The 115,343-nt window shown below is 53.2% G+C and carries 102 protein-coding genes, 1 tRNA gene, 2 pseudogenes and 1 other annotated feature (2 of these 106 cut by a window edge); of the genes and pseudogenes, 56 read left to right on the top strand and 49 right to left on the bottom strand.

The features are described from left to right. Positions 1-1,200, bottom strand: the 5' portion of a protein-coding gene (locus tag ACMYSL_RS22075) for a maltoporin (RefSeq protein ID WP_182236800.1). Its footprint begins 72 nt before the window's first position; only the first 1,200 of its 1,272 coding nucleotides appear in the window; it begins with the start codon at positions 1,198-1,200; its stop codon lies beyond the left edge, outside the window. Between the two features lie 267 nt (positions 1,201-1,467). Between ACMYSL_RS22075 and ACMYSL_RS22070 the strand changes: the two genes are divergently transcribed. From ACMYSL_RS22070 to ykgO, 3 genes are all read left to right on the top strand, one after another. Beyond that, a complete protein-coding gene (locus ACMYSL_RS22070; RefSeq protein WP_182236802.1) occupies positions 1,468-2,541 on the top strand; it encodes a LacI family DNA-binding transcriptional regulator in 1,074 nt (357 codons plus the stop codon). A 111-nt stretch (positions 2,542-2,652) separates the two neighbouring features. Then, positions 2,653-2,916: a type B 50S ribosomal protein L31 gene (locus ACMYSL_RS22065; protein ID WP_434659954.1), complete on the top strand. Its 264-nt coding sequence runs from the start codon at positions 2,653-2,655 to the stop codon at positions 2,914-2,916. Beyond that, positions 2,916-3,056 carry a type B 50S ribosomal protein L36 gene (ykgO, locus tag ACMYSL_RS22060; protein WP_434659953.1) on the top strand — a complete coding sequence of 47 codons (141 nt, stop codon included), beginning with the start codon at positions 2,916-2,918 and terminating at the stop codon, positions 3,054-3,056. The genes ACMYSL_RS22065 and ykgO overlap by 1 nt, the downstream gene beginning before the upstream one ends. Here ykgO and ACMYSL_RS22055 read toward each other — a convergent pair. Then, positions 3,053-3,760 (bottom strand): GNAT family N-acetyltransferase, encoded by a 708-nt coding sequence (locus tag ACMYSL_RS22055; protein WP_434659952.1) that lies wholly within the window; start codon positions 3,758-3,760, stop codon positions 3,053-3,055. The genes ykgO and ACMYSL_RS22055 overlap by 4 nt on opposite strands. Positions 3,761-3,861: 101 nt before the next feature. On the opposite strand from ACMYSL_RS22055, the gene ACMYSL_RS22050 reads away from it, so the two are divergent. Then, a complete protein-coding gene (locus tag ACMYSL_RS22050) occupies positions 3,862-5,316 on the top strand; it encodes a PLP-dependent aminotransferase family protein (protein ID WP_434659951.1) in 1,455 nt (484 codons plus the stop codon). Here the strand turns inward: ACMYSL_RS22050 and ACMYSL_RS22045 are convergent. After that, positions 5,294-5,761: a YlaC family protein gene (locus ACMYSL_RS22045; protein ID WP_110273705.1), complete on the bottom strand. Its 468-nt coding sequence runs from the start codon at positions 5,759-5,761 to the stop codon at positions 5,294-5,296. The two genes, ACMYSL_RS22050 and ACMYSL_RS22045, sit on opposite strands and share 23 nt — an antisense overlap. Before the next feature lie 61 nt (positions 5,762-5,822). Here ACMYSL_RS22045 and ACMYSL_RS22040 point away from each other — a divergent pair. After that, positions 5,823-5,930: pseudogene (locus ACMYSL_RS22040) on the top strand (hypothetical protein); the annotation flags it as partial. On the opposite strand, the gene maa reads toward ACMYSL_RS22040, so the two are convergent. The 5 genes from maa to acrA form a co-directional block, all read right to left on the bottom strand. Next, entirely contained in the window at positions 5,899-6,465 is a 567-nt protein-coding gene (gene maa, locus ACMYSL_RS22035; RefSeq protein WP_182236812.1) for a maltose O-acetyltransferase, read from the bottom strand. The pseudogene ACMYSL_RS22040 and the gene maa sit on opposite strands and share 32 nt — an antisense overlap. A gap of 145 nt (positions 6,466-6,610) precedes the next feature. Continuing rightward, on the bottom strand, positions 6,611-6,829 hold the full coding sequence (locus tag ACMYSL_RS22030; protein WP_110273703.1) for an HHA domain-containing protein: 219 nt from the start codon (positions 6,827-6,829) through the stop codon (positions 6,611-6,613). Positions 6,830-6,855: 26 nt separating this feature from the next. Next, complete coding sequence (tomB, locus tag ACMYSL_RS22025; RefSeq protein WP_181483283.1) at positions 6,856-7,230, bottom strand: Hha toxicity modulator TomB; 375 nt, start codon at positions 7,228-7,230, stop codon at positions 6,856-6,858. Between the two features lie 481 nt (positions 7,231-7,711). Beyond that, entirely contained in the window at positions 7,712-10,858 is a 3,147-nt protein-coding gene (gene acrB / locus ACMYSL_RS22020; protein WP_182236815.1) for a multidrug efflux RND transporter permease subunit AcrB, read from the bottom strand. A 22-nt stretch (positions 10,859-10,880) separates the two neighbouring features. Next, positions 10,881-12,074, bottom strand: coding sequence for a multidrug efflux RND transporter periplasmic adaptor subunit AcrA (gene acrA / locus ACMYSL_RS22015; protein WP_182236817.1), 1,194 nt, complete (start codon positions 12,072-12,074; stop codon positions 10,881-10,883). 142 nt (positions 12,075-12,216) lie between these two features. Between acrA and acrR the strand changes: the two genes are divergently transcribed. Both acrR and mscK read left to right on the top strand, forming a co-directional pair. Further along, entirely contained in the window at positions 12,217-12,867 is a 651-nt protein-coding gene (gene acrR, locus ACMYSL_RS22010) for a multidrug efflux transporter transcriptional repressor AcrR (protein WP_434659950.1), read from the top strand. Positions 12,868-12,997: 130 nt separating this feature from the next. Further along, positions 12,998-16,342, top strand: coding sequence for a mechanosensitive channel MscK (gene mscK, locus ACMYSL_RS22005; protein ID WP_434659949.1), 3,345 nt, complete (start codon positions 12,998-13,000; stop codon positions 16,340-16,342). Between the two features lie 36 nt (positions 16,343-16,378). Here the strand turns inward: mscK and ACMYSL_RS22000 are convergent, their stop codons facing one another. From ACMYSL_RS22000 to priC, 3 genes are all read right to left on the bottom strand, one after another. Beyond that, positions 16,379-17,290 (bottom strand): Rpn family recombination-promoting nuclease/putative transposase, encoded by a 912-nt coding sequence (locus tag ACMYSL_RS22000; RefSeq protein WP_434659948.1) that lies wholly within the window; start codon positions 17,288-17,290, stop codon positions 16,379-16,381. Between the two features lie 65 nt (positions 17,291-17,355). Next, entirely contained in the window at positions 17,356-17,529 is a 174-nt protein-coding gene (gene rsmS, locus ACMYSL_RS21995; protein WP_181483278.1) for a pleiotropic regulatory protein RsmS, read from the bottom strand. A gap of 14 nt (positions 17,530-17,543) precedes the next feature. Beyond that, positions 17,544-18,071 carry a primosomal replication protein N'' gene (gene priC, locus ACMYSL_RS21990; protein WP_434659947.1) on the bottom strand — a complete coding sequence of 176 codons (528 nt, stop codon included), beginning with the start codon at positions 18,069-18,071 and terminating at the stop codon, positions 17,544-17,546. 69 nt (positions 18,072-18,140) lie between these two features. Between priC and ACMYSL_RS21985 the strand changes: the two genes are divergently transcribed. The 9 genes from ACMYSL_RS21985 to ACMYSL_RS21945 all read left to right on the top strand — a co-directional run bounded on the left by ACMYSL_RS21985 (position 18,141) and on the right by ACMYSL_RS21945 (position 27,553). Then, entirely contained in the window at positions 18,141-18,518 is a 378-nt protein-coding gene (locus ACMYSL_RS21985; protein ID WP_110273695.1) for a DUF454 family protein, read from the top strand. A gap of 150 nt (positions 18,519-18,668) precedes the next feature. Beyond that, entirely contained in the window at positions 18,669-19,220 is a 552-nt protein-coding gene (gene apt / locus ACMYSL_RS21980) for an adenine phosphoribosyltransferase (RefSeq protein WP_110273694.1), read from the top strand. A 92-nt stretch (positions 19,221-19,312) separates the two neighbouring features. Further along, a complete protein-coding gene (gene dnaX, locus ACMYSL_RS21975) occupies positions 19,313-21,217 on the top strand; it encodes a DNA polymerase III subunit gamma/tau (protein ID WP_434659946.1) in 1,905 nt (634 codons plus the stop codon). Next, positions 20,550-20,614, top strand: a sequence feature (DnaX frameshifting element). Its footprint overlaps the gene before it by 65 nt. A 57-nt stretch (positions 21,218-21,274) precedes the next feature. Next, positions 21,275-21,607 (top strand): YbaB/EbfC family nucleoid-associated protein, encoded by a 333-nt coding sequence (locus ACMYSL_RS21970; protein ID WP_110273692.1) that lies wholly within the window; start codon positions 21,275-21,277, stop codon positions 21,605-21,607. After that, positions 21,607-22,212, top strand: a complete 606-nt coding sequence (gene recR, locus ACMYSL_RS21965) for a recombination mediator RecR (RefSeq protein ID WP_110273691.1) — start codon at positions 21,607-21,609, stop codon at positions 22,210-22,212. Before ACMYSL_RS21970 ends, recR begins: the two co-directional genes overlap by 1 nt. Positions 22,213-22,323: 111 nt before the next feature. After that, positions 22,324-24,198: a molecular chaperone HtpG gene (gene htpG / locus ACMYSL_RS21960; protein WP_434659945.1), complete on the top strand. Its 1,875-nt coding sequence runs from the start codon at positions 22,324-22,326 to the stop codon at positions 24,196-24,198. 252 nt (positions 24,199-24,450) lie between these two features. Beyond that, complete coding sequence (gene adk / locus ACMYSL_RS21955) at positions 24,451-25,095, top strand: adenylate kinase (RefSeq protein WP_009653605.1); 645 nt, start codon at positions 24,451-24,453, stop codon at positions 25,093-25,095. Between the two features lie 127 nt (positions 25,096-25,222). After that, entirely contained in the window at positions 25,223-26,185 is a 963-nt protein-coding gene (gene hemH, locus ACMYSL_RS21950) for a ferrochelatase (RefSeq protein ID WP_304256656.1), read from the top strand. A gap of 63 nt (positions 26,186-26,248) precedes the next feature. Continuing rightward, entirely contained in the window at positions 26,249-27,553 is a 1,305-nt protein-coding gene (locus ACMYSL_RS21945; RefSeq protein WP_182236832.1) for an inosine/guanosine kinase, read from the top strand. A 76-nt stretch (positions 27,554-27,629) separates the two neighbouring features. On the opposite strand, the gene ybaL is transcribed toward ACMYSL_RS21945, so the two are convergent. Beyond that, the gene (gene ybaL, locus ACMYSL_RS21940) at positions 27,630-29,306 is read right to left on the bottom strand and encodes a YbaL family putative K(+) efflux transporter (RefSeq protein WP_181483272.1); all 1,677 of its coding nucleotides are present in this window, start codon (positions 29,304-29,306) and stop codon (positions 27,630-27,632) included. Positions 29,307-29,539: 233 nt separating this feature from the next. Continuing rightward, positions 29,540-30,760: an MFS transporter gene (locus tag ACMYSL_RS21935; RefSeq protein WP_181483271.1), complete on the bottom strand. Its 1,221-nt coding sequence runs from the start codon at positions 30,758-30,760 to the stop codon at positions 29,540-29,542. Between the two features lie 163 nt (positions 30,761-30,923). Between ACMYSL_RS21935 and ushA the strand changes: the two genes are divergently transcribed. After that, positions 30,924-32,576 (top strand): bifunctional UDP-sugar hydrolase/5'-nucleotidase UshA, encoded by a 1,653-nt coding sequence (gene ushA / locus ACMYSL_RS21930; protein WP_434659944.1) that lies wholly within the window; start codon positions 30,924-30,926, stop codon positions 32,574-32,576. Between the two features lie 133 nt (positions 32,577-32,709). Here the strand turns inward: ushA and ACMYSL_RS21925 are convergent, their stop codons facing one another. The 3 genes from ACMYSL_RS21925 to ACMYSL_RS21915 form a co-directional block, all read right to left on the bottom strand. Next, positions 32,710-33,492, bottom strand: a complete 783-nt coding sequence (locus ACMYSL_RS21925) for a DUF6896 domain-containing protein (RefSeq protein ID WP_434659943.1) — start codon at positions 33,490-33,492, stop codon at positions 32,710-32,712. Between the two features lie 30 nt (positions 33,493-33,522). Next, positions 33,523-34,002 carry a Cys-tRNA(Pro)/Cys-tRNA(Cys) deacylase YbaK gene (gene ybaK, locus ACMYSL_RS21920; protein WP_181483268.1) on the bottom strand — a complete coding sequence of 160 codons (480 nt, stop codon included), beginning with the start codon at positions 34,000-34,002 and terminating at the stop codon, positions 33,523-33,525. A gap of 201 nt (positions 34,003-34,203) precedes the next feature. Next, positions 34,204-34,998 carry a TraB/GumN family protein gene (locus tag ACMYSL_RS21915; RefSeq protein WP_182236838.1) on the bottom strand — a complete coding sequence of 265 codons (795 nt, stop codon included), beginning with the start codon at positions 34,996-34,998 and terminating at the stop codon, positions 34,204-34,206. 322 nt (positions 34,999-35,320) lie between these two features. Here ACMYSL_RS21915 and ACMYSL_RS21910 point away from each other — a divergent pair, with 322 nt between their 5' ends. The 5 genes from ACMYSL_RS21910 to ACMYSL_RS21890 are packed head-to-tail and all read left to right on the top strand — an operon-like array spanning position 35,321 to position 40,654. After that, on the top strand, positions 35,321-35,728 hold the full coding sequence (locus ACMYSL_RS21910) for an ExbD/TolR family protein (RefSeq protein WP_139541382.1): 408 nt from the start codon (positions 35,321-35,323) through the stop codon (positions 35,726-35,728). 1 nt (position 35,729) lies between these two features. Beyond that, positions 35,730-36,467: an energy transducer TonB gene (locus ACMYSL_RS21905; protein WP_434659942.1), complete on the top strand. Its 738-nt coding sequence runs from the start codon at positions 35,730-35,732 to the stop codon at positions 36,465-36,467. A gap of 36 nt (positions 36,468-36,503) precedes the next feature. Then, positions 36,504-38,744 (top strand): TonB-dependent receptor family protein, encoded by a 2,241-nt coding sequence (locus tag ACMYSL_RS21900; RefSeq protein ID WP_434659941.1) that lies wholly within the window; start codon positions 36,504-36,506, stop codon positions 38,742-38,744. Between the two features lie 19 nt (positions 38,745-38,763). Further along, positions 38,764-39,411 carry a MotA/TolQ/ExbB proton channel family protein gene (locus ACMYSL_RS21895; RefSeq protein WP_182240654.1) on the top strand — a complete coding sequence of 216 codons (648 nt, stop codon included), beginning with the start codon at positions 38,764-38,766 and terminating at the stop codon, positions 39,409-39,411. Further along, positions 39,404-40,654 (top strand): phospholipase D-like domain-containing protein, encoded by a 1,251-nt coding sequence (locus tag ACMYSL_RS21890; protein ID WP_434659940.1) that lies wholly within the window; start codon positions 39,404-39,406, stop codon positions 40,652-40,654. Before ACMYSL_RS21895 ends, ACMYSL_RS21890 begins: the two co-directional genes overlap by 8 nt. 80 nt (positions 40,655-40,734) lie before the next feature. Here the strand turns inward: ACMYSL_RS21890 and copA are convergent, their stop codons facing one another. Beyond that, positions 40,735-43,236 carry a copper-exporting P-type ATPase CopA gene (gene copA / locus ACMYSL_RS21885; RefSeq protein ID WP_434659939.1) on the bottom strand — a complete coding sequence of 834 codons (2,502 nt, stop codon included), beginning with the start codon at positions 43,234-43,236 and terminating at the stop codon, positions 40,735-40,737. A 318-nt stretch (positions 43,237-43,554) separates the two neighbouring features. On the opposite strand from copA, the gene ACMYSL_RS21880 reads away from it, so the two are divergent. Beyond that, positions 43,555-44,601, top strand: coding sequence for a J domain-containing protein (locus tag ACMYSL_RS21880; protein ID WP_434659938.1), 1,047 nt, complete (start codon positions 43,555-43,557; stop codon positions 44,599-44,601). A 64-nt stretch (positions 44,602-44,665) separates the two neighbouring features. After that, positions 44,666-45,076: a Cu(I)-responsive transcriptional regulator gene (gene cueR, locus ACMYSL_RS21875; protein ID WP_434659937.1), complete on the top strand. Its 411-nt coding sequence runs from the start codon at positions 44,666-44,668 to the stop codon at positions 45,074-45,076. Here cueR and ACMYSL_RS21870 read toward each other — a convergent pair. The 4 genes from ACMYSL_RS21870 to ACMYSL_RS21855 are packed head-to-tail and all read right to left on the bottom strand — an operon-like array spanning position 45,073 to position 49,321. Next, entirely contained in the window at positions 45,073-45,789 is a 717-nt protein-coding gene (locus ACMYSL_RS21870) for a DUF3142 domain-containing protein (protein ID WP_182236859.1), read from the bottom strand. The two genes, cueR and ACMYSL_RS21870, sit on opposite strands and share 4 nt — an antisense overlap. Then, the gene (locus ACMYSL_RS21865) at positions 45,759-47,927 is read right to left on the bottom strand and encodes a hypothetical protein (protein WP_434659936.1); all 2,169 of its coding nucleotides are present in this window, start codon (positions 47,925-47,927) and stop codon (positions 45,759-45,761) included. The genes ACMYSL_RS21870 and ACMYSL_RS21865 overlap by 31 nt, the downstream gene beginning before the upstream one ends. A 21-nt stretch (positions 47,928-47,948) precedes the next feature. After that, positions 47,949-48,407: an NfeD family protein gene (locus ACMYSL_RS21860; RefSeq protein WP_434659935.1), complete on the bottom strand. Its 459-nt coding sequence runs from the start codon at positions 48,405-48,407 to the stop codon at positions 47,949-47,951. Further along, positions 48,404-49,321: an SPFH domain-containing protein gene (locus tag ACMYSL_RS21855; protein WP_110273668.1), complete on the bottom strand. Its 918-nt coding sequence runs from the start codon at positions 49,319-49,321 to the stop codon at positions 48,404-48,406. Before ACMYSL_RS21855 ends, ACMYSL_RS21860 begins: the two co-directional genes overlap by 4 nt. Positions 49,322-49,457: 136 nt before the next feature. Here ACMYSL_RS21855 and fetA point away from each other — a divergent pair, with 136 nt between their 5' ends. Together fetA and fetB are read left to right on the top strand one after the other, a co-directional pair. Further along, positions 49,458-50,135 carry an iron efflux ABC transporter ATP-binding subunit FetA gene (gene fetA, locus ACMYSL_RS21850; protein ID WP_434659934.1) on the top strand — a complete coding sequence of 226 codons (678 nt, stop codon included), beginning with the start codon at positions 49,458-49,460 and terminating at the stop codon, positions 50,133-50,135. After that, on the top strand, positions 50,122-50,904 hold the full coding sequence (gene fetB / locus ACMYSL_RS21845) for an iron efflux ABC transporter permease subunit FetB (protein ID WP_110273666.1): 783 nt from the start codon (positions 50,122-50,124) through the stop codon (positions 50,902-50,904). Before fetA ends, fetB begins: the two co-directional genes overlap by 14 nt. 220 nt (positions 50,905-51,124) lie before the next feature. Here the strand turns inward: fetB and ACMYSL_RS21840 are convergent, their stop codons facing one another. The 3 genes from ACMYSL_RS21840 to tesA all read right to left on the bottom strand — a co-directional run bounded on the left by ACMYSL_RS21840 (position 51,125) and on the right by tesA (position 53,463). Next, on the bottom strand, positions 51,125-51,979 hold the full coding sequence (locus ACMYSL_RS21840) for a co-chaperone YbbN (RefSeq protein WP_181483257.1): 855 nt from the start codon (positions 51,977-51,979) through the stop codon (positions 51,125-51,127). Positions 51,980-52,040: 61 nt separating this feature from the next. Next, positions 52,041-52,850 (bottom strand): SDR family oxidoreductase, encoded by an 810-nt coding sequence (locus tag ACMYSL_RS21835; RefSeq protein WP_182236871.1) that lies wholly within the window; start codon positions 52,848-52,850, stop codon positions 52,041-52,043. Then, complete coding sequence (tesA, locus tag ACMYSL_RS21830) at positions 52,840-53,463, bottom strand: multifunctional acyl-CoA thioesterase I/protease I/lysophospholipase L1 (RefSeq protein WP_185930446.1); 624 nt, start codon at positions 53,461-53,463, stop codon at positions 52,840-52,842. The genes ACMYSL_RS21835 and tesA overlap by 11 nt, the downstream gene beginning before the upstream one ends. On the opposite strand from tesA, the gene ybbA reads away from it, so the two are divergent. After that, the gene (gene ybbA / locus ACMYSL_RS21825) at positions 53,434-54,120 is read left to right on the top strand and encodes a putative ABC transporter ATP-binding protein YbbA (RefSeq protein WP_181483255.1); all 687 of its coding nucleotides are present in this window, start codon (positions 53,434-53,436) and stop codon (positions 54,118-54,120) included. The two genes, tesA and ybbA, sit on opposite strands and share 30 nt — an antisense overlap. Further along, positions 54,117-56,534: a putative ABC transporter permease subunit YbbP gene (gene ybbP, locus ACMYSL_RS21820; protein ID WP_434659933.1), complete on the top strand. Its 2,418-nt coding sequence runs from the start codon at positions 54,117-54,119 to the stop codon at positions 56,532-56,534. The genes ybbA and ybbP overlap by 4 nt, the downstream gene beginning before the upstream one ends. 123 nt (positions 56,535-56,657) lie before the next feature. Here ybbP and ACMYSL_RS21815 read toward each other — a convergent pair whose 3' ends face one another. Then, positions 56,658-56,963 carry a monooxygenase gene (locus tag ACMYSL_RS21815; protein ID WP_110273111.1) on the bottom strand — a complete coding sequence of 102 codons (306 nt, stop codon included), beginning with the start codon at positions 56,961-56,963 and terminating at the stop codon, positions 56,658-56,660. Between the two features lie 208 nt (positions 56,964-57,171). Here ACMYSL_RS21815 and ACMYSL_RS21810 point away from each other — a divergent pair, with 208 nt between their 5' ends. Then, a complete protein-coding gene (locus tag ACMYSL_RS21810) occupies positions 57,172-58,317 on the top strand; it encodes a porin (RefSeq protein WP_182236876.1) in 1,146 nt (381 codons plus the stop codon). Between the two features lie 107 nt (positions 58,318-58,424). On the opposite strand, the gene mnmH is transcribed toward ACMYSL_RS21810, so the two are convergent. Then, complete coding sequence (gene mnmH, locus ACMYSL_RS21805) at positions 58,425-59,504, bottom strand: tRNA 2-selenouridine(34) synthase MnmH (RefSeq protein WP_434664203.1); 1,080 nt, start codon at positions 59,502-59,504, stop codon at positions 58,425-58,427. A gap of 87 nt (positions 59,505-59,591) precedes the next feature. Next, positions 59,592-60,515 carry an HTH-type transcriptional activator AllS gene (allS, locus tag ACMYSL_RS21800; protein WP_434659932.1) on the bottom strand — a complete coding sequence of 308 codons (924 nt, stop codon included), beginning with the start codon at positions 60,513-60,515 and terminating at the stop codon, positions 59,592-59,594. 211 nt (positions 60,516-60,726) lie between these two features. Here allS and allA point away from each other — a divergent pair, with 211 nt between their 5' ends. From allA to glxK, 10 genes are all read left to right on the top strand, one after another. Further along, the gene (gene allA / locus ACMYSL_RS21795; protein ID WP_110273115.1) at positions 60,727-61,209 is read left to right on the top strand and encodes an ureidoglycolate lyase; all 483 of its coding nucleotides are present in this window, start codon (positions 60,727-60,729) and stop codon (positions 61,207-61,209) included. 91 nt (positions 61,210-61,300) lie between these two features. Beyond that, on the top strand, positions 61,301-62,119 hold the full coding sequence (allR, locus tag ACMYSL_RS21790) for an HTH-type transcriptional repressor AllR (protein ID WP_181483249.1): 819 nt from the start codon (positions 61,301-61,303) through the stop codon (positions 62,117-62,119). A gap of 87 nt (positions 62,120-62,206) precedes the next feature. Further along, entirely contained in the window at positions 62,207-63,988 is a 1,782-nt protein-coding gene (gcl, locus tag ACMYSL_RS21785) for a glyoxylate carboligase (protein WP_434659931.1), read from the top strand. 13 nt (positions 63,989-64,001) lie between these two features. Continuing rightward, complete coding sequence (hyi, locus tag ACMYSL_RS21780) at positions 64,002-64,778, top strand: hydroxypyruvate isomerase (RefSeq protein WP_434659930.1); 777 nt, start codon at positions 64,002-64,004, stop codon at positions 64,776-64,778. Between the two features lie 97 nt (positions 64,779-64,875). After that, entirely contained in the window at positions 64,876-65,754 is an 879-nt protein-coding gene (glxR, locus tag ACMYSL_RS21775) for a 2-hydroxy-3-oxopropionate reductase (RefSeq protein WP_434659929.1), read from the top strand. A 52-nt stretch (positions 65,755-65,806) separates the two neighbouring features. Further along, a complete protein-coding gene (locus tag ACMYSL_RS21770; protein WP_304256698.1) occupies positions 65,807-67,060 on the top strand; it encodes an MFS transporter in 1,254 nt (417 codons plus the stop codon). Positions 67,061-67,148: 88 nt separating this feature from the next. Then, positions 67,149-68,603, top strand: a complete 1,455-nt coding sequence (locus ACMYSL_RS21765; protein WP_434659928.1) for an allantoin transporter — start codon at positions 67,149-67,151, stop codon at positions 68,601-68,603. A gap of 131 nt (positions 68,604-68,734) precedes the next feature. Beyond that, on the top strand, positions 68,735-70,096 hold the full coding sequence (gene allB / locus ACMYSL_RS21760; protein WP_434659927.1) for an allantoinase AllB: 1,362 nt from the start codon (positions 68,735-68,737) through the stop codon (positions 70,094-70,096). Between the two features lie 184 nt (positions 70,097-70,280). Next, positions 70,281-71,588, top strand: a complete 1,308-nt coding sequence (locus ACMYSL_RS21755) for a uracil/xanthine transporter (protein ID WP_434659926.1) — start codon at positions 70,281-70,283, stop codon at positions 71,586-71,588. A 22-nt stretch (positions 71,589-71,610) separates the two neighbouring features. After that, complete coding sequence (gene glxK / locus ACMYSL_RS21750; RefSeq protein ID WP_434659925.1) at positions 71,611-72,756, top strand: glycerate 3-kinase; 1,146 nt, start codon at positions 71,611-71,613, stop codon at positions 72,754-72,756. A 313-nt stretch (positions 72,757-73,069) separates the two neighbouring features. Here the strand turns inward: glxK and allE are convergent, their stop codons facing one another. From allE to allD, 3 genes are read right to left on the bottom strand one after another with little or no spacing between them, the layout of a single operon-like run. Beyond that, positions 73,070-73,852, bottom strand: coding sequence for a (S)-ureidoglycine aminohydrolase (gene allE / locus ACMYSL_RS21745; protein WP_434659924.1), 783 nt, complete (start codon positions 73,850-73,852; stop codon positions 73,070-73,072). 10 nt (positions 73,853-73,862) lie between these two features. After that, a complete protein-coding gene (gene allC / locus ACMYSL_RS21740) occupies positions 73,863-75,098 on the bottom strand; it encodes an allantoate deiminase (protein ID WP_434659923.1) in 1,236 nt (411 codons plus the stop codon). Between the two features lie 21 nt (positions 75,099-75,119). Beyond that, positions 75,120-76,169: an ureidoglycolate dehydrogenase gene (gene allD / locus ACMYSL_RS21735; RefSeq protein ID WP_182236900.1), complete on the bottom strand. Its 1,050-nt coding sequence runs from the start codon at positions 76,167-76,169 to the stop codon at positions 75,120-75,122. Between the two features lie 315 nt (positions 76,170-76,484). Here allD and ACMYSL_RS21730 point away from each other — a divergent pair, with 315 nt between their 5' ends. From ACMYSL_RS21730 to ACMYSL_RS21715, 4 genes are read left to right on the top strand one after another with little or no spacing between them, the layout of a single operon-like run. Then, entirely contained in the window at positions 76,485-78,152 is a 1,668-nt protein-coding gene (locus ACMYSL_RS21730) for an acyl-CoA synthetase FdrA (protein ID WP_434659922.1), read from the top strand. A 9-nt stretch (positions 78,153-78,161) separates the two neighbouring features. Beyond that, positions 78,162-79,421: a DUF1116 domain-containing protein gene (locus ACMYSL_RS21725; RefSeq protein ID WP_434659921.1), complete on the top strand. Its 1,260-nt coding sequence runs from the start codon at positions 78,162-78,164 to the stop codon at positions 79,419-79,421. Between the two features lie 9 nt (positions 79,422-79,430). Further along, the gene (locus ACMYSL_RS21720) at positions 79,431-80,234 is read left to right on the top strand and encodes a DUF2877 domain-containing protein (protein WP_434659920.1); all 804 of its coding nucleotides are present in this window, start codon (positions 79,431-79,433) and stop codon (positions 80,232-80,234) included. 9 nt (positions 80,235-80,243) lie between these two features. Beyond that, the gene (locus tag ACMYSL_RS21715; protein ID WP_139541415.1) at positions 80,244-81,137 is read left to right on the top strand and encodes a carbamate kinase; all 894 of its coding nucleotides are present in this window, start codon (positions 80,244-80,246) and stop codon (positions 81,135-81,137) included. 192 nt (positions 81,138-81,329) lie between these two features. On the opposite strand, the gene purK is transcribed toward ACMYSL_RS21715, so the two are convergent. From purK to ppiB, 5 genes are all read right to left on the bottom strand, one after another. Further along, positions 81,330-82,397 (bottom strand): 5-(carboxyamino)imidazole ribonucleotide synthase, encoded by a 1,068-nt coding sequence (purK, locus tag ACMYSL_RS21710; protein ID WP_434659919.1) that lies wholly within the window; start codon positions 82,395-82,397, stop codon positions 81,330-81,332. After that, a complete protein-coding gene (gene purE / locus ACMYSL_RS21705) occupies positions 82,394-82,903 on the bottom strand; it encodes a 5-(carboxyamino)imidazole ribonucleotide mutase (RefSeq protein WP_181483232.1) in 510 nt (169 codons plus the stop codon). Before purE ends, purK begins: the two co-directional genes overlap by 4 nt. A gap of 96 nt (positions 82,904-82,999) precedes the next feature. Further along, on the bottom strand, positions 83,000-83,338 hold the full coding sequence (locus ACMYSL_RS21700; protein WP_434659918.1) for a hypothetical protein: 339 nt from the start codon (positions 83,336-83,338) through the stop codon (positions 83,000-83,002). A gap of 100 nt (positions 83,339-83,438) precedes the next feature. Then, positions 83,439-84,161, bottom strand: coding sequence for a UDP-2,3-diacylglucosamine diphosphatase (lpxH, locus tag ACMYSL_RS21695; protein ID WP_304256722.1), 723 nt, complete (start codon positions 84,159-84,161; stop codon positions 83,439-83,441). Between the two features lie 3 nt (positions 84,162-84,164). Beyond that, on the bottom strand, positions 84,165-84,659 hold the full coding sequence (ppiB, locus tag ACMYSL_RS21690; protein WP_110273134.1) for a peptidylprolyl isomerase B: 495 nt from the start codon (positions 84,657-84,659) through the stop codon (positions 84,165-84,167). A gap of 173 nt (positions 84,660-84,832) precedes the next feature. Here ppiB and cysS point away from each other — a divergent pair, with 173 nt between their 5' ends. Next, on the top strand, positions 84,833-86,218 hold the full coding sequence (gene cysS / locus ACMYSL_RS21685; protein WP_434659917.1) for a cysteine--tRNA ligase: 1,386 nt from the start codon (positions 84,833-84,835) through the stop codon (positions 86,216-86,218). 78 nt (positions 86,219-86,296) lie between these two features. Here the strand turns inward: cysS and ACMYSL_RS21680 are convergent, their stop codons facing one another. Beyond that, positions 86,297-86,839, bottom strand: a complete 543-nt coding sequence (locus tag ACMYSL_RS21680; protein WP_434659916.1) for a metal-dependent hydrolase — start codon at positions 86,837-86,839, stop codon at positions 86,297-86,299. 180 nt (positions 86,840-87,019) lie between these two features. On the opposite strand from ACMYSL_RS21680, the gene ACMYSL_RS21675 reads away from it, so the two are divergent. Continuing rightward, complete coding sequence (locus ACMYSL_RS21675; RefSeq protein ID WP_182236917.1) at positions 87,020-87,763, top strand: SDR family oxidoreductase; 744 nt, start codon at positions 87,020-87,022, stop codon at positions 87,761-87,763. A 32-nt stretch (positions 87,764-87,795) separates the two neighbouring features. Here the strand turns inward: ACMYSL_RS21675 and ybcJ are convergent, their stop codons facing one another. Both ybcJ and folD read right to left on the bottom strand, forming a co-directional pair. Next, positions 87,796-88,008 (bottom strand): ribosome-associated protein YbcJ, encoded by a 213-nt coding sequence (gene ybcJ, locus ACMYSL_RS21670; RefSeq protein ID WP_110273138.1) that lies wholly within the window; start codon positions 88,006-88,008, stop codon positions 87,796-87,798. A 1-nt stretch (position 88,009) separates the two neighbouring features. Next, entirely contained in the window at positions 88,010-88,876 is an 867-nt protein-coding gene (gene folD / locus ACMYSL_RS21665; RefSeq protein WP_182236919.1) for a bifunctional methylenetetrahydrofolate dehydrogenase/methenyltetrahydrofolate cyclohydrolase FolD, read from the bottom strand. 1,385 nt (positions 88,877-90,261) lie between these two features. On the opposite strand from folD, the pseudogene ACMYSL_RS21660 reads away from it, so the two are divergent. From ACMYSL_RS21660 to ACMYSL_RS21650, 3 genes and pseudogenes are all read left to right on the top strand, one after another. Further along, positions 90,262-90,420, top strand: a pseudogene (locus tag ACMYSL_RS21660) (IS3 family transposase); the annotation flags it as partial. 280 nt (positions 90,421-90,700) lie between these two features. Continuing rightward, positions 90,701-90,777 (top strand) — tRNA-Arg (locus tag ACMYSL_RS21655). 374 nt (positions 90,778-91,151) lie between these two features. Then, positions 91,152-91,448 carry a hypothetical protein gene (locus ACMYSL_RS21650; protein WP_434659915.1) on the top strand — a complete coding sequence of 99 codons (297 nt, stop codon included), beginning with the start codon at positions 91,152-91,154 and terminating at the stop codon, positions 91,446-91,448. Between the two features lie 34 nt (positions 91,449-91,482). Here the strand turns inward: ACMYSL_RS21650 and ACMYSL_RS21645 are convergent, their stop codons facing one another. Beyond that, positions 91,483-92,391, bottom strand: a complete 909-nt coding sequence (locus ACMYSL_RS21645; protein WP_434659914.1) for a LysR family transcriptional regulator — start codon at positions 92,389-92,391, stop codon at positions 91,483-91,485. 115 nt (positions 92,392-92,506) lie between these two features. Between ACMYSL_RS21645 and ACMYSL_RS21640 the strand changes: the two genes are divergently transcribed. Continuing rightward, complete coding sequence (locus tag ACMYSL_RS21640; protein WP_434659913.1) at positions 92,507-93,697, top strand: serine hydrolase domain-containing protein; 1,191 nt, start codon at positions 92,507-92,509, stop codon at positions 93,695-93,697. After that, the gene (locus ACMYSL_RS21635) at positions 93,697-94,869 is read left to right on the top strand and encodes an MFS transporter (protein WP_434664201.1); all 1,173 of its coding nucleotides are present in this window, start codon (positions 93,697-93,699) and stop codon (positions 94,867-94,869) included. The genes ACMYSL_RS21640 and ACMYSL_RS21635 overlap by 1 nt, the downstream gene beginning before the upstream one ends. 122 nt (positions 94,870-94,991) lie before the next feature. On the opposite strand, the gene ACMYSL_RS21630 is transcribed toward ACMYSL_RS21635, so the two are convergent. Next, complete coding sequence (locus ACMYSL_RS21630) at positions 94,992-97,166, bottom strand: extracellular solute-binding protein (RefSeq protein ID WP_434659912.1); 2,175 nt, start codon at positions 97,164-97,166, stop codon at positions 94,992-94,994. 333 nt (positions 97,167-97,499) lie between these two features. Between ACMYSL_RS21630 and ACMYSL_RS21625 the strand changes: the two genes are divergently transcribed. The 3 genes from ACMYSL_RS21625 to ACMYSL_RS21615 are packed head-to-tail and all read left to right on the top strand — an operon-like array spanning position 97,500 to position 100,317. Beyond that, positions 97,500-98,324, top strand: a complete 825-nt coding sequence (locus ACMYSL_RS21625; protein ID WP_139538899.1) for an MBL fold metallo-hydrolase — start codon at positions 97,500-97,502, stop codon at positions 98,322-98,324. Between the two features lie 12 nt (positions 98,325-98,336). Next, positions 98,337-99,572, top strand: a complete 1,236-nt coding sequence (locus ACMYSL_RS21620; protein WP_139538900.1) for an MFS transporter — start codon at positions 98,337-98,339, stop codon at positions 99,570-99,572. A gap of 31 nt (positions 99,573-99,603) precedes the next feature. Then, positions 99,604-100,317, top strand: a complete 714-nt coding sequence (locus tag ACMYSL_RS21615) for an MgtC/SapB family protein (RefSeq protein ID WP_139538901.1) — start codon at positions 99,604-99,606, stop codon at positions 100,315-100,317. 339 nt (positions 100,318-100,656) lie between these two features. Here ACMYSL_RS21615 and ACMYSL_RS21610 read toward each other — a convergent pair whose 3' ends face one another. Next, a complete protein-coding gene (locus ACMYSL_RS21610) occupies positions 100,657-100,977 on the bottom strand; it encodes a hypothetical protein (protein ID WP_139538902.1) in 321 nt (106 codons plus the stop codon). A 474-nt stretch (positions 100,978-101,451) separates the two neighbouring features. Here ACMYSL_RS21610 and ACMYSL_RS21605 point away from each other — a divergent pair, with 474 nt between their 5' ends. Both ACMYSL_RS21605 and ACMYSL_RS21600 read left to right on the top strand, forming a co-directional pair. Then, positions 101,452-102,267, top strand: coding sequence for a winged helix-turn-helix domain-containing protein (locus ACMYSL_RS21605; protein WP_434659911.1), 816 nt, complete (start codon positions 101,452-101,454; stop codon positions 102,265-102,267). Continuing rightward, positions 102,260-102,751, top strand: coding sequence for a hypothetical protein (locus ACMYSL_RS21600; protein ID WP_434659910.1), 492 nt, complete (start codon positions 102,260-102,262; stop codon positions 102,749-102,751). Before ACMYSL_RS21605 ends, ACMYSL_RS21600 begins: the two co-directional genes overlap by 8 nt. 67 nt (positions 102,752-102,818) lie before the next feature. On the opposite strand, the gene ACMYSL_RS21595 is transcribed toward ACMYSL_RS21600, so the two are convergent. Both ACMYSL_RS21595 and ACMYSL_RS21590 read right to left on the bottom strand, forming a co-directional pair. Continuing rightward, positions 102,819-104,795, bottom strand: coding sequence for a glycosyl hydrolase family 28 protein (locus ACMYSL_RS21595; protein WP_434659909.1), 1,977 nt, complete (start codon positions 104,793-104,795; stop codon positions 102,819-102,821). A gap of 175 nt (positions 104,796-104,970) precedes the next feature. Further along, on the bottom strand, positions 104,971-105,816 hold the full coding sequence (locus ACMYSL_RS21590; protein ID WP_434664197.1) for an MBL fold metallo-hydrolase: 846 nt from the start codon (positions 105,814-105,816) through the stop codon (positions 104,971-104,973). A gap of 138 nt (positions 105,817-105,954) precedes the next feature. On the opposite strand from ACMYSL_RS21590, the gene ACMYSL_RS21585 reads away from it, so the two are divergent. Continuing rightward, positions 105,955-106,830 carry a LysR substrate-binding domain-containing protein gene (locus tag ACMYSL_RS21585; protein ID WP_434659908.1) on the top strand — a complete coding sequence of 292 codons (876 nt, stop codon included), beginning with the start codon at positions 105,955-105,957 and terminating at the stop codon, positions 106,828-106,830. Positions 106,831-106,863: 33 nt separating this feature from the next. Here the strand turns inward: ACMYSL_RS21585 and ACMYSL_RS21580 are convergent, their stop codons facing one another. The 6 genes from ACMYSL_RS21580 to speF form a co-directional block, all read right to left on the bottom strand. Then, the gene (locus ACMYSL_RS21580; protein ID WP_434659907.1) at positions 106,864-108,072 is read right to left on the bottom strand and encodes a YncE family protein; all 1,209 of its coding nucleotides are present in this window, start codon (positions 108,070-108,072) and stop codon (positions 106,864-106,866) included. A 26-nt stretch (positions 108,073-108,098) separates the two neighbouring features. Continuing rightward, complete coding sequence (locus ACMYSL_RS21575) at positions 108,099-110,210, bottom strand: TonB-dependent receptor (RefSeq protein WP_434659906.1); 2,112 nt, start codon at positions 110,208-110,210, stop codon at positions 108,099-108,101. Between the two features lie 265 nt (positions 110,211-110,475). Beyond that, positions 110,476-111,342 (bottom strand): GNAT family N-acetyltransferase, encoded by an 867-nt coding sequence (locus ACMYSL_RS21570; protein WP_434664194.1) that lies wholly within the window; start codon positions 111,340-111,342, stop codon positions 110,476-110,478. Positions 111,343-111,514: 172 nt separating this feature from the next. Then, the gene (locus ACMYSL_RS21565) at positions 111,515-111,847 is read right to left on the bottom strand and encodes a hypothetical protein (protein ID WP_434659905.1); all 333 of its coding nucleotides are present in this window, start codon (positions 111,845-111,847) and stop codon (positions 111,515-111,517) included. A gap of 199 nt (positions 111,848-112,046) precedes the next feature. Further along, the gene (potE, locus tag ACMYSL_RS21560; RefSeq protein WP_182237141.1) at positions 112,047-113,360 is read right to left on the bottom strand and encodes a putrescine-ornithine antiporter; all 1,314 of its coding nucleotides are present in this window, start codon (positions 113,358-113,360) and stop codon (positions 112,047-112,049) included. A gap of 245 nt (positions 113,361-113,605) precedes the next feature. Further along, positions 113,606-115,343 carry the 3' portion of an ornithine decarboxylase SpeF gene (speF, locus tag ACMYSL_RS21555; RefSeq protein WP_434659904.1) on the bottom strand. It continues 431 nt past the right edge of the window, so only the last 1,738 of its 2,169 coding nucleotides appear in the window; its start codon lies beyond the right edge, outside the window; its stop codon occupies positions 113,606-113,608.

The raw sequence follows: 115,343 nt of genomic DNA, 5'->3' as shown, positions 1-115,343 counted from the left end.
ATTTTCAGAATCATTCAAATATGAAGCGAAAATACGCAGTTCCGGACGTGACATAAAGTCAGGGCCATCGGCCAGGCCCAGCGCAATGGTGTATTTTTCACCGGCCTGTTTATACTCGGAGTTGTTCTTGTAGCTGTCTTTTTGATAGAAACCGCCCACTTCGCCAATCAGGCGCACGTACTCGGTAAACTGATACTGCCCGCGAGCGACCAGCGACAACATACGCGTTTTATCCGTGTATTCAGTAATGTTGTCCGCAGAACCCCAGGTCAGAACATGGTTAATCGAGAACTTGTCGGTAATCGGAATTAAACCGGTATTAATAACGCGATATCCGGTGGCGTCATTGACGTAGTTCCACATATCGTACCAACCGCCGCCCTGGGAGACCATGTTCTGCGCCAACCCTTTGTTGGCGTACTGCAGTACCGTTTTGTTGTAGCCACCCAGCATATCCTGGCTAATCTCACCGGTCAGCATGACGCCATTTTCAGCATCATACAGTCCGCCGTAGGTATCCTGCTTTTTAGTGGTGTTCGGCATTGCGTAGTCGATACCAAATTCCGTCCAGGCACCAGACCACGGTTTCCAGCCAGCGTAGCGCAGGTCGAGATAGTTAATGTTTACATCACTGTCGCCATCGACGCGGTAATCAACGTCATTCGCGTCGCCGCGGATCCAGGCAAAGGAGACGGCCCCAGGACCGAGAGTGTAGTTTTCAAGTCCCGCACCGGAGCCGGAAATGTTCCAGTATTTGGTATCGATGATGTGCAGATCGTGGCGCTGATAGTAGCGTTTACCGCCCCAAATGACCGCATTTGGATCGCCAGGGACCAGGCCTTTAATTTGCAGGTTCAACTGACGCAGACCAAACTGTGCATCGTCATCCAGCGTGGTTTCGTTATCGTTGGAGCCGTCAGAGACCATGCTGACCATACTATCGAGGTAGAAGCTAACATCGTTTTTCTTGTAGACCTCTGAGCCTAACTCCAGCTCACCATAGGTATCGGATTCGTTACCCAGACGGCCTATTTTGTTTTTTTGCCATTCAGCCTGACTACCGTCACCGGAGACCCCAACCCCGGCGCGCATATAACCATGAAAATCGATACCTGGGACAGCGGCGGAAGCAGCCAACACGGATGGTGAAATCAGCGCAGCGGCCAACGCAACGGAGAGTGTGCGCAGCGTAGTGTTCATGTCTATCCTCTTATTTTTGTATTACGTTCACATAACCGATGCCATAAAATGCCTAAACCTAAATTCAGGCAATTGAATGATCGCCATAGTGTGATTAACTGCAAATAAATAGGCGTATTTTGTTACAGATGGTGAGTCCATTCACAATTCAATGTATTGTGAGCGTCGTACTTTTTATGGCGATTGTCATCAGGGGGATGTTGCTGTGAGCGTTTTTTCATATTGCCCCTGTTACAATCCAGGGATAACAACATAAGGAACCGGACCATGAAGTCTAAAAGCGCGACTTTAGAAGACGTTGCCCGCCACGCGGGCGTCTCCTATCAGACCGTGTCCAGGGTACTCAATAAGTCTGCTAATGTATCCAAAGCCACGCGTAGCAAGGTGGAGAAATCTATTGAGGAGCTGCGCTATGTGCCTAATCGCCTTGCACAGCAGCTGGTAGGTAAGCAGAGCCATACTGTCGGCCTGGTGACGATTTCTCTGGCTTTACACGCTCCTTCACAAGTTGCGGCAGCGGTAAAACGCTATGCCAATGTTGAAGGCTATCAGGTACTCATCTCAATGATTGATGAGAGCGTCAACCAAAGTATCCAGGATTCTATCAATGAGCTGAAGTCGCAACTGGTGAACAAGGTTATTATCAACGTGCCGCTGGAAACCGAAGAAGCCCAGAAAATCGCCGCTGATAACGACGACATTGTCTGTCTCTTTTTGGATGTTGACCCCTATAGCTCGGTGTTTAACGTTTCGTTCAATCCAGCGGATGGCACCCGAGCCAGCGTCAAATATCTCTATGAGATGGGACACCGTGAGATAGCCCTCTTGGCCGGACCGGAAAGCTCGGTGTCAGCGAAATTACGTTTGAAAAGCTGGATGGAAACGCTTGAGGGTTATGGCCTGCAACCTGTCACAGTGGTTCGTGGCAACTGGGATGCACAGAGTGGTTACGCCGGTGCGCTGCAAATGCTGCGCGAGACACCGAACTTCACCGCAGTGCTGGTGGGAAACGATCAGATGGCATTAGGTGTACTGAGCGCTTTTCATCAGCATCAGGTGCCGATCCCGGGGGAGAAATCGGTGATTGGTTACGATGATACCTATGAAAGTTCATTCTTCTATCCGGCGCTGACGACCGTTTCGCTAGACCTCGATTTACAAGGAAAAGAGGCTGTGCGTCGCATCCTTGATAGCGGTGATAACGAAACGCTGCATACTTCTTCGATTCTCCCCGCGCGACTGGTTATTCGCCACTCTACCGGGCCGAAAACGGAGCCCGGTAAAGATCTGCAGTCCATAGCCGAACAGCTGCGGGCGTTAGCGCATCAGCTGAATCCCTAATCCGCAACGGGCGGCCAGCGTCGCCCATTACCCTTTTCGTTCTCATGGTTGATCTTTGTATTAACTCGGCGTACCGTATTGTTATGTTATAACGTAATGATCGAGGTCGCTATGAAACCCAACATTCATCCGCACTATCGTACCGTGGTCTTTCACGACACCAGTGCCAACGAATTCTTTAAAGTCGGTTCAACCATCAGGACCGAGCGTGAGATTGAGCTCGAAGATGAGACGTATCCGTACGTGACGCTTGATGTGTCATCCAAATCGCATCCGTATTACACCGGTAAACAGAAGGCTTTCAATAATGAAGGCAGCACTGCACGCTTCCGTCAGCGCTTCGGTGGTTTTATTGATGCGAAAAGGAGCAAATAATGCAGGTACTCAACTCGTTACGTAGCGCCAAACAGCGTCACCCGGATTGTCAGATAGTTAAGCGCAAAGGGCGGCGGTACGTGATTTGCAAAAGCAATCCCCGCTTTAAAGCCGTGCAGGGACGCAAGAAAAGACGTTAACTTACCCGTTTGCGAAAGCTCTCCAGCGTGCGCAACTGTTGGCCGTCGTTGAAGTTGTCGACGGCCAGCCACTGCTGCAAAGCGTTATCAATCTGTGGCCATTCGTCATCGATAATGGAAAACCAGTCGGTATCGCGGTTGTGGCCTTTTATCACCAGAGCCTGACGAAAACGCCCCTCATACTGAAACCCCAGACGTAGCGCCGCCCGGCGTGAGGGTTCGTTCAGGCTGTTACATTTCCATTCATAGCGGCGGTAGCCGAGAATATCAAAAACGTAACGCATCAGCAGCCACTGCGCTTCGGTTGCCATCGCCGTCCGGCTTAGTAACGGTGAGAAGTGGACATGACCGACTTCAACAACGCCGTTTTTTGCATCAATTCTCATCAGCGCCAGCGACCCGACGGGTCGACCTGTCCGCTCATCAATCACCGCAAAGTGAATGGGGTCGGCCAGTCCGGCAACGCTATCAATCCACGTACGGTACTCCTCAACGCTGTTATCTGGTTCGCGCAGCAACCATGTCCAACTGCGTGTATCTGGGGCTAGCTGATGGGCGGCAAACAGTGCGCTGGCGTGTTGTGTATTTAAAGGCTCAAGGTGGCAAAAACGCCCTTGCAGATTTTGTTTTTCGGGGTGGGGCCGAGGTTGCCAATCGGGCAGGGCAGTACCAACAGGTTGATTAAACTGGTTAAGCAAGCTCATACGGTTTTCCTTGTTTGGGCGAATGCAATGAGATTAAGTGCTTATTGGTTCTATAAAAAGTGCCATAGGTGTATGTTTTTATGGTGCCACGAGGAGCCGCGATGAATATTCCAGACGATGCGTTTTTTACTTTGTTGGAGCACGGCCTGCGCAGCAGAGGGTGTGAAACCTTGCAGCGTGCGCTGTATCAACTGCTGCGTGAGGCCGTTTTGCAGGGGCGACTGGCTGGCAATAGCCGTTTACCTGGCTCACGTGCTATGGCTCAGCGGTTAGGGCTCTCGCGTAACACGATCAACAGCGCGCTTGAGCAATTGGCCATCGAGGGCTATTTGCTACGCAGCCGTCAGGGGACGCACGTAGCGCCTTTGACGTCTCAGGGAGAGCGTGATGTTGAGGTGCACGCAATCGCGCTTCCTGAGCGCTTACAGGGGTTGCCTGGGGGCACGCGGCGTGATTCACCCACGTTGCTCTTTACGCCGGGAATGCCTGCGGTTAACTATTTTCCTCTTCCCCTCTGGCGTCGGCTTCTCGACAGAATATTGCGTGAAGAGGGAACTGCATTGCTGGGCTATGGTGACCCGCAAGGTGAACCTGCTCTGCGCGAGGCGATTGCCCGTCATCTGGCGCTATCGCGAGGGATTCGCTGCGATGTCCGACAAATTGTGATTACGGAAGGTGCGCTGGAAGGTATCAATTTATGCACGCATCTGCTGGGCGAAGCTGGGGATACCGCCTGGGTGGAAGAACCTGGCTACCTGGGGGTAAAAAGTATGTTTCTCAAAGCCGGGCTTCATATGAAAGGTGTACCAGTGGATTGTGAAGGCATGCGGCCTGATATGAGTGATGAGAGTAAGGCCCCGCGATTGATCTTCACTTCACCTTCACATCAATATCCCTGTGGCGCAGTCATGAGCGCAGGGCGACGACTGGCGCTACTGGAGTATGCGCGCCAGCATAATACGTGGATTATTGAAGATGATTACGACAGCGAGTTTCGCTACAGCGGCGAACCGATTCCGGCAATGTTGGGAATGGTCAAACAGGCACCGGTAGTGTATCTCGGGACCTTCAGCAAAACGTTGTTTCCCGCGCTACGCATTGGCTTTGTGGTGATGCCCTCGGCGTTGGCTGATGCGGCTCAGGGAGCGATTGGTGCACTATTGCGCGGTGGACACAGGGTGGAGCAGCGGGCGTTGGCGTTATTTATCGAAGAAGGACACTACGCGCGCCATCTTGCGGCCATGCGTCGTTTGTATCGTAAACGTCAGCAGCAATTACGGGAGGTTTTGGCAGAGGAGCTTAAGGTACCTTATGAGCTCTTTGGTGGAGAAGGTGGGTTGCATTTGACGGTTGCTATCGAAGGCATTGATGATGAAGCACTTGTTCAGCTGGCTCGCCAGTTTCAGCAGGCACCAGCGGCATTAAGCCGTTTTTATCTTGATGCTAAAAATGCGAGAAGTGGACTGGTTTTGGGCTACGGTAATACGTCCGCTTCGCATTTCATTCCTGCGGTGCGGACGCTCAATCGTCTTATTACGCAGTGCCGGCGCGGGTAAGGGAAAACACATCGTAAAACGAAAGTTCACCCTTGGTATCGACCATTTTTTGCAACTGAGCCTTTTGTTCACCGGCGACGCGCGGTGATTGCAGGATTCTCTCGATCAGTTGGCCCGGGACGTACCGCGTGTTATACCACTCGCCGTTGTAACAAACGCGAAAGTCCAGTACATCAATGTCTTCATAGCGATAGCGCGGATAGACGTCAAAGAAGAAGAAGCCGTTGAGCAGAACGAACAGCACGATTAACAGCCAGACAGAATCTACCAATGTTTCTGAACGTAGCATCACGATGAGCGTAGCCAGGAAGGCGGCATACATTGCGACAAACAGCCATGGATGATTGCGAATAAAGCTAATACTAAAACGCGGACGATTGTCGCGTTTCTCCTTTACATTAAGCTCATCAATGGTGTTCTTCAGCAGCAGCTGTATTTCTGTCATCTTATTCCCCAAATTCTGCTAAGAGCCCGGCTGCATGCTTGAAGAACAAGATGCAATTTGGGCTCAGCCTGAAGGCTATTTTATGTTGCGTAAATCACAGGGGAAAGTAACAGATCAGTTGCGAAAAAGCATAACAGTTACAGTCCTTCGCTTGGCAGCATTTTTATGATTTGTGCGGGGTTTCCACCAACGACGGCATTCGCGGGGACATTTTTCACCACCACGGAGCCGGACGCAATGACGGCATTGTCGCCAATCGTGATTCCGGGATTGATGACTGCCCGACCGCCAATCCAGACATTGTGACCGATGACCACCGGTTTGCCGTACTCTTTACCGCTGTTGCGTTCGATGGCATCCAGTGGATGAGTTGCAGTGTAGATATGCACGCCGGGAGCCAGCATACAGTTATCACCAATATGAATTGGGCAGACATCCAGCATGACGCAATCAAAGTTAGCGTAGAAATTTTTACCCGGGAAAATATTGTAACCATAGTCACAGCGGAAGGTGGGTTCAATATAGGCATCATTAGCTTGACCAAAGAGATCGGCCAGTAATGATTTGCGTAATTCACGCTCTTCCGGTGCTGAATGATTGTAACGATGCAGCAGTTGCCTGGCACGCAGACGGTCTGCTCGCAAGGTAGCATCACCGGGTAGATACAGCTCACCGGCAATCATTTTATGTTTCTCTTCACTCATGGGGCTTTCCTTATCGTAAATGCCGCCATAGTATAAAAGAAACCGGTTTCATATGCGCCACTTGCTAATATATGTGATTGATATCACAATTATTGCTGTTGAAGGGGGAGGCGCTACCTGTTGCTTGTCTTTCATTTGAAATATATTAGCGGATAAATTTCCAAACTGAGGGAGGGATTTTGTCGTACAGTTTATTCATCGTCAATTCAGCAAGACGATGGTCGGCTGCTGAGTAAAATACCGTCAGTTCATTATCAGGAAGTTCATATTTGTTTTTTTCAATTACGCGTTCCAGCGTATCAATTGTCTGACAGCGTCGTAAACGCATCAAATAGTCTATTTTGGTTAATGTTTTATCAGACATAAATTCACCTTTTGATTGTAATAATACTAACAAGAAAGACTTGCCGGGTTTTCCCGACTGGCGTTCACGAAGCAACGAAATAACCGGTTGCCTGATTTGCGCCATTTCTGTAGATCTGCTGTGTTAATGCCGTAGTTGCTGAACAGCACGAAAGTGTCATCCAGGTATTCGTCAAGCTGAGTAATCAGTTTATTATCCTCAGCATACTTAATTTTATAATTAAGTGCGAATGCGGCAATGTGCTCGATCAATTCATTTAGTTGAAGATTGACAGCCGAAGTCGGGTCATTAACCCAGCCATGGTTGCTCTCATCAAGGTTTGCAAGACAGTCATGATACAGGGTTTCGCAGAGAAATTTAAGCTGCGCAATATCATGTCTTTTTGGCGAGTATTCGTCCATAAAACATCCCCTTTTAAGTGGTTTAAACGACGACTAACAGCACCGTTGTGGGATGAACACGACTAACAGACCTGACACATACAATGTAATCTTGCTGTTTTAACTATAATCCACTCTCAAAAAGATTTCACCGTGCTATTACGAAAAATTACAATTATCACGGTTAATTTATCTTAAACACTGTGCGCTTTATTATATAGCAACATTAGTTTCAACGGAAAAAATGAAAGCAAACCTTATATTTCATCGGGTTAGCTGAGTATTTTAGTGGTTGTTGTCGGACAACCATACACAATGTCAGTGATTGAGAATATTCTGAGTTAGGTCGGGGCGACAAATCAGTGGATGAAAAAAACAGAGATATATGGCAGAACTCATCATTAAATATTATATAACAGGCTACAAAATAAACAATGACAATGAGTGCGCTTAATATAGATAGAAAAGGAAAGGGCCGCAAATGCGGCCCTTAGAGGGGAGATTAGTGATGCTCAACCGTATGGCTGTGCTCAATATCTTCATTTCTCTTGCTAAAACGGCGGCGAACCACCACGAAGAATACTGGTACAAAGAAAATAGCCAGAACCGTCGCGGTCACCATCCCGCCCATTACGCCAGTACCTACGGCGTTCTGTGCACCGGAGCCTGCCCCAGAGCTAATAACCAGCGGCATTACCCCCAGGATAAATGCCAGTGAGGTCATCAGGATCGGACGCAGACGCATACGTACCGCTTCGAGCGTCGCTTCAATCAGGCCTTTACCTTCTTTATCCATTAGGTCTTTGGCGAATTCAACGATAAGAATCGCGTTCTTCGCCGACAGACCAATGGTTGTTAGCAGACCAACCTGGAAGTAGACGTCATTAGTCAGCCCGCGGAAAGTTGCCGCCAGCAGTGCACCAACAACCCCGAGCGGAACGACCAGCATGACCGAGAACGGAATTGACCAGCTCTCATACAATGCCGCCAGGCACAGGAATACGACAATCAGCGAGATCGCGTAGAGCGCAGGTGCCTGGTTGCCGGACAACCGTTCCTGATAGGACATACCGGTCCAGTCGTAGCCAATACCAGAAGGCAGTTTGCCCGCCAGCTCCTCCATCAGGTTCATCGCTTCACCGGTACTCTTACCAGGCGTTGCTTGACCGAGGATTTCCATTGATGGCAGACCGTTATAGCGTTCCAGACGTGGAGAGCCATATTCCCAGCGTGAAGTGGAGAAGGCGGAGAACGGCACCATCTGTCCATCGCTACCGCGCACGTACCAGTTGCCGATATCTTCCGGCAGCATACGGTATTTGGCTTCGGACATGATATAGACTTTCTTGACGCGACCACGGTCGATAAAGTCGTTGACATAGCTACCACCCCAGGCGGAACCCAATGTGGTGTTGATGTCGCTAATCGAAACGCCGAGAGCCTGCGCTTTTTCCTGATCGATATCGACTTTAAACTGCGGTGTATCTTCCAGGCCGTTTGGACGAACGCCACTTAATACATCAGGATGCTGCGCAATCATGCCAAAGAGCTGGTTACGCGCCTGAGTGAGTTTTTCGTGACCCAATCCACCCTGATCGATCAGCTGGAAGTCAAAGCCGGTAGCGGTACCCAGTTCGACAATGGCTGGCAGGTTAAAGGCGAAGACCATGGCGTCTTTAATCTGCGAGAAGTAGCCCATTGCACGGCCGGTGATCGCTTCAACTTTGTTCTCTTCGCCAGGACGCTGGCTCCAGTCTTTCAGTGAGACGAACGCGATACCGGTGTTTTGTCCGCGGCCCGCGAAGCCAAAGCCGTTAACGGCGAATACTGATTCAACGTTGTTCTTCTCATGAGTGAGATAGTAGTCGGTCATCTCATCAAGAACTTTCTGCGTACGTTCCTGCGTTGCACCAGCCGGGAGCTGTGCCATGCTGAGGAACACACCCTGATCTTCGTCTGGCAGGAAGGAACTTGGCAGACGCACGAACAGCCAGGCCATTCCCACTACGATGATCAGATACAGCACCAGATAACGACCGGTACTGCGCAGAATGTTGCCTACGCTATCGGTGTAATGATGTGTGCTCTTATCAAACATGCGGTTAAACCAGCCAAAGAAGCCGGTGGTTGCACCATGGCTGCCTTTCGCGACGGGTTTTAGCATCGTGGCGCAAAGCGCCGGGGTCAGGATCAGCGCTACCAGTACCGACAGCGCCATGGCCGAAACGATAGTGATAGAGAACTGACGATAAATCGCACCAGTAGAGCCGCCGAAGAAGGCCATCGGGATAAACACTGCCGAAAGCACCATCGCGATACCCACCAGTGCGCCCTGAATCTGGCCCATTGATTTACGCGTTGCCTCCTTCGGCGGTAGCCCTTCCTCAGCCATAACACGCTCGACGTTTTCCACCACCACGATGGCGTCATCCACGAGTAGACCGATGGCGAGCACCATACCAAACATGGTGAGGGTGTTTATCGAGAAACCGAACAGAGCGAGGATAGCAAACGTCCCCAGCAAGACGACCGGTACGGCGATAGTTGGGATCAGCGTCGCACGGAAGTTCTGCAGGAACAGATACATGACCAGGAACACCAGAATGATTGCTTCAACCAGCGTTTTCACCACTTCGTGAATAGAGATCTGCACGAATGGAGTGGTGTCATACGGATAAACAATCTTCATGCCGGAAGGGAAGAACGGCTCCATCTTCACCAGCTCAGCACGAATGGCGTTAGCGGTATCGAGGGCGTTCGCACCGGTCGCCAGTTTTATCCCCAGGCCGGATGCCGGCTGGCCGTTAAACTTCGCGATGACATCGTAGTTTTCACCACCCAGCTCGATCTTCGCAACATCGCGCAGACGAACCTGAGAGCCATCCGGGTTGACTTTCAGCAGAATGTTGCCGAACTCTTCGGTGTTGGTCAGACGAGTCTGCGCCACGATAGAAGCGTTCAACTGCTGGCCTTTCACCGGTGGCGTACCGCCTAACTGACCCGCTGCAACCTGGGCGTTCTGTGCTTTCAGGGCGCTAATAACGTCAACCGGCGTTAGCTGGAAGTTGTTCAGTTTGTTCGGGTCCATCCAGATACGCATGGCATATTGGGAACCAAACAGCTGCACGTCACCTACGCCGCTGGTACGACTAATCGTATCCTTCATGTTGGCGGCAACATAGTCAGAAATGTCATCCTGATTCATGGTGCCATCAGTATTGATAACGCCGACAACCATCAGGAAGCTGCTGGATGCCTTTTCAACGCTAATACCCTGTTGCTGTACTTCCTGCGGCAACAACGGCGTTGCAAGCGCTAGCTTATTCTGAACCTGTACCTGGGCGATATCCGGATCGGTACCGGATTCGAAGGTGAGGGTAATCGTCGCTGTACCGGTGGAGTCGCCATTTGAAGACATGTACATCAGGTGATCGATACCGTTCATGTTCTGTTCGATAACCTGGGTTACGGTGTTCTGCACGGTTTCCGCATCAGCACCGGGGTACATGGCTGTGATGGAAATTGCCGGTGGCGCAATCGTTGGATATTGCGCTATCGGCAACTTGAGGATCGAAAGTCCCCCAGCCAGCATGATAATAATGGCGATCACCCATGCAAATATGGGGCGATCGATAAAGAAATTAGGCATGTCTTAACGGCTCCTGTTTAAGTTAAGACTTGGGTTGTTCTGACTGAGCATTGCCTGCGGCTTGCTGTTTATCGTCAGAAACGACTTCCTGCGCTTTTACCTGTACGCCTGGTTTGATTTTTTGCAGACCAGTGATGATCACGCGATCGCCCGTTTTCAAACCTTCAGTGACCAGCCATTTGTCGCCAATTGCCTGAGTCGCGGTAATCTGACGGACTTCGACTTTATCGCCTTCGCCAACAACCATGGCGCTCGCATCACCGCGTGGCGTACGAGTTACGCCCTGCTGAGGAACCAGCATAGCATCAGGATTTACACCTTCTTCCAGACGTGCACGGACGAACATTCCAGGTAGCAGAGTGTGATCCGGGTTGGGGAAGATAGCGCGCAGCGTGATAGAGCCGGTAGTCTGGTCAACGGTGACGTCGGAAAACTCCAGCGTACCGCCCTGCGGGTATTTCAGACCGTCGTTAGTGACCAGCTCAACCTTCGCTTTACCGTTTTCCTGCTGCAGTTTGCCGTTGGCTAACTCTTGTTTTAAACGCAGAAAATCATTGCTTGATTGAGTCACGTCGACATAAATAGGATCAAGCTGCTGCACGGTAGCCAGCGCGGTGGTTTGGCCGTTTTGCACCAGGGCGCCTTCGGTTACAGCGGATTTACCAATGCGACCGCTGATAGGAGAGGTGACTTTGGTGTATGCCAGATTGATGCGTGCAGTTTCTACAGCAGCTTTGGCGGCGACCACTGCAGCATTACTCTGCTGAGCGGTTGCAACGGCAGTATCGTAATCCTGTTGGCTAATGTACTTAGTGCCTAACAGTTTTTGATAACGTTTTACCGTCAACTGGTCCATATTTGCCGCGGCTTGCGCTTTTGCTAAATCGCCCTTTGCGCTTTCATAGGTGGCCTGATAGGTCGCCGGATCAATTTGATAAAGAGACACGCCAGCCTGAATATCGCTACCTTCAGTGAAGTTACGTTTCAGAATAATGCCACTGACCTGAGGGCGAACTTCCGCAACGCGATAAGCGCTGGTGCGACCTGGCAGTTCAGTTGTGATTTGTAGCGGAGCGGATTTGAGCGTCACAATACCGACTTCCGGCATTTGTTGGGCCCCTTGCTGAGCCGGTTTGTCGTCACATCCTGTTAGCGCTAAGCTGCCTGAGAGCATCAGAACGACCGCCAGAGGCGTTAACCCTCTGTTTTTGTTCATATGTAAACCTCGAGTGTCCAATTTCAAATTGTTCAGTGGCTCAATCGACCACAAACCCACTGCTGTGTTTCTATTATGGTCATGCTATGGTACATACATTCACAAATGTATGTAAACGTAACCTCTGTAAACTCATCGACCTATGGCACGAAAAACCAAACAACAGGCGCTTGAGACCCGGCAACATATTCTGGATGTTGCTCTGCGTTTGTTTTCGCAGCAAGGCGTATCATCCACCTCGTTGGCAGCAATTGCAAAAGCCGCTGGCGTGACGAGAGGGGCTATCTACTGGCATTTCAAAAATAAATCAGATTTATTTAATGAAATATGGGTACTTTCTGAAGCCAGTATTAGTGACCTCGAAGTTGAGTATCGGGCAAAATTCCCTAACGATCCACTGTCAGTTGTGCGTGAGATCTTAGTCTATGTTCTTGAAGCAACAGTGACAGACAAACGCAGGCGGTTGATGATGGAGATCATCTTCCATAAATGTGAATTCGTAGGTGAAATGGTCACGCTTCAACAAGCACAGCGTAGCATTTGTCTGGAGAGCTACGATCGTATCGAACAAACGTTGCAAGACTGCATTGCAGCGAAAATGCTGCCTGCCAATTTGCTTACTCGTCGGGCGGCCATTTTAATGCGTAGCTATCTTTCGGGCCTGATGGAAAACTGGCTGCTGGCACCGAGTGCCTTCGATCTGCAAAAAGATGCGCGAGAGTACGTCGCGACGCTGCTCGAAATGTATCAATTCTGCCCTTCTCTACGGGCTCCAGAAGGAATCGAGGCTTAAGCGCGTCAGCAGAGAAATAGCCAATATTTCCTGCTTTTCGCCGCTATTCGCGCGATGTCATAAGTGCTATTCTTCGCGCTGCGACGATCCCCGGTATTCTCCGGCTTTTGCAACCACTCATGTTAACACTATGCTGCATACTATCCGTTGGCGAAATGCCATATCCGCTTTTATTTTTACCCTGATTTTTTTCGTCGGCTGTATCAGCGTCAACCAGGCGCTAGCGGCTGATTTACCTGAACGTGCTGAAGTCCAAAGCCAACTCAACACGCTGAGTAAGCAAAAAGATCTGACCCCGCAGGATAAGCTGGTTCAGCAGGACCTGACTCAGACACTGGAAACTCTCGATAAAATTGAACGCATAAAGTCGGAAACGGCCCAACTGCGTCAGCAGGTCGCTCAGGCTCCTGCGAAAATGAATCAGGCAATCGATAGCCTGAACGCATTGAGCGATGTTACTGATGATGAGGCGACGCGAAAAACGTTGAGTTCATTGTCACTGCGTCAGCTGGAATCGCGGGTTTCTCAGACGCTGGACGATCTACAAAATGCACAGAACGATCTGGCAACTTATAACAGCCAGTTAGTCTCCCTGCAGACGCAGCCGGAGCGCGTGCAAAATGCGATGTATTCTGCTTCTCAGCAGCTCCAGCAAATCCGTAATCGCCTAAATGGCACTTCGACCGGTGATGAAGCGTTGCGCCCTACTCAGCAGAATTTGCTGCTGGTACAGCAGGCTTTACTGAACGCGCAGATCGATCAGCAGCGCAAAAGTCTGGAAGGCAACACGGTGCTGCAGGATACCCTGCAAAAGCAGCGTGATTATGTTACCGCCAATAGTAACCGTTTACAGCATCAGCTTCAGTTATTGCAAGAAGCCGTTAACAGTAAGCGTTTAACGCTCACTGAGAAGACTGCTCAGGAGGCGGTTTCTCCAGATGAAGCAGCAAAGATTCAGACTAACCCGCTGGTGAAACAAGAGCTGGATATTAACCATCAGCTTAGTGAAAAACTTATTTCAGCAACGGAAAACGGCAATCAGCTGGTCCAGCGTAATATCAAGGTAAAGACCTGGCTCGATCGCGCTTTACAGTCTGAACGCGATATTAAAGAGCAGATCTCGGTGCTGAAAGGCAGCCTGCTACTGTCGCGCATTCTTTACCAGCAACAACAGACGCTGCCCTCGGCGGATGAACTGAGCGATATGACTAACCGCATCGCTGACCTGCGCCTTGAGCAGTTTGAGGTTAACCAGCAGCGAGACGCATTGTTCCAGAGTGATGCTTACGTTGCGAAGCTGGAAGAAGGGCACAGCAGCGATGTTAACCCCGAAGTGCATGATGCTCTGCTGGAGCTGATTGATATGCGCCGGGAGCTGCTCGATCAGTTTAATAAACAGCTTGGCAATCAGTTGATGATGGCGATTAACCTGCAAATCAACCAGCAGCAGTTAATGAGCGTCTCGACCAACCTCAAAGCCATCCTGACGCAGCAGATTTTCTGGGTAAATAGTAACCGTCCGATGGATTGGGAATGGATTAAAGCCTTCCCGGAAGCGCTGCAAGGTCAGTTTAAGGCGATGAAAATCACCGTAAACTGGGAAAAGGCCTGGCCTGCGGTATTTATTGCATTTCTCGCCGGTTTGCCGCTATTGCTGATTGCCGGGCTGATTCGCTGGCGTCTGAAATGGCTTAAAGCGTATCAGGCGAAGCTGGCATCGCAGGTGGGACAATTACGCAATGACACTCAGCTTCATACGCCGAAAGCGATTCTCATCGATCTGATTCGAGCGCTACCGGTGGTGTTGCTGATTCTGGCCATTGGTCTGATTCTGCTAACGATGCAGCTGAATATCAGCGATTTGCTGTGGGCCTATAGCAAAAAGCTGGCGATATTCTGGCTGGTATTTGGCTTGTGCTGGAAGGTGCTGGAAAAAGACGGCGTGGCGGTGAGCCACTTTAATATGCCGTCACAGTTGACCAGCCACTGGCGGCGGCAAATTGTGCGCGTCAGCCTTGCGCTACTGCCGCTGAATTTCTGGTCGGTGATGTCGGAACTGTCGCCACTGCATTTGATGGACGATGTGCTGGGGCAGTTTGTTATTTTCCTCAACCTGCTGCTGATAGCTGTGCTCGTCTGGCCAATATTTCGTGAAAGCTGGCGAGATAAAGAGTCCCACGGCCTGCGTCTAATCACCGTGACCGTACTGTCGATTGTGCCGATTGCGTTGATGATTCTGACGGCAACGGGCTACTTCTACACCACGCTGCGTCTTGCGGGTCGCTGGATTGAAACCGTTTATCTGGTGATGTTGTGGAATCTACTGTATCAGACCGTGCTGCGCGGTTTGAGCGTAGCTGCCCGACGCATCGCCTGGCGTCGGGCGCTGGCGCGCCGTCAGCACCTGGTTAAAGAAGGGGCCGAAGGCGCTGAGCCACAGGAGGAACCGACGATCGCACTGGAGCAGGTGAACCAGCAGACGCTGCGTATTACGATGTTGGTAATGATCGCGTTGTTTGGCGTGCTGTTCTGGGCTATTTGGTCGGATCTGATCACCGTTTTTGCTTATCTCGACAGTATTACGCTTTGGCACTACAACGGTACAGAGGCCGGGGTCAGTGTCATAAAAAGCGTCACCATGGGCAGCTTGCTGTTTGCGATTGTGGCATCCATGGTGGCCTGGGCGTTAATTCGCAACCTACCAGGGCTACTGGAAGTCCTGGTGCTCTCCCGGTTGAATATGCGTCAGGGGGCGTCATATGCGATTACCACGATCCTGAACTACGCCATTATTGTTATTGGCGCGATGACGGTCTTTGGTTCGTTGGGCGTTTCGTGGGATAAGCTGCAGTGGTTGGCAGCAGCGCTGTCGGTTGGTTTGGGCTTCGGCCTGCAGGAAATATTCGGTAACTTTGTCTCCGGTCTGATTATCTTGTTCGAACGCCCGGTACGTATTGGCGATACGGTGACCATCGGTACGTTCTCCGGCACCGTCAGTAAGATCCGCATCCGCGCCACGACGATCACTGACTTTGACCGCAAAGAAGTGATCATCCCGAATAAGGCATTCGTTACGGAGCGTTTGATTAACTGGTCGCTTTCCGACACCGTGACCCGCGTCGTGATCCGTCTTGGCGTGGCCTATGGTTCCGATCTGGATAAGGTGAAAGAAGTTCTGCTACAGGCTGCGCACGAGCATCCTAAAGTGATGCAAGAGCCCGCGCCGTCGGTCTTCTTTACTACCTTTGGTGCCAGTACGCTCGATCACGAACTGCGCCTGTACGTGCGCGAACTGCGTGATCGTAGCTACGCGGTAGATGAATTAAACCGTGCTATCGATCGCTTGTGTCGGGAGAATGATATCAATATCGCCTTTAATCAGCTGGAAGTTCATCTGCGTAATGAAAAAGGCGATGAAATCACTGAGGTGAAGCGTGATGCAAGTGGGGGCGATGCGGCTCCGGCGATAGGTTAAGGTTACTGGGGCGGCAAGCCTGCCGCCCTCTTAATTTTAAGGGGCGAGAGAGGAGAGTTCTTCCTGACTCAGTCCGGTCATTTCCATTATCATCGCGGCATCCAGCCCGCTGGCGAGCATTTTCAGGGCAATGCTGCGCGAGAGTTCCTGGCGGCCTTCCAGTAAACCTTCTTTTCTGCCTTTTTTACGACCTTTCTCTTCCAGCCATTCGGCAATCGTCATCAGTAGCTCCTTGTGCCTGGGCGACTGCTTCGCCAGCTCGCGAATAAGCAGCCTGGGTTTTTCCGTAATACCCGCCTGCAGCATATAGCTGATTAGGGTATTAATCTGCGTTTCCGTCAGATATCCCTGCGCCAGCAGCGTAATTAACATCGGCTGAAGCTCGGCCAGATCGCGCTGGCGGATATGTTTTTGCAGCAGCTCCAGCATCGCCATGCGCTGGTGACGGACGATTTGATTATCTGGCATAACGGTCAGGTCCACCAGCGGAAAATCGCCGCTGTAAAGCGCACTGGCAAGTTCGGGGTCGTCAAAAAGATGATGCCAGTTGAGCGTGTGCGGCCAGGGACTAACGGAGCCGTGATAAAACAGAATCGGCACCACCAGCGGTAGCGTACCGTGGCCTGCATCGAGGTGGCGCTGCATGGCGGCAAGCGCATAGCGCATCAAGCGAAAGGCCATAAGTTTGTCGGGTGAACTTTGATGCTCAATGAGCGCATAAATATATCCAGCGCCATGCTGAGTTTGCAGGGAGTAGAGGATATCGGAGTAGCTGGCTCGCAGGTCTTCTTCAATAAAGCTTCCGCAAGCCAGCTGTAGCGTATCCAGATCGCAAATACGTAAAAACTGTGCCGGAAGATAGAGTTGTAAGAAATCGCGCGCGACCTCTTTCTGGGTCAACATCTGGCGAAAAATAGCATCGTGCGGCGTGTGTGAGAATCGTTCCATGAGTATCATCCATCGTTGTAAGGGGCAGGCGATGACTCTGCCACCTGCAACGATGCGACTACAGACTACTCTTGCGCGTTTTGCGAGGCTTCTTCCGCACTTTTTACTTTGTTTTCATAGTCACGACGAATAATCTCCAGCGCAGCTAGCACGGTTTGTGCGGGGACCTTATTCTCTTCTAGCAACATAATTAAATCGACGGCTAGCTTGACCTCGTCTGATGCGTTTTCCAGCGACATATTTCTTCCTCCACTTAGCGGGTTAAGCGTGCCAGTACGTTTTCGATTTTCTCCAGCGCGTCACGACAGCGGGCCAGACGACCGGCATAGGCGTCCACTTCTTTTGCCAACCGTTGCTGTTCATCCAGGGTTGTGGCTTGCGCGAGCTGACGCTGGCGATCGTTTCTCATCGCCAGCAGCCTGCGTTCGTATTCCTGATGCTGCAGACGTCGGCGCTGCCAGCGGTTTAGAGTGGGCGAAGCGCTATCCCAGTTGCGTAGCGACCAGGTTGCCGTTTCCCGGCTGATAGCGGCGATCTGGGCAACGAGACGTTCCGCCAACCAGGTGACCTGCGGCAGTTGCTGGCGTTCGACTGCCTGCTGTAGCTCGGCGAAGCATTCATTGGCTTCATCCAGATAAGCCTGCATTTGCGTGCTGCGGGTGCGGAACAGTTGGCGATCGAAGCGTGGGCTGAGCGTCGCGTGATCCGCCAGTGGCGCAACTTGCGTTGCCAGCGCTGCCAGTTGATTTTCCAGCGAGTGTAAAAGCCGGGCCGTTTTCAAATAACTCCTCCCTACCCAGATAAACAACTGTGCTACATTAGCGTTATCTTTTTGATAACGATTCGCATTATGCCACGTATTATTTTAATCATCATTGGCTGGCTGGCGGTAGCATTAGGAACGCTGGGCGTGTTTTTACCCTTATTGCCAACGACGCCGTTTATCCTGCTTGCGGCCTGGTGTTTTGCCCGCTCGTCGCCGCGCTTTCACCACTGGCTGCTGTATCGTTCGTGGTTTGGTGGTTACCTGCGCCATTGGCAGAAATACCGCGCTATGCCTCCTGGCGCTAAACCTCGGGCGGTGGTGATGATTTTGCTAACCTTTGCCATTTCCTTGTGGCTGGTTAATCTTACGTGGGTGCGCATCTTGCTGCTGGTGATTCTCACTTGTCTGCTGATATTTATGTGGCGCATTCCGGTGGTTGATGCAAAGCAACAAAAGCACTGATGCGCAATAATGATGGTTGCAATTGTCGCTGACAGACAGTAAATTCTGGCGTTTTCGAGCGCGGGTACGACTGGTCAAAGGTTAAACAAATGTTTCTTTGGCCCGTTTGTCATGCCCGTGAGTAACACCGTTTTAATCAGGCATAAACTTATGACCGCAACTGCACAGCAGCTTGAATATCTGAAGAACAGCATCCAAAGCATCCAGGACTACCCGAAGCCTGGTATCCTTTTCCGTGATGTCACCAGTTTGCTGGAAGACCCAAAAGCCTACGCGCTTAGCATTGAACTGCTGGCAGAGCGCTACAAAGACGCGGGTATTACCAAAGTGGTGGGCACCGAAGCGCGTGGTTTCCTGTTTGGCGCACCGGTTGCGCTGGCGCTGGGCGTAGGCTTTGTTCCAGTGCGCAAGCCGCGTAAGTTGCCGCGTGAAACCATCGCGGAGAGCTACGAGCTCGAATACGGTACCGATCAGCTGGAAATCCATGTTGATGCCATTAAAGAAGGCGACAAGGTACTGGTGGTTGACGACCTGCTGGCGACCGGCGGCACCATCGATGCGACCGTGAAGCTGATCCGTCGTCTGGGCGGTGAAGTACATGATGCAGCCTTTATTATCAATCTGTTTGATCTGGGCGGCGAACAGCGCCTGGAGAAGTTGGGAATCAACAGCTACAGCCTGGTTCCCTTCCCGGGCCACTAAGCATTTCCCGACACATAGCCTCGCTGATTGGGCGGGGCTGTGATAGCATGGCCCCCTCGTGATTTCACCTTCCAGCGTTTCAGAGCCAGCCCATGAGTTATCAGGTCTTAGCCCGTAAATGGCGCCCACAAACCTTTGCTGACGTCGTCGGCCAGGAACATGTGCTGACCGCACTGGCGAACGGCTTATCGTTAGGGCGCATTCATCACGCATATCTCTTTTCCGGTACCCGCGGGGTGGGTAAAACCTCCATCGCTCGCTTATTGGCGAAAGGGTTAAACTGTGAAACCGGCGTTACCGCCACGCCTTGTGGCGTCTGCGATAACTGCCGAGAAATAGAACAAGGGCGTTTTGTCGATCTGATCGAGATCGATGCCGCCTCGCGCACGAAAGTCGAAGATACCCGCGATTTGCTGGATAACGTCCAGTACGCACCGGCCCGTGGTCGCTTCAAGGTCTATCTGATCGATGAAGTCCACATGCTGTCGCGCCACAGCTTCAACGCGTTGCTAAAAACGCTAGAGGAGCCACCTGCGCACGTTAAATTCCTGCTAGCAACGACCGATCCGCAAAAGCTGCCGGTCACTATTCTTTCCCGCTGCCTGCAGTTTCATCTCAAGGCGCTGGATGTTGAACAGATCCGTCATCAGTTAGAGCATATTCTCGGTGAAGAACAGATTGCTTTTGAGCCTCGGGCGCTGCAACTGCTCGCGCGCGCGGCTGATGGAAGCCTGCGCGATGCGTTGAGCCTGACGGATCAGGCTATTGCCAGCGGCGATGGCCACCTGACCGCAGAATCTGTCAGCACCATGCTTGGCACTCTTGACGACGATCAGGCGCTCTCGCTAATTGAAGCGCTAGTGGCTGCTGACGGCGAACGCGTGATGGCAGGCGTCAATGAGGCGGCTGCTCGCGGCGTGGAGTGGGAAGCCCTGTTGGTCGAGATGCAAAGTTTGCTGCACCGTATTGCAATGGTTCAGCTCTCGCCGTCGGCGCTCGGCGCGGATATGGCTGCCGTAGAGCTGCGGATGCGCGAGCTGGCACGAACCGTGCCGCCAACCGACGTACAGCTTTACTATCAGACGTTGTTGATTGGCCGCAAAGAGCTACCGTTCGCGCCGGACAGACGCATGGGTGTTGAAATGACGCTTCTGCGGGCGCTGGCATTCCATCCGCGCATGCCGTTGCCGGAACCGGAAGCCCCTCCGACGCAGAGTATCCCGGTCGCACCTGTACAGCAGGCCGCCCCGGTATCTGCTCAGCAGCCACCGCAGAATCTGCCGCAGACCACCAGCCAGGTGCTGGCAGCCCGCAGTCAGCTTCAGCGTAGCCAGGGAGCACCCAGCCCAAAAAAGAGTGAACCGGCAGCCGCTTCCCGCGCGCGGCCGGTGAATAACGCTGCGCTGGAACGACTGAGTTCGATTACCGAGCGCGTACAGGCGCGTCCGGCAGCTGCCGCTCTGGAGCAAGCTCCGGCGAAAAAAGAAGCTTACCGTTGGAAATCGACGATGGTTGTTGAAACGGTAAAAGAAGAAGTTGCAACGCCGAAAGCGCTGAAAAAAGCACTGGAGCACGAAAAAACCCCGGAACTGGCGGCGAAGCTGGCAGTCGAAGCGGTCGAACGCGATAGCTGGGCGGCGGAAGTTAACCAGCTCGCGGTGCCAAAACTGGTGGAGCAGGTGGCACTAAATGCGTGGAAAGAGCAGGACGGCAACCGCGTCTGCCTGCATCTGCGTCCGAGCCAGCGTCATCTGAACTCGGCAGGCGCGCAGCAAAAGCTGGCGGAAGCGCTGGGTATTTTGTACGGTACGCCGGTTGAATTGACCATCGTGGAAGATGATAATCCCGCGATGCGTACGCCGCTTGAGTGGCGGCAGGCAATTTATGAAGAAAAGCTCACGCAGGCGCGTGAAGCGATTATTGCGGATAACAACATCCAGACGCTGCGCCGGTTCTTTGATGCGGACCTGGATGAAGAAAGTATTCGCCCCATTTGATTGCAAGTTAAACTTGCGATCATCATCCTTAACGACGACTTACTGAGAGAGAAGCCTATGTTTGGTGGAAAAGGCGGTCTGGGTAACCTGATGAAGCAGGCCCAGCAGATGCAAGAAAAAATGCAGCAGATGCAGGAAGAAGTGGCCAAGCTGGAAGTGACCGGTGAATCCGGTGCTGGCCTGGTAAAAGTGACCATCAACGGTGCGCACAACTGCCGTCGCGTTGAAATTGACCCAAGCCTGCTGGAAGACGACAAAGACATGCTGGAAGATCTGGTGGCTGCTGCATTCAACGATGCTGCTCGCCGCATTGAAGAGACCCAGAAAGAAAAAATGGCTTCTGTTTCTTCCGGTATGCAACTGCCGCCAGGCTTTAAGATGCCGTTCTGATGCAAACCAGTCCGCTGTTAACTCAGCTGATGGAAGCGCTGCGCTGCCTGCCGGGCGTTGGCCCAAAGTCGGCGCAGCGTATGGCGTTTACCCTGCTGCAGCGTGACCGCAGCGGCGGGATGCGCCTTGCGCAGGCACTGACGCGCGCGATGTCGGAAATCGGCCACTGCGCCGATTGCCGCACCTTCACTGAACAGGAAGTGTGCAACATTTGCAGCAACCCGCGCCGCAAGGAAAATGGTCAGCTCTGCGTGGTGGAGAGTCCAGCGGACATCTACGCTATTGAGCAGACCGGGCAATTTTCTGGTCGTTATTTCGTATTGATGGGCCACCTGTCGCCGCTCGATGGTATCGGGCCGGATGATATCGGGCTCGATCGTCTGGAACAGCGTCTGCGTGACGAATCGATGCAGGAAGTGATCCTCGCGACCAATCCTACGGTCGAGGGGGAAGCCACTGCCAATTATATCGCCGAGCTCTGCGCGCAGTATGACGTAGAAGCGAGCCGTATCGCCCATGGCGTACCGGTTGGCGGCGAACTGGAAATGGTTGATGGCACCACGCTGTCCCACTCCCTCGCCGGACGGCATAAGATTCGTTTTTAACCAAACGGAGGCGCTTTTCGGGGCCTCCGCTTGAAAATTCTCTCCTCTGTCCCCATCTCACACTCAACGGTTTTTTTACCATTAACAATGGCATTGTTGAGGTTGATTTAGATGAAAGGACAAGAAACTCGTGGTTTTCAGTCAGAGGTAAAACAGCTTCTGCACCTGATGATCCATTCTCTTTATTCCAATAAAGAAATTTTCCTGCGTGAACTGATTTCCAACGCCTCCGATGCGGCCGATAAGCTGCGCTTTCGCGCGCTGTCGCAGCCGGATCTGTATGAAGGCGACGGCGAGCTGCGCGTGCGTGTTTCATTTGATAAAGACAACCGCACCCTGACCATCGCCGATAACGGAATCGGTATGAACCGTGATGAAGTTATCGATCACCTGGGGACGATTGCGAAATCCGGAACCAAATCATTCCTTGAATCAATGGGCTCCGATCAGGCGAAAGACAGTCAGCTGATCGGCCAGTTCGGCGTAGGCTTCTATTCGGCGTTTATTGTCGCTGACAAAGTCACCGTGCGTACCCGCGCGGCGGGCGATAGCGCCGAAAACGGCGTATTCTGGGAATCTGCTGGTGAAGGCGATTATACGGTTGCCGACATCACTAAAGCCGATCGCGGAACGGAGATCACGCTGCACCTGCGCGAAGGTGAGGACGATTTCCTCAACGACTGGCGCGTGCGTTCGATCATCAGCAAATACTCCGATCATATTGCGCTGCCGGTTGAGATTGAAAAGCAGGAAGAGGTTGATGGCGAAACCGTTATCTCCTGGGAGAAAATTAACAAAGCTCAGGCGCTGTGGACCCGCAATAAGTCGGAAATTAAAGACGACGAATACAACGAATTCTATAAGCACATTGCTCATGACTACAGCGATCCGTTGACCTGGAGCCACAACCGCGTAGAAGGTAAGCAGGAGTACACCAGCCTGCTGTATATCCCGTCGCAGGCGCCCTGGGATATGTGGAATCGCGATCACAAACATGGTTTGAAACTGTACGTGCAGCGCGTCTTCATTATGGATGACGCCGAGCAGTTTATGCCGAATTACCTGCGCTTTGTGCGCGGCCTTGTGGATTCCAGCGATCTGCCGCTGAACGTATCGCGTGAAATCCTCCAGGATAGCAGCGTAACCCGCAACCTGCGCACTGCGTTGAGTAAGCGCGCGCTGCAGATGCTGGAAAAACTGGCGAAAGACGACGCGGAGAAATATCAGACCTTCTGGCAGCAGTTTGGCCTGGCGCTGAAAGAAGGCCCGGCGGAAGACAACGCCAACCTGCAGACTATCGCCAAACTTCTGCGCTTCGCCAGCACGCATACCGATTCCGCTGCGCAGACCGTGTCGCTGGAAGAGTACGTATCGCGCATGAAAGAAGGGCAGGAGAAGATTTATTACATCACTGCCGACAGCTACGCCGCTGCGAAGAGCAGCCCGCATCTGGAGCTGCTGCGTAAGAAAGGCATCGAAGTTCTGCTGCTTTCCGATCGCATCGATGAGTGGATGATGAGCTATCTGACCGAGTTCGACGGTAAGCCGTTCCAGTCGGTCGCGAAAGCTGATGAGTCGCTGGATAAGCTGACGGATGAAGTGGATGAAACCACCAAAGAAGCCGAGAAGGCGCTGGAGCCGTTCGTTGAGCGAGCGAAAACCCTGTTGGGCGATCGAGTGAAAGAAGTCCGTCTGACCCATCGTCTGACCGATACACCCGCTATCGTTACGACTGATGCAGATGAAATGAGTACCCAGATGGCAAAACTGTTTGCCGCTGCGGGCCAGGCTGCGCCGGAAGTGAAATATATCTTTGAACTGAACCCGGTCCACCCGCTGGTGAAACGCGCGGCCGATACTCAGGACGATGCGCAGTTCAGCGAGTGGGTTGAGCTGCTGCTCGATCAGGCGCTGCTGGCCGAGCGCGGGACGCTGGAAGATCCTAACCAGTTTATCCGCCGTATGAACCAGCTGCTGGCGTCGTAATCTTTACCCTCACCCTAACCCTCTCCCTGAAGGGAGAGGGGACTGGCCCGGCGCTGGCTTGCTGGCACTGAGCTGATTTTCGCCCTCTCCCTGTGGGAGAGGGCCGGGGTGAGGGCATCCAACCGCACTCTACGTAAAATATCTCACCATTAACCGTTTCAGCCGCCCCACCTTCCTTGAGCCATCCGCGTTCTGGTGGTATGGTTTAGCGCTTTTTGAAGAATTGAATCAACTTTTGAGGGGATTTTCGTAATGCGTATTATTCTGCTTGGCGCTCCGGGCGCGGGTAAAGGAACTCAGGCTCAGTTCATCATGGAGAAATACGGTATTCCGCAAATCTCCACCGGCGACATGCTGCGTGCCGCGGTGAAATCTGGCTCCGAGCTGGGCAAACAAGCAAAAGACATCATGGATGCCGGTAAGCTGGTGACCGACGAACTGGTTATCGCCCTGGTCAAAGAGCGTATTACTCAGGAAGATTGCCGTAACGGCTTCCTGCTGGATGGCTTCCCGCGCACTATTCCGCAGGCTGACGCCATGAAAGAAGCAGGCATCGCCGTTGATTACGTTCTGGAATTTGACGTTCCCGACGAGCTAATCGTTGACCGTATTATCGGTCGCCGCGTCCACGCCGCTTCCGGCCGCGTTTACCACATCAAATTTAATCCGCCGAAAGTTGAAGGCAAAGACGACGTGACCGGCGAAGAGCTGACCACCCGTAAAGACGATCAGGAAGAGACCGTGCGTAAGCGTCTGGTTGAGTATCATCAGATGACGGCTCCGCTGATCGGCTACTATCAGAAAGAAGCCGAAGCGGGCAACACCCAATACGCGAAAGTCGACGGCACCAAAGCGGTGGCTGACGTTCGCGTAGAACTGGAAAAAATCCTCGGTTAATCCAGTCCGTTCTCATCCTGCAACTGCGGGATGAGAACTCCTCTCATATTACCTTTTTCTATGATTGGTTCCGTTTAGCGCCATTTCAGCTACAATTGTCAGCGATTCAAATGGTTAAGAGGCGGTAATGCATCAGACGAAAACAGGTATCTTATTAGCCAATTTAGGCACCCCCGATGCGCCCACGCCCGATGCGGTGAAGCGCTATCTGCGACAATTTCTTAGCGACAAGCGGGTGGTGGATACCTCTCGTCTGTTGTGGTGGCCGCTGCTGCGCGGTGTGATACTGCCTCTGCGCGCGCCCCGAGTTGCCAAACTCTATCAGTCTATCTGGATGGAAGAAGGGTCGCCGCTGATGGTCTACAGTCGTCGTCAGCAGCAGGCGCTGGCAGAACGCCTTCCGGATACCCCCGTTGCGCTGGGGATGAGCTATGGCTCGCCGTCGCTGGAAAGCGCAGTGGATGAACTCATGGAGCAGGGCGTTGACCATATTGTGGTGCTCCCGCTCTATCCGCAGTACTCCTGCTCCACCGTGGCGGCCGTGTGGGATGAACTGGCGCGAATTCTTGCTAAAAAGCGGTTGATTCCAGGCGTCTCTTTTATTCGCGATTATGCCGACGATGTGGATTATATCCACGCGCTGGCCGCCAGCGTTCGCGCTTCGTTTGCAGTGCATGGCGAACCGGATTTACTCCTGCTCTCCTATCATGGAATACCGCAGCGTTATGCCCATGAAGGGGATAGCTATCCGCAACGCTGTCGCGACACGACACGTGAGCTGGTTTCGGCTCTGGGGCTCCCTCCGGACCGCGTGATGATGACTTTTCAGTCGCGTTTTGGCCGCGAACCCTGGCTGACACCCTACACCGATGAAACGTTGAAAATGCTTGGTGAGAAGGGCGTGAAGCATGTTCAGGTTATCTGCCCGGGCTTTTCCGCTGATTGTCTGGAAACGCTGGAAGAGATAGCGGTACAGAACCGGGAATTTTTCCTTGAAGCCGGTGGGCAGCAATATGAATATATTCCTGCACTTAACGCGGACTCTGCGCATATCGAAATGATGGTTAACCTGACAGCAACCTATCGCTGATCGCGCCTGTCGCGGGGAGTATGCTACTATTTCCCGCTTGTTCACTGTCCATAAACCATCACTATGAAATTTCCCGGTAAACGCAAGTCTAAACACTACTTTCCCGTCAACGCTCGCGATCCGCTGCTGCAACAAATTCAGCCAGAAAATGAGTCTAACGTCGCCTGGGTGGTTGGTATCGATCAAACGCTGGTGGATATCGAGGCGAAAGTGGATGAGTCGTTTATCGTACGCTACGGTCTGAGCGCCGGTCATTCGCTGGTGATTGAAGATGATGTTGCTGAGGCGCTGTATCAGGAGCTGGTACGCAATGACCTGATCACCCATCAGTTTGCCGGCGGCACCATTGGTAACACCATGCACAACTACTCGGTGCTGGCGGATGATCGCTCGGTTTTGCTTGGCGTCATGTGCAGCAATATAGAAATTGGTGGCTACGCCTATCGCTATTTATGTAATACCTCCAGCCGAACCGATTTGAACTACCTGCAAGGCGTAGAGGGCGCGATTGGCCGCTGCTTTACGCTGATTAGCGATTCCGGCGAGCGAACCTTTGCGATTAGTCCCGGCCATATGAATAAGCTGCGTCCGGAAAGTATCCCGGAAGCCGTTATTGCCGGAGCATCCGCGCTGGTACTGACCTCCTATCTCGTGCGCTGCAAACCGGGCGAGCCGATGCCGGACGCTACGATGAAAGCCATCGAATATGCGAAAAAGCATGACGTGCCGGTGGTCCTGACGCTAGGTACTAAATATGTGATTGTCGATAACCCAGAGTGGTGGCAGCAGTTCCTGAAAGAACACGTTTCGATTCTGGCGATGAACGAAGAGGAAGCGCAAGCGCTGACGGGGATCTCTGATCCGCTATTGGCTTCGGATAAGGCGCTGGAGTGGGTTGACCTGGTGCTGTGTACCGCCGGTCCTGCCGGGCTCTATATGGCGAGCTTTACCGAGGATGAGGCTAAGCGCAAAACTCAGCATCCACTACTGCCTGGGGCCATTGCTGAGTTCAACCAGTATGAATTCAGCCGCGCGATGCGCCACCAGGATTGCGAAAAACCGCTGCGTATTTTCTCGCACATCGCCCCGTATATGGGCGGACCGGAGAAGATCATGAATACCAACGGCGCAGGCGACGGCGCGCTGGCGGCACTGCTGCACGATATTACCGCCAATAACTATCACCGTAATAACGTGCCGAACTCCAGTAAGCACAAGTGCAAGTGGCTGACCTATTCATCGCTGGCCCAGGTATGCAAATACGCTAACCGTGTGAGTTATCAGGTGCTGAATCAGCACTCGCCGCGCCTGACCCGCGGCCTGCCGGAGCGTGAAGATAGCCTGGAAGAGGCCTACTGGGAGCGTTAATTTACGCCAGGCGACACAGAAAAAAGACGATGAAAAATAAGCCCCGATAAAGCTCTGCTCACCGGGGCTAAAACTATTAACCAGTAACCAGTTCACCTGCTGGCGGTGTTTCCAGCAGTTTTATCATCGCGCGGGCAATTTCACGCTCGCCCATCACCACCTGATTCGCGCCGCGTTCAATAATGTATTCCACTTCATCGTCATAGTGGGCGCGGGCGATGATCTCGATATTTGGGCACTTCTCGCGTGCCGAAGCCACGATTTCCCCGGCTTCATAGCCGTTAGGTATGGTCAGCAGCAGCCAGCGGGCGCAGTCCAGATGCGCCAGATTCATAATTTCTTCATTGGCAGCGTTGCCCAAAACCGCGCGAATGCCGCGTGCGCGCAGTTCGTCTACGCGAGTGCGTGAGGTTTCGATAACCACCAACGGCATCCCCTGGGCCATCAGTTTTTCGCCAAGCAGGCTGCCAACGCGACCAAAACCGACCAGCAGCGCATGGTTGCAAATATCGACCGGGATCTGTTTCTCTTCTTCCAGAACTTCTTCCAGCGTCTGCTCGTCCAGCGTTTCGGTTTTATCGAGGTATTTTTCCAGCAGAGTAAACAGAATCGGGTTGAGCATAATCGAGATTATCGCCCCGGCAAGCACCAGATTCTGTCCGGCCTGCGGTAGCAGATTCAGCGCCATGCCCAGCCCGGCGAGAATAAAGGCGAACTCCCCGATTTGCGCGAGGCTGGCGGCGATAGTCAGGGCGGTTCGCGGCGAGTGACCGAACATCCGCACCAGGAAGAAGGCCGCGGCCGATTTACCAAAGATAATAATAGCCAGCGTCGCCAGTACCGCCAGCGGCTGCTCTACCAGGATCATTGGGTCAAAGAGCATGCCGACAGAGACAAAGAACAGCACGGCGAACGCATCACGCAGCGGTAGCGTATCGTGGGCCGCGCGGTGGCTGAGCTCGGATTCGTTGAGTACCATCCCGGCGAAGAAGGCGCCCAGGGCGAAGGAGACGTCAAACAGTTCGACCGCACCGAAGGCAATGCCAAGCGCCAGCGCCAGCACTGACAGCGTAAACAGCTCGCGTGAGCCGGTCGCTGCGCTTCGCGACATAATCCACGGCACCAGGCGGCGGCCTACCAGCATCATAATTGCGATAAAGGCGACGACTTTCCCAATGGTGATACCCATATCGACAGCCAGAGAAGCCAGGCCAACGTCGCCTTTCTCCGTCATACCTGCGACGGCCGGTAGCAGGACCAGCGTCAGCACCATCACCAGATCTTCAACAATCAGCCAGCCGATGGCGATTTGCCCCCGCTGGCTATCAATAAGCTGTCGTTCTTCCAACGCGCGCAGCAGCACCACGGTACTGGCGGTAGAAAGACACAAACCGAAGACGATGCCGGTCATCAGCGACCAGCCAAGCATTGCCGAGAGCGCCATACCCAGCAGCGTCGCCACAGCTATCTGGGCGATGGCGCCGGGAATGGCGATGGCCTTTACCGCCATCAAATCTTTTAAGGAGAAGTGCAGACCCACGCCGAACATCAGCAGGATCACGCCAAGCTCGGCCAGTTCAGGCGCCAACTTGGTATCAGCAACGAAGCCAGGGGTAAAAGGTCCGGCCAGCACGCCCGCTAATAAATATCCCACCAGAGGAGAAATACGTAGCTTATTGGCAATCATGCCGAGAATAAAGGCGAGCACAAGGCCGCCGACAATGGTGGTGATTAGCGGTGTTGCGTGGTGCATTCCGTCTCCTTGCAGTGGTGAGCTGATCCATTTTCGGCATAAAAACCAAAAAACCGAGTAATAGTTTATGACAGTTTCAGCGGTTTTGTTTATGAATAATTGTTGAATTTTGCAGAAAAATGGAATTAATCCGCAAAAAAGCACAGACAGCAAAATGGCAGAAGATAATGCGGGGTGATGCTGATGGGGTAAGGGGTTGCGGCAGCCAAAGATTCACTTTGGCTGCCGGATATTCACGATTTTTGGTGGTTATTAGGAAGAAATATCGTCAGGATGCCGAGAAGAGGCAGGAAAGCACAGATTTTATAGACCAGGTCGATACTGGTATGGTCAGCTAACAGCCCCAGTACCGCGGCTCCGAGTCCGCCCATGCCAAAGGCAAAACCGAAGAACAGACCAGAAACCATGCCAATACGGCCCGGTAGTAGCTCCTGTGCGTAGACCAAAATGGCGGAAAAGGCCGATGCGAGGATAAAACCAATGATCACCGTCAAAATACCGGTCCATTCCAATGTGGCGTAGGGTAAAACAAGGGTAAACGGTGCGACGCCAAGGATAGAGCCCCAAATAACATATTTTCGCCCAATTTTATCGCCCAAAGGCCCGCCAATTACCGTCCCGGCGGCTACAGCAAAAAGGAAGGCGAACAGGTGAAACTGGGCGTTTTGCACCGATAATCCGAATTTTTGCATCAGATAAAAGGTGTAATAGCTGCTAATGCTCGCCATATAGAAGTATTTCGAGAAAATCAGCATTAACAGGATGCTAACTGCAAGAATCACTTTGTTTTTCGGCAACGGATTAACAATTACCGGTTTTGGTTTACCTTTGTTCATACGATGCTGGGCGGAATACCAGCGGCTAATTTGCGCCAGCACCACGATGGCCAGCAGCGCAGCCAGTACAAACCAGCCAACATTACCTTTGCCATACGGGGCAATAATGAGAGCGGCGAGTAACGGCCCTAACGAGCTACCAAAATTACCGCCAACCTGGAATATTGACTGCGCCAGGCCATGGCGTCCGCCCGAGGCCATTCGCGCAACGCGAGAAGATTCCGGGTGAAACACCGACGAGCCGGTACCCACTAGCGCAGCGGCCAACAGAACCATTCCGAAGCTTCCGGAGATCGCCAGCAGCACCAGACCGCAAAGCGTAAAGCACATGCCAATGGGCAGCGACCACGGCATCGGGTGTTTGTCGGTCAGATAGCCAACCACCGGCTGCAAAAGTGACGATGCCAGCTGGAAGGTGAGGGTGATCATCCCAATCTGTACGAAGGACAGGGAAAACTCGGCCTGTAGCAGCGGGTAGATAGCCAGGATGAGCGACTGGATCATATCGTTTAGCAAATGAGAGAGGCTGATGGCCCCCAGAATGCGAAACGAGGTGCGTGCTTTTTGCGGCGCAGCAGCGGGGCCGGATAAGGGTTGTGCGGTCTGATTCATTGCCATAGGTTCACTTAAGTGTTTTTTATAGAGGATGCAGGTGGAATTATTATCTGCCTAACATACCTGCCCCTAAGGTTTGAATAAAGTCTCATTTCTGAAAACAAAGTTGTCTAATTCACCAACTCGCTATACTTTCGGCACTTGTTACTTTGTCAGGGAGAGAAATATGCAATTGATCAAACGGGGCGTTGCGCTGGCATTATTCACCGCGCTATCGCTGGGAAGCCTGTCAGCACAGGCTTATGAGCAGGATAAAACCTACAAAATTACCATCCTGCATACTAACGATCATCATGGTCACTTCTGGCGTAGCGATTACGGCGAATATGGGCTGTCGGCACAAAAAACGCTGGTGGACGGTATTCGTAAAGAGGTGGCAGCAGAGGGCGGCAGCGTGTTGTTGCTCTCCGGCGGCGATATTAATACCGGCGTGCCTGAGTCTGATTTACAGGATGCGGAGCCCGATTTTCGCGGTATGAACCTGGTTGGCTACGATGCGATGGCGGTGGGTAACCATGAGTTTGATAATCCGCTTAGCGTTCTGCGTCAGCAGGAAAAATGGGCGAAGTTTCCGTTCCTCTCCGCCAATATTTACCAGAAAAGCACTGGTGAGCGTCTGTTTAAACCGTGGGCGCTGTTTAAACGCGGCGGGCTGAACATTGCGGTCATCGGCCTGACGACCGACGATACGGCGAAAATTGGTAATCCTGAGTATTTTACGGATATCGAATTCCGCAAACCGGCGGAAGAAGCCAAGCTGGTGATTCAAGAACTTCAGCAGAATGAAAAGCCGGATGTCATTCTGGCAACCACTCATATGGGCCATTATGACAACGGCGACCATGGTTCCAATGCACCAGGCGATGTAGAGATGGCGCGCAGCCTGCCCGCAGGCTCGCTGGCAATGATCGTCGGCGGCCACTCTCAGGATCCGGTATGTATGGCGTCTGAGAATAAAAAACAGGTGGATTATGTGCCGGGCAGCCCGTGCGCGCCGGACAAACAGAACGGTATCTGGATAGTCCAGGCCCACGAGTGGGGTAAATATGTTGGTCGTGCTGACTTTGAATTCCGCAATGGTGAAATGAAACTGGTGCACTATCAGCTGATCCCGGTCAACCTGAAGAAAAAGGTCACCTACGATAACGGTGAGAGCGAGCGCGTGCTCTATACGCCGCAAATCGCCGAAAACCCACAGATGCTTTCCCTGTTGACGCCGTTCCAGAATAAAGGCAAAGCGCAGCTGCAGGTGAAAATTGGCAGCGTGAACGGGCATCTGGAGGGCGATCGCAGCAAAGTTCGTTTCGTGCAAACCAATATGGGTCGTCTGCTGCTGGCAGCGCAAATGGCGCGTAGTAATGCCGACTTTGCGGTGATGAGCGGCGGCGGGGTGCGTGATTCGATTGAAGCGGGCGATATCACCTATAAAGACGTGATGAAGGTGCAACCCTTTGGCAACGTGCTGGTGTATGTCGATATGAGCGGCAAGGAAGTGGCGGAATATCTGACCGCCGTAGCGCAGATGAAACCCGATTCCGGTGCCTATCCGCAGTTTGCTAACGTTGGTTTTGTGGCTAAAGACGGCAAGCTTAACGATTTGACTATCAAGGGCGAGCCGGTAGACCCAGCGAAAACCTACCGTATGGCAACCCTGAGCTTTAACGCTACCGGCGGCGATGGTTATCCGCACATCGATACTAAACCGGGCTATGTCAATACCGGTTTTATCGACGCCGAAGTGCTGAAGGAGTACATCCAGAAAAACTCTCCGCTGGACATTGAAGCATTTGAGCCGAAAGGCGAGGTGAGCTGGCAGTAACGTCTGAAACTCCCCGGTGGCGCTTACGCTTACCGGGGCTACTAGCTCGCAGACAACTGTGAACCGTAGGCCGGGCAAGGCGTTAGCCGCCGCCCGGCAACGCCATAGATCGCGCTTTTCCTGCAATCCACATCTAAATATCTTTTTTGCCAAGAAGCCTCATCAGGCTAAACCGGCGTATTACTTTACGCTGCGCCGATTTAAAATGTGCAATATCAACGTTGCTTCTGTCTGAAGCGGCGATACCAACATAGCCTGGAATTGAGGCTGCTATTTTTTCAAACTTACCGAACTCCAGCATTGTTTGATTTATTATTACGCCGTCATGGAAGTCCTCGTAGATTGCCACGGGCAAAGGCTGATACTGGTTTGTTGATTTTATGAAGTGTGAGAAAAAGTATGGATCCAGATCGCCAAAATCTAAACCGTAAATAAGCGGAACTTCTATACTTTGTCCGGTAACCTGGTTTTCGAACCCACAATGATATCCATGTAGAAAGTATCGCCAGTCATCCATTTTGCCGGTTTGCTTGCGCCCGGCTTTAAAGGCATTAAAGGTTAATAGCGGATAGTTTTCTGCAATATTAACGTTCAGCTTGTGGGCTAGGGCGTAAATGAGTTCGGTCGCCAGCTTACGGTAGTCTTTGGCGCAGCTTTCAAAAAAATCCTGATATGGGGCGATTTCTTCCGCTGAGATGAGTCTGGCAATGTTGATTTCCGGATCCTGGGTATGGATGCCGACTAAAAAATCTTCCAACTGCTCTTTTAGCTGCTTGCCCACAGCTTCTCTTTGCTCTGTTACCGAGCCTTCAAACAGCAGGCGTAACTTCTTTGTCCTAGGTATTTTTCTCAGCAGATCAATGGGAGGGATATCTCCAGCGTCCCGAATCAATAATGTTTCTCTTGTTCTTTTCATGTATATACATCCATGTACAGTAAGTTGTGATTAATCGCGCCGCGCGATATCGGCGAATTTCGCGTCAAGGATCTTCGCCAGATCGCTGGCCGCCAGCTCAATATCCAGCCCGCGCTTGCCGCCAGAAATAAAAATGGTGGCAAACGCCTGGGCCGGAGCGTCAATTACCGTCGGCAGGCGCTTTTTCTGCCCAAGCGGGCTGATACCGCCCACCAGATAGCCGGTGACGCGTTGCGCAACCATCGGGTCCGCCATATCCACTTTCTTTGCACCTAAGGCTTTCGCCACCTTTTTCAAATCCAACTGACCGGCAACCGGGGTCACCGCGACGGCAAGATGCTTCATATCGCCATTGACCGCGACCAGCAGCGTCTTATAAACCTGGTCGGCGTTTAGCCCCAGCTTACGTACGACCTCGTCACCAAAATTGGTTTCGGTAGGATCATGGTCGTAACTATGGATGTTAAAAGCGATTTTGTTTTTTTCGAGTAACTTAACGGCGGGAGTCATCGTTATCCTTCTTACCAACCGATTTGATGTGGCATAAGCATACGCCCGACGGTTGTCTAAAAAATAGTATCATCTTGCGCAATAGTGTTGGCAGTGATGGTCACTTTGAGCGACAATCAAGCGATCCGAGGTGCAAATCTCGGGATAATAATAATGATGAAATTCCTCTTTGACGGGCCAATAGAAATATTGGCCATTTTTTTACGTTAACATATCCGGCAGATTCCCTTCCCCGTATAAATGCAGCGCCCCTACGGCAACTACGTAGCGGCCCGGCGGCAGCGCCAGCAGCGTTTCGCGCCAGGCCAGGTTGCGCTGATGCATCAGCACATCATATAGCGACTGGCTAAAGGTCGTTGGCAGCACGGTTGCACCTTTTGACGGTGGCTGCTCCAGCCACCAGCCGATCATCACCTGTAACAGACGGGCGTTAGTGCGCCAGTGGGTCAGCGTATCCTCCAGCAGAGCCATTCCGCCATCTGGAAGGTTGCGCAACAGGGCGATTTGGCTGTCGGCCCCCTCCAGTTCCATCACCCGAATATTGCTCTCGCGGGCCGCCATTAGCAGCTGGTAATCAATACCATAATCCGCTCTTAGCCCCAGCTTTTGCGCCTGGGTGGCCTGCAACACCATTGCTACTTGCCACAGCGGCTGGCTATCAAATAGCGCGATAGACAGGCCCATCTCTCCCGCTCGCTCTTCCAGTTCAGCGAGCTGAGATGCGCTCAGGCGTTCCGCCAGCGGTGGATAAGAGGGAAGGTTGCTGAACGGCGTTTCGCTACCGGTAATATCCGCTTCAACAATCAGCGCATCGGCCTGGCGAATCAGTTTCAGCAGTCGTGCTGGAGGTGGCGACATATCGCGGGTGCCCATATGAATACTGCCGACCAGGTGCAAATAGCGTTCGCCGGGAAGAGTGACATCCAGCGCGGGCCAGGAATAAGACGAGCCGACAGCGGCTTGCCACAGCATTTTTATTCGGTTTAACAGGCCCATACGTGCTCCGTAGTGTGAAGAACTCATGCTAGCGCGTGGGGGGCAGAGGCGCAATAGGGCTAAGGGAACGCGATGGAAGAGGCGTTTTTCAATGTCATAAAAATAACAAAAAAATTTGATGCTCTGGTTTTTTATAATTCTTGCAATGGCGTTTCGATGGTAGTTATTAATTAAAATCAAATATATATGTTTAGTTGCGCAAGTCGCGAATGGTGCTTTTTTCTCAAAAAAGTCTCAATTGTGATAATAAAATAAAAAATCTGTAACGAAAGATAAACAAAGCGCTTCTATATTGGCCCCTTCAATTTTTGGGGGGAGTGTCATGCGTAACTGGAGTGAGCCTAAAAAGAATAAAGCCCATATCGAACTGATCCCGATGATCGATGTGATGATGTTTTTACTGGTCTTCTTTGTCCTGATTAGCCTGAATGTGATCCCGGCTCTGGGCTTGAAAACCCAGCTGCCGTCGGCCAGCAGCGCCCAACAGCTTAAGCCGCAGAAAAAAGCCATTATCACCCTCGGCGCCGGTGATCAGCTGCAGCTGGATGGCCAGCCGCTGGTTCTTGATGCGCTGGTCAATACCCTGAAGCAACAGCAGCAGGAAAACCAAACCACCACCATTATCGTCAACAGCGATAAAGAGGTCGCGGTGGAACGCCTGGTCGCAGTGATGGATACCTTGCGTCAGGGCGGTTTCTTCTCCATTTCCATCGCCACACGGAAGCAGTGATATGTATCTGCTTTATCGCTCACGTCACGTTGTTAGCTGGTTACCCGCGATAGTCATCGCCGGATGTTTACTGTTCGTCAGCCAGAAGGCAGTCCTGCAGGTGAAACCGCATTATGACGATACGGTGATGGAACTGTCGCTGGCCGAACCCGAGCCACCGCAGCCAGAACCTGTCCCGGAACCGCAGCCAGAGCCGCCGCCGGAACCCCAACCTGAGCCGGAACCGATTGCCGAGCCCGTTGTTCCTGCCCCGGAACCGATAATCCAGGCCAAACCGGTTGTTAAACCCAAACCTAAGCCGAAGCCAAAACCGGTTCAGGAGAAAGCAGTGAAGCCGCAGGAGCGCGTGGCTCCGCAGCCCGCCGTCGTGCGCAGTCCGGTGGTGAGTAAACCAGCTGCGCCGCCTTCTCCTCCGGCGCCGAAAGCGAACGCACAAGCGGTGGAAAGCGGCTATCTGCAGGTGCTGCGCCGCGAGCTGGAGCAGCGCAAACGCTACCCGAGCGGCCGTCAGGCTTCGCTGGAGCGCCCGCAGGGCAACGTCGAGGTGTGGCTGGAGGTCGACCGCAGCGGCAGAGTGCTGGCTTCAGGTATTACCAACAAAGCGCCGAGCATGCTGCTCAATCGTGCGGCGCTGAGCTCCTTACAAAGTATCAGTCAGTTGAAGCCCTTTCCTGAAGAGGCTTTTGCTGGACAAAGAAGCAAAAGATTTACCGCGACGTTTAATTATCAGGCGCCATAAAGCCTAATTAATCATTTGTTTTTTATAGGAAAAGAAATGAAGAACTTTCGTTATTCTGGGATTGCGTTAGCTGTGGTGTCGGCATTGTTATCGGGTTCCTCGCTGGCGGCGGAAAGTAGCGATGTGGGGGAGATTAACGTCAAAGGGCAGTCGCTCGGCGGCGGTCTGATGGTGCAGGAGGACAGCAGCAAAGCGCGCTCCACTTTGACCAAAGAAGCGATGGATAAAGCGCCGGGTGCCAGCAATGCCATCGACATGCTGAAATATACGCCGGGTATGAACGTTAACAGTAATGACGCCAGCGGCCTGAGCGGCATCGACTACACCATGCGTGGGATGAACTCGGATCAAATCGGTCTGTCGATGGACGGCATCCCGATTAACGACTCGGGTAACTACGCGGTCTATCCGAACCTGTTGGGCGATGCGGAAAACCTTGAGCAGATCTTTGTTACTCAGGGGTCTTCTGAAGCAGACGGCCCGCATATCGGATCCAGCGGCGGTAACATTGGCCTCGTCACAAAGCGCCCGTCCAAAGAGTTCGGCGGCTTCGTCAAGCAAACGCTGGGCAGCAATAATCTCAGCAAAACTTTCGCCCGCCTGGAGACCGGTGAGTACAACGGTTTTAGCAACTGGCTCTCTTACTCGCACACTGAAGCCAAAAAATGGCGCGGAGAAGGACGTAACTATTCCGATAAGTTCGAGATGAACTCGCTTTATGAGGACGGGAACGGCAACAGCAGTAACCTGATCATGAAGTACAACCGTCAGGATAACAGCAACTACAACACCCTAAGCAAAGCGCAGTTTGACGAAGACCCGCGTCAGGACTACTCGACGTCGCCGGTCTATAACAACAAAGGTCAGCTGAGCAAATATTACAAGCTCAACCGTAACCCGTTTGAAACCTTTACTCTCTCTTTCTCACAAAGATTGCAGCTGCGCGACAATCTTGCGTTGACCGTTCAGCCCTATTACTACTGGGGTAACGGCGGCAGTTTTACCGGGCAAACGGCCTCGGTACTGTCGAATACTTCTGATAAAGCCGGGCAGTACGACCTGAGCAATTTAAGTTCCAATACTTACTACCGACCTTCGTGGACCCAGACCTGGCGACCGGGTGTCACCACTAAGCTTAAGTGGGACATTAACGACGAGCACAGCCTGGATATTGGCTACTGGTATGAGCGAGCGCGCCAGTCGCAGACCCAGCCGTTTATCAGCATCCAGGATGACGGCAACCCGGCGAACGTCTCCGGTAAACCGGGAGGTTCCGATCAGGTGAAAGACACCAACGGCAACACGGTGCAAGGCCGTAACCAGTACACCGTCACTCCGGCGCAAAAAGTATGGCTTCAGGATACCTGGTTTGTGACGCCGGACTGGACGCTGGTGGGCGGGCTGGCGTACCAGTACGTCGAACGTAAAGGCGATAATAAAGGCAGCCTGTATAACGCCCCGGAAAAACGTAATGCGACCTACCATGAATTCCTGCCGAACTTTAGCATCAGCTATAAGCCGGATATGGAAAACCAGCTGTTCTATAACCTGACGCGCAACATGCGTACGCCGCCAAACTACGTGCTCTACAACGTCGGCGATTCAATCAACACCAAGCCGGAGCTGAGCTGGAACCACGAGCTGGGCTGGCGTTTCCAGCGTGAAGATATGCTGCTGAGCGCTACGCTTTTCTACATGCGCTATACCGACCGTCAGATTTCGACCACCAATGCGGACGGCGACTACGAAATGATGAATATCGGCAGCGTCGAAAGCAAAGGCGTAGAGCTGGAGTGGAGCGGTAAACTACCGTACAACTTCAACTACTACACCTCTTACACTTATACCCATTCCGAACAAAAGGATGACATTGTCAGCAACGGCGGTCATCCGCTGCCAACGGCGGGTAAAACGGTGCCGAACGTACCGAAAAACATGCTCAACGCGTCGCTGGGTTATGACGATGGCCTCTATTACGGCAGCTTTGGCGGCAAATACGTTAGCTCGTTCTATGGTGATTTGACCAACGATGAAAAAATCGGCGGGCGCACGGTGTTTGATGTCTCCGCAGGCGTTCATCTGCCGGTGGATAAAAAGATTGTCAAAAATGCCACCCTGCGTTTTGGCATCGATAACCTGTTCGATAAACAGTACCTGACCTCCGTACGCTCGACGACCTTTAACGCGGCACCTTACGACGGCGTGAGGGCCAGCACCCCGTATTACAACGTCGGCGAAGAGCGCACCTTTAGCGTTTCGCTGGAAGCTACCTTTTAATTAACCGGAGGGCACTTTGATGGATGCCAACCTGATTCACGACATTATTTTCTACGTTATGTATGCCGCGCTGGCGATCGCCGTGGTGATTCTGGTGGAACGCGGGCTCTATTTTTCATGGGCCCAGCGTCAGGCGCAGCGCTTTGAGAAGGCGCTGACGCCGGAGGTCCGCCGCGTGTCGGACCTGCCGGAATCGCTGACCAGTCGTAGCAGTCTTCCGCTGACCCTTATTCTGCCGGTGCTGGAGAAAAAGCAGACGGCGGAAGACCGGGAAGCGATGAGCGATCTGATTGATGCTCAGTACTTGCTGAGTAAACCGCAGATGTCGCGCGGGCTATGGATGCTCGAAACCGTCGTCACCGCCGCGCCGCTGCTTGGCCTGCTGGGTACGATTCTGGGGATTATGGATACCTTTAAGGCGCTCTCCGCCTCGGGCGTCTCTGATGCCAGCATGGTTTCCGCCGGGATGGGCACTGCGCTGTACGCCACCGGCCTGGGGATTGCGATAGCGCTGCTGTGCCTGGTGGGTAATAACTACCTGCAAAGCCGCATGGAACGCATTAACGAACTGCTGAAGGTGCTGCTGATCCGCGCCGGAAGTCCGGCTAGTCGTCCGGAGCAGGGCAGCAACCGCTGGGAAGGTCGTGAGGCGCAGCGCTATGCCTGATTATCGTCGATGCGGGTGGCCGGGAGGCCGCCTGATGAGCCTGGTCGCGGGTGCCTGGATACTGCTAAGTCTGCCCGCACAGGCGGCGTTTTCGATACCGGGTTATGAGCTAGTGTATAACGCACCGCAGGAAACCACGCTACAGGATAGTGATTTGCGCAATGCTGCCGAAGTCTGGCAGCAGATGTTTGATGCGGCGCACAACCATATCGATGTTGCACAGTTTTACGTGGCAAATGAAAAGGGCTCTCTGCTGGACGGCGTGCTGAATCATCTGCGGGCAGCCGGTGAACGCGGGGTGAAAATTCGTTTTCTGATGGAGGAGAAGGGCGTTGGCCTGTCGACGCCGGAAACGCTGGCGGTGCTGAAAACGATCCCGAATATGGAGCTGCGAATTATTCCGTTCCATCGGCTGACTGGGGGTATTGTCCACGCCAAGTATCTGTTGGTGGATGGTAAAGAAGCCTTTGTCGGCAGCCAGAATTTTGACTGGCGCGCGCTGGAGCAGATTCAGGAAACCGGTCTGCGCATCAGCGATGCGCAAGCGGTACGGCAGATTCAGGCTATTTTCGATCAGGACTGGCAGGCGCAGGCCCTGCTTGCAGAAAATAAACTGGTGCCGAAGCTGGCATGGCAGGCTGCGGAATCAGCCCCGCAGGGCAATTATCTGGTTGCTAGCCCGCGCGATTACAACCCGTGCGGGGTGATCGATTCGCAGGCTGAACTGCCGCGTCTGCTGGCCAATGCGAGGTCGCGGATCCGGGTGCAGGTGATGGACTACGCGCCGCTCTCATGGGGTGAGAAGGGAAACAGACCTTTCTATGCCCCCATTGATAACGCTCTACGCAGCGCGGCGGCTCGCGGCGTGCAGGTTGAGCTGATGGTTGCCAGCTGGAATCTGAAAAAACCGGAGGTGTTCTGGTTAAAGAGCCTGTCGCTGGTGCCTAACGTTCAGCTAAAGGTGGTGACTATTCCTCCCGCCAGTCGGGGATTTATCCCGTTTGCGAGGGTGGTTCACAGTAAGCTGATGACTATCGACGGTTCGACGGCGTGGGTGGGAACCAGCAACTGGAGCGGGGGCTACTTTGATAACTCACGCAACCTTGAGCTGGTGCTGAACAGCGTGCCGATGGCAGAGCGCGTGGATGCACTTTACAGTCAGCTATGGAACAGCCGCTACGCGGAGCCGATCAAAGTTGACTTTGATTATCCGACCCCGCATCCAGGTCGCGAGCACGAATAGAAAATCGGGGCGGTTTTCTCCCTCTCCCCAAAGGGGAGAGGGGATCATCCTCCGCGGGATGATGGTGAACGGAATCTGCCTTATGACTTCGGCTTAAAGCGCAGCAACCGGTTAGCATTACTCACGACCGTAATTGAGGAGAGCGCCATTGCCGCTCCGGCGACTACCGGATTGAGCAGGGTTCCGGTCAGTGGCCACAGGATCCCGGCGGCAATCGGAATGCCCAGCGAGTTATAAACAAACGCCCCCAGCAGGTTCTGCTTCATATTACGCAGCGTCGCTTTTGATATTTCCAGCGCATCGGCGACGCCGTTCAGGCTATGGCGCATCAGGGTGATAGCCGCCGTTTCAATGGCCACATCGCTGCCGCCGCCCATGGCGATACCGACGTCGGCCTGCGCCAACGCAGGTGCATCGTTGATACCGTCGCCAACCATCGCCACCTGATGCCCCTGGTTTTGCAGACGCTTAATGGCATCGGCTTTACCATCCGGTAGCACCCCGGCAATCACCTCATCAATGCCCGCTTCTTTGGCAATGGCGTTGGCGGTGGTCGGGTTATCCCCGGTCAACATCACCAGCCGATAGCCCTGACGATGCAATCTGGCGAGTGCCGCCACGCTATCCTCACGTAGCGGATCGCGAATGGCGAACAGTGCCGCCGCCTGACCATCGACTGCCAGCAGCACCGGCGTTGCCCCTTGCGAAGCCTGAGCGGTCATTTCGCTTTCTATTTCGGCGGTCAGCACATTGTTCTCATTGAGTAACGCCTGATTGCCGAGCAGCAGGCTATAACCTTCGGCTTCACCGCTGACGCCCAACCCGCGCAGGGTACGGAAATTATTAACCACCGGCAGCGAGTTGCCAGCAGCTTTATCGAGAATCGCCCGTGCCAGCGGATGGCTGGAACCTTGCTCCAGCGCGGCGGCCAGGCGCAGAGCGCTTGTTTCATCAATCGCGGCAAAGGTTTTTATCGCCACCACCTGCGGCTTACCTTCGGTCAAGGTGCCAGTTTTATCAAAGACCAGCGTATCCAGGGTGCTGGCTCGCTGTAGGGCATCGGCATCACGAACCAGCACGCCGTATTCCGCTGCGCGACCTACGCCGGAGATAATCGACATCGGCGTCGCCAGCCCCAGCGCACACGGACAGGCGATGATCAGTACCGTAGTGGCGATCACCAGGGTATAAACGATTTGCGGCGCCGGGCCGAAAAAGTACCAGATCGCGGCGCTGAACAGCGCAATCGCTACCACCGCAGGGACGAACACGGCGGAGATTTTGTCTGCCAGTTGGCCAATTTCCGGTTTGCTGCTTTGTGCCTGGCGCACCATACGGATGATTCGCGCCAGAGTGGTCTGGCTGCCGACGGCGCTGGCGGTAAACAGCACGCTGCCGTCCTGCACCACGGTCCCGGCGTGAATGGCGTCAGCGTTGCCTTTTTGCTGCGGTATTGGTTCACCAGTCAACATGGCTTCATCAAACCAGGCTTCGCCCTGGCTAATCACGCCGTCAACCGGGACGCGATCGCCGGTGGTCAGGCGCAGGGTCATTCCTGCCTGAACTTCCGCCAGCGGTAGATCTTTTTCGCCTTCGTCGGTGACGACCCGCGCTGACGGCGGGGTTAAATCGAGCAATTTTTCCAGCGCTTTAGAAGAACGCTGACGCGCACGCGCTTCCAGCATATGGCCGAGGTTAATCAGGCCGATAATCATTGCGCTGGCTTCATAATAGAGGTGGCGGGCTTCCATCGGGAACCACTGTGGCCACAGGTTGACGCTCATCGAGTAGAGCCAGGCGACCCCGGTACCCAGCGCCACCAGGGTATCCATGGTGGCAGTACCGTTCTTCAGGCTTTTCCATGCGCTGCGGTAGAAATGACCGCCAGCAAAGACCATCACCGCCAGGGTGATAAGGCCGATAACCAGCCACAGCGAACGGTTGTCATCGCTGACCATCATGTTGTCGCCGATCATCCCCCAGCCCATCACCGGGATACCGACCAGCAGGGCGACAATGGCCTGCCAGCGGAAGCGTTTCATGGTGGCGACGGCGGTCTCCTGCTGGCGCTCGCGACGTTCGAGATCATCTTCGATAGCCTCCGCGCCGTAGCCTGCTTTCTCCACCGCCTGGACTAATTCTGCTGCGGACGCGCTGCCCATCACCAGCGCAGTGCGTTCCGCAAGGTTGACCCGCGCCTGCGACACGCCCGGTACCGCGGCAAGCGCGTTTTGTACCCGGGAGACGCAGCTGGCGCAGCTCATGCCGTTGATTAACAGTTGTTGGCTGTCATCCTCGTCACGGGCTGCCGGAAGCTCAGAGGTGGCCGCTGTCAGCGCTTCCGACGGGATTGATGATTCTGCCAGCGGTTTAGCCTTTGGGTGGCTGAGCTCCGCGCCGTATCCGGCCTGTTTGATAGTTTCAATCAGCGATTCAGCGCTGGCGCTGCCCGTGACGTGGGCTTCGGTAACGGTAACGTCCGCCTGTTCTACATAAGGACGCTGTTCCAGACTTTCTTTCACGCGTTTAACGCAGTGGCCGCAGGAGAGGCCATCGAGCGCCAGGTCGATAGTGTGAGACATGGTTTTGACTCCTTGGTTTAACAACTGTGCTTAAGCTTAAACCTTCCAGCAACTGGAAGGTCAAGCGTTAATCCTGGTGATTTTTATCGCCTGCCCCCCACGTTAAATAAGGAATAGCGGATAAAAGAGCGACCAGCGTAAAATGGCAGGCTTGCTCGCTGATAATTATCCCCAGGCCAACCCCATAACACTCAAATATGAATGTACGGCCTCAGTGTTTTTTGTTTGCAGAAAGAGCTTATTTACAGGGCGAGCCGGATGCCGACCCTGATTGAGGAAAAGGGAAGGTGTTTCACGCAGTATCCCGGGAGAAGAGAAGTGCAAACTCATTACGATAATCTTAAAGTTTCTCGCACCGCGTCGGTGGAGGAGATTAAGAAAGCGTATAAACGCCTTATTTTTATTCACCATCCGGATCGCCATCCGCCTGAACTAAAAGATGAAAAAACCAAAATCATCCAGCTATTAAACGAAGCCTGGCGTACCCTTGCCGATCCGGCACTGCGCGCCCAGCACGATGCGTGGATTGCTCAGCAGGAGAATCGGGAAAACAGCGCATTCACACAACATGATCGCCAGCGTGAACGCCAGCAGGAAGAGCGCGCCTATCGTGATTTCTGGCAGAAGATGGAAGCCGAATGGGAAGAAGAGTATCAACTGCAAAAGCGTAAAGAGGAGTGGATGCACCAACGACGCAAGCAGGATCCTGATTACTCTTACCAGGCGAAAGCCAGTGAAGCCTATACCGCAGCGGAAGAGATATTTGGTAAAGGCAAAGATTTTGTTAAACAGAAAGGCGCGCCGGTGATGAACGCCGGAAAAAGACTGATCGTGCGAATTTTTAAATTCACCCTTGGCCTGGTGGTGCTGCTTATTGTCATTGGGGTAGTTAGAGTGATTGGCCGTGAAGTCAGTAAAACGGCAGTTGAAAGCGTGGTAAATACGCCAGCACCGGTTATTAGCCAGGAAACGGCCAGTAATAATTTTATGCGCTCGCTGCTGAGTAATGAAGGTGAGGTCAGGCAAAAAGCCGGCTCTTCCTATAAAAATAAAGGCCTGAGCTTAGGGGATATTTTCATTGATGGTCATTCTCTGGTCTATGAAATTCATTACTACTCTCAGAGTGCAAATATTACGCTAAACCCAGCGGCATTTGTGGCGAAAACGATTGTCGATAATAGCCCCGCGTATAATGGCCAAAATCCCTGGAGCATTATGTGCCCGCATATTGGGAATTATATGGATGCCAGTACGTTTTTTCCGGCCGATGGCGCCATGATTTATCGCTATATTAATGATTACAATAATGATGTTCGCGTATTGCCGGTTTCCTTCTCCCTGATATGCCAGCAGACTGCGCTATAGTTTTTATGATGATTGGCGCTAGAATGACGGAGTAACACCGTTGGCTGTTCCGTCAGGAGGAAACATGAATATTAGCGATGTGGCGAAAAAAACCGGCTTAACCAGTAAAGCGATTCGTTTTTACGAAGAGAAGGGGCTGGTGACGCCGCCGCTGCGTAGCGAAAACGGCTACCGTAGCTACAGCCAGCAGCATCTGAATGAGCTGACGTTGCTACGGCAGGCCCGCCAGGTGGGGTTTAATCTCGAAGAGTGCCGCGAGCTGGTATTTCTGTTCAACGATCTCTCCCGGCACAGCGCCGACGTGAAACGCCGGACGCTGGAGAAGGTGGCGGAGATTGAGCGCCATATCAACGAGCTGCAAAGTATGCGTGCGCAACTGCTGACGCTGGCGGAGTCCTGCCCCGGCGATGACAGCGCGGATTGCCCGATAATCGATAATCTCTCAGGCTGCTGTCATCGCAAGGCGCAGGCTTAGCGCCGCGCTGGGTTGAGCATAAACACCACTGTGCCGCGGTAATAGAGGGAGTCATTCAACTGCATTTCCGCCTGCCGATCGCGACTGCCGTTTTGTACCAGCCCGAGCTTGAATGGAATACGCAGTCGGCTGAGCGCGGGGAGATAGTCCTGATAATTCGCCACCGTGTGGCGTCCTTGATAGCTTTGCACTACCAGTTCATCAACCGCAAGTGCGTTCAGTGTGGCAATATCACCGGTTTTGGCCCAGTCCAGCAGGCCTGTTACCCCCAGTGCGAACTCAGGCGGCAGCTGCTGGCGTAGCTGTTGCAAAAACTGGGCGTAGTCGGCGAGCTGATATGTGGCTGCGTCAAAATCAACCTGCAGACCAACCACCTGATTGCCGGCCGCCCGCCAACGCTGCATCAGGCGTACGATCCGTGGCACAATCGTCTGCGGCACATCAAGTGTGGTAAATCGGACGGTAAGCCAGATTGCGGGAAACGTCAGGCGGCTGACTGGCAAGCCGAGGCGCTGGAATATTACCTCACCAGCGCGCGTCAGCACCTCGCCCTGATGCAGATACACTGTCTGCGCGTTCTGCAGATCGTTGCTGGCTTTCACCCCGGACCACAGCCAGAAGGCAGAATGCTGGCGCGCATCAACGCGCTCCGCCGCCTGCGCTGGCCCAGACAGCAGCGCGATTACCAGTAATATTTGAGTTTTTGTGCCCACGGGCTTCCCGGATACTGCGTTTTCAACTGCGTGAACCAGCCCTTACGCTGCAGTTTTTCGACATCTTCGCCGCCGCATTCGTTGCTACCGGAGGGGGCGTAACAGAGAATCGCCCGATAGAGCGCATAGCTTTTATCTTCCGGCTCCGCTTTCGGCGAGGTGATAATCTGCTGGTAATAGCTTTGGCGATCGTACTGTCCCAGAGGCTGCTCGCGGTCGATGGCGGTCTCGAGCATATCGTTGCCGGATTGGTCTTTCCATAGATCAACATGCGTCTGCGTGGTGCGAAAGAACTCGCCCAGGCAGTTAAGCGCATGGGCATCGTCGGCGTTTTTACTGAGCACTGCGACGGTGTCATCCAGGCTGCGGCAGGCATAGCCGGCTTCGGTCGCCTCGCCATTCCAGTCGAAGTTGCTAAGGTTGACGTCGTTAAAGGCCTCGCCGATTACTGGCTGGGTAATTGCGGTAGCGAGCTTTTTGTCGTTCAGCCAGTCGCTGAAACGACTTTCCGTGAGATCCCGCACTAGCAGCGTATGCAGAGCGATAGTACGTTCTTCATTGTTGGGACCTTTGGCTGCCTGTTGGCGTAGCAGTTCTGGCGAGGCCTGGGTTTTAAGCACTCGGGAGCGAAAGCGTAGATTGGTCACCTGGCTATCGGCGGCAAAAATAGCTGCCGCGTTACCGCTGTAAACCAGTGTTGCCGCCAGTTTTGCCTGGGTATACTGCTGTTGCTCGGGGTTTTGGCTAAGTTGTAGCAGTTGCTGCCAAAAATCGCGCGCCGCGGGCCACTGTTTTTGTCCCATTAGCGCTTCGCCGTAGAGGACCTGTTCGCTGAAGGCGAGAATATCATTCGCCGGCAGCGTTTTCGCCGGCGTGACAGCCTGCAGGATGGCGGCATCGTTGCCCGTCGCGCTCCACAACTGCAGCTGTAGGTCGCGCCATAGCGGCAGATTTCCGCTCTTCTCAAACACTGCTTTGCTGGCGTCAAGCTGTGCCTGGGTTAAGGTCGGCTTATTGTCAGCATTCAGGCGCAGGGCGCGGAGAAGTTCAACATAGCTGACCTGCGGCGCGTCCGGGAATGCTGCCAGAACGGGCTGCGCGTAGAACGGCATGCCAAAGACATTATCATATTCACTCACCAATCTATGCAGTTCCCCGGCATCGGCAGCTTGCTGGAAGGCCTGCTCATAGAGTCCGGCCAGCTGCGGCCACGCCTGCAGATACCAGTTAATGCGACGCAACATGTTGCGCGCGGAGTCGGCATAAAGCCCTGCGGGCCAGCGTTGCAAATAGACTTGTGCTTCTTTTTGCGCTTGCGCGGCATCATCACGATTGATCCGCGCGATATCAAAATCGCCGTACTGCCCGACGCTGTTCTGGCTACTTTTGTTGAGCGCCGTGCGCATCAGCATATATTGCGCGGTCTCGGTCAGCCAGGGTTGCTTACTTTCCAGCAACAGGGTGAAATCTTGGGTCGCGGCGGTGTAATTGCCGTCATAGAAGTGGGCGATGCCGGAAAGGTAATAAGCGAATAAATCGGCGTCCGTATCTGCCGGGAAGCTATTGAGGATATCAACGACTGCGGTGATATTGGCGCCATAAAACAGTTTCAGCCGCGCCAGCGCCAGGTCATGACGCTGTTGCGGGGTCACAGAGGGTGCGGTCAGCAGGGCGGCGTTGAACTGGCTGACGGCGGCAAGGGTGTTGCTGACAAAACGGTTTTCCAGTTCATAGTCGGATGTTCCCAGCCGTTCAGCCGAACCGGCTACCATGACCTGTGCGGGATCGATATTCAGCGCCGCCATTTGTCGGGTAAAAGTTTCGTCTTCGCTTTGCGCAGGCGGCGCGGGAGGCGGCGGCGCGCTATCCCACTCAGGATGCCAGGCGAAGTAAACATCACGGGTACGGCTGACATCAGCGGGAATGGCCTGAACGGGCAGAGCGAAAGATTTCGCTTCGCTAAGCAGGCGCAACAGATTATCGCGAGAATCGTTTTCAGGGGTGAGGATTGGGTCGCCTTTTAACAGGCATAGCTCGTCGCTCCACGAGCAATCTTCGATATCAGAAGAAGCATAGGCCTGGGCGGCTGCCGCGAGCAGGGCGCAGAGCGAGAGGGTAAACGTTGTCTTCCTGACCATGACGGGTGTCCTGTGGCGTGATTATCGTGATACGACTCTTATATGTAGGGTTATGCCTTCGATGGCGATCACTTCAACCTTGCTTCCCGCCGCGAGGTCGTCATCGGCAATCACCGGCCATGAGCTATCGCCAACGCGCACGTGCCCGTGGCCGTTGACCAGCGCGGTTTCCAGCGTGAAGCGACGGCCAATCAGCTGCAGTCCACGCTGATTGAGCTGGGCGTCTGCGGGTTTCTGGCGCTTGACGCTGTTACGCAACCAACGTGACCACAGCCAGGCTGCCAGCAGGGTCAGCACGGCGAACAGTGTTCCTTGCCACTCCCAGCTAAACGGTAGCATCCAGATTAACAAGCCGGTAATGACCCCGGCGATGCCGCTCCACAGCAGATAACCGTTGCCGCCAAGCATTTCCGCCGCCAGCAGCAGCCCGCCGAGGCTGAGCCAGAAAATATGCGGATGGGCAATAATCATCTCAATCATGATTTTTTCCGGTCGCCAGCGCCTTCTTTAATCAGCTCGCTTATCCCGGCGATGGAGCCCATCAGGCTGGTGGCATCCAGCGGCATCAGCACCACTTTACTGTTGTTGGCGGCACCAATCTGCTGTAGCGCGTCGGTATATTTCTGCGCGACAAAGTAGTTGATCGCCTGAATATCGCCTTCGGCAATCGCCGTAGAAACCATCTGCGTGGCGCGGGCTTCCGCTTCGGCAGAACGTTCGCGGGCCTCAGCTTGTAAAAACGCCGACTGGCGCTCACCTTCGGCTTTAAGGATCTGTGATTGCTTTTCACCTTCCGCTTTCAGGATCTCAGCCTGACGCACCCCTTCGGCTTCAAGGATATAGGCGCGTTTGGTTCGTTCGGCCTTCATCTGGGCGTTCATTGAGGAGATCAGTTCAGCCGGTGGGCGCACGTCGCGGATCTCAACGCGGGTAATTTTGATCCCCCACGGGTTCGTCGCTTCGTCGACGATATGCAGCAGGCGGGTGTTGATGCTGTCGCGCTGGGAGAGCATTTCATCGAGCTCCATAGAGCCCAGTACGGTACGAATATTGGTCATTGCCAGGTTGATGATGGCCAGCTCCAGATTACTAACCTCATAAGCGGCTTTCGGCGCGTCGATGACCTGAATAAAGCACACTGCATCGATGGTAACGTTGGCGTTATCGCGCGAAATGACCTCCTGCGAAGGGATGTCGAGGACCTGCTCCATCATGTTAATTTTGCGCCCGACGCGATCCATAAACGGCACAACAAGGTTTAAGCCTGGCTGAAGCGTTTTCGTATAGCGACCAAAGCGTTCGACGGTCCACTGAAATCCCTGAGGGACGATTTTTACACCGGCAATAACGATAACCAGTGCGACGAAAATAAGAATGGGGATAAAAATCAGCATCAAAAACCTCCTGTCTTGTTGCCTGTTGGCGCGCCGAGAGCGTGGCGCATGTTTAATCAGAGTATATCTTTCTGCGCATCCAGGTGAAAGAAATCTGGAGTAAACTAGCGTTGCTGTGGAAAAAATAGGAAAAATAATGAAGGAAAGTAACGCTATTTTGCACCTTGAAGGTGTGGGGTTTCAGGCCGACGATGTGGTGATTCTCAACGAGGTTAATCTTCAGCTCAGGGCCGGGGAATTTAAACTGATTACCGGACCTTCCGGTTGTGGGAAAAGCACGCTATTAAAAATTATCGCCTCGCTGCTCAGTCCAACCTCAGGGCGGATTTTTTTTGAAGGTAAGGATATTAATACCTTATCGCCGGAAACCTACCGCCAGCAGGTTTCATACTGCGCGCAGACTCCCGCGCTATTTGGTGATTCGGTGTATGACAATCTGGTCTTTCCGTGGCAAATCCGCAATAAACAGCCGGATCAGAAAGCACTGGTGGCCGATCTGCTGCGCTTTGGGCTGGCGGAAAACACGCTGGAAAAATCAATCAATGAACTTTCCGGCGGCGAAAAACAGCGCGTGTCGTTGATTCGTAATCTGCAATTTTTACCGCAGGTGTTGTTGCTTGATGAAATTACCAGCGCGCTGGACGAGAGCAATAAAAACAATGTGAATGACATTATTCATCGCTATGTGACGGAAAAAAATATTGCCGTGCTGTGGGTGACTCACGATCAAAATGAAATCGCTCATGCGGATGAAGTGATTACGCTCCAGCCTGCCGCAGGGAAAGCTCAGGAGGTGAAAAATGAACGGGCATAATATTACCAATGAGTCGCTGGCGTTATCCATGGTTCTGGTGCTGGTGGCGATTGTGGTCAGCTATCGGGAAAAGTTGGCGCTGGAAAAAGATATTATCTGGAGTATTTGTCGGGCGATTGTGCAACTGATTATCGTCGGCTACGTGCTGAAATATATCTTTAACGTTAATCATGCCGTACTGACGTTGCTGATGGTGCTGTTTATCTGCTTTAACGCGGCGTGGAATGCGAAAAAACGCAGCAAATATATCGATAAAGCTTTTTTGTCTTCTTTTATTGCGATAACTACCGGGGCCGGGTTAACCCTGGCTGTACTGGTCTTTTCCGGGTCGATTGCTTTTGTGCCGATGCAGGTGATTCCGATTGCCGGGATGGTCGCCGGAAACGCGATGGTGGCGGTGGGGCTGTGTTACAACAATATGGGCCAGCGTTTTAGCAGCGAACAGCAGCAGATTCAGGAGAAATTGAGCCTGGGGGCGACGCCGAAGATGGCTTCCGCAAGGTTGATTCGCGATAGCATTCGCGCCGCGCTGATCCCAACGGTGGACTCGGCGAAAACGGTTGGATTAGTGAGTTTGCCGGGGATGATGTCAGGTTTGATTTTTGCCGGAATTGACCCGGTAAAAGCGATTAAGTATCAGATTATGGTGACGTTTATGCTGCTATCGACCGCCAGCCTGTCAACGATTATCGCCGGGTATCTGACCTACCTCAAGTTCTTCAACGCTCGCCATCAACTGGTGGTGACGCAGTTGAAAAAGCGCCCGTAAGCTTTCCCCGGGTTGCGGCGTAAACGCCTTACCCGGGCTACCGGCCTGCAGACGGCGGTGAACTCGTAGCCCGGCCAGCGCAGCGCCACCGGGAAGATGCCACGCCTGGGTATCAGACCCGGCACATTTCCCGGAGGCGATGCTGCGCATCTTTCCGGGCTACCGGCTCGCAGACGGCGGTGAACCCGTAGCCCGGTCAGCACCACCGGGGTCTTGACTATTAATAAAGCAGTGAATAGAGCTGACGGCGGTACTTCGCTGCCAGCGCGTCTCCGGTACCGAGTGCGGCGAGGATCTCCTGAAGCATCTTACGAACCTCACCGTTTCCTGCGTCCAAATCTTTTTGCAGATGGCTGAACAACAGCGCCAGAGCTTCTTCGTTGCGCCCAACCTGATGTAGCTGCAATGCTAACTGGGAAGCCAGCGCCGCGTCTTCCGGGTTTTGTTCAACCTGCTGTTGTAACTGCTGAATTTCCGGCGTATCGGCGGCTTTTTTCAGCAGCTCAATCTGCGCCACCAGTCCCTGATAACGGGTATCCTGATCCTGCAACGGCACGGTTTTTAACACGGCTTCCGCTTCATCGGAACGGTGCAGCGCGATCAGCGTTTCCGCCAGCAGCAGGCCAATTTGGCTCTCCTGATTCGACAACTGCCAGGCATCTTTCAGTAGCGGCAACGCCTCGGCGTAGTTCTCTTCCTGCATCAGCGCCATGGCCTGCTGCGCCTTCAGCTCCTCTTCGCGCGGCAGGAATTTATCCAGCAGCGCACGAACCGCTTCTTCCGGTTGCGGGCCTTCGAATCCGTCGACCGGCTGACCGTTCTGGAACAGGTATACCGTAGGAATCGCGCGCAGGCCAAACTGTGAAGCCAGCATTTGCTCGGCGTCGCAATCAACTTTTGCCAGAGTAAACAGACCGTTGTACTGCGCGGCCAGGCTTTCCAGCACCGGCGTCAGCTGTTCGCAGTGTTGGCTGCGCGCGGACCAGAAATAGAACAGTACTGGCGTAGTCGCGGATTGCTGCAGCGTCTGGTGTAGGTTGGCTTCGGTAATATTGATAATATTTTGTGCGGACATGAGCGAATCTCTTTAGTCGATACTTATCTGGATATATGGGGGCAGCGCCAGGTGCTTCAACTCAGCCCTGGATAATTTTGTCCATCGCGCGGGTTGGCAGCAGGCGTTTAAGCAGGGCCACCGCGTGCGTCACCAGGGTCACCGGGTAGCGCAGTTTCGGTTTATCGCTGACAAATGCATGGCGTACCTTTTCCACTACCGCTTCCGGCCCAAGGGTAAAGCGGGCGGCGATACCCGGGTTTTCCACCGGTTTATCGGCCTGAGTCTGGTTAACGTTGGTGGTAAATTGGGTGCGGATAGGACCAGGCTCAATCAGGCTGACCTTAACCCCGCTATGGCGCAGTTCCATACGCAGGGCATCGGACCAGGCTTCCAGCGCATATTTACTGGCGGCATAGGCGCCGCGACCCGGGCTGGAGATAATCCCCATTACCGATGACGTCATGACAATACGCCCTTCGCCGTGCGGCTCCATCGCCGGAAGCAGCAGCATCGTTAACTGATGCGCGCCGAAAAAATTGGCGGAAAACTGCTGCTCCATCTGCTGACGACTGATAGTTGGCAGCGGGCCGTAGACGCCATATCCCGCGTTATTAAACAGGCCATACAGGCGATTGTCTGTCAGGGCGATAACCTCTGCGGCGGCGCGCTCCACGCTCTGCGGATCGTCAAGATCCAGCAAAATACCGGTCAGTCCCAGCTCCTGCATCCGCGCGACATCGTCCGTTTTGCGGCAGGCGGCCAGCACGTTAAAGCCCTGGCGCTTTAAATCCAGCGCGCTTTCAAGGCCAATTCCGCTGGAACATCCTGTAACTAAAACCGATTTTTGCATAACTTTACCTGCAAACGACTCCCGGCTGTCAGGAGTCATGATTAACTAAGGGAGCCAAACGCGTAGCCATCCAGTCGGCGATAAACGGCTGGGCATCGCGATTAGGGTGAATTCCATCGTCCTGCATCCACTGCGGTTTCAGATAAACCTCTTCCATAAAAAAGGGCAGCAGAGGAATATCGAACTCTTTGGCCAGTGCCGGATAGATTGCGCTAAAGGCTTCATTATAACGGCGACCATAGTTAGCGGGCAGGCGAATTTGCATCAGTAACGGCTCGGCGTTCGCCGCTTTGATATCCTGAATAATGGTACGCAGGGTCTGCTCTGTCTGCTGCGGCGGGAAACCGCGCAGACCGTCGTTGCCGCCCAGCTCAACCAGCACCCAGCGCGGCTGATGCTGTTTGAGCAACGTCGGAAGCCTTGCCAGCCCCTGCTGCGAGGTATCGCCGCTGATGCTGGCGTTAACCACTGGCGTTTTGGCCTGCCACTTATCGTTAAGCAGCGCAGGCCAGGCGGTATTGCCCGCCATTCGATAACCGGCGCTCAGACTGTCGCCGAGAACCAACAGCGTGTCGGCCGCCATCGCGCGGCAGGTAAACAGGACCAGAAACAGGAAAGGCAAATGCCAGCGGAAAACATACTTGAAGTTCATCATCTTAAGAAATCCGTCGGTCAGGGTGAGCATCAGCTTTCCATCCTTACCGGAGTTGAGCTGGTTGTCAAACAGGGGCAGACCATTGCCCTGATTGGCGAGTCGGGTTCCGGTAAATCGACGCTGCTGGCGATCCTCGCCGGGCTGGACGACGGCAGCAGCGGTGAAGTCTCGCTGCTCGGACAACCGCTACATCAGATGGACGAAGAGGCGCGAGCGAAGCTGCGCGCTAAGCACGTCGGCTTTGTTTTTCAATCTTTTATGCTGATACCCACCCTCAACGCCCTCGAAAACGTCGAGCTTCCGGCGTTGCTGCGCGGTGAAAGCGACAGCCAGAGCCGCGGTAGCGCCCGCGCGTTGCTGGAACAGCTGGGGCTGGGAAAACGTCTGCATCATCTACCGGTACAGCTTTCCGGAGGCGAACAGCAGCGTGTCGCGCTGGCCCGTGCGTTTAATGGTCGTCCGGAACTGCTGTTCGCCGATGAACCCACCGGCAATCTTGACCGACACACCGGAGATAAAATCGCCGACCTGCTGTTTTCACTGAATCGCGAGCACGGTACCACGCTGATTTTAGTCACCCATGACCCGCTGCTGGCGGCGCGCTGCGACCGGCGGCTGCGCCTGGTGGATGGTCTGTTGCAGGAGGAAGCATGATTGCCCGCTGGTTCTGGCGAGAATGGCGCTCGCCGTCGCTGCTGATTGTCTGGCTGGCGCTGAGCCTGGCGGTGGCCTGCGTGCTGGCGCTGGGTTCGATAAGCGACCGCATGGAGAAAGGACTTAGCCAACAGAGCCGCGAATTTATGGCCGGAGACCGCACGCTGCGTAGCTCGCGCGAGGTCCCAGCCGCATGGATTGACGAAGCGCGTCGGCTCGGTTTAACCGTTGGCGAGCAGTTGAACTTCGCCACTATGACCTTTTCCGGCGATACGCCGCAGCTGGCGGAGGTGAAAGCGGTTGACGACACCTATCCGCTATATGGTCAGTTGCAAACCCAGCCGCCGGGTCTGAAGCCGCAGGCCGGAAGCGTGCTGCTGGCACCGCGATTGATGGCGCTGTTGAATCTGAAAACCGGCGAAACCATTGACGTGGGGGACGCCACGCTGCGCATTGCCGGGGAGGTCATTCAGGAGCCTGATGCCGGGTTTAACCCCTTCCAGATGGCGCCCCGGCTGATGATGAATACCGCTGATGTGGCGAAAACCGGCGCGGTGCAGCCCGGTAGTCGCGTCTCGTGGCGCTATAAATATGCCGGAACTCCGCAGCAACTGGCGGACTATGAAAAGTGGCTGCTGCCAAAGCTGGGGCCGGAACATCGCTGGATCGGCCTCGAGCAGGATGATAGCGCATTAGGTAAATCGCTGGAGCGCTCGCAGCAGTTTTTGCTGCTCTCGGCGCTGTTAACGCTGCTGTTGGCGGTTGCCGCGGTGGCGGTGGCGATGAGCCATTACTGCCGCAGCCGTTACGATCTGGTGGCGATCCTCAAAACCCTCGGTGCCGGGCGGACACAGCTGCGCAAGCTGATTGTCGGGCAATGGCTGATGCTGCTGGCGCTGGCGGTGATTGCCGGTGGGGCGATGGGCGTCGGACTGGAAAATATCCTGCTGGTGATGCTTAAGCCGGTGCTCCCGGCGGCGCTTCCGGCAGCAAGCGCCTGGCCGTGGCTGTGGGCGATTGGCGCGATGGTGGTGATTTCCCTGCTGGTCGGGCTGCGTCCTTATCGGCTGCTGCTGGCGACGCTGCCGTTGCGGGTGCTGCGTCAGGATGTGGTGGCTAACGTCTGGCCGCTGAAGTTCTATATCCCGCTGGTCTGCGTAATTGTTGTCGGGCTGCTGGCGTTGCTGATGGGCGGCAGTCCACTGCTGTGGGCGGTACTGGCGGGGGCGGTGGTGCTGGCGCTGCTGTGTGGCCTGGCGGGGTGGGGCGTCCTGTGGTTACTGAAGCGCGTGACGCTGAAAGCGCTGCCGCTGCGTCTGGCGGTCAACCGCCTGCTGCGTCAGCCGTGGTCGACGCTAAGCCAGCTGGCGGCCTTCTCGTTGTCGTTTATGTTGCTGGCCTTGCTGCTGGTGCTGCGCGGCGATCTGCTTGACCGCTGGCAGCAACAGCTGCCGCCGGAAAGCCCTAATTACTTCTTAATCAACATTGCGCCGGAGCAGGTGGTGCCGGTGAAAACGTTCCTCGCCGAGCATCAGACTCGCGCGACCGAGTTCTACCCGATTGTGCGTGCCCGCCTGACGAAAATTAACGGTCAGGAAGCTGCAGGTAATAAAGATGAAGCATTGAATCGCGAGCTGAACCTCACCTGGAGCAGCGAGAGACCGGATCATAATCCGCTGGTAGCTGGAAGCTGGCCGCCGAAAGCGGGCGAGGTCTCGATTGAAGAGGGGCTGGCGCAGCGGCTGAGTATTAAGCTCGGCGATAGCGTGACCTTTACCGGCGATACTCAGGATTTTAGCGCCAAAGTGACCAGTGTGCGCAAAGTCGACTGGGAGAGTCTGCGGCCGAACTTCTTCTTTATCTTCCCGCAGGGGGCGCTCGATGGACAGCCACAAAGCTGGCTGACCAGCTTCCGCTGGGATAACGGCAACGGGATGCTGACGCAGCTCAACCGCGAGTTCCCGACCGTCAGCCTGCTGGATATTGGGGCGATTTTGCAGCAGATTGGTCAGGTGCTGACTCAGGTAAGCCGCGCGCTGGAGGTGATGGTGATTCTGGTGACGGCCTGCGGTGTCTTGTTGCTGCTGGCTCAGGTGCAGGTGGGGATGCGTCAGCGCTATCAGGAGCTGGTGGTCTGGCGCACGCTGGGGGCAGGGAAGTCTCTGCTGCGCACCACGCTGTGGGCTGAATTTGCCCTGCTGGGCGTGGTTTCCGGCGTGGTGGCGGCGATTGGCGCAGAGGTGGCGCTGGCGCTGTTGCAAACCAAAATCTTTGATTTTCCATGGTCTCCGGACTGGCGGCTGTGGGTAATGCTGCCGCTCTGCGGAGCGATACTGCTGTCGTTGTGCGGCGGCTGGCTGGGGCTGCGTCTGTTAAAAGGTAAGGCGCTGTTTCGCCAGTTTAGCCAGGGATAGGGTTAGTGCCCGACCGGGTCTACGAAAAAACGTAACCTGATGATATTGAGGAAACTGTAGGCCGGGTCAGGCGGTTTGCCGCCGCCCGGCAAGAATACGAGCACAATTGCTAAATTATCGAAATTACAGATGACCGTGGTTTATCGCAGTCAGCGGCTCATTAACGTCGAAGATTTTGCAGATAACCTCATCCACCCCCAGAGACTTCAGGCGCGCGGTGTGCTTATTGAGGTAAGCAAGCGCGGTCTCTTCATCCTGGAAAAGATAAATTCCGCCTGCTTCATGATTCTGTTCGCTTTCAGTCCAAACCTTCCAGATAAACCCCGGCTCCTGGTTAATTGACTCGGCCAGCTCCACAAGCTGACGGGACATCTCGCTACCGAAGGGCCCGTTAAAGGCAAAGTGCAGCTGCAGTAGTTTTTTCGACATAGTTCCTCCTTGGATGGTGTACAGCGGTAATGCTTCATTTTAGTGACACAAGGGTGAAATTATCACCACTTATTTTTTAACGGCACGAAATGCTAAGTCACTGATTTTTAACCGCACAAAACATTAAAAAACCAACAACACGGCATGCTAAATCGCAGTTAATATTCAACTGGCAAATATAAGGTTGCTTATTAATCAAGGAAAAAGTATGGCACATAAAATCAAAGCGCTGGCGATATCGATCGGCGCAGCCCTGGCGTTAACCTCCTTTGCATCCCAGGCTGAAATTACGCTATTAAAACAAGACCCTCAAGCGGGCGATCCGTTAAGTCGACTGAACTTCACCGTCGGCGGGAGTATTCGTCCGCAGTTCAATATGATGTCCGGCGATGGCGATAAAGGCTCTTATAAACGTAACGGTTTCGACGGCGGCACCCGTTTCCGCTTCGCGGCTGACTACTATCTGTTTGATGATATTAGCTGGATCAGCTACTACGAGCTGGGTGTCAATATTCCGGCGCTCTTCGACTGGGATAACCACTATGCCGAAGGCGCAAACGACACCAGCCGCCGTATGCTCTACACCGGCCTGAAAAGCGATACCTGGGGGACGTTAACTTACGGTCAGCAGAACAGCGTTTATTACGATGTGGTGGGCGTGAAAACCGATATCTGGGATTACGACATGGTCGGTCAGGCTCCGGGCAACGGGATCAACGGCGATTACGATGGATCTTACCGTTCACGCAATATGCTGAAATATAAGAAAACCGTCGGCGACGTCGATCTCTATGCTTCTTATCTGTTTGAAGACAGCGAATATCTGCCGGGCAACGGTCTGCGCTATAAGCGTAAAGGCGGCGGCTCCATCGGTGCGGATTACCACATCATGAAGGACCTGACCTGGGGCACAGCGTGGAACTATACCCGCGCCGATATGCGTAACCCGTCAAATTCGGACAGCAAATCTTACGACCAGAATATCGTCGGTACCGCGCTGAGCTGGACGCCGGATAACTGGACCTTCTCCTTCGGCGGCGGTTGGTATCAAAACTTCCTGACCACCAAGAAAACCGATGTACACAACTACTTCGCGGGCGATGCCTGGGGGATTGAGTACTTTGCCGGTTATAAATTCCCGATTGGTCAGTATGCGCTGAAATCTATTCAGCCGTACTTTATGGGCGACCGCCTGCAGTACGTGAATGGCCGCAACTACCAGCGCATTGATAACGGCGTCGGCGTAAGCTTCCAGCTGGATTACGGCTTCCGCGTTGATTATGAACACGTCTTCACGTCCAGCACCGACAACCTGGGTGATATGAACCTGGTGCGTCTGCGCTACGACTTCTAAGTTGAGGCAGCTCCCCGGTGGCGCTGCGCTTACCGGGGCTACAAATCACGCCGACCGGTAGCCCGGCTAAGGCGCTTACGCCGTAAGCCGGGGCTCCAGGAATACAATTACCGCGCCAGCCAGGCGGCGACTTCCTGCCAGCTGCCGCGAAAAACAATCTTCTCCGCTTTTTTGCCCAGTTGATAACGGTACATCGGATCGTAATATTCGTTCAGCAGGGGAACCAGCCAGCTGAAATGCGCTTCGGTGCTGCCGGTACGCTGCTGCTCAGCCAGCGCCTCATTAAGCAGAGCGGTGAGCTGGGCAAAACGCTGTAACCCCAGGCGGCGGCGAATGGCGAACAGACCATGATGCAGATATTCGCTGTACTCTTGCCACCCTGGCTCCTCGCCATATGCGTCAATAAACTCACGATGCATCCGCGTGAAATACTCCTCGCGCAGCCGCTCAAGACGGATCTCAAACGGGTCCTCCACCACCGCCAGCGGCGACTGCGCCATACGCAGACGCATACACTCCGGCAGATGATTCGCGCCAATCATATGCCCTTCATCTTCCAGCACCCAGCGCGTCTGCTGCGCGGACTTTTTAAGCATCGCCACCGCCAGGTGATTTTCAAAGGTCGCCTGCTGATGTTGCTCCTGCAAAGTCCGGCCAAACGAAGAGCCGCGATGATGAGCGAGGCCCTCGAGATCGATACCGTCAGGTTGGGCGCAGACCAACTGGGTTTTTCCGTTACCGGTACAGCCGCCGATCAGCACGATAGGGCGCTGCACCAGCTCTTCGGTGAGCTGAATAGCCGCCTGGCGCAGTGCTTTATAACCGCCGACGATCAGCGGGTAATCAACGCCCGCTTCTTTCAGCCACTGCTGCACTATATGCGAACGCTGGCCGCCGCGGGCACAGCACAGGTAGCCATCGGGATGGCGTGCGCAGGCCTCTTTCCAGGTGGCAAGGCGGCTGGCGCGAACCTCGCCGTTCACCAGTTGGTGGCCCAGTGCGAGCGCGGCTTCCGCGCCCTGGCGCTTGTAGCAGGTGCCGACGGCGGCGCGTTCGTCATCGTTCATTAGTGGCAAATTGACTGCCGCAGGCATTGCGCTTTGCCTGAACTCAACCGGAGCGCGCACGTCAATCAGCGGCGTATCGCTGGCAAGAATCTGTCGAATATTCTGTGGTACTAATTCCATCATCCAAACCGTTAATCAATCCTGACGCGTCGCTCGACGCGATAATCCGTCTATTGTACGCGGTGAGCGGAATGCTGGATTGATTTTTCACGGTGTATCGCTGAATAGCGTCAGGAATCCCTGAATTTCCGGGGCCGAATGGCTGAACAGCGAAGCGATATCCTGCACCGCTTTACCGGGATGATCTTTACGCCAGGCGAGACTGAGAGGCGAGGGCGGGCGCATGGCCGGAATTTGTCGGGCAATCAGCTCGCCGCGGGCGATAAGGGGCTGGCACAGCGGCTCGGGTAAAAAACCAATACCGACGCCTGCGATATGCGCCGCGACTTTGGTTTCAATATCCGGAACGATAATCTCTTTTTGCCCCGGCAGACGCCAGGCGACGCGCTTGGTCAACCGGCGGGCGCTGTCCTCTATATTCACCGCCGGATAGCGACGCAGTTGCGCCTCAGATAGAGGATCGGTTTGCTGGCTGAGTGGGTGATGCGGCGACATCACGAACAGCCAGGTCACCTCGCCCAGCGGATTAACCGCAATATTTTCCGATAAGGGTTCGGTGCCGGTCACGCCAATCGCCAGCGAGAAATCATCGTGAAGAAGCGTATCCCAGACGCCCATATAAATTTGGCGTGAAAAATGAAATTGCGTAAAGGGGTAGCGTTGAGTGAGCCAGGAGAGCAGCCGCGCAATTGCGCTGGGGTCGTACATCAGGTTGTTGATGACAATATTGACCTGGCGCTCAACGCCGTCGTTAATCTGCTGCAGTTCTCCGGGCATGCTGTCAATCCAGCCCAGCCACTCTCTGGCCTGCGCCAGCAGGTGCATTCCCGCCGGGGTTAGCAGGACGCTGCGGGTGGTACGACTAAAGAGCGCCACGCCGGTGTTATCTTCCAGCAGCTTAATGCGATAGCTGATGGTGGCGGTGGTTTTGTACAGTTTTTCCGCTGCTCTGGAGAAGCTGCCGGTCTCCGCGACGCTCACAAATGTGCGCAGTGTTTCGGGATCTAGCATCGCCAATTTCCTCGTTATTTAATAATTCACCCCTGATTTTTAAGTATTTTTTCATAATATCCTTTTCAATAATGTGGCTTAAATCAGGTTTTGGAAAATTATTCCAACTTATAGTTGATGTCACTTTTAGATGACTCTGGATTGACCGCTACTGACATTACCCGCGATGTGTAAGACGGTAGAACAGTTTTTAATGACTAAGGAAAATGCAATGAAGCTTGAAGTATTGCCGCTGACGCGCGAAGCATTCCGCCTCTATGGAGATGTTATCGAAACGCAAGGACAAGATTTTTTCCATATTAATGATGGCAAAGTGCAGCGCTTTCACGATCTGGCGAAGGTCGAGACGCTCCAGCAGGATCGGACGCTGATCAGCATTAATCGCGCCCAGCCAGCGGTATTGCCGATTGTGGTTACCGAACTGGAACGCCATCCGTTAGGCACCCAGGCGTTTATGCCGATGAATGGTGAAGCCTTTGTCGTGGTGGTCGCGGCGGGGGGCGATGAGCCGGATATGAACACCCTGCGGGCCTTTATCTCTAACGGCTGTCAGGGCGTCAATTATCACCGCAATGTCTGGCATCACCCACTGTTTGCCTGGCAAACCGAAACTGATTTTTTAACTGTCGATCGCGGTGGAAAAGATAACTGTGATGTCGTGGAGATCCCGACCGTGGAGTTGAGCTTTGCGTGAGGTTGCACGTGACGCTACCGATTATCTTGCATAACATGTGGGCGCTTACACACTATTTATGCTCAGGTTTTGAGCCGGAGATAATCGAGGTATGACAGAAGTTAGAAGGCGCGGAAGGCCGGGCCAGCAGGAGCCGACCGCGCAAAAAGGCGCACAGGCGCTGGAGAGAGGGATCGCGATACTGCAATACCTTGAAAAGAGCGGCGGCAGTTCGTCGGTTAGCGATATTTCCCTGAATCTGGACTTACCGTTATCGACCACCTTTCGCCTGCTGAAGGTGCTGGAAGGCGCAGATTTTGTGTATCAGGACAGTCAGTTAGGCTGGTGGCACATCGGTCTTGGCGCATTTAACATCGGCTCGGCGTATATCCACAACCGGGATGTTTTATCAGTAGGCGGGCCGTTTATGCGCCGATTGATGCTGATGTCGGGTGAGACGGTCAACGTGGCCATTCGCAACGGTAACGAAGCGGTGTTGATTGGTCAGCAGGAGTGCAAATCGATGGTCAGGATGTGCGCTCCGCTGGGAAGCCGATTGCCGCTGCACGCGTCGGGGGCGGGGAAAGCGCTGCTGTATCCGCTGTCAGCAGAAGAGCTGATAGATGTCATCGTGAAGACCGGGTTGCAGCAATTTACGCCGACGACCATTGTCGATTTACCCGCGCTACAGCGCAATCTGGATGAGGCAAAAGTCAGCGGCTACTGCATCGACCAGGAGGAGCACGTGACAGGATTAAACTGTATTGCTTCAGCGGTTTACGATGATGTGGGGAGCGTAGTGGCGGCCATTTCGATTTCCGGGCCCGCTTCCAGACTCACTGCGGACCGCTTTGTCAGCCAGGGAGAGCTGGTGAGGGAGACCGCAAGGAATATCAGTACGGCGTTGGGTCTTAAAACTCAGGCGGATTGATAGCAGATTCGACCCGCTCGCAGGAGCGGGACTTTTTTGGCTGTATTCAAATTTGGAAAATTTTTCCAACATAGTGAGGTAGTGAAAATGGCAATAATGAGAGCCGTCGACGCGGCAATGTATATACTTGAAAAAGAAGGGGTTAACACCGCATTTGGCGTGCCTGGCGCGGCCATTAACCCTTTCTACTCAGCGATGCGCAAGCACGGCGGTATTCGTCATATCCTGGCTCGCCACGTAGAGGGTGCGTCGCATATGGCGGAAGGCTATACGCGCGCCACTGCCGGTAACATCGGCGTATGCCTGGGAACATCCGGCCCGGCGGGTACGGATATGATTACTGCCCTTTACTCTGCCTCCGCCGATTCCATTCCCATTCTGTGCATTACCGGTCAGGCACCGCGCGCTCGTCTGCATAAAGAGGATTTCCAGGCGGTGGATATTGAGTCTATCGCCAAGCCGGTCACCAAGATGGCGGTGACCGTGCGCGAAGCGGCGCTGGTGCCGGGCGTGCTGCAGCAGGCTTTCCACCTGATGCGTTCCGGCAGACCGGGTCCGGTGCTGATCGACCTGCCTTATGATGTCCAGGTGGCGGAAATCGAGTTCGATCCTGAGCTGTATTCGCCGCTCCCGGCTTATAAACCTGTTGCCACGCGTCCACAAATTGAACGTGCGCTGGCGATGTTACTGATGGCGGAGCGCCCGGTGATTGTCGCCGGTGGCGGGGTGATTAACGCCGACGCCGCGGCGCTGTTGCAGCAATTTGCGGAAATCACTCATGTGCCGGTGATCCCGACGCTGATGGGCTGGGGCTGTATCCCGGACGACCACGAGCTGATGGCGGGAATGGTTGGTTTACAGACCGCCCATCGCTACGGTAACGCCACGCTGCTGGCCTCCGACCTGGTGTTCGGTATCGGTAACCGCTTTGCTAACCGCCATACCGGTTCGGTAGAGAAGTACACCGCAGGGCGCAAAATCATCCACATTGATATCGAACCCACGCAGATTGGCCGCGTATTGTGCCCGGATTTAGGCATTGTCTCCGATGCGAAAGCCGCGTTAACCCAACTGGTGGAAATCGCGCAGCAGATGCAAAAAGAGGGCCGCCTGCCGCGCCGTGAGAGCTGGGTAGATGAGTGCCAACAACGCAAACGCACGCTGCTGCGTAAAACGCACTTCGATAACGTGCCGGTTAAACCGCAGCGCGTCTACGAAGAGATGAACAAGTCCTTTGGCCGCGACGTGTGTTACGTCACCACTATCGGTTTGTCGCAAATCGCTGCCGCGCAGATGCTGCACGTATTTAAAGACCGCCACTGGATCAACTGTGGTCAGGCGGGGCCGCTGGGCTGGACGCTTCCTGCCGCATTGGGCGTGTGTGCCGCCGATCCTGAACGCAACGTAGTGGCGATCTCCGGCGACTTCGACTTCCAGTTCATGATTGAAGAGCTGGCGGTAGGTGCGCAGTTCAATATCCCTTACGTTCACGTGCTGGTGAACAACGCCTACCTGGGCTTAATTCGTCAGTCGCAGCGCGCGTTTGACATGGATTACTGCGTCCAGTTGGCGTTTGAAAATATTAACTCCAGCGAAGTCAACGGTTATGGCGTTGACCACGTGAAGGTCGCTGAAGGCCTCGGATGTAAAGCGATCCGCGTTATCAAACCTGAAGATATCGCGCCAGCATTTGAACAGGCGAAAGCGTGGATGAAAGAGTATCGCGTCCCGGTCGTTGTGGAGGTGATCCTTGAGCGCGTCACCAATATCTCGATGGGCAGCGAGCTGGATAACGTCATGGAATTCGAAGACGTTGCCGACAGCGCCATCGATGCGCCGACCGAAACCTGCTTTATGAAATATGAATAAATGAGGTGAACCTATGTTGCGCTTTTCTGCCAACCTATCAATGTTATTTCTGGAATATGATTTTTTGGACCGCTTTGAGAAAGCGGCAGCCTGCGGTTTTCGCGCCGTTGAATTTATGTTCCCGTATGACTATGCGCCCGAGGTATTAAAGCAAAAGCTGAGCGACAACCAGCTGGAGCATACCTTACATAACCTACCCGCTGGCGACTGGGCGGCAGGGGAGCGCGGCATTGCCTGTATTCCCGGCCGCGAAGCGGAATTTCGCGAAGGCGTTGATGCCGCTATCCGCTACGCCAAAGCGCTGGGCAATCGCAAAATCAACTGTCTGGTCGGTAAAACGCCGATGGGCTATCGCGAAGAGCACATTCGCGCGACGCTGGTGGCGAATTTACGCTTTGCCGCCGCTGCGCTGGCCCAGGAAGGCATCCTTCTGCTGATTGAGCCGATTAATTATTTCGATATGCCGGGTTTTTATTTGAATACGACTCATCAGGCGCTGGCGCTGATTGATGAAGTGGGCAGCGATAATCTGAAAATCCAGTACGATATTTACCATATGCAGCGCATGGAAGGGGAATTAACCCATACGATGCAAACTTATGCCAATCGTATTGGCCATTTACAGATTGCCGATAACCCAAACCGCGGCGAGCCGGGAACCGGTGAAATTAATTATGATTATCTTTTTAAATTTATCGATAAATCTAATTATGACGGCTGGGTCGGCTGTGAATATAAACCGTTGAGCACCACTGAAGCGGGACTGACATGGTTTAATCACTACCGTTAATTCTTAATTTATCTTTGGGCAGTATTTATTATTCCATTTCCAGGAAGGGATAACTATTGCCCAAATAAATCGAAACAGAAATTCTAAGAGGACACTTATGAAACTGGGATTTATTGGTCTGGGTATTATGGGCACCCCGATGGCGATTCGCCTCGCTAAAGCAGGCCACGCTCTGCATGTCACCACCATTGGCCCGGTTGCCGACGAGCTGCTTTTGCAGGGCGCACAGCATCTGGCCACCGCAGAGCAGGTCGCGGAGCAATCTGAGATTATTTTTATTATGGTCCCGGATACCCCGCAGGTTGCCGAAGTGCTGTTTGGTGAACACGGCTGCGCCAAAGCGGCGCTGAAGGGAAAAACGCTTGTTGATATGAGCTCTATCTCACCGATTGAAACCAAACGCTTTGCGCAGCAGATTCGGGATTCAGGCGCGGATTATCTGGATGCGCCGGTTTCCGGCGGCGAAATCGGCGCGCGCGAAGGCACGCTCTCGATTATGGTTGGCGGTGAAGAAAGCGTGTTTAATCGCGTGAAGCCGCTGTTCGATATTTTGGGGAAAAATATCACCCTCGTTGGCGGCAATGGTGACGGGCAAACCTGTAAAGTCGCCAATCAGATTATCGTGGCGCTGAATATCGAAGCGGTCTCTGAAGCGCTGGTTTTTGCTTCGAAAGCCGGTGCCGATCCCGCTCGCGTACGTCAGGCTCTGATGGGCGGCTTCGCGTCTTCGCGCATTCTGGAAGTGCATGGCGAAAGAATGCTGAATCGGACATTTAATCCGGGCTTTAAAATTTCGCTGCACCAGAAGGACCTTAACCTTGCACTGCAAAGTGCGAAAGCGCTGGCGATTAATTTACCGAATACCGCAACCTGTCAGGAGCTATTTAACACCTGTGCCGCAAACGGTGGTAGTGAATTAGATCACTCGTCTTTAGTTCAGGCCCTGGAATTAATGGCAAATCATAAAATATCTTAATAAGAAAATGCTGCCGGTTCAGGCAGCATTTCTAAACCTCTGTGGTGAGTTTATGGATACTAACAATAAAACGGGTATCGACTATTGGAAGAAAATAGTCGTGGTAATGAGTCTGGGTTGGGTAGCGATATGGATTTACCGAACCGTATTAACGCCTATTTACCCTGAAATTCAGGCCTCGCTGGGCAACGTCAGCAATGCTGAAATTGGCGCAATTGCCAGCTTCTATTTTCTGGCCTACTGCGGAATGCAAATTCCCTGTGGAATTCTGGTTGATAAGCTGGGCCAGAAAATTATGCTGATGTGTGGTTTCTCACTGTTCATTATCGGCACGCTGAGCATCGCTAATGCAGGAAATCTGACGCTAATTTATATTGGTTCGTTGCTGGCCGGTGCGGGCTGCGCTTCCTTCTTTAGCTCTGCCTATTCGCTGTCGTCAGCTAACGTACCGCAGGAGCGCCGGGCGCTGGCTAACGCCATCATCAACAGCGGCTCCGCCATTGGGATGGGGATTGGCCTGATTGGCTCGAGCATCCTGGTCAAAAGTATGCATATGGCCTGGCAAAACGTGTTGTTTATCGTCGCCGCGATTCTGGTGGTGATGCTCTGCGTCTTTACCCTGGTGATTCGTCGCAAGCTGAAAGAGCCAGCCGCAGAGGTCAATAAAAATAGCGCCGTGGCGTCAGCACCCGTTGAGGATAAATCAGCACCGCTGTTTTCCCCGCTGCTATGCAGCGTCTACTTTCTCTATTTTTGCACCTGCTACGGCTATTATCTGATCGTCACCTGGCTGCCTTCTTATCTGCAAACCGAACGCGGGTTTGACGGCGGCGCCATTGGTCTTGCTTCAGCGCTGGTGGCGGTGGTCGGGGTTCCGGGCGCGCTGTTCTTTAGTCATCTCTCGGATAAATTCCGCGACAGTAAAGTTAAAGTGATCCTCGGGCTGGAGATCGTCGCTGCAGCAATGCTGATGTTTACCGTTCTGTCGCCGAATACCACCATGCTGATGATTAGCCTGGTGCTTTACGGCCTGCTGGGCAAAATGGCCGTTGACCCGATTCTGATCTCGTTTGTCTCCGAACAGGCGTCAGCGAAAACATTAGGTCGCGCCTTCAGCTTATTTAATTTCTTTGGTATGAGCTCAGCAGTGGTTGCACCGACGCTCACCGGTTTTATTTCCGACCTGACTGGATCAAAAGAAATTAGTTTTGTGATGTCTGCCGGGTTAGTTATCACCGGAACATTAGTGTTTGCGCTGATTACTTTGCGTAAGAACAAAATACAGCCTAAGACAATCCCAGTATAATAAAAATAATAATCATAATAATAAGTTTTTTGTTCCACATAGCTAAACCTATTTACAAACGTAATCCGATGCGTATTAAGAGGGAATTATGGAACAAACTCAAGATCTATATAAAGCCAGAGGTTACAGCGACGATCTGTTACCAAAAGTAGAATCGCAGCGTAACTGGAAAACATTTAACTACTTTACATTATGGATGGGCTCCGTACACAACGTACCTAATTATGTGATGGTTGGCGGGTTTTTTATTCTTGGTCTGTCAACGTTTAGTATTATGATGGCGATAATATTAAGTGCATTTATTATTGCGCTGGTGATGGTGTTTAATGGTGCCGCCGGGAGTAAATATGGCGTACCGTTTGCCATGATATTAAGAGCCTCTTATGGCGTGCGCGGGGCATTATTACCCGGACTGCTCAGAGGCGGCATTGCGGCGATTATGTGGTTTGGCTTGCAATGCTACGCAGGATCGCTGGCCTTTCTGATCTTATTAGGAAAACTGTGGCCGTCGTTTCTGACGCTCGGCGGTGATTTCAAGCTGCTGGGGCTGTCGCTACCGGGGCTGATCGCCTTTCTGGTTTTCTGGTTGATTAACGTTGGTATTGGTTTTGGTGGCGGAAAAGTTCTCAATAAATTCACCGCGATACTGAATCCCTGTATCTATATTGTTTTCGGCGGCATGGCAATCTGGGCTATCTCGTTGGTAGGGATCGGTCCGATCCTCGACTACCTGCCGACCGGGGTGGCAAAAGCGGAACATACTGGCTTCTTGTTCCTGGTGGTGATTAACGCGGTCGTCGCCGTATGGGCGGCTCCAGCGGTGAGCGCGTCGGACTTTACCCAGAACGCGCGCTCGTTTCGCGATCAGGCTCTTGGCCAAACGCTTGGCTTAGTGGTGGCTTATATTCTGTTTGCAGTCGCCGGGGTGTGCATTATCGCCGGAGCCAGTATCCATTACGGCATGGATACCTGGAACGTGTTGGATATTGTGCAGAAATGGGACAGCCTGTTTGCCTCATTCTTTGCGGTACTGGTGATATTAATGACCACGATTTCGACCAACGCCACCGGTAATATTATTCCGGCGGGTTATCAAATCGCAGCGATTGCCCCAAGTAAACTGACGTATAAAAACGGCGTGCTCATCGCCAGTATTATTAGTCTGCTGATCTGCCCATGGAAATTAATGGAAAACCAGGACAGCATTTATCTCTTCCTTGATATTATCGGCGGCATGCTTGGCCCGGTTATTGGGGTGATGATGGCGCACTATTTTGTCGTGATGCGCGGGCAAATTAATCTTGATGAGCTGTATACCGCGCCCGGTGATTATAAATATTTTGATAATGGCTTTAACGTTACTGCATTTATTGTCACGATTGTGGCGGTTATTTTGTCGCTGGGTGGGAAGTTTATTCCGCTACTGGAGCCATTCTCACGAGTGTCATGGTTTGTTGGCGTTATTGTCGCCTTTGCGGCGTACTCATTACTGAAAAAACGGACGCTGCCGAATAATGTTTCGCGCCCGGGTGTGGCTAACTGATTTTATTATTACCAGGAAGATTTATTTCATGGATGAAGAATTAATACCCAAAGCCATTCGCATTGCAACCTGCGTGGATGCAAGCAGAAGTATGGCGGGTAACTCGTCTGTACACATACAAGGAGTTTTATATGTCTTTTGATTTAATCATTAAAAACGGCACCGTTATTCTGGAAAACGAATCTCGGGTGGTGGATATCGCGGTTACCGACGGCAAAATCGCCGCTATCGGTGAAAATCTTGGCGAAGCAAAGCAGGTGATGGATGCTTCGGGCCTGATCGTTTCGCCGGGGATGGTCGATGCGCATACGCATATTTCTGAACCGGGCCGTACCCATTGGGAAGGTTACGAGACCGGCACTCGCGCGGCGGCAAAAGGCGGCATCACCACGATGATTGAAATGCCGTTGAACCAGCTGCCAGCTACCGTCGATCGTGAAACTATCGAGCTGAAATTTGACGCCGCGAAGGGCAAGCTGACCATTGACGCCGCGCAGCTTGGCGGCCTGGTTTCCTACAATCTGGATCGTCTGCACGAGCTGGATGAAGTGGGTGTGGTCGGCTTCAAATGCTTCGTCGCCACCTGCGGCGACCGTGGAATAGACAATGACTTCCGCGATGTTAACGACTGGCAGTTCTTCAAAGGCGTGCAAAAGCTGGCCGAGATGAAGCAAACCGTGCTGGTGCACTGCGAAAACGCGCTGATCTGCGATGAATTGGGCGAAGAGGCGAAAAGGGAAGGCCGCGTGACTGCCCATGATTACGTCGCGTCGCGTCCGGTATTTACTGAAGTAGAAGCTATTCGCCGCATTCTGTACCTGGCGAAAGTCGCCGGTTGCCGCCTGCACGTGTGCCACGTTAGCAGCCCGGAAGGGGTTGCCGAAGTGACGCGCGCCCGTCAGGAAGGCCAGGACGTCACCTGTGAATCCTGCCCACACTACTTTGTACTGGATACCGATCAGTTCGAAGAGATTGGCACCCTGGCGAAGTGCTCTCCGCCGATTCGCGATGCGGAAAACCAGAAAGGCTTGTGGGAGAAGCTGTTTAACGGCGAAATCGACTGCCTGGTCTCCGACCACTCTCCGTGCCCGCCGGAAATGAAGGCTGGCAACATCATGCAGGCCTGGGGCGGTATTGCCGGTCTGCAAAGCTGCATGGACGTGATGTTCGACGAAGCGGTGCAGAAACGCGGCATGCCTCTGCCGCAGTTTGCTCGCCTGATGGCGACTAACGCTGCCGATATTTTCGGCCTTAAGCATAAAGGTCGTATTGCTCCGGGCAAAGATGCCGACCTGGTGTTTATTCAGCCGAACAGCAGCTACGTTCTGCAGGCGGAAGACCTTGAGTATCGCCATAAAGTCAGCCCGTACGTGGGGCGTAAGATTGGCGCGCGTATCACCAAAACCATCCTGCGCGGCGATGTAATTTATGACATCGAGCAGGGCTTCCCGCACGCGCCGAAAGGGAAATTTATCCTCAAGCATCAGCAGTAATGGGCGAATAAACAGCTGGGGATGGTTTTCTCCCTCTCCCTTTGGGAGAGGGCCGGGGTGAGGGCATTTGTGGGCATATTTCCCCTCATCCTAACCCTCTCCCCAAAAAGGGAGAGGGGACCGTTCCTCGCCCCATTCTATATTTAGCACCTGTTTACGGCAGGTGCTTTTTCAGGATTTCATCATGGTGGTATTTCCGCTAACTAAACGAAACACCCTGGCGGGATTTCAATGGTTCTTCTTTATTTTCTGCAACACCGTTGTGGTACCGCCGACATTACAATCCGCTTTTCAGCTTCCGGCCAGCGCGCTGATTACGCTCACCCAATATGGTTTTATCACCACCGGTCTGGCCTGCCTGGCGCAGGCGATATCAGGTCACCGGCGCGCCATTATGGAGGGCCCGACGGGACTCTGGTGGAGCACCATCCTCACCGTTACCGTCGGCGAAGCCGCGCGCGGCACCGCGTTCGACAGCATTGCGACCAGCCTCGCGGTCGGCATATTTCTTTCAGCTGTGTTAACTATCATCATTGGCGTCAGCGGCATCGGCCATCGCCTGGCTAAACTCTTCAGCCCGACGGTAATGGTCTTTTTTATGCTGCTGCTTGGCGCACAGCTCACGACTATCTTTTTCAAAGGCATGCTCGGGCTGCCTTTTAGCTCGACGCAGGCCAACGTGGCGATTCAGCTGGCACCATTCGGCCTCGCGCTGGCGGTGATGACCCTGGTGCTGGGGATGATTATTTTCCTCCCGGACGGCATTGCCCGCTACGCCTTGCTGGTGGGGACGCTGGTGGGATGGGCAGGCTGGTATCTGCTGTTCCGTACTCCGCCCGCCACGGCGGCATCCGGCCCGATTCATTGGCAATGGTTTCCTCTGGGCTACGGCGGCGAATTACGTCCCGGTATCATTCTGACGGCATTGTTGGCGGGGCTGGTGAATATCACCAACACCTACGGGGCCATTCGTGGCACCGACGTTTTTTACCCTGAACAGGGAGCCAGTAATACCCGTTATCGACGCAGCTTTATTATTTCTGGAGTGATGACGCTCATTACGGTGCCGCTTAGCGTGGTGCCGTTTTCGCCGTTTGTCTCATCAATTGGTTTATTAACCCAAACCGGAGAAACCTCGCGCCAGCCGTTTATTATCGGCTGCCTGTGCTGTCTGCTGGTTGGGTTATTTACGCCGCTGACCCATTTTTTTACCACCCTGCCGCTGCCAATTAGCAGCGCGGTGATGCTAGTCTCTTATCTGCCGTTGTTATATTCCAGTTTATCTTTCAGCAAGCAAATTACCTTCACTGCACGAAATATCTACCGGCTGGCTCTGCCGCTATTTGTCGGCATTTTTTTAATGGGTCTTCCGCCGGTCTATCTCCAGACGCTGCCTCTGACTATCCGCCCTCTATTGGGTAACGGCTTATTAATTGGCGTGCTGCTGGCGGTGGTTATGGAAAATCTCATTCCCTGGGATCGTATTAAATGATGACATCAATAAAGGATGAACCATGAAAATTATTATTGCACCGGACTCTTTCAAAGAAAGCGTCAGCGCCAGCCGCTGCGCCCAGGCGATTAAAGCGGGTTTTGTCTCTATTTTTCCGCAGGCGGAGTACGTCTGCCTGCCGATTGCCGACGGCGGCGAGGGAACGGTTGAGGCGATGGTTGAGGCCACCGAGGGCAAAATGGTGATGCTGCCGGTGATGGGGCCGATGGGGGATTTTGTTGGAGCCTTCTATGGCCTGAGCGGTGACGGTCAAACCGCATTTATTGAAATGGCGGCAGCCAGCGGGCTAATGCTGGTCCCGGTTGGGGAGCGTAACCCTATGCGGGCCACCAGTTACGGTACCGGGGAGTTGATTCGCCACGCGCTGGACGCTGGGGTTCGCCATATTATCCTCGGTATTGGCGGCAGCGCCACGGTTGACGGCGGAATGGGGATGGCTCAGGCGCTGGGTGCACGCTTCCTTGATAACATCGGTGAGAGCGTCGGACTCGGCGGTGGCGCATTAGAGCGGCTGGTGCAGATAGATTTGCGCGATCTTGACCCGCGCCTTAGCGAATGCCGGATCGATGTCGCTTGCGATGTTGATAACCCGCTACTTGGCACACGCGGCGCGGCGGCGGTGTTTGGGCCGCAGAAGGGAGCCTGCGCACGAATGGTCGAAGCCCTTGAGCGCGGATTAGAAAACTATGCTCAGGTGCTGCTGGCGGCAACCGGTCAGGATGTAACGACGATTGTCGGCGGCGGCGCGGCTGGGGGGATGGGCGTGGCGGCCTGCGTGTTCCTCAACGCGGCGTTGAAGCCGGGCATCGATATCGTTATTGAAGCCGTTCATCTGGAGGAGGCGCTGCGCGATGCGGATCTGGTGATTACCGGTGAGGGGCGGATTGATTCGCAGACCGTTGGCGGTAAAGCACCGATTGGCGTGGCGCGGATTGCCAAAAAGCACGGTATCCCGGTTATCGGCATTGCGGGCGTGTTGGGCGATGGCGTCGAAGCGGTTCACCAGCACGGCATTGATGCGGTATTCAGTATTTTGCCTGCGCTCGCGCCGCTGGATGAAGTGCTGGATCGCGGTGAACAAAACCTTTACGCCAGCGCGCGCAATATTGCCTGTGCGATCAGGCTTGGCCAGAACATTCCCGCCTGAACAAAAAATGCCACGGTTCTCACCGTGGCAAAATCCAACATAGCTAAACAAAAAAGGTGAACTCTACAGATGCATCTTTGCTATTGCGCCTGCCTTTCGCCGGGTGGCGGCTGACGCCTTACCCGGCCTGGGAAAGCGACGAGATTTACCCGTAGGCCCGCGCAAGCGAAGCGCCGCCGGGCAATATACCCGTCATACTTCAAGTTGCATGTGCGTTGGCTGCGTTCGTTCACCCCAGTCACTTACCTGAGTAAGCTCCTGGGGATTCGCTCACTTGCCGCCTTCCTGCAGCTCGAATTATTTAGGGTATACATCAGATCTCAACGTCGCGATGGCAATCTTTCGAGTAGATATAGCTAAACGCCTCGCGCCCGACGCCATATCCCGCCTGCAGTGAATAAGCGCCCATAAAGATATAATCGCCTTTTTTCACCGGTACCCAGTTGTTGTCGAGGTTATAAACGCCCTGGCCGGAAAGAATATAAGCACCGTGCTCCTGCACGTGGGTTTCGATATAACCGTGGCTGGCACCCGGTTCGAAAGAGAGAATGTGCATATTCATATCGAAGCCCAGCTCTTTCGGCAGGAAATCGATCAGAATAACGTCTTCCATCCCTTCATAATGAATCCGCTCAAGCTGGCTGACGTTACCGGTGACCAGATAAGGCGCATGATTTTCAACCGGAATATAGCGGCGCTTGTAAAGGAATAGCTGGCTGTCGCCTGCATATTTATTAACGAACGTCACTTTCTCGCCCGGTGGGCAATACAAATAGCCGCCCTCGGTCAGCGGGAGGGTTTTGCCTTGCGCCTGGGCGGTGATTTCACCTTGAATCACATACAGGAAGGTTTCAATTCCTTCGCCGCCGAAGCCGCTCTGATTGCCGCCGTTATCATGCAGCGTGACCAGATAATCAACAAAGGTTGCGCCTAATTTCGGCGTCGACAGAATCGTCACATCGCAGTTATCAAATCCCGGAATAATATTTTTGACCAGGCCATCCGGCGTTAGCAGCGCGTAATTACCGTGGCGCACGATGGAACGGCTGGCCAGTAAATCGTCGCGATAACCCACTACATTATTTAAATATCCCATTATTTTTTCCTTATTCAGTCCAGGCCAGTTGATGCAACATTAATGCGAGGGTTTTCACGCCTTCCGCCAGATCGTCGATATGCGTGCTTTCCGCTGGGTTATGGCTAATACCCTTTATGCTCGGCATAAAGATCATGCAGGTTGGGAAGCAGGGGGCAAAAATTTGCGCGTCGTGCCCCGCGCCACTGTGCATCACGCGGAAATTAACCTTCTCTTTTTCGCAAAGCGCGGTGAGCTGGGTGACCAGCGCTTTGTCCATCGGTACCGGGGCTTCATCCATCCACAGATCGATCTCGATGCCAATCTCCATTTCCTGACAGATTCGCCGCATATCAGCTTCGATCACTTCGGTAAATGCCGTTAATTCAAACGCATCGGTATGGCGGCAGTCCATGGTAAAGACCGTTTTACCCGGTACCACGTTGACGGTGTTCGGCTGCGGGTCGACCTTACCGAAGGTCAGAACCAGCGGGTCGCCGTGGGCTTTCGCCTTGGCGATAGATTCACAGCAGATGCGGCTGAAGGCGTGGACGGTATCGCGGCGGTAGCCCATTGGGGTGGTGCCCGCATGGTTGGATTCGCCGTTAAGTGTGATGGTATAACGGCGCTGTCCGACGATGGCGTTGACCACGCCGATGGACTGCTTGTTGGTTTCCAGTACGCGGCCCTGTTCGATATGCAGTTCAACGAAGGCCTTAATATCGCGGCGCGGAGCCAGCGGCGCGGCGGGTAGCGTGAAACCGCATTGCTTCATGGCATCAACAAAAGCCACGCCTTTGGTATCTTTGATATCGCGAACGTCCGCTGGGTTGGCGATGCCGACGATATTTTTGCTGCCCCAGAACACATAAGGGAAGCGGCTGCCTTCTTCTTCCGCTAACGCCAGCACTTCGACGGTACGCAGCGGCGCGCCGTAGGTCTCCTTCAGCCAGCGTACCGCCAGCCACGCCGCCAGCGCGCCGAACTGGCCGTCAAGATTACCGCCGTTGACCACGCTATCAATATGCGAGCCGCTAAGGATAACTTCGTCGGGAAAGCGCGTACCGGGCAGGCGGCCATACAAGTTGCCGACCTCATCAAAGCGCGTCTCCAGCCCGCTTTCGCTCATCTTTTGTTTGAACGCCTGCTGTGCCTGTAGCCATTCCGGCGAGTAGAGCAGGCGGGTTATGCCCCCGGTTGGGTCAGCGCCGAAAGAGGAAAGCCACGGCAACGTCTCTTCAATTGCCTGTCGAAAATAATTAGCCATACGCAACTCCTGTATCTTAATTTATTGAGCAAAAGGGGAATTGGTTTCATAAGAGCGGTTATATAAAGCGTCCGAAACCAGATAGTCATAAATCTCATCAACGATATCGATACCGTCGACGGCGCTGTTTTTCTCGTTGATATCCAGGTTCTGCCCCGGGTAATAAACCTGGTTAAATCCGGGGGCTGGCGTAATGGCGTTTAATTCGCGCATGGTGTCGCTGATATGCTGGCGGAATAACGCGCTGGAGGAGAAAAATTCCGGGTTGATAACGATATGCAGCTGGCCGAGTTCGCGTCCCTGGCTCAGGTTGTCATACATTGAGCTGACCTGACGGCCAAAGGGAAGGTTGAGCAAAATGCCGGAGAGCACATCGATCATCATCATCAGGCCGTAGCCTTTCGGTCCCGCAGCCGGCAGCAGGGCATGAACGGCAAACGGGTCGCTGGTCGGCGCGCCGTTTTTATCCACCGCCCAGCTATCGGGGATGGTTTCATGACGCGAGCGGGCGTCGAGAATTTTCCCCCAGGCCTGCACGGTAGTGGCCATATCGAAGGTGATAATATCGTCGCCCTCGCCGGGTGCGGCAAAGGCTAGCGGATTGGTGCCGTAATAGATTTCCGCACCGCCAAAAGGGACCACCATCGGGTCTGACTGACACAGCGAAAGCCCAATAAACCCGGCGCGGGCCGCCTGCTGTGCGAAGTAAGAGATCGCGCCGCTATGCCCCATGCGCCGAATTCCGACCACGGCCACGCCGTTTTCCCGGGCGATTTCTATCGCCTGTTCCATACCCATTTTGGCGGCAACCTGACCGGCGGCGTTATCGGCATGCAAAATCCCGCTGCAGGGGCCGCTCTTTTCAAAGGTGAAGGTGGGGTTACGATTGGTTCCGCCTTTTGAAATACGCTCCGCATAATATTCAACGCGAACCGCGCCGTGCGAATGAATTCCCCTGGCATCGGCATAAACCAGCACGTCGGCAATAATATCCGCGTGATGATGAGTAAGCCCTGCTGTGTTCAGCTTATTGGCAATAAGCTGATGAAGTGTTTCCCGACTGACTTTCATCTGTCTTCCTTTTAACGACGGTGTAGAGCCTGACTGACGACTAAAATACGGGGAAAATAAACTTAAATTGTGATCTGTACGGGTAAAAATAGTTAGTTAGATTTTATTTGATAATCACCGTCGGTTTATCAGAAGGGACCCGGTTAATCTATTCATTGAAAATTACGCACTAATGTCCAGGGGTTTATTTGAAAGCGTCGTGTAATAATTTCCATGTGATATTGGTCACGCCACCAATAATTTTATATCGCTAGCCTGATTGCAGATTAACCATGCTCATTCAATTGCAATGGGTGCAATTATTGGGGAGTTATTATGATCCATGCCTTTATTAAAAAGGGCTGTTTTCAGGATTCGGTCAGTTTAATGATTATTTCAAGAAAACTGAGTGAGTCAGAAAATGTCGACGATGTTTCGGTCATGATGGGAACACCGGCCAATAAATCGCTGCTGGAAACCACCGGTTTCTGGCACGACGATTTTGCCACGGCGACGCCGAACGATATTTGCGTGGCGATCCGCACCGATTGCGCCGATATGGCGGTAACGGAAATGATTGTCGCCCGTCTGGATGAAGCGTTAACCGCGTTGGCGCAGGGGAGTGGGCAAAGCCAAAGCCTCAGCGTGGTTCGTCGCTGGCAAAGTGCCACGCAAAAGCTGCCGCAGGCCAATATGACCTTGATTTCCGTCGCCGGAGAGTATGCTGCGGAGTTAGCCCACCAGGCGCTCAGCAGTGAGAAAAACGTGATGATTTTCTCCGACAACGTCACGCTGGAGGACGAAATCGCCCTCAAAAAACGTGCTCGTGATAAAGGGTTGCTGGTGATGGGGCCGGACTGCGGCACCGCCATGATCGCCGGAACCCCGCTGGCTTTCGCCAACGTCACGCCGGACGGCAATATCGGCGTGATTGGCGCGTCCGGTACCGGCATTCAGGAACTGGTCTCGCAAATTGTTCTCGGCGGGGAAGGGATCAGCCATGCGATTGGTCTCGGCGGACGAGATCTCAGCGCTGAAGTGGGCGGCATCAGCGCACAGACGGCGCTGGAAATGCTGACCCAGGACGGGCAAAGCCAGGTGCTGGCCTTTGTCTCGAAGCCACCCGCCGAGGCGGTGCGCCAGAAGATGATTAGCGCCATGAAGCGCAGCGCCAAGCCGGTGGTGGCGCTGTTTCTCGGCTATGCGCCGAAAGCTACCCGCGATGAGAACGTCTGGTTTGCCCGCACGCTGGATGAGGCCGGACGCCTGGCCTGCCTGCTGGCGCGGGTGGTACGTCATCAGGAAACCCTGACCGCCGTGGCGGGAAAACAGATTCGCGGTTTGTACACCGGCGGCACGTTGGCCGCGGAATCCGCCGGGCTGCTCGCTGAACGGCTGGGTATCACGCCTGACGAACATCATCCGCAGGGCATGATGCTCAATGCGCAGGGCCACCAGATCGTCGACCTCGGCGATGATTTTTACACCGTTGGCCGCCCGCATCCGATGATCGACCCTTCGCTGCGTAATCAGTTGATTGCCGAACTGGGCGAGCAAACGCAGGTGGGCGTACTGCTGCTGGACGTGGTGATTGGCTACGGCGCGACCGCCGATCCCGCCGAATCGCTGGTGGAAGCCTGCCTGCGGGCGTGGGCCGTCAGAGACGAGCGCCATCCGCTGCATATCATCGCCACGGTGACCGGCACCGAAACCGACCCGCAGTGTCGTTCCCGCCAGATAGCCGCTCTTGAAGATGCGGGGATTGTGGTGGTCGATAGCCTTCCCGAAGCCACCCTGCTCGCCAGCGCGCTGATTAGCCCGCAACGGATGGCCGAACTGGCCCCGCGCGCCACCCTGCTGGACGGCGTGGCGGTGATCAACGCTGGCCTGCGCAGCTTCGCGCTCGATTTACAGTCCGCCGGAACGCCGGTTGTCCACTATCAGTGGGCACCGATCGCCGGGGGGAATAAGAAACTGGCTCGTTTATTAGAACGTTTGCAATAAGAGGTCTCTATGTTTACATCTGTGGCGCAGGCCAATGACGCAGTAATAGAACGAATTCGTAATGCACGTCCGCACTGGCTGGATGTGAAGCCAGCGGGTTCTTTAATCGGGGCGCTGAATCAGAACAAAACGTTGCTCCACGCCGGGCCGCCGATGCGCTGGCAGGAGATGACCGGCCCGATGAAAGGGGCGTGTATCGGCGCATGCTTATTCGAAGGTTGGGCGCAGGATGAAAAAACGGCCCATGCGATGCTGGAAAGCGGCGAGATTACCTTTATTCCCTGCCACCACGTTAACGCCGTGGGGCCGATGGGCGGCATTACTTCGCCAAATATGCCGATGCTGGTGGTGGAGAACATCGCCGAGGGCAACCGCGCGTATTGCAACCTGAATGAAGGGATTGGCAAGGTGATGCGTTTCGGCGCTTACGGCGAAGACGTCCAGCAGCGCCTGCGCTGGATGCGCGATGTGCTGATGCCGGTTCTGAGCGCGGCGCTGAAACAGATGGAGCGCGGGATCGACCTGACCGCGATGATGGCGCAGGGCATCACCATGGGCGATGAGTTCCACCAGCGCAACATCGCCACCTCCGCGCTGCTGATGCGCACGCTGGCGCCGCACCTGACGCGCCTCAACCACGATAAACAGCAGATTGCGGAAGTGATGGACTTCCTCGCCATTACCGATCAGTTCTTCCTTAACCTGGCGATGGCCTACTGCAAAGCGGCGATGGATAGCGGGGCGCAAATTCGTGCGGGCAGTATCGTCACCGCGATGACCCGCAACGGCGATATGTTCGGTATCCGCGTCAGCGGGCTGGGTGACCGTTGGTTTACCGCGCCGGTCAATACGCCGCAGGGGCTATTTTTCACCGGTTTTTCTCAGGAGCAGGCCAACCCGGATATGGGCGATAGCGCGATTACCGAAACCTTCGGTATCGGTGGTGCGGCAATGATCGCGGCCCCAGGCGTGACGCGTTTTGTCGGCGCGGGCGGCATGGAAGCGGCGAAATCCGTTTCCGAGGAGATGGCGGAAATCTTCCTGGAGCGCAATATGCAGCTGCAAATTCCAGGCTGGGATTTCCAGGGCGCTTGCCTGGGGCTCGATATTCGTCGGGTGGTAGAAACCGGCATTACTCCGCTGATCAACACCGGCATCGCCCACAAAGAGGCGGGGATCGGCCAGATTGGCGCCGGGACCGTCAGAGCGCCGTTGGCCTGTTTCGAATTGGCGCTGGAAGCGCTGGCGGACGAGCTGGGCGTGAGCTGAGGAGGCGCGATGGAGACTATTCGTCCGTTGATAGGCAGCGTCGATGCGCCGGATCATCGCCAGCCCTGGCGAACCGGCGGCCTCTGGCAACGCACTCTCAATCTCTATGTTGAAGGCGGCGCGCTGCTGACGCTTCATCATCAGGGGCAGGGGGTGAGCCCTGGCGGATGGGTATTACGCCATCGCGATTTTATCCGCTTACACGCGGCGCTGCGGGCGGGGGCGCTGCCGCTCGCGCGGGATAACGGCATTCAGGTCGATAGCCTTTTGCTGTCGCCGCCGCGCCGGCGCTGCTCTCTGCGTCCTCGCTCTCAGCCCGATGGTGCTCACTTGCCGAAAGCGCTGGTAGATCGCCCGGAAGAGACCGGGCTGTTCGGGCCGCTGTCGCAGGCGACCCGTCTACCGCAGCACCCTGAGCTGCGTCAGCTGCGCCACTGTTTTGCCTCCGCCCTGACCGGGAGCGCCGTCGACTGGCGATTGTGGTTGGGAAAGGGGCCGGGCCTGACGCCGAGCCTGGACGACATGCTAATTGGCATGATGCTGGCGTCGTGGTGCGCGGGGCAGATGTCGCGCCATGGCGGACGCACGTTTTTTCGTGCTTCCGGCGATCTGTATGCGACGACGACCCAGGTGAGCGTCAACTATTTACGCTACGCCAGCGAGGGTCGTTTTGCCTCGCCGCTGATGCATTTCGCGCATGCTCTTCAACGCCGACGCCGCATTGAACCCGCCGTCGAGGCTCTGCTGGCGATGGGCCACACCTCCGGCGCGGATACCCTGCTGGGATTCTGGTTGGCGCAACACATTATCTAAGGACTTTTTATGAAAACGCTGGTGGTTGCCCTTGGCGGCAACGCTTTATTACAGCGCGGGGAAGCGCTGACCGTTGAAAATCAGTATCGCAATATTGAGAGCGCGGTTCCGGCGCTGGCGCGCCTGGCGCAGAATTACCGGCTGGCCATTGTCCACGGCAACGGGCCGCAGGTGGGCCTGCTGGCGCTGCAAAATCTGGCCTATCGTGATGTTGAACCTTATCCGCTGGACGTGCTGGTGGCGGAGAGCCAGGGGATGATTGGCTATATGCTGGCGCAGCGTCTGGCGCAGGAATCACTGATGCCGCCGGTGTCGACGGTGATGACGCGCATTGCGGTAGCCTCGAACGATCCGGCTTTTTCGTCCCCGGAAAAATTTATTGGCCCGGTTTATGACCCGGAGTTGCAGAAACAGCTTGAAGCCGAGTACGGCTGGACGATGAAGCGCGACGGTAAGTATCTGCGCCGGGTGGTTCCTTCGCCGACGCCGGTGAGGATTGAGGAGAGCGAGTCGATTGAGCGCCTGCTGGGCGAAGGTCACGCGGTGATTTGCTGCGGCGGTGGGGGAATTCCGGTGCTGGAGAGCGGGCAGGGTGCGGAGGCGGTGATTGATAAAGACCTCGCCGCCGCGCTGCTGGCAGAGCAGATTAATGCTGATGGCCTGGTGATCTTAACCGACGCCGACGCGGTGTATGAGCACTGGGGCACGCCGATGCAGCGACCGATCCGCGAAGCAACGCCGGAAGAGCTGGCCCCGTTTGCCCGCGACGATGGCGCGATGGGGCCGAAAATCGCGGCGGTGAGCGGCTACGTCCGCCGCCGGGGCAAGCGGGCGTGGATAGGTGCGCTGTCGCGCATCGATGACACCCTGGCCGGGCTGGCGGGAACCTGCATCAAGCCCTGATGCGTGGCTATTGTGCGCGCTTTCCCCGGGGGCGGCGCTAACGCGCCTTGCCCGGGCTACGGGTTGCGGGCTGGTAGCCCGGACAGATGCGTAGCATCGCCTCCGGGAAAATACCCGAAGAATCCGTGCGCATAGAGGGTTTTATAGCCCGGCTAAGGCGCAGCGCGCCGCAAGCCGGGATGACGGGCAAGATTATGCGAGCTGCGCCTGTGCCCAAACGATACCGCTGATATACTCCGGCGGCAGCAACGGCTTTAACGCTTCCAGCGTCGCGCTCAGGCGGTCGGTATCGCTGTCGGTCAGGTTCAGGTGCCCGACCTTACGGCCTGGACGCACTTCTTTGTCGTACCAGTGCAGATGCACCAGCGGCAGCTTCAGCCAGGCATAATTCAGATCGGTACCGATCAGGTTGATCATCACCGACGGGCTATTCACCACCGGCGGCGGTAGCGGCAGGCTGGTAATCGCCCGCAAATGCAGTTCAAACTGACTAATCGACGCTCCGTTCTGCGTCCAGTGGCCGCTGTTATGCACGCGCGGCGCCAGCTCGTTAATCAGCAACCCTTCCGGAGTGATAAAGCACTCCATCGCCATCACGCCGACATAGCCTAGCTCATGCATAACCGCCGACAGCATCGACTCTGCTTGCTCCTGCTGCTTCGCGTTCGCCTGCGGGAAGGCGACGCTGGTGCGCAAAATACCGTCCTGATGCAGGTTTCGGGTCAACGGGTAGAAGACCGTGCTGCCGTCGTGGGCGCGAGCGCCAACCAGCGACACTTCGCCGGAGAAGTTAATCCCCTGCTCGACGATACACTCGCCGTAGTTATCATCCGGCAACTGAGCGGTTTCGTTCTCCCGCAAACGCCACTGGCCACGACCATCGTAGCCACCCACCCGGCGCTTAACGATAGCCAGCTCGCCAAGGCGAGCAAATACCGCTGGCCACTCGCTTTTATCCGCCAGAAGCTGCCACGGCGCGGTGGCGAGCCCCAGCTTATCGAACAGCTGCTTTTGCGTCAGACGATCGGCGATAATCGGGAAGGCGTCTCGGTTGACGAAGGCGGAATGACGCGCCAGCTCGCGGGTCAGAGCGGTTTCCGGCCAGCGTTCGATTTCAGCGGTAATCACGCTTTGCTGAAACGGCACCGCTTCCGGGTCGGCATCAAGACCGACCGGCCAGACCGCGATACCCAGCGGCTCACCGGCCTGACGCAGCATTCGGCCTAGTTGACCGTTACCGAGAACGCAAACCTGCTTCATGCCGCACCCCGCGGGTCCGGATTCTCCAGCACTTCATCGGTCTGCGCCTGACGCCAGGCGCTGAGGCGTTGGTGCAGTTCTGCATCATGCTGGGCGAGGATCTGTGCGGCCAGCAGGGCAGCGTTGGCGGCTCCGGCTTTACCGATCGCCAGCGTGCCAACCGGAATGCCGCGCGGCATCTGAACAATGGAGTAGAGGCTGTCAACGCCGCTTAATGCCGCGCTCTGAACCGGCACGCCTAAAACCGGCACCAGGGTTTTCGCCGCAATCATGCCCGGCAAATGCGCCGCGCCGCCCGCACCGGCAATAATCACCTGAAAACCGTTCTCTTCTGCGCTTTCGGCGAAGCTAAACAGTTTATCGGGAGTGCGATGTGCGGAGACCACGTCGACATGGTACGGAACGTTCAGGGCATCAAGGATTTCTGCGGTAAATTGCATGGTAGCCCAGTCGCTTTTGGACCCCATCACGATGGCGATACGCGCCGAATTATTGCGGGAAGACATGCGTCTTAAAACTCCTGTGGGTGTGTTTCACACTGCTTTAGAGGCCACAGAGAATAGCATGAACTCCCGGCGAGGAAAACGGTTGCGTGCGCGTGGTTAGCCGTCTTTTGTCTCGGTTGTCGACGATGAAGTACGTTGTTTATTGGCCTTTATCTCATTCATGATACAAGTGATAAGCAGCACTAACCCCCAGGGGAGCATTATGGTACCCATTATCAGTAAATAGATTCGTACCAGCCGCCCATCGTGGGGCCGGGTACAGAGCAAATAAATAGCATAGAAATAGATCGCCCACACCAGCATTGCACACCAGACAAATGCCAGTGTGTTGCCGATAGCGACGCCGATTAAGGCAATATAGCTTACACCTAACGGATTGAGGATCGCGATGATCATTCCCCAAATCAGGGGCTGACTCCATTTTTGCATTTTCATTCCTTGAAAGTGGTTTGGCTGAAAATTAACCTGGCGGTTAAATGTTAATACAACAATTCTGTTGCCTGGGGAGTGTTTTTCGGAATAGTGCTTGCTGGGGTTAGAAGGGGAAATGAATCAGCTCAACGTCTTCTGGCGTCACTTTGACCATTGAACCTTCGCTATGCCACGCGCCAAGAACCACGCGATAAGCGGCTTTGTCGTTGGCGTCTAACTGATGGACGGCAGGACGGTGTGTATGCCCGTGAATCAGCCACTGGACGTGATGTTTCTCCATCGCGTCAACCACCGCTTGCGGGTTCACATCCATAATTTCCATCGATTTACTGCTGTTGGCGGCTTTGCTGTCGGCGCGCATTTTAGCGGCAATGCGGCGGCGGATAAACAGCGGTAAGGCCAGAAACAGGCGCTGGATCCAGGGATTGTGGACTTTCGCGCGAAACGCCAGATAGCCCGCGTCGTCGGTGCAAAGGGTATCGCCGTGCATAATCAGCACGTTGCGCCCGTAGAGGTTGAGAACCTTCTCTTCCGGCAGCAGAGTCATGGCGCTTTCGCGGGCAAAACGCTGACCGACGAGAAAATCGCGGTTGCCGTGGATAAAGTAGCAGGGGACGCCGGAGTCGACTAATGCTTTGATTGCGGCGGAGATTTGCTGATGCAGCGGGTTTGGATCGTCATCACCAATCCAGGCTTCAAACAGATCGCCAAGAATATACAGAGCGTCCGCCTTGCGGGCTTCACCCTGTAAAAAGCGCAGAAAACCGGCGGTAATCGCCGGTTCTTCCGTTTGCAGATGCAAATCCGCAATAAAAAGTGTCGCCACGAATTACTCGCTGACGGTGACGCTTTTGATCACAACATCTTCTTTCGGCACATCCTGGTGCATGCCGCTGCGGCCAGTGGAGACCGATTTGATTTTGTCGACCACGTCCAGACCCTCAACGACTTCTGCGAATACGCAGTAGCCCCAACCCTGCAGGCTTTCGCCGGAGAAGTTCAGGAAGTCGTTATCGGCGACGTTGATAAAGAACTGTGCGGTAGCGGAGTGAGGCGCCTGAGTACGAGCCATCGCCAGGGTACCGCGGGTGTTTTTCAGACCGTTGTTCGCTTCGTTCTGAATCGGGGATTTGGTGGTTTTCTGATTCATACCCGGCTCAAAACCGCCGCCCTGAATCATAAAGCCGTTGATAACACGGTGGAAAATGGTGTTGTCGTAGAAACCTTCACGGCAGTAGTCCAGGAAGTTTTTAACTGTTTCCGGCGCTTTGTCGTCAAATGTTTTGATTACGATATCGCCATGATTGGTGTGGAAAGTTACCATTTGTGCATCCTGTTCCGATGATTGTGGTGCCTGCACCCGGAGTCGGGCGAGATATAGGGGGCTGTTATAGCATAACCGCGGGGTTGGATCACCTTGCAATGTGTGCTGCTTCGGGGTTGAATTAAGGTTAGAATACGCGACTTATAACCACACACGTCTACACGGAATCTTCGATGTTAAAAATTTTTAATACACTGACGCGCCAAAAAGAAGAATTTAAACCTATCCATGCCGGGGAAGTTGGCATGTACGTGTGTGGTATTACCGTTTACGACCTCTGTCACATCGGCCATGGCCGTACTTTTGTCTCCTTTGACGTGGTTGCCCGCTATCTGCGTTTTCTCGGCTATCAGCTGAAATACGTGCGCAACATTACCGATATCGACGACAAAATCATTAAGCGTGCTAATGAAAACGGCGAAAGCTTTGTCGCGCTGGTGGATCGCATGATTGCCGAGATGCACAAAGACTTCGATGCGCTGAATATTCTGCGCCCGGATCTCGAGCCGCGTGCAACGCACCATATCCCGGAAATCATTGAGATTACCGAGCAGCTGATCGCTAAAGGTCATGCTTATGTCGCAGACAACGGCGACGTGATGTTCGACGTCCCGACCGACCCGAACTACGGTCAGCTGTCGCGCCAGGATCTCGACCAGCTGCAGGCTGGCGCGCGCGTTGATGTGGTTGACGTCAAGCATAACCCGATGGACTTTGTGCTGTGGAAGATGTCGAAAGAGGGCGAGCCGAGCTGGCCGTCGCCGTGGGGCGCGGGCCGTCCGGGCTGGCACATCGAGTGTTCAGCGATGAACTGCAAGCAGCTGGGCAACCATTTTGATATTCACGGTGGCGGTTCGGATCTGATGTTCCCGCACCATGAAAACGAAATCGCCCAGTCCACCTGTGCCCACGACGGCGAGTACGTTAATTACTGGATGCACTCCGGGATGGTGATGGTTGACCGCGAGAAGATGTCAAAATCGCTGGGCAACTTCTTTACCGTGCGCGACGTGCTCAAGTACTACGATGCGGAGACCATTCGCTACTTCCTGATGTCTGGCCACTATCGTAGCCAACTGAACTATAGCGAAGAGAACCTCAAGCAGGCGCGTTCTGCGCTGGAGCGCCTGTACACCGCGCTACGCGGAACTGACAAAACTGCGCAGCCTGATGGTGGCGAGGCGTTCGAAGCGCGCTTTATCGAAGCGATGGACGACGATTTCAACACCCCGGAAGCCTACTCTGCACTGTTCGATATGGCGCGTGAAGTAAACCGTCTGAAGGCCGAAGATGCCGCTGCAGCCAACGCCATGGCAGCGCATATGCGTAAGCTCGCCTCGGTGCTGGGCCTGCTGGAGCAGGAACCGGATGCCTTCCTGCAAAGCGGTGCGCAGTCTGACGATGGAGAAGTGGCGGAAATCGAATCGCTTATCCAGCAGCGCCTGGATGCGCGTAAAGCGAAAGACTGGGCGGCGGCGGATGCCGCGCGTGACCGTCTCAACGAGATGGGCATCGTGCTGGAAGATGGCCCGCAGGGCACCACCTGGCGGCGTAAGTAATCTCTTATTTGAAATTAAGGCCGCTTTACTGCGGCCTTATCATTTATATAAACCCCGGTAAGCACAAATTCTCTGAATTCACTTCTTTACAGTTTTTTTCCGGCTTCTGTATGCCCACAAACACAGCGTCAGAACGGCTCCCGGCAGCCAGACCCACTGTAGTTCTGAAATAATAACCTGATGGCCGGATGGCGTGGCGTATTGCGCTAAGGCAAAAGGAGCGACTTTGATGACCTGCCAGGGTGCAAAGAAACGCTCATCCAGCCACGGCCACAGCCAGCCTACGCCTTTCCCACCTGTGGTAATTGAATCCAGCAGGCTATGCGACAGCAACGAAACCGTCAAAAACAGCCAGCTACGCACCAGACCGACGCGAAACCATCGCCCCGCAAATAATACGCACAGCAGCGGCACGATAAACGCAAACAGCAGTGAATGAGTGAAGCCGCGATGGCCGAAGACGTTGCCGTAGGCGATGCCGAATTTGAATGACAGCACATCGGCATCCGGCAACATGGCAAGTACGACGCCAGCCAGCAACAGACGTGGCGGGATAATCCGTAGCCCCAGCCCGGCGCCGAGGCATAAAGGCACGGCGGCGTGGGTGATGATGGTTGGCATATTCCGTTATCCTGAGCAAATAATTGCCATTATTGCCTTTGTACCCGGTAAAGGCATTCCCTCCGGATTCTGATTTTGGGCAAATGAATGGATCGGCGCGCTGATTTTTTGCATTGCGACCATTCCTGTTCGTTCGCTAACGCGCTAGCGTGAAGCTAAATATCATAAGGGAGAAGACGTATGCAGAAGGTGGCGTTGGTTACCGGGGGCAGTAAAGGCATTGGCTATGCGGCGGCGCAGGCCCTGTATCAGATGGGCTACGCGGTCATCGTGGTGGCACGTAACGAGCAGCAGCTTACTGAATGCGCAGAGGGGCTGGACGCTGAACGATTTATTCCGATTGCCGCAGACGTCACTGACCCGCAGCAGGTTGAGGCGCTTTTTCAGCGCGTCCACGAGCAGTTTGGTCGTCTGGATCTGCTGTTTAACAATGCAGGCAATAACACCCCGGCAAAATCGATTGAAGAGATCTCGTTTGATGAGTGGCAGAGGGTGTTTAATCTCAACGTGCACGCCAGCTTCCTCTGTGCCAAAGAAGCTATCAAGATAATGAAACAGCAGCAGCCGATGGGCGGGCGGATTATTAACAACGCTTCTATTTCTGCAACCACCCCGCGCTTGTATAGCGCACCGTATACCGCCTCGAAGCACGCGATTACTGGGCTGACAAAATCCATCGCGCTCGACTGTCGACAATATAATATCGCCTGCGGGCAGATTAACGTTGGCAATGCCGAGACGCAGCTTTCGGCGCGGATGCGCAAAGGCGTTTATCAGGCTAACGGCACGATTGCGCCAGAGGCGATGATGGATGTGGCCGATGTTGCGGCGGCGATTCAGATGATTGCGGCGCTGCCGCCAACGACTAACGTACTGGAGCTGACGATCATGGCCAACGAGATGCCGTTCGTTGGGCGGGGATAAAATTAAGGCGCCGGTTGTGGCGCCTTTGCTTTTTACTCGGTAACGGTAATGCTTTGACCTTCAAAGCTCACCGTTTGACCAGCGACGATTTTGCAACGCTTGCGGGTTTCGACCGCGCCGTCGACTTTGACCAGACCGTCGGCAATGGCGATTTTCGCCTGTGCGCCGCTTTCGCTCCAGCCTTCCAGCTTCAGCAGATCGCAGAGTTCAACGTGCGGGTGTTTGCCCAGAGAGAAGTTCGCCATCTTAGGCCTCCTTAATATCGTGATACTCTTCGCACGCCTGTAGCGTGTTCTGAATGAGGGTGGCTACGGTCATCGGGCCGACGCCGCCAGGAACCGGCGTGATGTAAGACGCGCGCGCGGCGGCATCTTCATAGACCACGTCGCCAACCACTTTGCCGCTTTCCAGGCGGTTAATGCCAACATCAACCACAATCGCGCCTTCTTTAATCCATTCGCCCGGAATAAAGCCCGGTTTACCGACCGCGACGATCAGCAGGTCGGCATTTTCGACGTGATGGCGCAGGTTTTTGGTAAAGCGATGGGTCACGGTCGTGGTGCAACCTGCTAACAGCAGCTCCATGCTCATCGGGCGCCCGACAATGTTGGATGCGCCGATCACGACTGCGTTCAGGCCGTAGGTATCGATGTTGTAACGTTCAAGCAGGGTCACGATGCCGCGCGGGGTACATGGACGCAGGCGCGGTGCGCGCTGGCACAGGCGACCGACGTTGTACGGATGGAAACCGTCGACGTCTTTATCCGGCGAAATGCGTTCCAGGACTTTGACATTATCAATGCCGGCAGGGAGCGGTAGCTGGACCAGAATACCGTCGATGGCGTTATCGGCATTCAGCGTGTCGATAAGCTCCAGCAGCTCCGCTTCGCTGGTGGTTTCCGGGAGATCGTACGAGCGGGAGACGAAGCCTACCTCTTCACACGCTTTGCGCTTGCTGCCGACATAAATCTGTGAGGCCGGGTTGCTGCCGACCAGCACGACGGCTAACCCTGGCGCGCGTTTTCCTGCCTCAACGCGAGCCTTTACTTTTTCCGCAACCTCAGAGCGTACCTGCTGCGCAATCGTTTTACCGTCAATAATTTTTGCTGCCATCAGAGAGAGGATTCCATCTGTATCTTTACGAAAGGGGGATGGCGATATTTTGTCAGAAGCCGGCCCCGCTGTCAGTCTTCGTTTGAGATTTTATCTTTCTTTTGGCCGCCGTCAGGCAAGAAATACGGATAGATTTGCTTAATTTTCAGGCAACGAGGGTAATGGTTGCCGCCAACTCCATTTCTTTTACCGGAGGTGAGATAAAATCGCCCTGAACTTCAGGAGCATCTCTGGTAAAGCTCATCGGTGAGTGAACCCCGCGCAGTAATAAAGCAGAAGCCGCATGATTCTGGCTGTTCGCTTACGGTTAATACCCGGTCTTCACGAGAAAGAAAGTTCGTAAACCGTAGTTAACGATCACGCTTGAACGCTTTACTGGTGAGTGGGCTTAGGTATCGTAACACGTTGCCAGACGATGTTGTGGTAGGCGGAGGACTGATGGTTGTAGCAGGTTTCACTATTTGTATTTCACCTAATCTGCGCCACATTAACTAAAGGATGGACGCTATAAAAAATATAGCCAGAGGTTGGTCTGGAGAGTATAGGGTTACACTAGAATAATAATCTCGGGTAGAGCGACCTTGAATGCCTGCATTAAGCGCTTTAACTAACGAGCATAGCCTCTCGTTGAGAGATACAAAACAGTACATTACGAACTTGAATTCTTAAGGGGAGATAATTTGTAAAATTTCATAATATCCTCAATGTTCATCTTCCCAATGATATGCTCATCTGAGTTTTTAAAGAAAATCATTACATTGCTACCATGGCTTTTTACAATTGAGATACTCTCCTTATTAATCAAGTAACTGCAACCGTCTACGCTTTCTATATAGAGCACGATGAATATCCTTATGCTTTGCACTCATTTTTTTACAGGATTAAGCATTTTTTCACTATCGCAAAAGGAATCCTAAGAATGAAAACCTATTACTTTGGAATTCGCACGTTTCCTTTAATTTCTTGCCAATCAATGGGTTTCTTATTTTTTATTGACATAAGAATCCAGGACTATGAATGAATTAGTGAGGAAGCTTAATATCCCTTACGTTTAAATATTTAGTGTTTACAGAGACATTTGTCATTTCAATCCGACTTCATATAAGGGCTGAGTAATCGTTCAGAAAACGTGAGTTTCATTTTTTTGCAACGAGACCCATTAGAGATATTAAACCATGAAAAAATTCTATCACTATAGTAATAAAATTTTTGTCTGAATTTATAAGTTAAAATGGGGCGGGTTATCGCATGGTTTCGAGAAATATCTTAAAAAGTGATAAAGCCATCGGGGCGGTTGCTGTGAGATTTCGGATAAGAACATTTGAGTATCTCATATAAATATATTTTGACGCTGCGTCAATCGGTTGTGCTAATGCCAGGGCACCCTTAAACTCGCTAAATACATCGGTGTGGCCACTGATATCAATGAACTCAGTCTGTACAAATCCCCGTTCTACGCCTGGAGAAGCAAGCAGCATCAGCAAATGACGACCACCGAGTGTGAAAGCGAATTTGCTGCTGAAAATGCCGGCCTCAAACGTCAGTCCTGCTATCAGTTTTCGTTTGAGATTTTATCTTTCTTTGGCGTAACAGTTGATAGAACACGTTCTTAGTCGTGCCGTAACGAGAGTAAAAGAAGAGTATTGGATCATAATGGAAGTTACGTGCAGAAACATGCACCTGGATAAACTTTGTACTGCTTTAGCTGTATAACCAGACAGGTTATGCAGACAAGCGCAGTTTTACGGCAAAATACATTGACTCATCAGGCGTGCACCGTATAATTCCCGGCGATTGCACATCATGAAGTTCTCACTTCTCAGTGCGCCCTTAGCTCAGTTGGATAGAGCAACGGCCTTCTAAGCCGTAGGTCACAGGTTCGAGCCCTGTAGGGCGTACCATTTTGCAGTAAACAGACGTCAACAGACGTCTTTTTTTATGCCTGAAATTCAGTTATTTGTCTGATTCTGGCGCATTGAAAGTCTCCCTTACTCTACCAGGGTCAACCAGCATCAAGTTCCTTAATTCCAAAATGACTTTCATCGTAGCCGAGCGTTTGATGACCGCGCTCAATATAAGGCGTTAGTCTAATCAATTAATTTGGTTCTCTGTCTCAATAATAATTCATCAAGTAAATTTGTTTGTACGCTTCATAAGCAGAAAGTATCGTCAACAATCTGTTTCAAATAGATATTTAACTCCATTGAGAAAGATCAACACCGTCTTGCTTTCCGCCGCGTAGTTTAAGTATTCACCTTCCCTCAGAGAAATGACCATGGACGTTAAGCGACTGGGTATCGCCGTGCTGGCGTCGGTATGTATTTTTATGTCGGATACTGCCGTCGCTAAATCAACGCAATTAACCGATGATCAGGTTAAGCAGCAAATTATTGATGACTCAATTGCCTCTTATCCCGGGGTTTGCGCCTGCCCGTTTAATCGAGCCAGAAACGGCAGTTCCTGCGGCAGGCGCAGTGCCTGGAGCAAAGCAGGAGGCTATGCGCCCGTATGCTACAAAAAAGAGGTGACCAAAGAAATGATTAACGACTGGCGTCAATCTCAACAAATATAAGCCGCCTTTACTACTATCAAAGCTTTCCGTCAGTTCAGTGTTGCGATCCGATGTCAGAGGCCGGAAATACTCGGGCGCAGAGGAAATCGACCAGGGCCCGAACTTTAGGCGAAGGATGTCTGCTGGCGGGCCAGAGTACATAGAAGACACCGGTGCGTTCCACATGTTCTGTCAGAACAGCGCGCAAACTTTGATTTGCCAGCTGTTCCCTGATTGAGAATTCCGGCAAATAGGCGATTCCCAGCCCTTGAAGCGCGAAACATACCCGCGTCTCAATATTGTTGCAAATCATTGAGGTGGGAAGCTGCAGCTCGGGGTCTCCCGGCGCTTGCCGCAGAGCCCACGATTCCAGTTTACCGCTGTTGGGAAAACGGTAGTGCAGGCAGGAGTGTTCCAGCAGATCGGAAGGCACTTTGGGTATACCTCGCCGCGCCAGGTAATCGGGGGAGGCGACCAGCATTGAGCGGAAGGTACCCAATCTCCGCGCTGACAGGCGCGAGTCTGTCGGGTTTCCTGTTCTGACCACCACGTCGAATCCCTCTTCAATCACCTCGACCAGCCGGTCTGTGAAGTCCAGATCCAGTTCAATAGCGGGATATTCGCGCATGAACTCACCGAGCACCGGTAATACCAGCGAACTGACCAGGGGCAGGCTGACCCGCAATCGGCCGCGCGGTGCACCCGTTGCCTGCGACAGCTCCAGCTCCGCGGCCTCGATCTCGGCAAGAATACGACGGCTGCGCTCAAGAAATAGCGTACCTTCGGCGGTCAGCGTGATGCTGCGCGTGCTGCGATGAAACAGGCGTACGCCGAGCTTCTCTTCAAGCCTTGCCACGCTCTTACCGATAGCTGATGCCGACACGCCGAGCAATCGGCTAGCCGCAACGAAGCTGCGCGTCTCGGCGACCCGCACAAACACCACGAAGCCGTTAAGATTGTCCACCAGATACCTCCATTGCGGACAAATAGTTCCGCTAAGAAAGGAACTGTACCCTACTTTTTCTTTAATAACAGCGTTTCTATCATGCGGGAATGTTCACCAATGAAAGGAATTCCCAATGTCGATTCCCGCATTTTCGCTGCGCGCAGGTACTCCGCTGGCGCGTCTGACTGACCATATTAAGAGCGTTGTCCAACAGGCACTGGATGAGCATCGTCTGGTCGGTGCGGTGGTACTGGTGTCTCGCGACGGGGCACTGATTCACCGCCAGGCCGCGGGCTGGGCCGATCGCGGACATCACCGCGCGATGACCCTGGATGCAATCTTCCGTTTAGCTTCGGTGAGTAAGCCAATTGTCTCAACGGCAGCGCTGGTGCTGGTGGCGCAAGGCAAGCTCAATCTAAACGACGCTGTTGAACGTTGGCTACCTGAGTTCAGGCCGCAGCTGGCCGATGGCCGACCGGCGCGGATCGCCGTGTGGCAACTGTTAAGCCACACGGCTGGGCTGGGTTATCGATTCTTTGAGGCCGATGCGAACGGCCCTTACGCACGGGCTGGCGTATCGGACGGCATGGACAGATCCGGTATCACGCTGGCTGAGAATTTACGCCGCATTGCCAGCGTACCTCTGTTGTACGAACCGGGCACGGGGTGGGGGTACTCGCTGGCAACCGATGTGCTGGGAGCTTTAATCGAGCGAGTATATGGCGAACCACTCGACGTGGCCGTGCGCCAGCTTGTGACCGAACCATTGGGAATGGCGGATACTGGCTTCGTGGCCCTGGATAAGCAGCGCGTAGCGACCGCTTGGGTAAATGATGAGCCTCAGCCGCACCTGTTGGAGGAGGGTGAAATCGTTTCCCCCTTTGAGGGGGCCGTCGGCATTAGCTACAGCCCTGAACGCATCTTCGATCCGCAGGCATTTCCGTCGGGTGGCGCCGGCATGGCGGGAACCGCCGAAGACTTTCTGCGTCTGCTGGAAGCCTTGCGTCAGGATAGTGGTGCTATTCTGCCCAGCGACTTGATTGCGGAAATGGGACGCGATTGGGCGATTAATCATGAACTGCCCAATGCGCCGGGCTTCGGATTTGGGCTGGGATTTTCGGTTCTGCGCGATCGGATGGTGGCTGCTTCCCCCGAGACAGAAGGGACCTGGCGCTGGGGAGGCGCTTACGGCCACTCCTGGTTCGTGGATCGGGCGCAGGGGCTTAGCGTCGTTGCTTTCACTAACACCTTATACGAAGGCATGTCGGGTCGTTTTGTCACTGACCTACGCGATGCGGTTTACGGTGCCCTGGAGGCTAAATGATGACATCGACAACTCGGGAGCGCATGCCGATCGGATCGCTGTTGGCGCTTGCCACGGCGGCTTTTATTACCATACTGACCGAGACACTTCCGGCAGGTTTGCTGCCCCAAATGGCGCAAGGCCTGGGCATTTCCGAGGCATGGGCTGGCCAGACTGTCACCATTTATGCCATCGGTTCCCTGGTGGCGGCTATTCCGCTGACTGCTGCCACACAAGGGATTCGCCGTCAGCCATTGCTGTTGGCGGCCATTGTCGGTTTCGCCATCGCTAACACGGTGACGACGTTCTCCGCCAACTATGCACTAACGATGCTGGCGCGCTTCCTGGCGGGTGTTTCGGCGGGATTATTGTGGGCGCTGCTGGCTGGCTATGCGGCGCGAATGGTGCCTGAACACCAGAAGGGCCGGGCCATCGCCATTGCGATGGCAGGTACGCCACTGGCGCTTTCTCTGGGGGTACCTGCCGGTACTTTTATCGGTAATCTGGTGGGATGGCGCATCTGTTTTGGCATCATAAGCCTGATCGCGCTGCTATTGATGGTCTGGGTGAGACGGAAAGTACCGGACTTCGCAGGGCAATCCGCGAATAAACGTCTGTCGCTGCGGCATGTGTACACCCTGCCGGGGATTCGCTCTGTATTGCTCGTGGTGCTGGCATTTGTTCTCGCACATAACATCCTCTATACCTATATTGCCCCATTTCTGGCGATGGCTGGAATGGTGGACCGCGCGGATTTGATATTGCTGATTTTTGGAATAACTTCGGTAGTTGGCATCGGGGTCATCGGGGCGCTGATTGATCGGTATCTGCGTACGCTAACTCTGGTAAGCACGGTTTTATTCGGACTTACGGCTTTGATATTGGGTATAGCCGGCACCCATGCTACTGCGGTTTATGTTGCTGTGGGCGTCTGGGGATTGGCTTTCGGTGGCTCAGCAACCTTATTTCAGACCGCGCTGGCCAGGAGCGCTGGCGAGGCTGCGGATGTTGCGCAGTCGATGTTGGTGACGGTCTGGAATGTTGCTATTGCCAGCGGAGGTATTGTTGGCGGCGTGCTGCTGGGCCACATCGGCGTGGGCGCATTCTCTCCCGCACTGCTAGTGTTGCTGATCGTCACATTCCTGGCGGTCTGGTTTGCTAAAGAAAGCGGTTTTCCGGCTTCATCAGAATGAAATCTGATGTAACCGCGCTATCCTCACTATTCCAGGGCCTAATGCTCACGTAGGTAAAAGCGTGAGCATTACAGGCAGATAAAATCTGTTAGTACAAATAAGAGGTGAACATTTTCATATTGCTAGCTGCCGGTTTCATTTTTTATCCGTGCATTAATGTATTCCACGGCCTGGGAGACATCCATAATGCCATTAATCGCGTTCGTTACGCCTTGTCCGATAATAATCTCTGCCTGTCGTAGGTTAAAGGGCACCCCTTTATTCCCCTGAGATTCCCTGATTCCTGACATTCCTTTTTCATTCAATAAATTAAACCACGGATAGACGTTGAGAACGTTTTGATCGTGGCTGATTCCGGACCAGGCGCTGTTCCCTCCTAACAGAACCAGATGGCGCGCAATTTCATCGGAATAGAGCCAGTGGAAGAACTGCTCAACCTGTTTTTTCTTTTTACTGTAGCGGGACATGCCAATAGACCCCCCTCCCAGCTGTGGAATCTGTCCCGGAACCTGAGCATAGCCGATTGTAGGGGCAATGGCCGTATGTGCAACGTCATTGAACAAGTTGAGATACATAATCAGCATGGCAAGATTTCCGCGCTCAAACTGTTTAACAGCGTCACTCCACCACTCTCCGGGTAGATTCACCGCGACGGAAAGCTGTTGCAGGTACTGATCAAGAGCGATTGCGGCAAGTGAAGCATCCAGCTGCACGGGTTCACCTTCACGCACCAGACGTCCGCCGAGAGCGTAATAACGCAGCAGATATTCGGTGGCAATAAGCCCTGAACTACCCAGTGTTATTGCCGTTCCCATCGGGCGCAGCCGGTTATCAGGTTGATGCAGCTTACTGAAGAAAGCCGCTATTTCATCGAATTGCGCAAAGTTCTCAGGCAGCGTTAATTCTTTACCCGTTGTTTCATAAAACATCCGTTTTATCGTCGCATCCTCAAAGAGATCGCGTCGGTAAAACAGGAGCTGCATACTAGCATCAAAAGGAATTGCCCAGGCGGTCCCATTCACCAGGCCGAAGTGCTGCTGAATTTGCTCAGAGAAGTTATCCAGGAGTAGCGAAAGGGTAGGGGAAACAGACTCCAGAGGTAATAAAACTTTCTCTGCAAACCAGGGAAAACAAGCCATATCGATTCGTAGCAGATCGTAATAGGGATGCAGATGAAGGTGGGAGAGAATTTCAAATACTTCATCATAAGGATAAACCGCGAGATTTACCTTAATGCCAGTCTGGCGATAAAAGTGGGGTAATAGTTTCTTCAGCGCATCGGTTGAGGGACTAGGCAAAATCAACATATTCAGCGCTGCCTCGGCTTCAGGCGGCTGTACGAACTGGCCATTCAAAGAAAAACCGCAATTGGTCAGAATGCGATGCTTATCCTGGTTTTTGGGCTGACGAATGTGGGAAGCCATTGATGTCCCCAGGCGACCATAATCCATCTGGTAGCTTGTGACGCCCTCGAAAGCAGCAGGCAGATTATCACTCAATTGCAGTACTGGTGGACAGGACCGGGAACTACCAAACCAGGCTGATTGCGTCAATGCACGCGTTTTATCACTATTCTGAACGATAAAAAGATCAGGTGGTGCCCCGCGGAAAAAATCAAATGCGACGGTGTTCGATTCACTGGCGAGTGCCGGTAAAATCGTGAGTTTAGTTTGCGGACTCAACGCTCGGCATGTTTCCTGTATCGCCTGAATAAAACATGTGCTGTGAGCGTATTCAAGCGGTTCGCAGAAAACGCCGATATGGCTCGGTTGCTGCATCAACGCCCTTTTTGCTATTTCTTCACCCGCAGTCGCGTAATCCAGACTGAAGTAATATTCAGCCCCAGCAGGTTGCCGATATGCAAAAAGAATATTCTCCGCAGGCAGTTTGAGCACTTCGTAATAGGGTTGGCTATTGCTCAGGCAACTGACGGTGACAATAGTCTGGTAAGACTTCGCCGTCAGCGTTTGCAGAATCTCCAGTTCCAGATTGGATAGGTCATTCGTCAGATAAAGATCCAATGGTTCGCTTAACGAAGGCTTACAGAACTGGTGTAAACCCCGATAAAGCTGATAGTACTGCTCCGTATTAATATCCGGCAAAATCAGCGCTATCCCTTGGCTTTTGCTGGCTCTCAGCGATTGCGCCTGTGCATTTAACTGATAGCCAACTTCCTTAGCTGCGCGTTGAACCGCTTCAATCTTTTCAACGCTCACATTTCCTCTGCCATTGAGAACATTAGAGACGGTTCCGTGCGAAACACCGGCAATTCTTGCTATGTCTTTGATAGTTGGCATTTTTACATCCTTTCTTTGATGCTTCGATGCTAGCACGGCGTTCATCCGGAAACTATCGTAGTTGATATTATTTGAACGTTACAAAATAAAATTGAGTAATTTTTACTCTAAAAATTCTCGATCTACTTAAGGCTAAATCACTTAATGATGTGGTTTAAATTACAACATAATGAAATTATTGATAAAAATAATAAATCCTTGAAGAGGATCACTTCTGGGAGAAAAGATCGTTGTTTGCGTGAAAGAGTAGAATGATAATTGACACGTTCCAATTACGTTTTATTACATTATCGATTAAAAGAACAGCATTGCGTTTGTGATAAGAGGGAAATTATGAAGATCCATTTTCTGGGAACGGCAGCATCTGAAGGGATACCTAATCCTTTTTGCCGCTGTGAGCACTGTCAACACGCTCGCATACGTAAAGGAAAAGACTTACGTACACACTCATCAGCGATTATTGATGATGAACTGTTGATTGATGTCGCGCCTGAATTCAGCCAGCAACTGCTTCGTGAGGGTCTGGACGCAACGGAGATCAGGTCGCTACTGTTTACCCATACTCATCCCGATCATTTCAACGTCGGCGATCTTTTTAGCCGAATGGAAGGTTACGGATTTGAAATTACTCATCCGCTACATATCTTTGGGAATGATCGCGCCATTAACGGTGCGGCAGAGGTTTTGCCGGGTTACAGCGCTGAAAGATTTGCTTTTCATTGCCTGGTGCCCTTCGTGACGGTTGAAACCCGTGGATATCGTATTACCCCATTGCTGGCTAACCATGCCAAATGGGAGCTTTGTTATACCTGGTTTATCGAAAAAGAAGGTCAGTCAATTTTCTACGGCCATGACTCTGGCTGGTTTCCTGAGCTTACCTGGCAGTGGCTGGAAGGGAAAAAAATTGATTTGGCCGTTCTCGAATGTACCTACGGCTTTAATGGCGACAATCGTACAAATAACCATATGAGTCTGGAAACGGTCTTCGCCGCCAGAGACAGGCTTGCAGAGCTGGGCTGCCTTAATAAAAAAAGTAAACTCATCGTCTCACATATTTCACACAGCGGCGGCCTGCTACATGATGAGCTCGTGGCGGCGTGCGATAAAGAGAACATTCTTGTCGCCTGGGATGGGCTTAACCTGAGCATCAATCAATAAAGGATATGCAATATGGACCTTAATAAAACACCACGCCTGTTGATTATGATGTTCATACAGTACTTTATGCAGGGGGCATGGAATATGACCATGGGGCTGGTATTAAGCACCTATGGTATGGCGACCATAATTGGTTCATCCTATGCCTTACTTGGACTGGCGACCATTCTCTCACCTTTATTTATTGGCATGGTAGCCGACCGATTTTTTTCATCTCAAAAAGTCATGGCGATCCTGCATTTAATTAATGCTGGCATTCTGTTGTTTGTTCCGCAGTTCATCGAAGCACAAAACACGGGCATGACGCTGACCATGATTTTTCTCGTTGGACTACTTTTTTATCCAACAACTGCGCTGGCAAATAGTATCAGTTTCAGCCATATTAACGGGGTAAAATACTTCCCGTTTATACGTGTTTTCGGCACATTTGGCTTTATGGTTATCGGCTTTATTATTGGTGAAATGGGCTTTTCCGGCAACACCATCACCTGGTATATTGCGTCAGCCTCCGGTGTCGTTCTTGGCCTATATTGCTTTACGTTACCGAATACTCCGCCAAGAGCGAAAGGGAGTGCCTTTACCCTTCGCGATCTCTTATGTCTGGATGCTCTGGCACTCTTCAAAGATCGTAGCTTTACGGTTCTGATGCTCAGTATTTTTGTACTGATGATCCCAAAAACTGCTTACTCCGCCTATATTCCAGTCTTTTTAAAAGCACTTGGTTTTGATAACGCTGCAACAATGATGCAGGTAGGCATTGCCTGTGAAGTCGTTTTCATGTTCCTCCTGTCGTTCTTCCTACTGAAAGCAGGCTTCAAAATCACTCTGATGCTTGGCGCTGTTTGCTGGATCATTCGTACGCTGTTGTTTGCCCATGCCTCTCTGGATGCCAACATGATGTTTGTGCTGATCGGTTTGATGTTACAGGGTTTCTGCTGGGACTTTTTCTTTACCGTGGGCGATATTTATGTTGACCGTAAAGCCGCGCCAGAGATTAAAGCGCAAGCCCAAAGTTTACGATTTATCGTCTCCAACGGCGTGGGCCTACTGTTCGCCTCTACCGTATGCGGGCAGATCTTTAACAGTACCGTGACTGAACAAGGTCCTGAGGCTTTACCGCAATGGGAGACATTCTGGTTAGTTTCTGCCGGTGTTGCCGCGGTGGTGAGCGTCTTCTTCCTGATTTTCTTCCGGGATGATCTTTCAAAACGCAAAACAGATCTCTCCCTGAAAAAAGCAAATTCCTGAATTATTGAGGATGTCTCATTAAGGTAATTGCATGAATAATCTGGCCGCCATTATCAATGAACAAGGTTTTTTACCGTTAGTTACGATCGTCAAAATCAGCATTGCGTTTATTCTGGGTGGCATTATTGGCCTTGAAAGAGAATCGAAAGGGAAACCCGTCGGATTCAAAACTTGTGTCATTTTGTCTGTCGCCAGCTGCGTGTTAACTGTTGTTTCAATACAGTCAGCTGAATACTATGCAGAAATTTCGATGAATATTCGTAGCGATCCAATGCGTCTGGCGGCTCAGATTATCAGTGGCGTGGGTTTTCTGGGGGCGGGAGTGATTCTGCACCGACACGACGATGCTATTTCTGGCCTCACGACAGCGGCAATCGTCTGGGCATCTGCCGGGATGGGAATCGCCTGCGGTGCCGGTTTTTATTTTCACGCATTCTTTGCTACAGGGTTATTTTTATTGGCAATAAAATTGAGTCCATTTATCATTTTCTTACAAACTAAGAATCAATTTCCAGGTAAAGTGAAAGTTCGAGTCATTCTTGATGAACGCGATGCGCTTGAAAATTTGATAACACGCATTCATCAGCAAAAGAATATTATTGAAAACATTACCATCAGAGATATTAAAAAAGGGAAAATAGAGGTTAACTTAAAAGTTGTCATTCGTAAAAAGATGACCTTACCCGACTTGTACCACGATCTTACTCATGTTGAGCACGTTTGTGCAATTGCTCTTGAACATTGAGTTGGCTGAAGCGATAGGCGCTAGCCCCATACGCAGCTTATTGGCGTATGGGGAAGCACTGTAATGCCAAACGCGAAAATTTGACATTACGGTCGTGGTTATTCACGGATAGTGCAGGCTAGTTTAATTCTCTGATGATAATCTCCTCAAGCTTTTCAATACTTATCTTTCTTATTTGTTCGCATGAGAGGGGAGGTCTGACAATACGCAGATGCATTTGTTCATCTACGATTAATACTAATGGCCTCTCATGGTTACTACGGGTAATGTCTAAAATTGAACATATTCGCCACATTCGTATTAAACCTGTAGTTAAAAATAGAGATGTTATATTTCCGGTTAAATCATGCAGCCTTGCGCAAAATGATAACCGATATCATCCCCAGGATGAGGGGATGGATGGGTTCTAATATAATACCTACCCGCGACCTGATTGAGAATTACTCTGTCTTTCTTTTCCCATTTGTTATTATTCTGATTCAGGGTGAACAGGGTTGAACCATTAACTAAATGGCTCAATATCCATTGTCTGTTCCTGCAAATTCCAGGTTTAATGATGCCATCTAACTCATGGTGGATATAAAACTCTACGAGCAATAAATGACTGTCATTATACCTTGCGCCAGCAATAAGGAATTTGGCCCAACGATAGCTATGCATGATTTTCCTCTTAATTATTAATGTTACTTACTAAGTCAAATTCAACAGATTATCTGTATGAAGTGACTGAGTGTTCTTGTTTTAAAATATATAAAGAAGAGACCATTAATTCAATGCGGAATTTATTTATCAATAATTATAGATGTAAAAGGTTCAATAGATTAATTTTTAAATATTTATAATGTAATTTTAATTTGAAAAAGAATTTTTACGTGAAATTTAAATGTTTTTTATTAGGTTTTAATCGCTGTAAAGTGTGATGGTTTGATACTTAATGTATGTTTTTGTTTTTAATTATTCTAAATAGTTTAAATGTGTAGGTTATTGTTTCTTATGTGCCCATAATTTTGAGGCTGCACACATAATTAAAATAAAGTGATTAACTGTATAACATTTAGTATGCTTTTATTGATACTATTGATTTACCAACACGATACATTACTTCAATCTTCCCGGGATGCGGCAGGGCTGAATATGCCATGGACTTCTCTTGCCGCAGCAACCGTGGTGTTCACAGGATGCAGAATCATTATGAAGTACTTAATCGAAAACAAAGTATTTTATAACTCTGGGTCGGGTAAACTCATTCATATCGATATTGGCGTAACGGAAAAACACCAGTTAACAAAAACGGCTAATCATATTCTGGCGATACTGATTGCATCTCATGGTGAGGTTGTGTCCCGGCAAAGCCTGTTAGAGAGGGTGTGGGAGTCGCGGGGGCATGCAGCATCAAATTCCTCTTTAAATCAGTATATTAGTATTCTCAGAAAGAAGTTATCATCCTTAACGGGAATAGATAATGCTATTTTGACAATCCCCGGCGCTGGTTTCTCTCTCTCAGCAGAGATCAAAATAAAACGATGTGATGAAGTCGTTAAGGGAGTCTCCCCTCCAGGACGGTTTCGTCACCTGAAACTCGGTGGAGCTATGGCTCTTGTATGCAGCCTGATTTTTATTTTTGCCATAAAATATGAAGTTGCTGCAACATCGATCCTGGCGAAAGAATCAGATAACCTGACTCGTATTGGGCAGTGCCACATAAAATCTTACGTTCAGATTCCAGAGAGTATGCAGGGGAACATTATTAATGTTCTGACTATGCATCATCCAGGCCTGCTTGAGTATTGTCAGAGCGATCCGGCCAGGTTGATAATTTATGTCCAAAGAAGCGTACTTCATGGTCGGTCTGGAGAAATATTTTCCTCATTTTGCCCTATGGATAGCATAAGCAATAAAATCATCTACTGTAATAATGTCTATGCAAATAAATGGAGGCAACGTGATTAAGAATAAATTCTATCTATACTCTTTTTTTTTGTGCTGTGCAGTAATTGCTATTGTTTTTTATTTATTAGATTTCATGAGCAGGAAAAATAAAATAAAAACATGTGAGGCAAGTATTTTTTATACTATTTCATCGTTGAACGATTCATATACCTTTGATGGTCGTGTTTTATTTGATATGAGTAATAATACTGGTTATATTGCGTTGTCGGGAAAAATAGTCAATGGCGATGAATCTTACTATCTTTCGCAGGATATTACTTTTGATTATCTGGAGGTAGGCGAAGGGCGATACAAAATCCAGCCCGGGGAGCGACGTGATAATAAACATGGAGATGCTCCTGATAACCTTGTTATGCCAATCTACGATATAATGGGGCTATCAGGAAAATCGCCCATATTTATCTTTACCAAAAGTAGGGACTATATAGTCTGGGGAACACTTAATGCACCGGCTATGACCTGTGTCTTTACTATGGATAGATGAGCGGCGGATATTCGTTGTGTTTTGAATTACTGAAAATCCCCGACGACTCGCGCCGCCGGGAACGATATTACTTCGTTGCCCCTTCCAGAGTCACTTTGTCATTCTCCCCGCTGGTGATGGTCTGCTGATGGAGGCTATCGGCGAGCGTGACGTCATTTACCGCGAAGAATTCCCAGGCCTGCGGCGTGTTGGCGAACGTCACTTCATCAAACTGACTGTCGTGGAGGAAAGAGATACTGGTGGCTTTGGTATTGCGGAATTTGACGTTGGAAAAACGCAAATTCTGGTGATAAGCATCGCGAGAGTAAGTTAGCCCAAATGACTCCGCCATTTCGGCGATGGTCATCCCATCCACCAGAATGCTATTTTTCGCCGAAGTACCGTCAACGGTGACGTTCTGTACCTGAACATCGCGGAACTGAGCGGGCTCATCGGCTGGCGTCGTATCATTCACATCCGCGCTGTATTTAATCGTAAAAACAAACGGTTCTTTAGCGATATCCTGCATCGCGTTATTGCGGAACAGTACATCGCGCACGCCGCCGCCATAGTAGGGGCGACTCTTCATGCGCAGGCCGACATCGGTCATATACATGACGTTATCCTCGGCGCGAACTTTCTCGATCCATGCTCCGGTATGGCTGCCGGTTACCACGGCACCGTGGCCTTTGCGGAAATAGTTATTAAAGATCCAGGCCTCGCTTTGTGGTTTTTGATGGAAGGTTTCCGCCCCTTTACCAAACCCGGCGGCAAAGTTGACGCAATCATCTCCGGTGTCGAAAAAGTTATTGAAGACTAAAGCGTTTTGACTATTGCCGAACTCCACACCGTCGGCATTATTGCCATCAAAAGTCTGATGGATCAGCCCGTTAAGGGTAATGTTTTCCGACTCAAGCGCCATCACGCCGTGGAAGGCGGGGTTACGAATGGTGAGTCCGGCAAGGTAGAGATTTTGCACGCCGCGCAGGGTCATCAGGCTGGAACGGCGATTTTTATAGGCGCTATTGCTTTCAACGCCTTCGCCGATGGCTTCCTCGGTCTGATTTTTTGCCAGAATGCCATCTGTGCTGACTTTTTTAGCATTGCTCGCGCGGTACTGCGGCAACTCGTTACCCAGTTCATCGGTAATCGTCGCCTCGCCGCCGTTTTTTACGCCCCGGGTCCAGCCGTTGCCGTCAATAGTGCCTTTACCGACAATGCGAATATTGCGAAACGTTCCGGCAGGGGATTCGCCTTTATCGTTGCTTTCCAGCACGTTAATTAATGATGGCGGGCGACGAGGCTGCGGATGATCGCTGTAGGGATAGAGGTAATAGCCTTTTTCCAGCGGATATTGAGCCGGATCTTCCGAACCGAGGAGCGTGGTTCCTGCGGCAATCTCCAGCGTCATGTCGCTATGCAGGAAGAGGGCACCGGTTTTGAATTCGCCGCCGGAAATCACCACTTTGCAGCCCTGCGGATATTGCGCGACGGTGCAGCTATCAATCGCCTGCTGCAACGCCTGGGTGTTTAGCGTCGTGCCATCGTCCTTTGCACCGAACGTTTTGGCCTCTATGATGTGCGGCGTTTTGCTGGTTCGCGCTTTAATTACGGCGCTATCCGGGGATTCTTTACCCTCGGCATAGACCGTGCGTACCGTAAATTCATATTCCGTATCCGGCTTCAGGCCGTCGACGGTATAAGTACGCAGGTCGATTGGCTGCTGCCAGCCGTCGCTGGCAACGCGCTGGTAAAAGTTATCAATATAGGGCTTTGCCGGGGAATAGTGGTTCTGATTGTCTCTTGCGCTACCCAGCCGCTCGCCGTCACGATAGATAACGTAGTCCACGACCTGCTCCGTCTCCGACTCCGGTTTTTCCCAGACCAGCACCAGGCTGTTTTCATCGGCAGAAAGTATCGGAACCATCACATTCTGCGGCGCGGAAGCGGGCGCATCCTGGTGGTTATCATTCGCGCCGCTGTTGTCATTGCAGCCGCTTGCCACCCCGGCCAGAGCGAGGGTGAGTGCCAGCATATAGCGTGAAGGTTTGAAGCTATTGCGCATGGATTTTCCTTAATGTCATATTTTATGGAAAAACAAAACCAAACTTCATTAAAAATGAAATTGTATTTTATATTTTCACTGGAAAATAAACGCGAGTAAGGTCAATCTTTCGCCAGCCGAAAAAAATATTTCGTCAGTAAGAAAAAGTGAGTGGGGAAAGGTAAAAAATCCCCCATTATTGGGGGGCAGAGTATTCGATACGATATCCCCTCAAAGACGGCACGATGCGGGCAAATCCAGCGGGCCCCAGATGCATACCGGCAATCAGCAGGTTTTCTCTTGCGGCCTGAGCAAAGATCTTCTCTCGCGTCATTTGCGCTTGCGAAGGATCGCAATCAAAAGCAATAGCGACTGCGGGCTGTGCGGCCTGAATATGTGGAAAATGGACGATATCGCCCCAAATTAGCAGGCTTTGATGAGCCGAATCGATGCGAAATCCGCTGTGCCCGGGGGTATGGCCGGGTAGCCAGAGCGGACGAATACCCTCGACCACTTCACGATTATCCAGAAAACTGAGGTTGTGCGCCCAGGCGTCAAGCGTGCGGCGGGCGAGGGCGAAGTTACGCTGCCCCCGTTCATTGGCCCGTTTTAGCATGTAGTCATCCTGCCAGTATTCGGCTTCCAGAGGGTGAAGATGCAGCCGGGCGTTGGGATAGACTGGCGCCCCGCTCGCATCCAGCAGGCCGCCGATATGATCCGGGTGCGCGTGGGTCAACAGCACGGTATCAATATCTTTCGTCGCGACGCCTGCGGCCTGCAGGCTTTCCAGCAATACGCCGCCCGCATTATTCAGTCCTCCCGTACCGGCATCCACCAAAATGGTTCGTCCTCTCCCACGGATAAGATAACCATTAATGTCAATATTACCGGGGTCAGTTATGCCCGCAGAGCGCTGGATTTCCCCGGCGTCATGGCTATCTATACCGGACAGCAGCGCCAGGCTGGCGGCCATGCTGCCATCACTAAGGGCGGTAACCAGAAAATCACCAATCTGACGGGAAATAAATGAGGGATTGTGCATACATACCTTTTGCAGGATAAAGAAATCAATAGAGTGACGTTTGATCATGCTACGTTCTGTATTTAGCGGTCGGAAGCGATATTCTTTCACTGCTCAATGATATTTAGTCACTAAAACCGAAAAACCGAGATTGCCAGAATGCGAAAGAAACTCCCCAGTAGCGCTTCTCTTCAGGCCTTTGAGGCTGCGGCCCGGCATGGCAATTTTGCCCGCGCGGCGCTCGAGCTGTCGCTCACCGAAGGGGCTATCAGTCGACAAATTGCCCGGCTGGAGTCTCTGTTGAACTGCCAGCTTTTTGAACGGACGGGAAGCCGGGTGCGGCTGAACCCGAACGGTGCGCGCTATGCGCACCATGTGCGCGAAACTCTGGAGCGGCTTGAACGAGATACCCAGTATCTGATGGGCGCAACGAACGGCAGCCGAAGCCTGGAGATTGCCGCGCCGCCGACATTTGCCAGCCGCTGGCTGATCCCTCGTTTAGGGGACTTTCAGCAAAAAAATCCTGATATCACATTGAATATCGCGGTCAGAACCGATCCGTTTATCATCACCGGCAGCGGTTTCGATGCGGCGGTTCACTTTGAACACCCGGCGTGGGCCGGAATGCGTATGCAATTTCTGTTTGAGGAACGGCTGGTTCCGGTATGCCATCCCGCGTTACTGATGAGAGGGGATATCGCCAGCCTGCTGAATGAACTACCGCGCATTCATCGACGGCAGAACCCCGACGCCTGGCCTCGCTACGCTGAAGAGTGCGCCATCGCGCTGGATAATCCGGCGCAGGGTGTACGTTACGATCTGCATGAAATGGCGATTGCCGCCGCGCTGGCCGGACAGGGCGTTGCGCTGGTGCCGCATGCTTATATCGAAAAAGAGCTGGAAAACGGGTTACTGGTTGCTCCGTGGCCGATAGCCAGCAGTCTGAGGAAGCGCTTCTGTCTGGTGAAGCCGCTGGCAAACGGGATCAATGAAGCGGCGCTACAGGCGTTTGAACAGTGGCTGGTGGCGCAATGAAGGCCCGACAGAAAGCCGGGCCACAATCAAACATCAACGCAGCGGAATTCGTACTACGCTTTCTTCGGTATTGGCTTTTGCTGCCGCACCGTCGTTTTTCACGGTGACAAACAGCGCGCGCGCTTTGCTATCCAGCGCCAGGCTGTTTGGGTGTGGAAGCAGCGGAAGGGTTTGCAGATGAGCCAGCGTTTTACTATCAAAGACGGAAAGCGAGCCCGCGCCTTTTTCCACCCGCACGCCGCCGCGATTGGTCACATAAACCCGTTCTTTCTCTTCATCAAGCAGCAGGGAAATCGGCACTTCCTGGGTCTCGACGCTGGTCAGTAGTTTGCCGTCCTGCGCGTTCAGGGCGAACAGGCGATGCCCGCTGCTGCGGCGGGTATACGCCTCTTTCAGGTGATAGTTACGGTATTTATCGCGATCGATCCCCTGGTCAACGCCGAGAATCCGATCGTTTTTCCGGTCATATACCAGGTTCAGTAGCTGATCGGCCTGGATCTCGCGCTTGCCAGCGATCTCCAGAGTATCGGCATTGACGGTCACCAACTGACCCTGCATGTTCGAGACGAACACACGGCGTCCTTTTTCATCCAGCGCGATACCGACAGCATAGAAACCGAAGCCGGGAAGTGTTTTCTCCAGCTTGCCGCTGCGGGTATCGACGACGAACAGTACGCTATCCACGCCGTAGCCGAGGCCCGGCAGGAACAGGCGTCCGGTTTGTGCATCGAATCGCGCCTCGCGGACTTTATACAGATGGCCTTCGCTGATTTTGAAACGTTTAAGCTCGGCGAGCATAAAATCGAGGCGCTCGCCGCTCATGCCCGCTTTACGCCAGGCGGATTCGATATTGACCTCATCTTGTAATTTTATCGACCCGAGGCTGCGGTTGGCGGCGGTATCGACTATCCCTACGCTGCCGTTGAAGCCTTCAGTCAGATACAGGCGGTTATGCTCGTCATCCAACGCGACCCCAAAGCCTTTGACATCCATCGGGATGGTAGCCTGCTTTGCCAGGGTTTGCGGGTCAAGGCGCAAGACGGTCGATTTTTTCTCATCTTTCCAGTCCGGAGAGCTGACAAAAAGCGCATGTTGTTTTGCGCTCCAGGCCAGCTCAACCACCGCTGGCGCGACGGCGGCGCGATGAATATCCTCCGGCTTGATAAGCGTCTCCTGCGCCTGAGCGAATGTCGCCGTTGCCATCAGCAAGGCGGTAAATAAACGAAAGTGGATCCCAGACATCCTGTTATCTCCAATTTAGGTGTTCGTTAAAAGCGTAATTCCACGGCGGCACCAATCAGGCGTGAGCGCTGCTGAATGGCGGTATAGACATCGTTGCCGCTGACCATCACCTTGCGATCGGAATCAAACAGGTTTTGCGCGAACAACGTCGCCCGACCGTACATAAAGGTGTAAGCCAGCTGGGCGTTTGCTGACCAGTAGGAGCCAATGCGACCGCGTGAGTCGTTGTCGTAGGCGGAGTAGTAGGAGTCGGAGAAAGCGACGTTGCCGCTCAGCTCCCAGCCGCTGGCAACCTGCCAGGCGGCGCCGACGTTGGCGGTATACGCAGGAGCGCGGGCCAGCTCGTGACCTTCAACGCCGCTGCCGGGGAATTCGGCAATTTTGGTTTTCAGTAAACCGATATTGCCGGAAAGCTCCAGATCCCAACGCGGTGTCCAGGTGGCTCCCATCTCTGCACCCCAGGTTTCAACCTTATCGGCATTACGGATTACCGTAGAGTTGGCGGCAAGATAATAGGGGAGCTGCATGTCCTTGTAGTCGTTGTAGAAAAGGTTGCCAGTTAAGACTACGTTGCCATCGTTCAGGGCGTGGCGGGTATAAAGCTCATAGTTCCAGACGTATTCCGAGTCATAGGTGTAGCTGGTGATCGGTGCGCTCAGCGTGATCCCCGCGCCCCCGGCGTTATAGCCGCGCGCGACGCGTGCCCCCCAGGTCTGATTGGCCTCCGGTTTCCAGGCGACGTCCAGTTTCGGTAAAAAGACGTTATAGGTTTCGTCAAAATCAATGCGCACGCTTTGGCTGCCGCCGAGACGTTTGCGGTGTTCGCGCTCAAAGCGGGTGGAGGTAGTAATATCCACTTGCGGCGTGACCGCCCAGGTTAGCTCGCCGTAGGCGGAACTGGTGCGGGTGTCATCGGTAAAGGTGGAACCGCCAAAGATATAGACCGACTCATCCTGCGAGGCGTCGAAATAGCGTAATCCGGCAAATCCCCGTAGGCGGCTGTCGCTATTGCCGAAGTGCACGACGGGTTCGACATGGAGTTCGCTGCCGTCAATTTTGGCTTTTGGCAGGCCGTCGGCGACGTAGCGGTTAATGTGGAATCCGGTGTAAATAAAGCGGTTTTCCAGCCGCAGGCCGTCATCGCCTTCCCAGGCAAGATCCCAGATACCGCTATTGACGTTGCTTTTAAACACCGCCCGTCGCCAGTCGTGGCGGGGGTTGGTTGGGTGCGGCATTGGGTTAAGACTTTCGTTTTGCGGCGCTCCGCTATCAGAGTGATTGAAGGTGAGCTTGGTAGTGAGATTGCGCAGGCCCGCCGGGTTAAACAGCAGCTTGGCACGGGCGTTAGTGGTTTGTACCTCGCTCGGGTCGCCAACCGGATCGTAAGCCGGTAAATCGATATCGCTGCGCCGCCGCTGGCGATCGACGCTGGCGCGCAAGGCCAGCTGTTCTTCAATCAGCGGGGCGTTGACCATCGCCGCAAGCTGAGAAGAATGCTGATTACCCGCACCGCCTTTGAATGCGCTCTCCCAACCAAAATCCGGGTCTTTCGAGGTCATCACGATAGCCCCCGCGATGGCATTGCGTCCCTGAATATAGCTTTGTGGCCCACGGAAAATCTCCACACGCTCCATATCCCACAGCGATTGCGGGCCGTAAGCCTGCTCGTTATAGGTCAGGGAACGGCCATCGAGAGAAAGCCCCAGGCGCGGGCGGGTACCGCTAAGAAACGCTCCGGCCCCGGTGCTGGGCCCGGAACCATCCACCCCGCGCACGGTGGGCAGATCGTTACCGATGCCGATATCGACGGTGTTAGCGGTCATGCGCATCAGGTCAGAAACCGTTTCGGCTCCCGGCATGCTGTCGATGCGTCGACTATCGAACACTTCAACGCTTGAGCCGGTATCGAGCAACGAGCGGGCGGTTTTCTCGCCAGTGACGATCATTAACTCCTGATCCTGATAGCTGCTATCTGCGCGTTTCTTCTCCTGCTCTTCGGCTTCTGCTGCAATTGCGCTGAGCGGAAGCAGGCAGCACAGGCCGACGAGAAGGGCGGGGATCCCTGAAAAGTATTCTGACTCAGCCAGTTCCGGCTGGTCGGTTAAAGCGTATTGTTGAGCGGCGGTATGCGTGCCCATGTGTCATCTCTCCTTTATCCATAAGGTAAATTGATGACAGTGCTCACGGCTAACGGACGGTGTACCGTTATTAGCGTGTTCTGGCTCTTTTTAAAGCGTTTTAATTAAAATCTAATGCCAGATGTAATTATTTGTTTCTGATGATAACGATTTTCATTATCATATACCAGTCGCTATATTTTGTAGCTGGTCGGAAGAAAACAGCAGGCTGCAGAGGCTGAGAAGTGAAGTGCAGCAGCCATCGGGATACGGCTGCTGCTCAGATTCAGGCGTGGGATAACAGCGGGAACATCAGTTTATTCTCTTTGAAGATATTTTCTTTTTGTCCGTAGATAAACAAAATATCTTCTCCCTCAATTGTTTCGTATTCGCCAACCCGGTTCTCTTTCGGCGTAAAGCCGAGAATCGCCTGGTAGGTATTTTTGTCGGCAAGCTGATTAATAATGGTCGAAAGAGAGCGTCCGCCATCGCAGAAAATATCAAAGCAGATCAGCGCCGGGCCGTTTTGCATCGCAATGGCGATGGCCTGATTTTTCTCTGAGTAATAGACAAAGTGCTTCATAAAGGCGGAGCAGTAGAACATCAATAAACCGAAGTTATCCTCTATCCGCAGTTGTGAAAACGGATTCGATTTTTGATAGTACTGCTGCAATAGCGCCACGTCTTCCGGTTGGTCCATATCCAGCTTGCGAAAATCGCCTGCAGCGGGCATCACCGGCATAATATATTGGTGTTCGTCGGTGCGCTCGAAGCCAAATTTTGGATAAAAATCCACGGTTGTCGGGTTGGCGAACAGGAAAAATGCCTCAGCTTTATCCTGCCAGTCGCGCAGAATCTGATTAACCAACTGCCCGGCCAACCCCTTATTGCGGTGATCGACATCGGTCATCACGGTACCGATTTGAATATAGCGCCGGGGTTCACCTTGCCAGACCAGGTCAATAATGTTGGCGGAGGCGTTGGCAATCACTTTATTGTTGCTCACCAAAGCATAAGGAATATAGGCGTCGCTCCAGTATCCCTTGCGATACCACTCTTTAAAGGAGAGATCGAACGTTTTTATCGCCAGGTCAATAAAGCTATTTCTTAAGACGTCATTGTGCACAATCTGCGTAACTAATTTGTAGGTCATCATCGGCATTCCTTTTACGCTACGGGTGAGGCGCTAATGTTCCGGCCCTCTGTTCGGCGGCCCGATCTCTGTCAGGCGTCCTAAAAGTAGCATATTCCGGGGAATGGGCGATGGTTGTCATGCCTAACCCTTGCCCCGGTCACAAATTTGCCGATGAATCGCCAACCGCCAGTTAACGATGGGAAAAGGATTGCAGCGGGTGCTCAAGCTGGTGGTTATGAGTTGATTCAATTTGCGCGATAATTACCTGATACCCGGCGATCCACTGGGCGCTTTTCTGTTTGGCCTGCAAATGGTGAGCGTCGTTAATGCTCGCGTCCATTCCTTCTCTCTCTGACCAGTAATAGTTATTGATCAGGCGTTTACCATCGGCGCTGCGAAAACTCTCCATTCCCAGATAGCCTGTTGATTGCAGCGTCGCCTGCTCAATTTGCTTATCCAGCGCATAGAACTCATCATCGTATTCGCGTTTTTCAAAAATAAACGTTGCCTGCCATAGAGCCATATCTTAATCCTTAGAGCCTGTCCCATTAGGGCTATTTTACTTGCCATTTTGAACCTGGGCAGTGCTCAAAATCCTCACGTACTCCGTGTACGCTCCGGTTTTTCCGCGCTGTCCGTGTTCAAACTGCCTGCGACAATAACGCCTACTGGGATAGGCTATTAAAAATGCGTGGGCCGGGGCATCCCCCGGCGAGAGTGAATTAAGCTGCGTTGTTCATTTCAAATTTCGGCGAAATAAAACCGTACAGGGTCCAGCCAATAAAGGTGACGATCGCGCCGTACATCATCGCTTCATCACCGGAAGAGTACAGGGCGTAAAAACTGTATAGTGCGCCGATAAAGGCAATAATATTCGCAATGCGCGCTTTGCCAGGCTCGACTTTCGCGACTTTCTGAATAATCACCAGCGCGGCCATGGAAAGAATATACGGGATAATATTGGTCACCACGGCCAGGTCTACCAGCACGTTAAACTGCTTATTTAACGACGGGCTAATGGTCATCAGTGACAGCACGGTCTGAATTACCACGATAACCAGCATGCCTTTCACCGGCGCTTCGGTTCGGGTCACTTTGGAGAACACTTTCGGGAAATAACCCGCATCAGAAGAGGACTTAAATACCTGGGCAATGGTGAACTGCCAGCCAAGCAGGGAGCCGCAGCAGGACATCACCATCAATGCCATGATGACTTTACCCACGGTCGGATTGAACATATGAGCAAACGCCAGGCCAAACGGCGCGCTGGAGTTCGCCAGGTCCAGGTTCGGCACGATACCGGCAATCACGTTCGTGGAAACAATATAGATAACGGCTGCGCCGAGGGTGCCGCCGAGAACCGCGATAGGAACGTTACGCTCAGGGTTTTCCACGACATCGGTATTTGCACAGGCGGATTCCAGGCCAAGGAACGCCCACAGCGTCATGGCGATAGAAGAACCAACCGCGCCAAAGGTCGGGATATGATGCGGGTTCCAGGAAGCAACATACATTTCCGGACTAAACCAGTACCAGCCGATAACGGACAGGCCGACAACCGGGATAATCACGCCCCATACGGTGACGCCGCTGATCTGACCGGTGATTTTCGCGCCGCCAAAGTTAGCCACGGTGCAAATCCACAGCACGGCGATCGTCGCCAGGCAAATCGCAAAGGGTGAGAGGCTCACTCCCATCAGTTCGGTACCGTAGCCGACGGCGGAAATCGCAATCGCGACGTTGGCGATCAGCAGCGAGACGCCGTAGGTGTAGTTGGCCATAAAGTTACCGGATTTACCGAAGGAGTATTCCGCGTATCCGCCCATGCCTCCCGCTTTACGGCTGAACATGCCGCATTTGGCGAAGGCATAAGCCAGCGCCATTGAACCGACGGCCGTCACCAACCATGACACGATAGAAATCGTGCCGACTTCCGCCAGTTTCGTTGGCAGCATAATAATCCCTGACCCCATCATATTGACGGCGGTCAGAATAGTGAGCTGAACCACGCCCATTTTATTTTTTGACGTACTCATAATCCTATAACCTCATTATCGGTACAGTGATATACCCGTCATACTTCAAGTTGCTTATGTGTTGGCTACGCTCATTCCCCCCCAGTCACATAGTTATCTATGCTCCTGGGGACTCACTCCCTTGCCGCCTTTAAGCAACTCGAATTATTTAGGGTATATATTCTAAATATGTTGTACGGGCAGCTATTGCCGACGGACTGAAATATCACGACGGCAATAGATTAATTATTGATGTTTATTGGATATTAACGCTTGATAACATGCCCATAAGCGCGTTTGCGGCCGTCGGCATCTTCCTGAATATAAACGCCCTGTAATTCAGGGGCGAAGCCAGGCAGCAGATTAATACCCTCTTCCAGCGTGAGGAAATAACGTTGAACAGCGCCGCCCCAAATTTCGCCAGGCACTACGCACAATACGCCCGGCGGGTAAGGAAGTGCGCCTTCAGCCGCAATTTGGCCTTCAATATCTTTTAGCGCGACCAGCTCAACGTTGCCGCGAACAAATTCCATATTGGCCTGCTGCGGGTTCATCGCCACGCGTGGGAAATAATCTTTACGGAACATCTCTTTTTGCAGCTGTTTCACATCGTAGCTGACGTAGAGGTCATGCATTTCCTGGCATAACTGGCGTAAAGTATAGCCGCGATAGCGCTCTTCATAGTTCGCATACAGCGCGGGTAAAACCTCAGACAGCGGTGCATCTTCTTCCAGCAAACGCTCAAAGCGGGCAATCTGCGCCACCAGATGACGCATTTTAGCCATGTCTTCTGCTGGAGTAAGCAGGAACAGAATCGAGTTCAGGTCGCATTTTTCCGGAACAATGCCGTTTTCACGCAGGAAGTTCGCCAGAATGGTTGCCGGAACGCCGAAGGATTCATATTCCCCGGTTTCTGCATTGATTCCCGGAGTCGTCAGCATCAGCTTGCAAGGATCGACGAAATATTGATCTTCGGCGTAACCGTCAAAGGCATGCCAGCGCTGGCCCGGGATAAAGTTAAAGAAGCGGACGTCATTGGCCATGACTTCAGTATCATAATCCTGCCATTTTTTACCCTCAACCATCGGCGGCACAAACGGACGGATGTACTGGCACAGTTCCAGAATCAGCTTGCGGGCTTCGATACCAAACTTCACGCAGTCCAGCCACAGGCGCTTACCGCTCTCGCCGGAGTGCATTTTGGCGTTGACGTCCAGCGCGGCGAACAGCGGATAGAACGGGCTGGTGGAGGCGTGCATCATAAAGGCGTTATTCATACGTTTATGGCTAACGTAGCGAGGCTGGCCTTTGATATGACTGTCTTTTTTGTGAATCTGCGACGTCTGAGAGAAACCGGCCTGCTGTTTGTGCACCGACTGAGTGACCAGGATGCCCGGATCGTTTTCGTTCAGCTCCAGCAGCAGCGGGGAGCACTCTTTCATCATCGGAATAAACTGTTCGTAACCCACCCACGCCGAGTCAAACAGGATGTAGTCGCACAGATGACCGATTTTATCGACCACCTGGCGAGCGTTGTAAATCGTGCCGTCATAAGTGCCCAGCTGAATAATCGCCAGGCGGAACGGACGCTGATTGTTTTTACGCTCAGGAGCCACTTCTTCCACTAATTTACGCAGATATTTTTCTTCGAAACAGTGGGAATCGATACCGCCGATAAAGCCAAACGGGTTACGGGCCGTTTCCAGATAAACCGGCGTCGCGCCTGCCTGCAGCAGCGCACCGTGGTGGTTTGACTTGTGGTTATTACGATCAAACAGTACCAGATCGCCCTGCGCCAGCAGCGCATTCAGGACCACTTTGTTTGAGGAAGAAGTCCCGTTAAGGACGAAGTAGGTTTTGTCGGCGTTAAAGACTTTTGCCGCGTGCTGCTGAGCTGCGCAGGCTGCGCCTTCGTGAATCAGCAGATCGCCCAGAGCGACGTCGGCGTTACATAAATCGGAGCGGAAAAGCGTTTCGCCAAACCAGTCGAAAAACTGGCGACCG

This window comes from Klebsiella sp. MISC125, assembly GCF_051131775.1.
Classification (GTDB): Bacteria; Pseudomonadota; Gammaproteobacteria; order Enterobacterales; family Enterobacteriaceae; genus Klebsiella.
The sequence above is the reverse complement of the archived record's forward strand: the minus strand, read 5'-3'. Positions and strand labels throughout refer to the sequence as shown.

Bases quoted from the DNA above. Each gene is read 5' to 3' on its own strand.
- ACMYSL_RS22070 (WP_182236802.1), top strand. From the start codon at position 1,468: ATGAAGTCTAAAAGCGCGACTTTAGAAGACGTTGCCCGCCACGCGGGC.
- ACMYSL_RS22065 (WP_434659954.1), top strand. From the start codon at position 2,653: ATGAAACCCAACATTCATCCGCACTATCGTACCGTGGTCTTTCACGAC.
- ykgO (WP_434659953.1), top strand. From the start codon at position 2,916: ATGCAGGTACTCAACTCGTTACGTAGCGCCAAACAGCGTCACCCGGAT.
- ACMYSL_RS22055 (WP_434659952.1), bottom strand. From the start codon at position 3,760: ATGAGCTTGCTTAACCAGTTTAATCAACCTGTTGGTACTGCCCTGCCC.
- ACMYSL_RS22050 (WP_434659951.1), top strand. From the start codon at position 3,862: ATGAATATTCCAGACGATGCGTTTTTTACTTTGTTGGAGCACGGCCTG.
- ACMYSL_RS22045 (WP_110273705.1), bottom strand. From the start codon at position 5,761: ATGACAGAAATACAGCTGCTGCTGAAGAACACCATTGATGAGCTTAAT.
- maa (WP_182236812.1), bottom strand. From the start codon at position 6,465: ATGAGTGAAGAGAAACATAAAATGATTGCCGGTGAGCTGTATCTACCC.
- ACMYSL_RS22030 (WP_110273703.1), bottom strand. From the start codon at position 6,829: ATGTCTGATAAAACATTAACCAAAATAGACTATTTGATGCGTTTACGA.
- tomB (WP_181483283.1), bottom strand. From the start codon at position 7,230: ATGGACGAATACTCGCCAAAAAGACATGATATTGCGCAGCTTAAATTT.
- acrB (WP_182236815.1), bottom strand. From the start codon at position 10,858: ATGCCTAATTTCTTTATCGATCGCCCCATATTTGCATGGGTGATCGCC.
- acrA (WP_182236817.1), bottom strand. From the start codon at position 12,074: ATGAACAAAAACAGAGGGTTAACGCCTCTGGCGGTCGTTCTGATGCTC.
- acrR (WP_434659950.1), top strand. From the start codon at position 12,217: ATGGCACGAAAAACCAAACAACAGGCGCTTGAGACCCGGCAACATATT.
- mscK (WP_434659949.1), top strand. From the start codon at position 12,998: ATGCTGCATACTATCCGTTGGCGAAATGCCATATCCGCTTTTATTTTT.
- ACMYSL_RS22000 (WP_434659948.1), bottom strand. From the start codon at position 17,290: ATGGAACGATTCTCACACACGCCGCACGATGCTATTTTTCGCCAGATG.
- rsmS (WP_181483278.1), bottom strand. From the start codon at position 17,529: ATGTCGCTGGAAAACGCATCAGACGAGGTCAAGCTAGCCGTCGATTTA.
- ACMYSL_RS21985 (WP_110273695.1), top strand. From the start codon at position 18,141: ATGCCACGTATTATTTTAATCATCATTGGCTGGCTGGCGGTAGCATTA.
- apt (WP_110273694.1), top strand. From the start codon at position 18,669: ATGACCGCAACTGCACAGCAGCTTGAATATCTGAAGAACAGCATCCAA.
- dnaX (WP_434659946.1), top strand. From the start codon at position 19,313: ATGAGTTATCAGGTCTTAGCCCGTAAATGGCGCCCACAAACCTTTGCT.
- ACMYSL_RS21970 (WP_110273692.1), top strand. From the start codon at position 21,275: ATGTTTGGTGGAAAAGGCGGTCTGGGTAACCTGATGAAGCAGGCCCAG.
- recR (WP_110273691.1), top strand. From the start codon at position 21,607: ATGCAAACCAGTCCGCTGTTAACTCAGCTGATGGAAGCGCTGCGCTGC.
- htpG (WP_434659945.1), top strand. From the start codon at position 22,324: ATGAAAGGACAAGAAACTCGTGGTTTTCAGTCAGAGGTAAAACAGCTT.
- adk (WP_009653605.1), top strand. From the start codon at position 24,451: ATGCGTATTATTCTGCTTGGCGCTCCGGGCGCGGGTAAAGGAACTCAG.
- hemH (WP_304256656.1), top strand. From the start codon at position 25,223: ATGCATCAGACGAAAACAGGTATCTTATTAGCCAATTTAGGCACCCCC.
- ACMYSL_RS21945 (WP_182236832.1), top strand. From the start codon at position 26,249: ATGAAATTTCCCGGTAAACGCAAGTCTAAACACTACTTTCCCGTCAAC.
- ybaL (WP_181483272.1), bottom strand. From the start codon at position 29,306: ATGCACCACGCAACACCGCTAATCACCACCATTGTCGGCGGCCTTGTG.
- ACMYSL_RS21935 (WP_181483271.1), bottom strand. From the start codon at position 30,760: ATGGCAATGAATCAGACCGCACAACCCTTATCCGGCCCCGCTGCTGCG.
- ushA (WP_434659944.1), top strand. From the start codon at position 30,924: ATGCAATTGATCAAACGGGGCGTTGCGCTGGCATTATTCACCGCGCTA.
- ACMYSL_RS21925 (WP_434659943.1), bottom strand. From the start codon at position 33,492: ATGAAAAGAACAAGAGAAACATTATTGATTCGGGACGCTGGAGATATC.
- ybaK (WP_181483268.1), bottom strand. From the start codon at position 34,002: ATGACTCCCGCCGTTAAGTTACTCGAAAAAAACAAAATCGCTTTTAAC.
- ACMYSL_RS21915 (WP_182236838.1), bottom strand. From the start codon at position 34,998: ATGGGCCTGTTAAACCGAATAAAAATGCTGTGGCAAGCCGCTGTCGGC.
- ACMYSL_RS21910 (WP_139541382.1), top strand. From the start codon at position 35,321: ATGCGTAACTGGAGTGAGCCTAAAAAGAATAAAGCCCATATCGAACTG.
- ACMYSL_RS21905 (WP_434659942.1), top strand. From the start codon at position 35,730: ATGTATCTGCTTTATCGCTCACGTCACGTTGTTAGCTGGTTACCCGCG.
- ACMYSL_RS21900 (WP_434659941.1), top strand. From the start codon at position 36,504: ATGAAGAACTTTCGTTATTCTGGGATTGCGTTAGCTGTGGTGTCGGCA.
- ACMYSL_RS21895 (WP_182240654.1), top strand. From the start codon at position 38,764: ATGGATGCCAACCTGATTCACGACATTATTTTCTACGTTATGTATGCC.
- ACMYSL_RS21890 (WP_434659940.1), top strand. From the start codon at position 39,404: ATGCCTGATTATCGTCGATGCGGGTGGCCGGGAGGCCGCCTGATGAGC.
- copA (WP_434659939.1), bottom strand. From the start codon at position 43,236: ATGTCTCACACTATCGACCTGGCGCTCGATGGCCTCTCCTGCGGCCAC.
- cueR (WP_434659937.1), top strand. From the start codon at position 44,666: ATGAATATTAGCGATGTGGCGAAAAAAACCGGCTTAACCAGTAAAGCG.
- ACMYSL_RS21865 (WP_434659936.1), bottom strand. From the start codon at position 47,927: ATGGTCAGGAAGACAACGTTTACCCTCTCGCTCTGCGCCCTGCTCGCG.
- ACMYSL_RS21860 (WP_434659935.1), bottom strand. From the start codon at position 48,407: ATGATTGAGATGATTATTGCCCATCCGCATATTTTCTGGCTCAGCCTC.
- ACMYSL_RS21855 (WP_110273668.1), bottom strand. From the start codon at position 49,321: ATGCTGATTTTTATCCCCATTCTTATTTTCGTCGCACTGGTTATCGTT.
- fetA (WP_434659934.1), top strand. From the start codon at position 49,458: ATGAAGGAAAGTAACGCTATTTTGCACCTTGAAGGTGTGGGGTTTCAG.
- fetB (WP_110273666.1), top strand. From the start codon at position 50,122: ATGAACGGGCATAATATTACCAATGAGTCGCTGGCGTTATCCATGGTT.
- ACMYSL_RS21840 (WP_181483257.1), bottom strand. From the start codon at position 51,979: ATGTCCGCACAAAATATTATCAATATTACCGAAGCCAACCTACACCAG.
- ACMYSL_RS21835 (WP_182236871.1), bottom strand. From the start codon at position 52,850: ATGACTCCTGACAGCCGGGAGTCGTTTGCAGGTAAAGTTATGCAAAAA.
- ybbA (WP_181483255.1), top strand. From the start codon at position 53,434: ATGCCAGCGGAAAACATACTTGAAGTTCATCATCTTAAGAAATCCGTC.
- tesA (WP_185930446.1), bottom strand. From the start codon at position 53,463: ATGAACTTCAAGTATGTTTTCCGCTGGCATTTGCCTTTCCTGTTTCTG.
- ybbP (WP_434659933.1), top strand. From the start codon at position 54,117: ATGATTGCCCGCTGGTTCTGGCGAGAATGGCGCTCGCCGTCGCTGCTG.
- ACMYSL_RS21815 (WP_110273111.1), bottom strand. From the start codon at position 56,963: ATGTCGAAAAAACTACTGCAGCTGCACTTTGCCTTTAACGGGCCCTTC.
- ACMYSL_RS21810 (WP_182236876.1), top strand. From the start codon at position 57,172: ATGGCACATAAAATCAAAGCGCTGGCGATATCGATCGGCGCAGCCCTG.
- mnmH (WP_434664203.1), bottom strand. From the start codon at position 59,504: ATGGAATTAGTACCACAGAATATTCGACAGATTCTTGCCAGCGATACG.
- allS (WP_434659932.1), bottom strand. From the start codon at position 60,515: ATGCTAGATCCCGAAACACTGCGCACATTTGTGAGCGTCGCGGAGACC.
- allA (WP_110273115.1), top strand. From the start codon at position 60,727: ATGAAGCTTGAAGTATTGCCGCTGACGCGCGAAGCATTCCGCCTCTAT.
- allR (WP_181483249.1), top strand. From the start codon at position 61,301: ATGACAGAAGTTAGAAGGCGCGGAAGGCCGGGCCAGCAGGAGCCGACC.
- gcl (WP_434659931.1), top strand. From the start codon at position 62,207: ATGGCAATAATGAGAGCCGTCGACGCGGCAATGTATATACTTGAAAAA.
- hyi (WP_434659930.1), top strand. From the start codon at position 64,002: ATGTTGCGCTTTTCTGCCAACCTATCAATGTTATTTCTGGAATATGAT.
- glxR (WP_434659929.1), top strand. From the start codon at position 64,876: ATGAAACTGGGATTTATTGGTCTGGGTATTATGGGCACCCCGATGGCG.
- ACMYSL_RS21770 (WP_304256698.1), top strand. From the start codon at position 65,807: ATGGATACTAACAATAAAACGGGTATCGACTATTGGAAGAAAATAGTC.
- ACMYSL_RS21765 (WP_434659928.1), top strand. From the start codon at position 67,149: ATGGAACAAACTCAAGATCTATATAAAGCCAGAGGTTACAGCGACGAT.
- allB (WP_434659927.1), top strand. From the start codon at position 68,735: ATGTCTTTTGATTTAATCATTAAAAACGGCACCGTTATTCTGGAAAAC.
- ACMYSL_RS21755 (WP_434659926.1), top strand. From the start codon at position 70,281: ATGGTGGTATTTCCGCTAACTAAACGAAACACCCTGGCGGGATTTCAA.
- glxK (WP_434659925.1), top strand. From the start codon at position 71,611: ATGAAAATTATTATTGCACCGGACTCTTTCAAAGAAAGCGTCAGCGCC.
- allE (WP_434659924.1), bottom strand. From the start codon at position 73,852: ATGGGATATTTAAATAATGTAGTGGGTTATCGCGACGATTTACTGGCC.
- allC (WP_434659923.1), bottom strand. From the start codon at position 75,098: ATGGCTAATTATTTTCGACAGGCAATTGAAGAGACGTTGCCGTGGCTT.
- allD (WP_182236900.1), bottom strand. From the start codon at position 76,169: ATGAAAGTCAGTCGGGAAACACTTCATCAGCTTATTGCCAATAAGCTG.
- ACMYSL_RS21730 (WP_434659922.1), top strand. From the start codon at position 76,485: ATGATCCATGCCTTTATTAAAAAGGGCTGTTTTCAGGATTCGGTCAGT.
- ACMYSL_RS21725 (WP_434659921.1), top strand. From the start codon at position 78,162: ATGTTTACATCTGTGGCGCAGGCCAATGACGCAGTAATAGAACGAATT.
- ACMYSL_RS21720 (WP_434659920.1), top strand. From the start codon at position 79,431: ATGGAGACTATTCGTCCGTTGATAGGCAGCGTCGATGCGCCGGATCAT.
- ACMYSL_RS21715 (WP_139541415.1), top strand. From the start codon at position 80,244: ATGAAAACGCTGGTGGTTGCCCTTGGCGGCAACGCTTTATTACAGCGC.
- purK (WP_434659919.1), bottom strand. From the start codon at position 82,397: ATGAAGCAGGTTTGCGTTCTCGGTAACGGTCAACTAGGCCGAATGCTG.
- purE (WP_181483232.1), bottom strand. From the start codon at position 82,903: ATGTCTTCCCGCAATAATTCGGCGCGTATCGCCATCGTGATGGGGTCC.
- ACMYSL_RS21700 (WP_434659918.1), bottom strand. From the start codon at position 83,338: ATGAAAATGCAAAAATGGAGTCAGCCCCTGATTTGGGGAATGATCATC.
- ppiB (WP_110273134.1), bottom strand. From the start codon at position 84,659: ATGGTAACTTTCCACACCAATCATGGCGATATCGTAATCAAAACATTT.
- cysS (WP_434659917.1), top strand. From the start codon at position 84,833: ATGTTAAAAATTTTTAATACACTGACGCGCCAAAAAGAAGAATTTAAA.
- ACMYSL_RS21680 (WP_434659916.1), bottom strand. From the start codon at position 86,839: ATGCCAACCATCATCACCCACGCCGCCGTGCCTTTATGCCTCGGCGCC.
- ACMYSL_RS21675 (WP_182236917.1), top strand. From the start codon at position 87,020: ATGCAGAAGGTGGCGTTGGTTACCGGGGGCAGTAAAGGCATTGGCTAT.
- ybcJ (WP_110273138.1), bottom strand. From the start codon at position 88,008: ATGGCGAACTTCTCTCTGGGCAAACACCCGCACGTTGAACTCTGCGAT.
- folD (WP_182236919.1), bottom strand. From the start codon at position 88,876: ATGGCAGCAAAAATTATTGACGGTAAAACGATTGCGCAGCAGGTACGC.
- ACMYSL_RS21650 (WP_434659915.1), top strand. From the start codon at position 91,152: ATGGACGTTAAGCGACTGGGTATCGCCGTGCTGGCGTCGGTATGTATT.
- ACMYSL_RS21640 (WP_434659913.1), top strand. From the start codon at position 92,507: ATGTCGATTCCCGCATTTTCGCTGCGCGCAGGTACTCCGCTGGCGCGT.
- ACMYSL_RS21635 (WP_434664201.1), top strand. From the start codon at position 93,697: ATGACATCGACAACTCGGGAGCGCATGCCGATCGGATCGCTGTTGGCG.
- ACMYSL_RS21630 (WP_434659912.1), bottom strand. From the start codon at position 97,166: ATGCCAACTATCAAAGACATAGCAAGAATTGCCGGTGTTTCGCACGGA.
- ACMYSL_RS21625 (WP_139538899.1), top strand. From the start codon at position 97,500: ATGAAGATCCATTTTCTGGGAACGGCAGCATCTGAAGGGATACCTAAT.
- ACMYSL_RS21620 (WP_139538900.1), top strand. From the start codon at position 98,337: ATGGACCTTAATAAAACACCACGCCTGTTGATTATGATGTTCATACAG.
- ACMYSL_RS21615 (WP_139538901.1), top strand. From the start codon at position 99,604: ATGAATAATCTGGCCGCCATTATCAATGAACAAGGTTTTTTACCGTTA.
- ACMYSL_RS21610 (WP_139538902.1), bottom strand. From the start codon at position 100,977: ATGCATAGCTATCGTTGGGCCAAATTCCTTATTGCTGGCGCAAGGTAT.
- ACMYSL_RS21605 (WP_434659911.1), top strand. From the start codon at position 101,452: ATGCCATGGACTTCTCTTGCCGCAGCAACCGTGGTGTTCACAGGATGC.
- ACMYSL_RS21595 (WP_434659909.1), bottom strand. From the start codon at position 104,795: ATGCGCAATAGCTTCAAACCTTCACGCTATATGCTGGCACTCACCCTC.
- ACMYSL_RS21590 (WP_434664197.1), bottom strand. From the start codon at position 105,816: ATGCACAATCCCTCATTTATTTCCCGTCAGATTGGTGATTTTCTGGTT.
- ACMYSL_RS21585 (WP_434659908.1), top strand. From the start codon at position 105,955: ATGCGAAAGAAACTCCCCAGTAGCGCTTCTCTTCAGGCCTTTGAGGCT.
- ACMYSL_RS21580 (WP_434659907.1), bottom strand. From the start codon at position 108,072: ATGTCTGGGATCCACTTTCGTTTATTTACCGCCTTGCTGATGGCAACG.
- ACMYSL_RS21575 (WP_434659906.1), bottom strand. From the start codon at position 110,210: ATGGGCACGCATACCGCCGCTCAACAATACGCTTTAACCGACCAGCCG.
- ACMYSL_RS21570 (WP_434664194.1), bottom strand. From the start codon at position 111,342: ATGACCTACAAATTAGTTACGCAGATTGTGCACAATGACGTCTTAAGA.
- ACMYSL_RS21565 (WP_434659905.1), bottom strand. From the start codon at position 111,847: ATGGCTCTATGGCAGGCAACGTTTATTTTTGAAAAACGCGAATACGAT.
- potE (WP_182237141.1), bottom strand. From the start codon at position 113,360: ATGAGTACGTCAAAAAATAAAATGGGCGTGGTTCAGCTCACTATTCTG.